This window comes from Solwaraspora sp. WMMB762 (genome assembly GCF_049179115.1).
In the GTDB taxonomy this organism is placed as follows: domain Bacteria; phylum Actinomycetota; class Actinomycetes; order Mycobacteriales; family Micromonosporaceae; genus Micromonospora_E.
The window spans coordinates 5,803,705-5,919,047 of sequence record NZ_JBMHMD010000001.1 but is presented as its reverse complement, the minus strand read 5'-3'; the positions used below and the strand labels follow the sequence as shown (position 1 = coordinate 5,919,047).

99 protein-coding genes, 1 tRNA gene, 1 other RNA gene, 3 pseudogenes and 1 riboswitch (2 of these 105 only partly in view) are annotated in these 115,343 nt (G+C 69.1%); of the genes and pseudogenes, 46 read left to right on the top strand and 58 right to left on the bottom strand.

Going from position 1 to position 115,343, the window contains the following annotated elements; translation table 11 throughout:
• From ACN27J_RS26540 to ACN27J_RS26520, 5 genes are all read left to right on the top strand, one after another.
• Positions 1 to 1,421, top strand: the 3' portion of a protein-coding gene (locus ACN27J_RS26540) for a CRTAC1 family protein (RefSeq protein WP_421372494.1). It extends 487 nt beyond the left edge of the window; 1,421 of the gene's 1,908 nt are visible here — the last part of the coding sequence; its start codon lies beyond the left edge, outside the window; it ends in the stop codon at positions 1,419 to 1,421.
• Positions 1,418 to 2,413 (top strand): enediyne biosynthesis protein, encoded by a 996-nt coding sequence (locus ACN27J_RS26535; protein WP_421370368.1) that lies wholly within the window; start codon positions 1,418 to 1,420, stop codon positions 2,411 to 2,413. The genes ACN27J_RS26540 and ACN27J_RS26535 overlap by 4 nt, the downstream gene beginning before the upstream one ends.
• Positions 2,414 to 2,426: 13 nt before the next feature.
• Positions 2,427 to 8,261, top strand: a complete 5,835-nt coding sequence (locus ACN27J_RS26530) for an SDR family NAD(P)-dependent oxidoreductase (RefSeq protein ID WP_421370366.1) — start codon at positions 2,427 to 2,429, stop codon at positions 8,259 to 8,261.
• 3 nt (positions 8,262 to 8,264) lie between these two features.
• Positions 8,265 to 8,750, top strand: coding sequence for an acyl-CoA thioesterase (locus ACN27J_RS26525; protein WP_421370365.1), 486 nt, complete (start codon positions 8,265 to 8,267; stop codon positions 8,748 to 8,750).
• Between the two features lie 119 nt (positions 8,751 to 8,869).
• Positions 8,870 to 9,331, top strand: coding sequence for a flavin reductase family protein (locus ACN27J_RS26520; RefSeq protein WP_421372492.1), 462 nt, complete (start codon positions 8,870 to 8,872; stop codon positions 9,329 to 9,331).
• A gap of 198 nt (positions 9,332 to 9,529) precedes the next feature.
• On the opposite strand, the gene ACN27J_RS26515 is transcribed toward ACN27J_RS26520, so the two are convergent.
• Both ACN27J_RS26515 and ACN27J_RS26510 read right to left on the bottom strand, forming a co-directional pair.
• Entirely contained in the window at positions 9,530 to 10,900 is a 1,371-nt protein-coding gene (locus ACN27J_RS26515; RefSeq protein WP_421370363.1) for a cytochrome P450, read from the bottom strand.
• Positions 10,897 to 11,883: a DUF1702 family protein gene (locus tag ACN27J_RS26510; RefSeq protein ID WP_421370361.1), complete on the bottom strand. Its 987-nt coding sequence runs from the start codon at positions 11,881 to 11,883 to the stop codon at positions 10,897 to 10,899. The genes ACN27J_RS26515 and ACN27J_RS26510 overlap by 4 nt, the downstream gene beginning before the upstream one ends.
• A gap of 328 nt (positions 11,884 to 12,211) precedes the next feature.
• Here ACN27J_RS26510 and ACN27J_RS26505 point away from each other — a divergent pair, with 328 nt between their 5' ends.
• Both ACN27J_RS26505 and ACN27J_RS26500 read left to right on the top strand, forming a co-directional pair.
• Positions 12,212 to 13,282, top strand: coding sequence for an NAD-dependent epimerase/dehydratase family protein (locus tag ACN27J_RS26505; RefSeq protein ID WP_421370359.1), 1,071 nt, complete (start codon positions 12,212 to 12,214; stop codon positions 13,280 to 13,282).
• Positions 13,283 to 13,319: 37 nt separating this feature from the next.
• A complete protein-coding gene (locus ACN27J_RS26500; RefSeq protein WP_421370358.1) occupies positions 13,320 to 14,129 on the top strand; it encodes a maleylpyruvate isomerase family mycothiol-dependent enzyme in 810 nt (269 codons plus the stop codon).
• Positions 14,130 to 14,395: 266 nt separating this feature from the next.
• Here the strand turns inward: ACN27J_RS26500 and ACN27J_RS26495 are convergent, their stop codons facing one another.
• Both ACN27J_RS26495 and ACN27J_RS26490 read right to left on the bottom strand, forming a co-directional pair.
• The gene (locus ACN27J_RS26495; RefSeq protein WP_421372490.1) at positions 14,396 to 15,175 is read right to left on the bottom strand and encodes a helix-turn-helix transcriptional regulator; all 780 of its coding nucleotides are present in this window, start codon (positions 15,173 to 15,175) and stop codon (positions 14,396 to 14,398) included.
• A 451-nt stretch (positions 15,176 to 15,626) separates the two neighbouring features.
• Positions 15,627 to 16,553, bottom strand: a complete 927-nt coding sequence (locus tag ACN27J_RS26490; protein WP_421370356.1) for a carboxymuconolactone decarboxylase family protein — start codon at positions 16,551 to 16,553, stop codon at positions 15,627 to 15,629.
• Positions 16,554 to 16,996: 443 nt separating this feature from the next.
• Here ACN27J_RS26490 and ACN27J_RS26485 point away from each other — a divergent pair, with 443 nt between their 5' ends.
• A complete protein-coding gene (locus ACN27J_RS26485) occupies positions 16,997 to 17,596 on the top strand; it encodes a carboxymuconolactone decarboxylase family protein (protein ID WP_278174080.1) in 600 nt (199 codons plus the stop codon).
• Positions 17,597 to 17,621: 25 nt separating this feature from the next.
• Positions 17,622 to 18,497 carry an SDR family NAD(P)-dependent oxidoreductase gene (locus ACN27J_RS26480; RefSeq protein ID WP_281551620.1) on the top strand — a complete coding sequence of 292 codons (876 nt, stop codon included), beginning with the start codon at positions 17,622 to 17,624 and terminating at the stop codon, positions 18,495 to 18,497.
• Between the two features lie 108 nt (positions 18,498 to 18,605).
• Here the strand turns inward: ACN27J_RS26480 and ACN27J_RS26475 are convergent, their stop codons facing one another.
• From ACN27J_RS26475 to ACN27J_RS26465, 3 genes are all read right to left on the bottom strand, one after another.
• Entirely contained in the window at positions 18,606 to 19,247 is a 642-nt protein-coding gene (locus ACN27J_RS26475; protein ID WP_421370354.1) for a copper resistance CopC family protein, read from the bottom strand.
• Entirely contained in the window at positions 19,237 to 19,848 is a 612-nt protein-coding gene (locus ACN27J_RS26470; protein ID WP_421370352.1) for a hypothetical protein, read from the bottom strand. Before ACN27J_RS26470 ends, ACN27J_RS26475 begins: the two co-directional genes overlap by 11 nt.
• Before the next feature lie 95 nt (positions 19,849 to 19,943).
• The gene (locus ACN27J_RS26465) at positions 19,944 to 21,302 is read right to left on the bottom strand and encodes a carotenoid oxygenase family protein (protein WP_421370350.1); all 1,359 of its coding nucleotides are present in this window, start codon (positions 21,300 to 21,302) and stop codon (positions 19,944 to 19,946) included.
• 116 nt (positions 21,303 to 21,418) lie between these two features.
• Between ACN27J_RS26465 and ACN27J_RS26460 the strand changes: the two genes are divergently transcribed.
• Positions 21,419 to 22,183: a TetR-like C-terminal domain-containing protein gene (locus ACN27J_RS26460; protein WP_421370348.1), complete on the top strand. Its 765-nt coding sequence runs from the start codon at positions 21,419 to 21,421 to the stop codon at positions 22,181 to 22,183.
• Between the two features lie 137 nt (positions 22,184 to 22,320).
• Entirely contained in the window at positions 22,321 to 23,862 is a 1,542-nt protein-coding gene (locus tag ACN27J_RS26455) for a GMC family oxidoreductase (RefSeq protein ID WP_421370346.1), read from the top strand.
• Between the two features lie 78 nt (positions 23,863 to 23,940).
• Here ACN27J_RS26455 and ACN27J_RS26450 read toward each other — a convergent pair whose 3' ends face one another.
• The 10 genes from ACN27J_RS26450 to ACN27J_RS26405 all read right to left on the bottom strand — a co-directional run bounded on the left by ACN27J_RS26450 (position 23,941) and on the right by ACN27J_RS26405 (position 32,453).
• Positions 23,941 to 24,687, bottom strand: coding sequence for an SDR family NAD(P)-dependent oxidoreductase (locus ACN27J_RS26450; RefSeq protein ID WP_421370344.1), 747 nt, complete (start codon positions 24,685 to 24,687; stop codon positions 23,941 to 23,943).
• Positions 24,688 to 24,867: 180 nt separating this feature from the next.
• A complete protein-coding gene (locus ACN27J_RS26445) occupies positions 24,868 to 25,566 on the bottom strand; it encodes a DUF899 domain-containing protein (RefSeq protein WP_421370343.1) in 699 nt (232 codons plus the stop codon).
• Positions 25,567 to 25,657: 91 nt separating this feature from the next.
• On the bottom strand, positions 25,658 to 27,208 hold the full coding sequence (locus tag ACN27J_RS26440) for an AMP-binding protein (RefSeq protein ID WP_421370341.1): 1,551 nt from the start codon (positions 27,206 to 27,208) through the stop codon (positions 25,658 to 25,660).
• Positions 27,205 to 28,029 (bottom strand): p-hydroxycinnamoyl CoA hydratase/lyase, encoded by an 825-nt coding sequence (locus ACN27J_RS26435; RefSeq protein WP_421370339.1) that lies wholly within the window; start codon positions 28,027 to 28,029, stop codon positions 27,205 to 27,207. The genes ACN27J_RS26440 and ACN27J_RS26435 overlap by 4 nt, the downstream gene beginning before the upstream one ends.
• Positions 28,030 to 28,441: 412 nt before the next feature.
• Positions 28,442 to 28,894 (bottom strand): ChaB family protein, encoded by a 453-nt coding sequence (locus tag ACN27J_RS26430; protein ID WP_421370338.1) that lies wholly within the window; start codon positions 28,892 to 28,894, stop codon positions 28,442 to 28,444.
• Between the two features lie 82 nt (positions 28,895 to 28,976).
• A complete protein-coding gene (locus ACN27J_RS26425; protein WP_421370336.1) occupies positions 28,977 to 29,360 on the bottom strand; it encodes a DUF1622 domain-containing protein in 384 nt (127 codons plus the stop codon).
• A gap of 176 nt (positions 29,361 to 29,536) precedes the next feature.
• Entirely contained in the window at positions 29,537 to 31,036 is a 1,500-nt protein-coding gene (locus tag ACN27J_RS26420; RefSeq protein WP_421370334.1) for a hypothetical protein, read from the bottom strand.
• 198 nt (positions 31,037 to 31,234) lie between these two features.
• Positions 31,235 to 31,504, bottom strand: coding sequence for a hypothetical protein (locus ACN27J_RS26415; RefSeq protein ID WP_421370332.1), 270 nt, complete (start codon positions 31,502 to 31,504; stop codon positions 31,235 to 31,237).
• A gap of 94 nt (positions 31,505 to 31,598) precedes the next feature.
• Positions 31,599 to 32,108 carry an SRPBCC family protein gene (locus ACN27J_RS26410; RefSeq protein ID WP_421370330.1) on the bottom strand — a complete coding sequence of 170 codons (510 nt, stop codon included), beginning with the start codon at positions 32,106 to 32,108 and terminating at the stop codon, positions 31,599 to 31,601.
• A 3-nt stretch (positions 32,109 to 32,111) separates the two neighbouring features.
• Complete coding sequence (locus tag ACN27J_RS26405) at positions 32,112 to 32,453, bottom strand: ArsR/SmtB family transcription factor (RefSeq protein ID WP_421370328.1); 342 nt, start codon at positions 32,451 to 32,453, stop codon at positions 32,112 to 32,114.
• 337 nt (positions 32,454 to 32,790) lie between these two features.
• Here ACN27J_RS26405 and ACN27J_RS26400 point away from each other — a divergent pair, with 337 nt between their 5' ends.
• From ACN27J_RS26400 to ACN27J_RS26385, 4 genes and pseudogenes are all read left to right on the top strand, one after another.
• The gene (locus ACN27J_RS26400; protein WP_421364797.1) at positions 32,791 to 33,633 is read left to right on the top strand and encodes an IS5 family transposase; all 843 of its coding nucleotides are present in this window, start codon (positions 32,791 to 32,793) and stop codon (positions 33,631 to 33,633) included.
• Positions 33,634 to 33,643: 10 nt separating this feature from the next.
• Positions 33,644 to 33,880 (top strand): annotated as a pseudogene (locus ACN27J_RS26395) (type II toxin-antitoxin system RelE/ParE family toxin); the annotation flags it as partial.
• Between the two features lie 2 nt (positions 33,881 to 33,882).
• A complete protein-coding gene (locus ACN27J_RS26390) occupies positions 33,883 to 34,182 on the top strand; it encodes a helix-turn-helix domain-containing protein (RefSeq protein WP_289211317.1) in 300 nt (99 codons plus the stop codon).
• 82 nt (positions 34,183 to 34,264) lie between these two features.
• Positions 34,265 to 34,582 (top strand): helix-turn-helix domain-containing protein, encoded by a 318-nt coding sequence (locus tag ACN27J_RS26385; protein WP_421370326.1) that lies wholly within the window; start codon positions 34,265 to 34,267, stop codon positions 34,580 to 34,582.
• Positions 34,583 to 34,593: 11 nt separating this feature from the next.
• On the opposite strand, the gene ACN27J_RS26380 is transcribed toward ACN27J_RS26385, so the two are convergent.
• From ACN27J_RS26380 to ACN27J_RS26370, 3 genes are all read right to left on the bottom strand, one after another.
• Positions 34,594 to 35,892: an ATP-binding protein gene (locus ACN27J_RS26380; protein ID WP_421370325.1), complete on the bottom strand. Its 1,299-nt coding sequence runs from the start codon at positions 35,890 to 35,892 to the stop codon at positions 34,594 to 34,596.
• A 144-nt stretch (positions 35,893 to 36,036) separates the two neighbouring features.
• Positions 36,037 to 37,287 carry a helix-turn-helix domain-containing protein gene (locus tag ACN27J_RS26375; RefSeq protein ID WP_421370323.1) on the bottom strand — a complete coding sequence of 417 codons (1,251 nt, stop codon included), beginning with the start codon at positions 37,285 to 37,287 and terminating at the stop codon, positions 36,037 to 36,039.
• Positions 37,284 to 37,427 carry a hypothetical protein gene (locus ACN27J_RS26370; protein ID WP_281551641.1) on the bottom strand — a complete coding sequence of 48 codons (144 nt, stop codon included), beginning with the start codon at positions 37,425 to 37,427 and terminating at the stop codon, positions 37,284 to 37,286. Before ACN27J_RS26370 ends, ACN27J_RS26375 begins: the two co-directional genes overlap by 4 nt.
• A 229-nt stretch (positions 37,428 to 37,656) precedes the next feature.
• On the opposite strand from ACN27J_RS26370, the gene ACN27J_RS26365 reads away from it, so the two are divergent.
• The 4 genes from ACN27J_RS26365 to ACN27J_RS26350 all read left to right on the top strand — a co-directional run bounded on the left by ACN27J_RS26365 (position 37,657) and on the right by ACN27J_RS26350 (position 40,032).
• Entirely contained in the window at positions 37,657 to 38,505 is an 849-nt protein-coding gene (locus tag ACN27J_RS26365; protein WP_421370321.1) for a helix-turn-helix domain-containing protein, read from the top strand.
• Complete coding sequence (locus ACN27J_RS26360; protein ID WP_421370319.1) at positions 38,495 to 38,683, top strand: DUF397 domain-containing protein; 189 nt, start codon at positions 38,495 to 38,497, stop codon at positions 38,681 to 38,683. Before ACN27J_RS26365 ends, ACN27J_RS26360 begins: the two co-directional genes overlap by 11 nt.
• Positions 38,684 to 38,784: 101 nt before the next feature.
• Positions 38,785 to 39,804 (top strand): hypothetical protein, encoded by a 1,020-nt coding sequence (locus ACN27J_RS26355; RefSeq protein ID WP_421370318.1) that lies wholly within the window; start codon positions 38,785 to 38,787, stop codon positions 39,802 to 39,804.
• Positions 39,805 to 39,837: 33 nt separating this feature from the next.
• Positions 39,838 to 40,032, top strand: coding sequence for a DUF397 domain-containing protein (locus ACN27J_RS26350; protein WP_421370317.1), 195 nt, complete (start codon positions 39,838 to 39,840; stop codon positions 40,030 to 40,032).
• A 375-nt stretch (positions 40,033 to 40,407) separates the two neighbouring features.
• Here ACN27J_RS26350 and ACN27J_RS26345 read toward each other — a convergent pair whose 3' ends face one another.
• From ACN27J_RS26345 to ACN27J_RS26335, 3 genes are all read right to left on the bottom strand, one after another.
• A complete protein-coding gene (locus ACN27J_RS26345) occupies positions 40,408 to 40,590 on the bottom strand; it encodes a hypothetical protein (RefSeq protein ID WP_421370315.1) in 183 nt (60 codons plus the stop codon).
• A gap of 261 nt (positions 40,591 to 40,851) precedes the next feature.
• A complete protein-coding gene (locus tag ACN27J_RS26340; protein ID WP_416598253.1) occupies positions 40,852 to 41,298 on the bottom strand; it encodes an SMI1/KNR4 family protein in 447 nt (148 codons plus the stop codon).
• A 3-nt stretch (positions 41,299 to 41,301) separates the two neighbouring features.
• Entirely contained in the window at positions 41,302 to 49,059 is a 7,758-nt protein-coding gene (locus ACN27J_RS26335; RefSeq protein ID WP_421370314.1) for a ricin-type beta-trefoil lectin domain protein, read from the bottom strand.
• 436 nt (positions 49,060 to 49,495) lie between these two features.
• Here ACN27J_RS26335 and ACN27J_RS26330 point away from each other — a divergent pair, with 436 nt between their 5' ends.
• From ACN27J_RS26330 to ACN27J_RS26290, 9 genes are all read left to right on the top strand, one after another.
• On the top strand, positions 49,496 to 52,681 hold the full coding sequence (locus ACN27J_RS26330; protein WP_421370312.1) for a DNRLRE domain-containing protein: 3,186 nt from the start codon (positions 49,496 to 49,498) through the stop codon (positions 52,679 to 52,681).
• A gap of 331 nt (positions 52,682 to 53,012) precedes the next feature.
• Entirely contained in the window at positions 53,013 to 53,417 is a 405-nt protein-coding gene (locus ACN27J_RS26325) for a hypothetical protein (protein WP_421370311.1), read from the top strand.
• Complete coding sequence (locus tag ACN27J_RS26320) at positions 53,417 to 55,864, top strand: DUF4132 domain-containing protein (protein ID WP_421370309.1); 2,448 nt, start codon at positions 53,417 to 53,419, stop codon at positions 55,862 to 55,864. The genes ACN27J_RS26325 and ACN27J_RS26320 overlap by 1 nt, the downstream gene beginning before the upstream one ends.
• Positions 55,865 to 56,815: 951 nt before the next feature.
• Positions 56,816 to 58,150: a quaternary amine ABC transporter ATP-binding protein gene (locus ACN27J_RS26315; RefSeq protein ID WP_421370307.1), complete on the top strand. Its 1,335-nt coding sequence runs from the start codon at positions 56,816 to 56,818 to the stop codon at positions 58,148 to 58,150.
• Positions 58,147 to 59,034, top strand: a complete 888-nt coding sequence (locus ACN27J_RS26310; protein WP_278174031.1) for an ABC transporter permease — start codon at positions 58,147 to 58,149, stop codon at positions 59,032 to 59,034. The genes ACN27J_RS26315 and ACN27J_RS26310 overlap by 4 nt, the downstream gene beginning before the upstream one ends.
• 173 nt (positions 59,035 to 59,207) lie before the next feature.
• The gene (locus ACN27J_RS26305) at positions 59,208 to 60,107 is read left to right on the top strand and encodes a glycine betaine ABC transporter substrate-binding protein (RefSeq protein WP_421370305.1); all 900 of its coding nucleotides are present in this window, start codon (positions 59,208 to 59,210) and stop codon (positions 60,105 to 60,107) included.
• A 250-nt stretch (positions 60,108 to 60,357) separates the two neighbouring features.
• Complete coding sequence (locus ACN27J_RS26300; RefSeq protein ID WP_421370303.1) at positions 60,358 to 61,923, top strand: aldehyde dehydrogenase family protein; 1,566 nt, start codon at positions 60,358 to 60,360, stop codon at positions 61,921 to 61,923.
• On the top strand, positions 61,923 to 63,299 hold the full coding sequence (locus ACN27J_RS26295) for an aminotransferase class III-fold pyridoxal phosphate-dependent enzyme (protein ID WP_421370301.1): 1,377 nt from the start codon (positions 61,923 to 61,925) through the stop codon (positions 63,297 to 63,299). Before ACN27J_RS26300 ends, ACN27J_RS26295 begins: the two co-directional genes overlap by 1 nt.
• Positions 63,296 to 64,612: an aspartate aminotransferase family protein gene (locus tag ACN27J_RS26290; protein ID WP_421370299.1), complete on the top strand. Its 1,317-nt coding sequence runs from the start codon at positions 63,296 to 63,298 to the stop codon at positions 64,610 to 64,612. Before ACN27J_RS26295 ends, ACN27J_RS26290 begins: the two co-directional genes overlap by 4 nt.
• Before the next feature lie 31 nt (positions 64,613 to 64,643).
• On the opposite strand, the gene ACN27J_RS26285 is transcribed toward ACN27J_RS26290, so the two are convergent.
• The gene (locus ACN27J_RS26285) at positions 64,644 to 65,726 is read right to left on the bottom strand and encodes a ribonucleotide-diphosphate reductase subunit beta (protein WP_421370297.1); all 1,083 of its coding nucleotides are present in this window, start codon (positions 65,724 to 65,726) and stop codon (positions 64,644 to 64,646) included.
• Positions 65,723 to 68,050 (bottom strand): ribonucleoside-diphosphate reductase subunit alpha, encoded by a 2,328-nt coding sequence (locus ACN27J_RS26280; RefSeq protein ID WP_421370296.1) that lies wholly within the window; start codon positions 68,048 to 68,050, stop codon positions 65,723 to 65,725. Before ACN27J_RS26280 ends, ACN27J_RS26285 begins: the two co-directional genes overlap by 4 nt.
• A gap of 141 nt (positions 68,051 to 68,191) precedes the next feature.
• A riboswitch (cobalamin riboswitch) is annotated at positions 68,192 to 68,401 on the bottom strand.
• A 93-nt stretch (positions 68,402 to 68,494) separates the two neighbouring features.
• Here ACN27J_RS26280 and ACN27J_RS26275 point away from each other — a divergent pair.
• Positions 68,495 to 69,049 carry a hypothetical protein gene (locus tag ACN27J_RS26275; RefSeq protein ID WP_421370294.1) on the top strand — a complete coding sequence of 185 codons (555 nt, stop codon included), beginning with the start codon at positions 68,495 to 68,497 and terminating at the stop codon, positions 69,047 to 69,049.
• Here the strand turns inward: ACN27J_RS26275 and ACN27J_RS26270 are convergent.
• The 6 genes from ACN27J_RS26270 to ACN27J_RS26245 are packed head-to-tail and all read right to left on the bottom strand — an operon-like array spanning position 69,027 to position 74,761.
• A complete protein-coding gene (locus ACN27J_RS26270; RefSeq protein WP_421370292.1) occupies positions 69,027 to 70,010 on the bottom strand; it encodes an ROK family protein in 984 nt (327 codons plus the stop codon). The genes ACN27J_RS26275 and ACN27J_RS26270 overlap by 23 nt on opposite strands.
• Complete coding sequence (locus ACN27J_RS26265) at positions 70,010 to 70,795, bottom strand: putative N-acetylmannosamine-6-phosphate 2-epimerase (RefSeq protein WP_421370290.1); 786 nt, start codon at positions 70,793 to 70,795, stop codon at positions 70,010 to 70,012. Before ACN27J_RS26265 ends, ACN27J_RS26270 begins: the two co-directional genes overlap by 1 nt.
• Positions 70,792 to 71,730, bottom strand: coding sequence for a DUF4434 domain-containing protein (locus ACN27J_RS26260; RefSeq protein ID WP_421370288.1), 939 nt, complete (start codon positions 71,728 to 71,730; stop codon positions 70,792 to 70,794). The genes ACN27J_RS26265 and ACN27J_RS26260 overlap by 4 nt, the downstream gene beginning before the upstream one ends.
• Before the next feature lie 32 nt (positions 71,731 to 71,762).
• Positions 71,763 to 72,584: a carbohydrate ABC transporter permease gene (locus ACN27J_RS26255; RefSeq protein WP_278174010.1), complete on the bottom strand. Its 822-nt coding sequence runs from the start codon at positions 72,582 to 72,584 to the stop codon at positions 71,763 to 71,765.
• The gene (locus tag ACN27J_RS26250; RefSeq protein WP_278174007.1) at positions 72,577 to 73,482 is read right to left on the bottom strand and encodes a carbohydrate ABC transporter permease; all 906 of its coding nucleotides are present in this window, start codon (positions 73,480 to 73,482) and stop codon (positions 72,577 to 72,579) included. The genes ACN27J_RS26255 and ACN27J_RS26250 overlap by 8 nt, the downstream gene beginning before the upstream one ends.
• Positions 73,472 to 74,761 (bottom strand): ABC transporter substrate-binding protein, encoded by a 1,290-nt coding sequence (locus ACN27J_RS26245; RefSeq protein ID WP_421370286.1) that lies wholly within the window; start codon positions 74,759 to 74,761, stop codon positions 73,472 to 73,474. Before ACN27J_RS26245 ends, ACN27J_RS26250 begins: the two co-directional genes overlap by 11 nt.
• 125 nt (positions 74,762 to 74,886) lie before the next feature.
• Between ACN27J_RS26245 and ACN27J_RS26240 the strand changes: the two genes are divergently transcribed.
• Positions 74,887 to 75,609: a GntR family transcriptional regulator gene (locus tag ACN27J_RS26240; protein ID WP_421370284.1), complete on the top strand. Its 723-nt coding sequence runs from the start codon at positions 74,887 to 74,889 to the stop codon at positions 75,607 to 75,609.
• A 114-nt stretch (positions 75,610 to 75,723) separates the two neighbouring features.
• Here ACN27J_RS26240 and ACN27J_RS26235 read toward each other — a convergent pair whose 3' ends face one another.
• On the bottom strand, positions 75,724 to 77,094 hold the full coding sequence (locus ACN27J_RS26235; RefSeq protein ID WP_421372488.1) for a family 43 glycosylhydrolase: 1,371 nt from the start codon (positions 77,092 to 77,094) through the stop codon (positions 75,724 to 75,726).
• Here ACN27J_RS26235 and ACN27J_RS26230 point away from each other — a divergent pair.
• Entirely contained in the window at positions 77,087 to 77,218 is a 132-nt protein-coding gene (locus ACN27J_RS26230) for a hypothetical protein (protein ID WP_421372687.1), read from the top strand. The genes ACN27J_RS26235 and ACN27J_RS26230 overlap by 8 nt on opposite strands.
• A gap of 253 nt (positions 77,219 to 77,471) precedes the next feature.
• Here the strand turns inward: ACN27J_RS26230 and ACN27J_RS26225 are convergent, their stop codons facing one another.
• Together ACN27J_RS26225 and ACN27J_RS26220 are read right to left on the bottom strand one after the other, a co-directional pair.
• On the bottom strand, positions 77,472 to 78,869 hold the full coding sequence (locus ACN27J_RS26225) for a glycoside hydrolase family 43 protein (protein ID WP_421370282.1): 1,398 nt from the start codon (positions 78,867 to 78,869) through the stop codon (positions 77,472 to 77,474).
• 81 nt (positions 78,870 to 78,950) lie between these two features.
• Positions 78,951 to 80,285: a family 43 glycosylhydrolase gene (locus ACN27J_RS26220; RefSeq protein ID WP_421370281.1), complete on the bottom strand. Its 1,335-nt coding sequence runs from the start codon at positions 80,283 to 80,285 to the stop codon at positions 78,951 to 78,953.
• A 43-nt stretch (positions 80,286 to 80,328) separates the two neighbouring features.
• Between ACN27J_RS26220 and ACN27J_RS26215 the strand changes: the two genes are divergently transcribed.
• Positions 80,329 to 80,544, top strand: a complete 216-nt coding sequence (locus ACN27J_RS26215) for a hypothetical protein (protein WP_421370279.1) — start codon at positions 80,329 to 80,331, stop codon at positions 80,542 to 80,544.
• Between the two features lie 336 nt (positions 80,545 to 80,880).
• Here ACN27J_RS26215 and ACN27J_RS26210 read toward each other — a convergent pair whose 3' ends face one another.
• The 4 genes from ACN27J_RS26210 to ACN27J_RS26195 all read right to left on the bottom strand — a co-directional run bounded on the left by ACN27J_RS26210 (position 80,881) and on the right by ACN27J_RS26195 (position 85,598).
• On the bottom strand, positions 80,881 to 82,419 hold the full coding sequence (locus tag ACN27J_RS26210) for an alpha-N-arabinofuranosidase (protein WP_421370277.1): 1,539 nt from the start codon (positions 82,417 to 82,419) through the stop codon (positions 80,881 to 80,883).
• A gap of 61 nt (positions 82,420 to 82,480) precedes the next feature.
• Positions 82,481 to 83,362, bottom strand: a complete 882-nt coding sequence (locus ACN27J_RS26205; protein ID WP_421370275.1) for a carbohydrate ABC transporter permease — start codon at positions 83,360 to 83,362, stop codon at positions 82,481 to 82,483.
• Positions 83,359 to 84,183 carry a carbohydrate ABC transporter permease gene (locus ACN27J_RS26200; RefSeq protein WP_421370274.1) on the bottom strand — a complete coding sequence of 275 codons (825 nt, stop codon included), beginning with the start codon at positions 84,181 to 84,183 and terminating at the stop codon, positions 83,359 to 83,361. Before ACN27J_RS26200 ends, ACN27J_RS26205 begins: the two co-directional genes overlap by 4 nt.
• Before the next feature lie 131 nt (positions 84,184 to 84,314).
• Positions 84,315 to 85,598: an ABC transporter substrate-binding protein gene (locus ACN27J_RS26195; protein ID WP_278173996.1), complete on the bottom strand. Its 1,284-nt coding sequence runs from the start codon at positions 85,596 to 85,598 to the stop codon at positions 84,315 to 84,317.
• Positions 85,599 to 85,900: 302 nt separating this feature from the next.
• On the opposite strand from ACN27J_RS26195, the gene ACN27J_RS26190 reads away from it, so the two are divergent.
• Positions 85,901 to 86,959, top strand: coding sequence for a LacI family DNA-binding transcriptional regulator (locus ACN27J_RS26190; RefSeq protein WP_421370273.1), 1,059 nt, complete (start codon positions 85,901 to 85,903; stop codon positions 86,957 to 86,959).
• Positions 86,960 to 88,035: 1,076 nt separating this feature from the next.
• Here the strand turns inward: ACN27J_RS26190 and ACN27J_RS26185 are convergent.
• The 3 genes and pseudogenes from ACN27J_RS26185 to tnpC form a co-directional block, all read right to left on the bottom strand.
• Positions 88,036 to 88,353 (bottom strand): hypothetical protein, encoded by a 318-nt coding sequence (locus tag ACN27J_RS26185; protein ID WP_421370271.1) that lies wholly within the window; start codon positions 88,351 to 88,353, stop codon positions 88,036 to 88,038.
• 46 nt (positions 88,354 to 88,399) lie between these two features.
• A pseudogene (locus ACN27J_RS26180) lies at positions 88,400 to 88,753 on the bottom strand (IS1634 family transposase); the annotation flags it as partial.
• Positions 88,754 to 89,162: 409 nt separating this feature from the next.
• Positions 89,163 to 90,611, bottom strand: coding sequence for an IS66 family transposase (tnpC, locus tag ACN27J_RS26175; RefSeq protein WP_421370270.1), 1,449 nt, complete (start codon positions 90,609 to 90,611; stop codon positions 89,163 to 89,165).
• Between the two features lie 288 nt (positions 90,612 to 90,899).
• Between tnpC and ACN27J_RS26170 the strand changes: the two genes are divergently transcribed.
• Positions 90,900 to 91,292 (top strand): reverse transcriptase N-terminal domain-containing protein, encoded by a 393-nt coding sequence (locus tag ACN27J_RS26170; RefSeq protein WP_421370268.1) that lies wholly within the window; start codon positions 90,900 to 90,902, stop codon positions 91,290 to 91,292.
• Here ACN27J_RS26170 and ACN27J_RS26165 read toward each other — a convergent pair.
• A complete protein-coding gene (locus tag ACN27J_RS26165) occupies positions 91,273 to 92,445 on the bottom strand; it encodes an ISAs1 family transposase (RefSeq protein ID WP_421370266.1) in 1,173 nt (390 codons plus the stop codon). The two genes, ACN27J_RS26170 and ACN27J_RS26165, sit on opposite strands and share 20 nt — an antisense overlap.
• A 173-nt stretch (positions 92,446 to 92,618) precedes the next feature.
• Between ACN27J_RS26165 and ACN27J_RS26160 the strand changes: the two genes are divergently transcribed.
• From ACN27J_RS26160 to ACN27J_RS26150, 3 genes are all read left to right on the top strand, one after another.
• On the top strand, positions 92,619 to 93,005 hold the full coding sequence (locus tag ACN27J_RS26160; protein WP_421370265.1) for a reverse transcriptase domain-containing protein: 387 nt from the start codon (positions 92,619 to 92,621) through the stop codon (positions 93,003 to 93,005).
• 125 nt (positions 93,006 to 93,130) lie between these two features.
• Positions 93,131 to 94,342 (top strand): ISAs1 family transposase, encoded by a 1,212-nt coding sequence (locus tag ACN27J_RS26155; RefSeq protein WP_421370264.1) that lies wholly within the window; start codon positions 93,131 to 93,133, stop codon positions 94,340 to 94,342.
• 94 nt (positions 94,343 to 94,436) lie between these two features.
• Positions 94,437 to 95,303, top strand: a complete 867-nt coding sequence (locus tag ACN27J_RS26150) for a transposase family protein (RefSeq protein ID WP_421362034.1) — start codon at positions 94,437 to 94,439, stop codon at positions 95,301 to 95,303.
• Between the two features lie 54 nt (positions 95,304 to 95,357).
• Here the strand turns inward: ACN27J_RS26150 and ACN27J_RS26145 are convergent, their stop codons facing one another.
• Positions 95,358 to 96,725 carry a hypothetical protein gene (locus ACN27J_RS26145; RefSeq protein WP_421370262.1) on the bottom strand — a complete coding sequence of 456 codons (1,368 nt, stop codon included), beginning with the start codon at positions 96,723 to 96,725 and terminating at the stop codon, positions 95,358 to 95,360.
• Positions 96,726 to 97,036: 311 nt separating this feature from the next.
• Here ACN27J_RS26145 and ACN27J_RS26140 point away from each other — a divergent pair, with 311 nt between their 5' ends.
• The 5 genes from ACN27J_RS26140 to ACN27J_RS26120 all read left to right on the top strand — a co-directional run bounded on the left by ACN27J_RS26140 (position 97,037) and on the right by ACN27J_RS26120 (position 99,332).
• On the top strand, positions 97,037 to 97,189 hold the full coding sequence (locus tag ACN27J_RS26140; protein WP_421370260.1) for a hypothetical protein: 153 nt from the start codon (positions 97,037 to 97,039) through the stop codon (positions 97,187 to 97,189).
• Between the two features lie 51 nt (positions 97,190 to 97,240).
• Positions 97,241 to 97,552, top strand: a complete 312-nt coding sequence (locus ACN27J_RS26135; protein ID WP_421370258.1) for a transposase — start codon at positions 97,241 to 97,243, stop codon at positions 97,550 to 97,552.
• Positions 97,553 to 97,746: 194 nt separating this feature from the next.
• Positions 97,747 to 98,451 carry an IS110 family transposase gene (locus ACN27J_RS26130; RefSeq protein ID WP_421370257.1) on the top strand — a complete coding sequence of 235 codons (705 nt, stop codon included), beginning with the start codon at positions 97,747 to 97,749 and terminating at the stop codon, positions 98,449 to 98,451.
• Positions 98,397 to 98,834 (top strand): transposase, encoded by a 438-nt coding sequence (locus tag ACN27J_RS26125; protein ID WP_421370255.1) that lies wholly within the window; start codon positions 98,397 to 98,399, stop codon positions 98,832 to 98,834. Before ACN27J_RS26130 ends, ACN27J_RS26125 begins: the two co-directional genes overlap by 55 nt.
• A gap of 87 nt (positions 98,835 to 98,921) precedes the next feature.
• Positions 98,922 to 99,332: an IS3 family transposase gene (locus tag ACN27J_RS26120; protein ID WP_421370253.1), complete on the top strand. Its 411-nt coding sequence runs from the start codon at positions 98,922 to 98,924 to the stop codon at positions 99,330 to 99,332.
• Here ACN27J_RS26120 and ACN27J_RS26115 read toward each other — a convergent pair.
• From ACN27J_RS26115 to ACN27J_RS26105, 3 genes and pseudogenes are all read right to left on the bottom strand, one after another.
• Positions 99,281 to 99,439: pseudogene (locus ACN27J_RS26115) on the bottom strand (IS21 family transposase); the annotation flags it as partial. The gene ACN27J_RS26120 and the pseudogene ACN27J_RS26115 sit on opposite strands and share 52 nt — an antisense overlap.
• A 419-nt stretch (positions 99,440 to 99,858) precedes the next feature.
• Positions 99,859 to 99,931 (bottom strand) — tRNA-Ala (locus tag ACN27J_RS26110).
• A gap of 126 nt (positions 99,932 to 100,057) precedes the next feature.
• Positions 100,058 to 100,612 (bottom strand): YqgE/AlgH family protein, encoded by a 555-nt coding sequence (locus ACN27J_RS26105; protein ID WP_123605053.1) that lies wholly within the window; start codon positions 100,610 to 100,612, stop codon positions 100,058 to 100,060.
• A gap of 235 nt (positions 100,613 to 100,847) precedes the next feature.
• Here ACN27J_RS26105 and ACN27J_RS26100 point away from each other — a divergent pair, with 235 nt between their 5' ends.
• Positions 100,848 to 101,651, top strand: a complete 804-nt coding sequence (locus ACN27J_RS26100) for an S-methyl-5'-thioadenosine phosphorylase (RefSeq protein WP_421370251.1) — start codon at positions 100,848 to 100,850, stop codon at positions 101,649 to 101,651.
• Here ACN27J_RS26100 and ACN27J_RS26095 read toward each other — a convergent pair.
• The 10 genes from ACN27J_RS26095 to ACN27J_RS26050 form a co-directional block, all read right to left on the bottom strand.
• Positions 101,613 to 101,873, bottom strand: coding sequence for a hypothetical protein (locus ACN27J_RS26095; RefSeq protein WP_421370249.1), 261 nt, complete (start codon positions 101,871 to 101,873; stop codon positions 101,613 to 101,615). The genes ACN27J_RS26100 and ACN27J_RS26095 overlap by 39 nt on opposite strands.
• 3 nt (positions 101,874 to 101,876) lie before the next feature.
• Entirely contained in the window at positions 101,877 to 102,857 is a 981-nt protein-coding gene (locus ACN27J_RS26090; RefSeq protein ID WP_421370248.1) for a hypothetical protein, read from the bottom strand.
• Between the two features lie 124 nt (positions 102,858 to 102,981).
• Positions 102,982 to 103,355: a transfer-messenger RNA gene (gene ssrA, locus ACN27J_RS26085) on the bottom strand.
• A 206-nt stretch (positions 103,356 to 103,561) separates the two neighbouring features.
• On the bottom strand, positions 103,562 to 104,038 hold the full coding sequence (gene smpB / locus ACN27J_RS26080; protein WP_123603705.1) for an SsrA-binding protein SmpB: 477 nt from the start codon (positions 104,036 to 104,038) through the stop codon (positions 103,562 to 103,564).
• 152 nt (positions 104,039 to 104,190) lie between these two features.
• Positions 104,191 to 105,066, bottom strand: coding sequence for a permease-like cell division protein FtsX (ftsX, locus tag ACN27J_RS26075; protein WP_278173990.1), 876 nt, complete (start codon positions 105,064 to 105,066; stop codon positions 104,191 to 104,193).
• A 96-nt stretch (positions 105,067 to 105,162) separates the two neighbouring features.
• Positions 105,163 to 105,843 carry a cell division ATP-binding protein FtsE gene (gene ftsE / locus ACN27J_RS26070; protein WP_278173989.1) on the bottom strand — a complete coding sequence of 227 codons (681 nt, stop codon included), beginning with the start codon at positions 105,841 to 105,843 and terminating at the stop codon, positions 105,163 to 105,165.
• A 219-nt stretch (positions 105,844 to 106,062) separates the two neighbouring features.
• Positions 106,063 to 107,178, bottom strand: a complete 1,116-nt coding sequence (gene prfB, locus ACN27J_RS26065; RefSeq protein ID WP_278173988.1) for a peptide chain release factor 2 — start codon at positions 107,176 to 107,178, stop codon at positions 106,063 to 106,065.
• Positions 107,179 to 107,223: 45 nt separating this feature from the next.
• Positions 107,224 to 107,739: a PadR family transcriptional regulator gene (locus ACN27J_RS26060; protein ID WP_123603708.1), complete on the bottom strand. Its 516-nt coding sequence runs from the start codon at positions 107,737 to 107,739 to the stop codon at positions 107,224 to 107,226.
• A 220-nt stretch (positions 107,740 to 107,959) separates the two neighbouring features.
• Positions 107,960 to 109,309: a serine/threonine-protein kinase gene (locus ACN27J_RS26055; protein ID WP_421370245.1), complete on the bottom strand. Its 1,350-nt coding sequence runs from the start codon at positions 109,307 to 109,309 to the stop codon at positions 107,960 to 107,962.
• A gap of 111 nt (positions 109,310 to 109,420) precedes the next feature.
• The gene (locus tag ACN27J_RS26050; RefSeq protein WP_421370243.1) at positions 109,421 to 110,464 is read right to left on the bottom strand and encodes a hypothetical protein; all 1,044 of its coding nucleotides are present in this window, start codon (positions 110,462 to 110,464) and stop codon (positions 109,421 to 109,423) included.
• A 184-nt stretch (positions 110,465 to 110,648) separates the two neighbouring features.
• Here ACN27J_RS26050 and pruA point away from each other — a divergent pair, with 184 nt between their 5' ends.
• Complete coding sequence (gene pruA / locus ACN27J_RS26045) at positions 110,649 to 112,277, top strand: L-glutamate gamma-semialdehyde dehydrogenase (RefSeq protein WP_421370242.1); 1,629 nt, start codon at positions 110,649 to 110,651, stop codon at positions 112,275 to 112,277.
• 19 nt (positions 112,278 to 112,296) lie between these two features.
• Here the strand turns inward: pruA and ACN27J_RS26040 are convergent, their stop codons facing one another.
• Positions 112,297 to 112,797, bottom strand: coding sequence for a DUF6912 family protein (locus ACN27J_RS26040; RefSeq protein ID WP_421370240.1), 501 nt, complete (start codon positions 112,795 to 112,797; stop codon positions 112,297 to 112,299).
• 108 nt (positions 112,798 to 112,905) lie between these two features.
• Between ACN27J_RS26040 and ACN27J_RS26035 the strand changes: the two genes are divergently transcribed.
• Positions 112,906 to 113,133, top strand: a complete 228-nt coding sequence (locus ACN27J_RS26035; RefSeq protein ID WP_123603713.1) for a helix-turn-helix transcriptional regulator — start codon at positions 112,906 to 112,908, stop codon at positions 113,131 to 113,133.
• A 122-nt stretch (positions 113,134 to 113,255) separates the two neighbouring features.
• Positions 113,256 to 113,906: an Rv3235 family protein gene (locus tag ACN27J_RS26030; protein WP_421370238.1), complete on the top strand. Its 651-nt coding sequence runs from the start codon at positions 113,256 to 113,258 to the stop codon at positions 113,904 to 113,906.
• A 34-nt stretch (positions 113,907 to 113,940) separates the two neighbouring features.
• Here the strand turns inward: ACN27J_RS26030 and secA are convergent, their stop codons facing one another.
• Positions 113,941 to 115,343, bottom strand: the final stretch of a protein-coding gene (gene secA, locus ACN27J_RS26025; protein WP_421370236.1) for a preprotein translocase subunit SecA. The gene runs 1,570 nt beyond the window's last position; the window shows 1,403 of its 2,973 coding nt (coding positions 1,571-2,973); the start codon falls outside the window, past its right edge; its stop codon occupies positions 113,941 to 113,943.

Sequence of the window (115,343 nt, the reverse complement as noted above, 5' to 3'; positions counted from 1 at the left end):
GGCAGGAGATCCTGCCGCAGGACTCGCCGGACGGCCGCTACCACGGTCCTAAGTGGCACACCAACGCCGCCACGGTCAACGACTTCGACGGCGACGGCAAGCCGGATGTGGTGATCGGCAACTACTTCCCCGAGTCCGACGTGCTCGACCCGGACGGCCAGGACAACGTCGAGATGAACGACTCACTCTCCACCGCCACCAACGGCGGCGGGCTGCAGGTGCTGCGCTGGCACGCGGCGACCGCCGGCGAGACGCCGTCGGTGACGTTCGTGCCGGAGCGGGGCGCGGTCCCGTTCGCCAAGAGCACCGGCTGGACCCTGGCGCTCGGCTCTGCCGACCTGACCGGTCGCGGCCTGCCGGACATGTACGTGGCGAACGACTTCACCTTCGACGCCCTGCTGCACAACGTCTCCCGCCCCGGTCGGATCAAGTTCGAGGCGGTCTACGGCGAGCGCAGCCACGGTACACCGAAGTCGTTCCAACTGGGCAAGGACTCGTTCAAGGGGATGGGCGTCGACTTCGGCGACCTGAACGCCAACGGCAGCTTCGACATGGTGGTCTCCAACATCACCACCGCCTGGGGGCTGGAGGAGAGCAACTTCGTCTGGGTGAACCAGGCCGGCTCCGAGGAGGAGGCTCTGCAGAGCCTCTCCACCGGTACCGCGCCGTTCATCCAGCAGGCCCGGCCGCTCGGCATGGCCTGGAGCGGCTGGGGCTGGGACGTGAAGTTCGCCGACTTCCGCAACGACGGCGACCTGGAGGTCGTGCAGACGCTCGGCTTCGTCAAGGGCGACATCGACCGGTGGCCGTGGCTGCAGGAGATGGCGATGTCCAACGACAACCTGCTGTCCAACCCGGCGATGTGGCCGAACATGCAGCCCGGCGACGACATCGCCGGTGACCAGCCGCTCGCCTTCTTCGCCCGGACCGACAGCGGCGAGTTCACCAACATCACCGAGCAGCTCGGCCTGGACGTGCCGATCCCGACCCGCGGCATCGCCACCGCCGACACCCGGGCGACCGGCGCGCTCGACCTGGCCGTGGCCCGGCAGTGGGCCGCCCCGGCGTTCTACACCAACGAGGCACCGGACCTCGGCGACTACCTCAACCTGCGGCTGTACCGGCCGACGCTGGACGGCACCGACGCCGACCTGCCCGGTACGCCGGCCTACGGCGCCACCGTCACGGTCACCACCGCAGACGGACGCCGGCAGGTCTCCCAGCTCGACGGCGGCAGCGGCCACGGCGGCAAGCGCAGCTTCGAGGTCCACCTCGGGCTCGGCGACGCCACCGGCCCGGTCACCGTCGACCTGCGCTGGCGCGACCTCGACGGCGATCTGCACAGCACCACCCAGCAGCTGTCGGCCGGCACGCACACCCTCGTGCTGACCGACCGTGTCCAGGAGGTTCCGAACCGATGACCACGACCGCCGAACGCCAACAGACCGTCGGCACGACGACGGCCCCCGCCGGCCCACCAGCGCCGGCGGCGAAGGAGCCGGACCGCCGCTACCTGGCGCTGCGCAACTTCGCCATCTCGATGACCGTGTTCAACATCCTCGGGTACACCGTCCTGGGCTTCGAGCAGCCGTGGCTGTGGCCGATCCTGGCGGTGCTGGTGGGCTACGCCACCGACCTGGTCTTCGAGACCTTCAGCGCCCGGATGCAGCAGCGGGCACCCCGGTACGCCGGGCGCGGCGGACGCGGCCTGTACGAGTTCCTGCTGCCCGCCCACATCACCGCGCTGGCCTGCAACATGCTGCTGTACGCCAACGACATGTTCCTGCCGATCGCCTTCGCGGTGATCGTCGGCGTCACCGGCAAGTATGTCTTCCAGGCCCCGGTGTACGGCCGGATGCGGCACTACATGAACCCGTCCAACCTGGGCATCACCGTGGCCCTGGTCTGCTTCGGCTCGTGGATCTCGATCGCCCCGCCGTACCAGTTCACCGAGGGTGCCAACACCTTCTTCCGGATCATGATCCCGATCATCATCGTCACCGCCGGTACGGTGATCAACGCCATGCTGACCCGCAAGGTGGCATTGATCGTCGGCTGGCTGGGCGGCTTCGCCATCCAGGCGCTGCTGCGGCACTGGATCTGGGACGTGGCGCTGTTCTCCGCGCTCGGCGTGATGGCCGGGGTGGCGTTCGTGCTGTTCACCAACTACATGATCACCGACCCGGGGACCACCCCGGTCAAGCCGATCCACCAGTTCATGTTCGGGTCGTCGGTGGCCATGGTCTACGGCGTACTGATGCTGTTCAACGTCGTCTACACGCTGTTCTTCGCCGTCGTCGTGGTCTGCGGCGCCCGCGGCATCTACTGGTGGATGGTTCACCTGCGCAAGCGCGCCCAGCAGCAGGCGGCGGTGGCACCCGCCCCCGCGCCGGTGGCCGGCGCGGCGGCGTGAGGAAAGGTATCTGATGACTGACCGTATCGCGGTGGTCGGGATCGCCTGCCGGTATCCCGACGCCGACTCCCCCAACCAACTGTGGGAGAACGTACTCACCGGCCGCCGGGCCTTCCGCCGGCTGCCGGACGAGCGGATGAACCACGAGGACTACTACTCCCCCGACCCGGCCGCTCCGGACCGGTTCTACTCGGCCAAGGCGGCGGTGCTGGAGGGGTTCGAGTTCGACCGGGTCAAGTACCGGATCGCCGGCAGCACGTTCCGGTCCACCGACATGACCCACTGGCTGGCGCTGGACACCGTCGCCCGGGCGCTGGCCGACGCCGGCTTCGCCGACGGTGAAGGGCTGCCGGCGGCCAGCACCGGCGTGGTCATCGGCAACACCCTGACCGGTGAGTTCAGCCGGGCGAACCTGCTGCGGCTGCGCTGGCCGTACGTGCGACGCACGGTCGGCGCAGCCCTGCGCGAGCAGGGCTGGGACGACACCGCGGTGACCGCCTTCCTGGACGACCTAGAGCCGCGCTACAAGGCGCCGTTCCCGCCGATCGACGAGGACACCCTCGCCGGTGGGCTGGCCAACACCATCGCCGGGCGGATCTGCAACCACTTCGACTTCAAGGGCGGCGGGTACACCGTCGACGGTGCCTGCTCGTCGTCGCTGCTGTCGGTGGCCACCGCCTGCAACGCGCTGAGCAACGGCGAACTGGACGCGGCGGTCGCCGGCGGGGTGGACCTGAGCATCGACCCGTTCGAGGTGATCGGGTTCGCCAAAACCGGCGCGCTGGCCACCGCCGAGATGCGGGTGTACGACCGCAACTCCAACGGCTTCTGGCCCGGTGAGGGCTGCGGCATGCTGGTGCTGATGCGCGACGAGGACGCCGTCGCCCGGGGTCTGCGTCGGCACGCGGTCATCGCCGGCTGGGGCTACTCCTCCGACGGCAAGGGCGGCATCACCCGGCCGGAGGCCAGCGGCCACCGGCTGGCCATCCGGCGGGCGTACCAGCGGGCCGGCTTCGGCATCGACTCGGTCGCCTACCTGGAGGGGCACGGCACCGGGACGGCCGTCGGCGACGCCACCGAGTTGCGCGCGTTCACCGAGGCCCGCCGGGAGGCGGCGCCGGAGGCCGAGCCGGCCGCGATCAGTACGGTCAAGGGCAACTTCGGCCACACCAAGGCCGCCGCCGGGGTGGCCGGCCTGCTCAAGGCGATCCTGGCGGTCCGCCAGCAGGTGATCCCGCCGGCCACCGGGCACGTCGAGACCCACCCGGAACTCGACGTCGAGCAGCCCGCGCTGCGGGTGCCGGACAGCGCCGAGCTGTGGCCGGCGGACAAGCCGATCCGGGCCGCGGTCTCGTCGATGGGCTTCGGCGGGATCAACGCCCACGTGGTGGTGGAGACCGCCGAGACCAGTCGGCGGACCCGGGTCGGCACCGCGACGACGGCGCTGGTGCGGTCCCGGCAGGACACCGAACTGCTGCTGTTCGACGCCCGGAGCCCACAGGAGCTCGGCGAACGGCTCGCCGGGCTGGCCCCGTGGGTGGCCCGGCTGTCCTACGCCGAGCTCGGCGACCTGGCCGCCGCGCTGGCCGGGCAGCTGGCCGGCCAGCCGGTCCGGGCCGCGGTGGTCGCCGGCTCCCCGGAGCAGGCCGCCGCCCGGCTCAGCCGGCTGGCAGAGGCGGTCGCCGCCGGCCAGCGTACGGTGATCGACGCCACCGACGGCGTGTTCCTCGGCGCCGCCGGCGGCAACCCGCGCATCGGGTACCTGTTCCCCGGGCAGGGTGCCGGCCGGCGGGCCGACGGTGGCGCACTGCGTCGCCGGTTCGCCGACGTCGACGCGCTGTACCGGACGTACCAGCCGCCGGCCGGCACCGACCTGGTGGCCACGGCGGTCGCCCAGCCACGGATCGTCACCGGATCGGTCGCCGGTCTGCGGGTGCTGTCCATGGTGGGCATCGAGGCCACCGGTGCCGCCGGACACAGCCTCGGTGAACTGACCGCGCTGCACTGGGCCGGGGCGATGGACGAGCCGACGCTGCTGGCCACGGCCGCCGCCCGGGGCCGGATCATGGCCGACGCCAGCGCCGGTGACGGCACCATGGCCAGCATCTCCGCCGCGCCCGAGGTGGTGCAGCCGCTGCTGGCCGGTACGGCGGCGGTGATCGCCGGCTACAACAGTCCGCAGCAGACCGTGGTCTCCGGCCCGGTCGCCGCGGTCGAGGAGGTCGGTGCCCGAGCCGAACGGCAGGGCCTGTTCTGGACCCGGATCGCCGTGTCGCACGCCTTCCACTCCGAGGCGGTCGCCCCGGCCGCGGTGGCGTTCGGCGAGCACCTGGCCGGTCAGTCGTTCACCCCGCTGGCCAGGTCGATGGTCTCCACCGTCACCGGTGAGCCGCTGCCGGCCGACACCGACGTCGTCGACCTGCTGCGCCGGCAGGTGCTCGACCCGGTGCGGTTCACCCAGGCGGTGAGCCGGCTGGCGCAGAGCAGTGACCTGCTGCTGGAGGTCGGTCCGGGCCGGATCCTGCGGGGCCTGGCCGGCGAGATCGCCCCGGACGTGCCGACGATCTCGCTGGAAACCGACAGCCTGTCGCTGTCCGGGCTGCTCAACGCCGTCGGGGCCGCGTACGCGCTGGGCGCTGCGATCGACCACGATGCGTTGTTTCAGGGCCGGTTCACCCGACCGCTGGAACCCGGTCGGCCGCTGCGCTTCCTCGTCAGCCCGGCCGAGTCGGCCCCGGCCGGCGACTTCGCCGTCGCCCGGCAGGCCGGAGCCGAGCCGGCCGATCACGCCCCGGGATCCGCGAACGGCTCCCGGGACCAGGCGGCGGGGCGCTCCGGTGCCGACAGTCTCGAGGTGCTCCGTCGGCTCGCCGCCGAACGGGCCGAGCTGCCGCTGGAGGCGGTACGCCCGGACAGCCGGCCCCTTGACGAGCTGCATCTGAGCTCGATCACCGTGGGCCAGATCGTCAACCAGGCGGCCCGCGAGCTCGACGTTCCGGCGCCGACGCTGACCTCCAGCTACGCCACCGCGACGGTGGCCGAGATCGCGCAGATCCTCGACGACGCCGCCGGTGCCGCACCGGCCGGCGACGACGCGGAGCCGGTCGTCGCCGGAGTGGCCCCCTGGGTCCGGGCGTTCGCCGTGGACCTGGTGCCGACCTCGCCTGCCCCGTCCGCCGGGTCGGGTGTCGACGGTGACTGGCAGGTCTTCACCGCCGGCCACAATCCGTTCGCCGAGCCGCTGGCGGCGGCGCTACGGACGGCCGGAGTGGGCGACGGGGTGCTGCTCTGTCTGCCCCGCGACGGTCAGCCTGAGCACGTCCCGGTGCTGCTGCGGGCCGCCCGCGCGGCGCTGTCCGCCGGCGGGCCGGTCCGGTTCGTCGCGGTCGGTGACCGGCGGTCCGCCGCCGGTCTGGCCAAGACGCTGCACCAGGAGCATCCGGAGATCGACACCACGGTGGTGCTGCTGCCGTTGCCGGAGCACCCGACAGACGGGGACGATCCAGCGGACCGTGACGAGGTGGTGCGCCGGCTCGTCGCCGACGTCGGTGCGACGACCGGGTTCAGCGAGGTCCACTACGACGCCACCGGTGAGCGGTACGAGCCGGTGCTGCGGCCGATCCAGCTGCCGCCCAACGGCGGCGCCGGGATCGGCCCGGACGACGTGCTGCTGGTCACCGGCGGAGGCAAGGGCATCACCGCCGAGTGCGCGTTGGCGCTGGGCCGGGACACCGGCACCGCCGTCGGTCTGCTCGGCCGCTCCGACCCGGCCGACGACGCCGAACTGGCCGCCAACCTGGACCGGTTGCGGGCCGCTGGTGTCCGGTTCCACTACGCCCGGGCCGACATCACCGCGGTGGACCAGGTGAAGGCGGCGGTGAACGCCGTCGAGCAGGCGCTCGGCCAGGTCACCGGGGTGCTGCACGGCGCCGGACGCAACGAACCGACACCGTTGGCCGCGCTCGACGAGGCCGCTTTCCGCCGTACCCTGGCTCCGAAGATCGACGGCCTGGACGCGGTGCTCGCCGCTACCGACCCGCAGGCGCTGCGGCTGCTGATCACCTTCGGCAGCATCATCGGTCGGGCCGGGCTGCGCGGTGAGGCGCACTATGCCACCGCCAACGACTGGATGACCGATCTGACCCGCAAGGTCGGCGAGGACCACCCGCACATCCGCTGCCTCGCCCTGGAGTGGTCGGTGTGGTCGGGTGCCGGTATGGGTGAACGGCTCGGGGTGCTGGAGTCGCTGACCCGCGACGGCATCGCCCCGATCCCGGTCGAGGACGGCATCGCGATCCTCAAGGAGGTGCTGGCCAGCCCGTCCGCGCCGCAGGCGATGGTGGTGATGAGCCGCTCCGACGGGCTGCCGACGGTCACCATGGAGCGGCGGGAGCTGCCGCTGCTGCGCTTCGTCGACCGGCCGCAGGTGCACTACCCGGGCGTCGAGCTGATCGTCGACGCCGACCTGACCGCCGACGACGACCTCTACCTGCCGGACCACCTGCTCGACGGGGACCTGCTGCTACCGGCGGTGCTCGGCATGGAGGCGATGGCCCAGGCGGCGCGGGCGCTGACCGGGCGGATCGAGACGCCGGTGCTGGAGAACGTCGAACTGCTCCGGCCGATCGTGGTACCGCCGGACGGCAGCAACACCATCCGGATCGCGGTGCTCGCCGCGCCGGACGGTGCCGTCGACGCGGTGGTCCGCAGCAGCGACACCGGGTTCGCGGCCGACCACTTCCGGGCCCGGCTGCGCTACGACCTGCCGGCCCGTCCCGAGGTACGGCCGGCGCCCGCAGCCACCGAGCTGCTGCCCATCGACCCGGCCAACGAGCTGTACGGGCCGGTGCTGTTCCAGGGGTCGCGGTTCCAGCGGCTGCAGGGCTATCTGGATCTGGCCGCCACCAGCTGCGTGGCGCGGGTGTCGAACCGGTCGGTGGCGCCGTGGTTCGCCCGGTTCCGGCCGGGTGAGCTGGTGCTCGGCGACCCCGGCACCCGGGACACGGTGATGCACGCCCTGCAGTGCTGCGTACCGGACGCCACGCTGCTGCCGGGGGCGATCGAACGGCTGCACCTGGCCGACGCGAAGGTCGCCGCCACCCTGGACGCCGTCACCATCCACGCGCTGGAGCGGTCCCGGGAGGGCGACACCTACCTGTACGACGTGGACGTCTGTGACCCGGACGGCAACCTCGTCGAGCGGTGGGTGGGGTTGCGGCTGCACGCCGTACGCAAACTGGACGGTTCCGGTCCGTGGCTGCCGGCGCTGGTCGGGCCCTACCTGGAGCGGCGGGTCGGCGCGTTCCTGCCGACCGACCTGCGGGTGGTGGTCCGCCCGGACGACCCGCAGGCGACCGAGGTGGCCGACCGGCGGGAGCAGACCCGCAAGGCGGTCAGCTGGGCGCTGGGCGGCGACACGCAGGTGCGCTACCGCCCGGACGGAAAACCGGAGGTCACCGGCGGGCCGCAGATCTCGGCGTCGCACGGCGCCGGGGTGACCGTGGCGGTCACCGGCCCGGCGGCGGTCGGCTGCGACGTCGAGGTGGCCGCCGGCCGCACCGACGAGGAGTGGGCCGACCTGCTCGGCGCGGAGAACCTGGCGCTGGCCAGGCTGGTCGCCCGGGAGCACGGCGAAGAGTTGTCGGTGTCGGCGACCCGGGTGTGGGGCGCCATCGAGTGTCTGCGCAAGAACGGCCACGCGCGGGTCGACCTGGCCGCCGAGCCGAACGCACCGGCCGGCTGGGTGGCGTTGCGGTCCGGAACCACCCGGATCGTCACCTTCACCACCGCGCTGCAGGGCGTCGACGACCCGGTGGTCTTCGCGATGTCCGCCGACGGAGGCAGGTGAGTCATGGAGTCCTACTACGAGTACCGGCACCTGGTGGGTTTCGAGGAAACCAACCTGGTGGGCAACGTCTACTACGTCAACTATCTGCGCTGGCAGGGCCGGTGCCGGGAGATGTTCCTCCGGGACCGCGCGCCGGAGGTGCTGGCCGACATCCGCGACGATCTCAAGCTGTTCACCCTCAAGTGCGAGTGTGAGTTCTTCGCCGAGATCAGCGCCTTCGACGAACTGTCGATCCGGATGCGGTTGGAGGATCTGACCCAGACCCAGATCGGCTTCGCGTTCGACTACGTCCGGCTGCGGGACGGCTTCGAGGAGCTGGTCGCCCGCGGCCGGCAGCGGATCGCGTGTATGCGCGGGCCGAACACCGACACCCGCCCGGCCCGGGTGCCGGATCCGCTGCGGATCGCGCTGTCGCACTACGCCGTCGCCGGTGGCAACGGTAACGGCAACGGGCAGCGCCGGGTGCTCGAAGACGTCAGGGAGGGCTGACCGTGGCTACCGACAAGCAGACCGTGCCGGGCGTCGCAACGGCCGGTTCCAACGGTACGGGCAGGGCGGCCGGATCCAACGGTACGGGCAAGGGTGACCACGCCGAGCTGCGCACCGTGATGGGTATGTTCGCCACCGGCGTCACCCTGGTGACGTCCGGGACCGACCTGCCGCACGGGATGACCGCGAACGCGTTCTCCTCGGTGTCGCTGGAGCCGGCGTTGGTGCTGGTGTGTGTCAAGCGCACCGCGGTGCTGCACGCCACGGTCCTGGCCCAGGGCACCTTCGCGGTGTCGATCCTGGGCGCCGACCAGGAAGGGCTGGCCCGCTACTTCGCCAGCTCGTCGCGGCCGCGCGACGAACGGGAGTTCGAGACGGTCGACCACTGGGCGGGGCGGCACACCGGCGCCCCGATCATCTCCGGCAGCCTGGCCTGGGTGGAGTGCAAGCTGGCCGCCGTCTACGACGGCGGCGACCACTCCATCTTCCTCGGCTCGGTGCTGGGCACCGGCCGCGGTGACGGCCGCGACGCGCTGCTGTTCCACGGTGGCCGGTTCGTCGAGGTCGCCGGCCGAGGCTGACCCGACCCGCCACCCGACCGGGCGGTCCCGCGCACAGCGGGACCGCCCGGTCCTTCGTTGCCGCCCGGTCCTTCGATGCGACCTCGTTCTTCGTTGCGGCCCGGGTCCACACCGGAGATCGGGTGCCCGTCGCCGGCCGGACACGACGCAGCCGGCGCTCGCAGGTGCGAGCGCCGGCTGCGTAAGGTGGGGGACCGGTCAGGCCTCGTGGACCCGCATCGGCAGGCCGCCCCGGACCCGCAGGGTCAGCATCGGTTCGGGGACCAGGCGGTAGCCGGGCTGCACCGACATCCGCAGCCGGCGCGCCACGCAGGCGATCACGAACACCGCCTCCATCAGCCCCAGGTTGTTACCGACGCAGAAGCGCGGACCGGCACCGAACGGGATGTACGCGTACCGGGGCCGGTCGGTGCCGCGGTCGGGATCGAACCGGTCCGGGTCGAACCGGTCCGGATGCGGCCAGAACTCCGGATGCCGGTGCAAGGTGTACGGGCAGAGCACCAGGTCAGCACCGGCCGGCACGTGGTAGCCGCCCACCACGTCGTCGCCCTGGGCGATCCGGGGCAGCAGCCAGACCGGTGGGTAGAGCCGCATCACCTCGTCGACGACCATCGCGGTGTACCGCAGCCGGTGCAGATCCTCGTAGACCGGTGTCCGGTCGCCGAGCACCTCGACCGCTTCGGCATGCACCCGCTCCCAGACGTCGTGGTGTCGGTCGAGCAGATGGAACGCCCAGGTCAGGGTGCTGGCGGTGGTCTCGTGGCCGGCCAGCAGCAGGGTCACCAGCTCGTCGCGCATCCGCTGCCGGGCGACCTGCGGATCGGTCTCCTCGCTGGTCGATCCGATCAGCCGGGACACCACGTCGTCGCGTTCGGCGATGCCGCCGGCCGCCCGGCGCCGGGCGACCAGCTGATCAACGACGTCCTGCAGCTCGGCGCGGGCCCGGCGAAACCGCCGCTGCCGGGGCAACGGCACCCAGGTCGGCACCGCGCCCAGCGACATCATCTCGAAGATGGCCTGGTCCTGGACGGCTTCGAACGCGTCGCCGATGCCGCCGAACTCACCCAGGTCGGTGTCGAGCAGGGTCCGCCCCAGCACCCCGAGGGTCAGGTCGGTCATCTCGTGCCGGATGTCGACCGGTTCGTCGCGGCCGACCATGGTGTGCAGCCGGTCGGCCAGACCGACCGCCTCCTCGGCGATCGCGCCGGCCTGCCGGGCGATGCGCCGGGCCTGGAACACCGGCTGGATCGTCTTGCGCTGTTTGCGCCACAGCTCACCCTCGCTGGTGAGCAGGCCGTCGCCGAGGGTACGGCGGGCGTGGACCAGCCCGATCCCCTTGTGGTAGTTGCCCGGGTTCTCGGCGAGCACGTGCTTGGCGTGGTCGGGGTGGTTGAAGAAGTACAGCGTCTTCGGCCCCAGTGGCAGCCGGACGGCGTCGCCGTAGCGGGCCGCCACCGACCGCATCACGTCCAGCCGGTTGCGGGCCATCCGGGCCAGGAGGGCCGGTGCCGACCAGGGTGACGGCCCGGGGGGACGCAACCGGCTGGGTTGGTCGGCGAGCGCGGTCACGGTTGCGCCCCGACGTCGGCGCGGAAGCGTGCGGCGACGGCGCACCGCCACACCTCGTACGCCGGCAGGTCGGACTCCGCCGCGACGGGCGGGATCTCCTCGTCGGTGATCTTGGCCGCTTCGACCGCGCTGGTCCGGCAGAACACCTCGGTGGCCAGCTCGGTGTGCGGCGTCAGCAGCCCGGCACGGATCCGGGCCTGGGCCGCGAACGCGCTCGCCTGGGCGACGAACGGGGCATGGTCACCGGAGCGGCGCAGGAAGAGGGCGAGCTCCGCCTCGGTGGCGCCACCGGCGTACGTAGCGGCCAGGCCGGCACCGCTGTACAGGTCCTGGTGCCGGGCGACCGGGAACGCGTCGATCAGGTCCGCGGCGCGTGTCGGGTCGGAGCCGGCGACGAACCAGATGGCCCGGCCGATGCCCTGGTCCACGACGCGGTCGGCGTACCACGTCGGGCCTTCCGCCGGCCAGGGGAAGCCGCGTACCGTCCGCCGGTTGACGACGTACTCGGCGGTGTGGAAGTACGCCTGGTGGAAGCCGTACCCGTCGAGCACCAGCCAGCGCAGCAACGGGTCGGTGGCGGCGGCGCTGGCCCGGCCCCAGAGGAACCGGGGCAGCCGGGCCATCGCCCAGCCGATGCCGACGTACGCCATGTAGACGTGCCGGTCGCCGGTCCCGGCGAGGAACTCGGCGCTGCGCCGGGGTTTCCCCGGGGTGATCGCGTCGACCAGGGCGAAGCCCATCGCCGCGCCCTCGTAGGCGAACCCCTGGAAGCGGGTCGGCAACGGAGCGAGGTCGGTGTCGACGTCGGTGACCCGCCGGGCGCCGGCGGCCGAGGAGAGCCCGGCGAGGAACGCGGCACCGACGGATTCCAGGACCTCAACTGCTTCCGGCCCTTTGTCGTGGAAGCCGCGAACGGATACCCGGGTCTGCGAAATGTCAGGGGTCAGGACCCGTTGCCGGAGTCCTCGGATGATTCCGGTCACCTATCGCTCCCATTCATCCAGATCAGACAAGCATCATCATTGATCGTGCCGGCGCGGCAGTGCGGGCGCCACTTCCCGATTGCCCTGTGACCTGCGGCTAAGTAGCGTCAACAACGGCACGATGAGAGAAGACCACCGTCGCTCGCCGGGGCACGATCGGACCGGACCGACACCAACGAAATTGTTGTACGACACACCGAGCGACGACCTGTGCGGGCACTCCACGCCGGTACGGGAGATTTGTTTTGCCCAGGTGCCGTTATCGGCCCGGTCGGCGCACGATATCCGACCATGGCGCATGGGTGGATTCCAGAAATGGAGGAGACCGATGTTGGTCCTGGTCACCGGCGGCACCGGATTCGTCGGCGCGCACACGGTCGCGGCCACGCTGGCCGCCGGCCACCAGGTCCGGGTACTGGCCCGCGACGCCGCCGGGGTGGTCCGGGCGGTGGCACCGCTGGGAGTGCCCGACACGGCGGTCGACGTGGTGGTTGGTGACGTCACCGACCCGGCCGCGGTCGACCGGGCGGTCCGGGGCACCGACGCGGTGGTGCACGCCGCCTCGGTCTACTCGTTCGACAGCCGGCGGCACGCCGCTACCCGGCGGACCAACGTACGCGGCACCGAACTGGTGCTGGCGGCGGCGCGTGACCTGGAGGTGGCCCGTACGGTGTACGTGTCCACAGTGGGCGCTCTACTGCCGGCAGGCGGCTCGCCGCTCGGCGCGCGCTCGCCGCTCGGCCCGCGCTCACCGGTCGGCACCGCCAGCGAGACCTACCTGGCCAGCAAGGCGGCGGCGGAACGGATCGCCCGCCAGCACCAGGAGCAGGGCGCGCCGGTGGTGATCAGCTATCCGCCGGCGCTGCTCGGTCCGGACGACCCGAAGATCGGCGACCAGACCGCCCGGCTGCGGTACGTGCTGCGCGGCATGATGCCGGTCTGGCCGACCGGCGGTTTCCCGGTCGGCGACGTCCGCGACACCGCCGCCCTGCACGCGGCGCTGCTCACCGCGCCGAGCGACGGCCTGGACCGGCACTTCGGGCCGGGCCGGTACGTCAGCACCCGCGACTACGTGGCCACCGTCCGCGCGGTGACCGGGCGACGGCTGCCGACGGTGTTCCTGCCGGCTCGGGCGATGTTGCCGTTCGCCCGGCTCACCGACCTGGTGCAACGGGTCTGGCCGTGGCACATCCCGGCCGAGTACGGAGCCTGCTACGTCTGCGCCTGCGCGGCCCACCCGCCGCAGGACGCGCCGTTGATCGGACCGCCCGCCCGCCCGTTCGACCGGACGGTCGCCGACACGGTGCGCTGGCTGCACCGGACCGGGCGGCTTTCTGCCGAACAGGCCGGGCGGGCGTCGACCGACCCGGCCGGACAGCCATTGCCCGACCGACAGTGATCCGCCGTGGCGACACGGCCGTACCAGGGAGGCAAGCATGTCCGTAAGCGACTCCGTCCGCGCCGAGTCGGATGCCTCGGGCGCCGGACCGGATCCCGCCGGACCGACCCCGGCCGGACCGACCCCGGCCGGACCGGCCGCGGCCGGGTACCGGCAGGTCCGCCGGAACGTGGCCGAGCTGCTCACCGCCGGTTCGCCGGACCTGGCCGCAGCCGTACCCGGCTGCCCGGACTGGAGCATCGCAGACCTGGCCAGCCACCTGGTCCAGGTCTGTGCCCGGGTGCATGAGCGGATCGTCTCGGGTGAGGCGGCGGCGGAAGGCACCGGCGGCGGTCCGCCGCCGGCCGGCATCCAGTTCTCGCTGCTGCCGGCGGACCGCGCGACCGCACCGCTGCCGGCTGGCGGGATCGGCGAGCTTCTCGACGACTGGACGCGGTTGAGCGGGCCGGTCGAGCAGTTCCTCGGCGAGCCGTTCTCCGTCCGGCGGGGCATCCTCGTGATGGACGCGTTCACCCACGAGCTGGATCTGCGCCAGGCGCTCGGGGTGGATCCGCCGGCGCCGGAGCACCCGGCGCTGCCGGTGGCGATGGGCATCCTGGCGAAAGGGCTTTCGCTGTCGACCCGCAACCGCAGCCTGCCGGCCCTGCGGGTGGAGACCGACCTCGGCCAGTGGCCGATCGGCGAGGGTGCGCTCGCGGCCACCGTCGCCGGTTCCTGGCACGACGTCTACCAGGCGATGTCCGGCCGGTTGACTGAGGAACGGATCCGCGCGCTGCGCTGGAGCGCCGACCCGGCACCGTGGATCGCGGCGTTCACCTGGGGACCGTTCGTCGTCCCCGGCCGCTGACGTCACCGCCCGACGTCGCTGCCTGGCCCGGGGCGGTTGCCTCGGCCGGTGGACGCAGTGTCACCTCGCCGGGTCGAGGTACCTGACTGAGCTTGATGCCGCAGGTGCATATTGATGCACCTGCGGCATCACGTCTTCGGAAGCACTTACCGGAGGCGTCGTTGAGGATCCCTCGCCCCCGGCGGTCGGGGAGCACATGTATCGACGTCGCTCGGTCGCCCGGCCGGCAGCAGGTGCCACCGGCCGGGCGAGGGCAGGCCCTCGGGTCACGATCGGATCGCGCCGACCACCCGGGTCCGACCGGCGACGCGCCGTTCGTCACGGCTGCGGGACCGACGGCCCCGAGATCCGGTCACGTGTCCGTCGAGTTCGGGCAGTGCGATCAGGATGGGCAGGTCGAAGACGCCGGTGGCGTGCAGCTCCAGGTCGACGGTGAGATCGGTGCCGACCGTCACCGACAGCGGCTCGTGCGCGCCGACCGCGAGCGGACGTCGGGTCGACGGGCGGGCGCTGATGTCGTCCAGCGCGATCGCGGCGGCCCGCAGGTACCATTCGCCTTCCGGAACATCGGTGAGCAGGTAGTCGCCGGACGCCTCGAGGATGTCGCAGGCTGCGGGCAGCCCTTGCACGATCGGGCTGTCGAACACTCCGACGTAGACCTTGACCGGGACGTCGATCGGCGGCAGCACGACCTTTCCGCTGATCGTGGCGGCTCGCCGGCTGCCGGCCGACCGGGGCTGGGACAGCTGTGGGATGCCGTGCTCGGCGAGCCACCGGTAGCGTGCCGGTGAGATGCCGACGCTGCGGGTGAACCGGCTGATGAAGGTACCCAGGCTGTTGTAGCCGACGGCGTAGGCGATGTCGGTCACGCTCATGTCGGTCTCCAGCAGCAGGTGTTTCGCCTTGTACAGCCGGATCGCGGTCAGGAAGCGGCCGGGCGACGTGCCCGTCTTGGACCGAAACAATCTAGAAAAGTAGAAACGACTCAGAAAGGCAGAATCGGCCATAGCGTCGAGTGAGAGTGGCTCGTGGTAGCGGTCCCACATGATGGCAATAGCCCGTTCGACGGCGTTAGGCACTGCGGATCAACTCCATTCGGCTGTAGACGACGAGGTCGCCTCTCGAACAGTGCGCTCGCGCGCTGGTCACCCACTACAGATTCCGGGAGCATCGACACAGACCTATTGTCCCAGCTCAGGCGCACCGCCGTGCCGCCACCACCCTGGCTGGGGGCGACGGTAGTGATGCACTGAGGGTAATCACCAACACGCTGCTTGGCTGCGCGACGGCTCACGGGAGGCAGGAAAGTGTCGAACAACGCTCCACCATCTAGGCCCTGACCGGTCTGGATGAGTTAAGACCCTACCATAAATCGAGAACAATAAGTGCAGCCAAATTTCGACGTTCTTGCTCTATCAATGGCCGAGCGTCGATCACCATCCGTAGCGGATACCCGCATTACTCGGCGATGCCCTTTCTGTCCGAACGGAATGTCGCCTACCCCCGCATCGGGAGCAAATTGCCCACCCGGCGGGCCGCCGCCATCGCCGCCCAGGAGGAGAGTTCGACCAGCGTACGGTCGCTGGTGCCGACCTGTCGGCAGCGCTCGATGACGGCGGGATCCACCTGGTACGAGGCGAAGGCGACCAGCAGCGCCAACCGGGCCACCGGCCGCTGGTCGGCGGGCAACGGCGCGATCAGCTCCTCGACCCAGACCCGGCTGATCCCGCGTGGCCCGCCGTGCCACCGGGCAAGGTTGTCCGACACCAGGGCGCGGATGTTCGCCGGCAGCGCGCGGGCGCCGGCGTCGTCGATCACGGCGCAGGCCCGGGCGTACGCCTGGGCGACGGTGTCGTTGCCGGCCGCCCAGGACAGGTCGGCGGGCAGATCGGCGGCGGGCAACAGCCCGAGGGCGGCACCGGGTACGTGCGCCTGACGGGCAGCCGCGGCCATCTGCCGACCGAGTATCCACAGCACCGGCGGCAGCGTGAACTCCGGCACCCCGGGCGGTAGCGGTACGTCACGGAGGAACACGTTCACCATCCGGTTGAGGTAGTGCAACAGCACCGCCACACCGGCCAGGTCGGCGAACTGCTCGGCCGGAAACTGGGGATCGACCGGCTTGCCCGGATTATCCACCGACATCACCCACTCGACGACGACGTCCAGTTCCGGGTCATTCGTCGCGGGCTGGTCGCGCCGGCCCGGACCGAGCACGGTGAGCGCACTGTTGTGGATCATCGCGCAGTACGGGCAGGCGTTACCGGCCGAAACGGCGGTGGCCACCGCCTCCTTGGCCGCCCGGGACGCCAGCCCGGGCACGATCAACGTCTCGCGCAGCACCAGCCACGCCGCGGCGAGCATCTCGGGCGCCGCAGCGTGCAGGGCCACCGGCGGCGCGAGCACCCCGAAGTCGCCTTCCATCTGTCGGTACACCTGAGATACGAGACCACTCGCCCTTCCTCGCCGCACTGCGGAGACGTAGCGAATCTGAGTCAGCCCCAGGCCGCTCAGCACCGGACGCATCAGACTTCCCGGCATCATGACCTCATCCGTTCCAATTGATTGGTGACAGGCTATCGGTTGATACTGCCACGTAGCCAGAGCTATCGGAGATCGCGCCCCTCTTTCGCCGGTCTTCAAAATGGTGCCCCGACTAGGCAATCTGGGAGAGCACGGCGCCCTGCCACACGTGCCATCATGAGGCGACCAAAATGCCTGTCGACCGTTGCCACAGGTGCTGCCTGCTCCGCCGTGCGCCACCGTCGCGGCTGGCACGGCAGGTGTCGTCCCCGGTTCGGGTCTGGTGTGGAGAGTTGACGCACGGGCAGGCCCGGCACCCGCTCACCCACTGAGGAGAACGCTCAATGGAAACGACGACAAAGCAGCCGGGAATCCGGGTCCCGCTGATTGACGAGGAGCACGCCGAAGGCCGCACCGCCGAACTCTACGAGCAGATCAAGGCGGTCACCGGGCTGCCGTTCGTGCCGGACATGTTCCGGCTCACCTCGACCAATCCCCGGCTGCTCGAGGTGGTTGTCGCTGGCTACGGGGGGATCTTCAAGGGCGACACCCTGCCCCGCGACCTCAAAGAGTTGATCTCGGCCTGGACGTCCAAGCTGAACGGCTGCCCGTACTGTGTGGGCACGCACAGCTGGTTCCTCAGCGAGTTCGGCGGCAGCGAGGAGCTGGTCGAGGCCGTCTCGACCGCCTCGACCGCGGAGGAACTGCCGGTCGACGAGCGGACCCGGCCGCTGATGAAGCTGGTCGAGAAGGTCAGCACCGGCGCGTACAAGATCACCGACGCCGACTGGGAACGGGCCGCCGCCGCCGGTTGGAGCGACGCCGAGATGCTCGAGGCGGTCTTCTGCGCCAGCCTGTTCGCCTTCATCAACCGGCTGGTCGACGCGACCGGGTTGGGTACGTCGACCGACCGCAGCCGGATCGCCCGACAGGGCGACGAGTGACCTCCGGTCGGAAAGGAGTCCGGTCGTGACACGATCCCGCGCGATCCTGCTGACCGGTGCGTCGTCGGGCACCGGCATGTCGTCCGGCTCGGGCAAGGCGGCCGCGCTGCGCCTGCACCGGGCCGGCTGGCCGGTCTACGCCACCGGCCGCAACGTCGACGCGCTGGCCGATCTGGCCGCCGAGGGCATCACCGTGATGCATCTCGACGTCACCGACGAGGAGTCGATGGCCGCCGCGGTCAAACGGATCACCGATGAGCACGGCGCGGTCGGTACGTTGATCAACAACGCGGCGTACAGCCTCAACGGCACCATCGGGGAGACCCCGATGGACGAGGTGCGGGCCCAGTTCGAGACGAACGTCTTCGGTCTGTGCCGGCTCACCCAGATGGTCCTGCCCGGGATGCGGGAGCAGGGCGGCGGCCGGGTGGTGCTGATGTCGTCGATCTTCGGGCTGTTCGCGACGCCGGGTCGGGGCTACTACCAGGCCACCAAGCACGCGTTGGAGGCGATCGGCGACTCGCTGCGGCACGAGGTGGCCCGGTTCGACATCAAGGTGGTGCTGATCGAGCCGTCGCCGATCCTCGGTGGCTTCGTCCCGGACAGCGTCGCCGACCTTGGCATGCAGTCGCACGGCAATCCGGCGCTGTACAAGGACTTCTGGGACTACTTCGTACAGTGGCACCAGGCGTACCGGCTCAGCGACAACCCGCCGCTGCGCGGCAAGATGGCGGTCCGCGCCGAGCATGTCGCCAAGGTCATCGAGACCGCGGTCACCCACCCCAACCCGCGCGTCCGGTACCGGCTCGGGATACCCGCCCGGCTGCTGACCCGGATGCGGGCGACGATCGGTGACCGCAACTGGGACCGGTTCGTCCGCGCGTTCTTCCCTATCCCCTGACCCTGACCCTGACCAACGACTGATCGGCGCCGGCGGGCGGACCCACCGGCGCCGATCAGTCGGTCTGGCACGGCGACGGACGGCGCGCTCCGCCCGCTGCCTGATCGGTCAGTCAGGATCGCGGTAGCGCAGTGACGTCGGCCGGCCGTCGCGCGGGCGCAGCCACAGCAGCGCGATCACCACGAACAGCACCAGCCCGTCGATGACCAGCAGGGTCGCGCTGAATCCGTCGATCTCGTGCGCGTGTTCGGATACCGCGTCCGTACGGGCCTCGCGAGTCGCGGCGTCCAGCGCGGCCGGCGGCACGCCGGTGCCAACGCTGAACCGGTAGACGTCTGTCACGTCCGAACCGTCGGGAAAGGTCACGTGGTACGCGACCGTGTAGTCACCGTCGGCACCGATCTGCACCGGCTGGTGCACCCGGTCTGGCGCGACCTGCCGGTAGTCGCCGTCGGTGACCTCGTCGCCGGCCCCGTCGAACACCTCGACGTGGGACAGTTCCGGCTGCACGGTGTCGGTGAAGGACAGGGTCACGCCGGTCGGCGCGACGCTGAGCGCCGCGTCGACCGGTGGGTCCGCCAGGAGCAGCCTGCCGTCGTCGGCACGGGCGCTGCCAGGAGTGGCCAGCAGCACCGCGGCGACCACGGCGACGCCGGCCACCGCGGCCACCGCCACCACGGCGGCCGCCGCGACGATGCTCGTCAGCCCGAAGGTGCCGGCTGGTACGCCTGGGCGGGGGTCAGGCCGCATGGGGGGCGAGCGGTCGGACTCCCGACCGATGGCCGGCGCAGCTGCAGCTCATCTGCTCCCGCTCCCGCTCGTTCGGGCGCAGGTGCAGGTACATGGCGACCACCATCGGGATGAAGACCACCGAGTTGTAGAACAGGTGCAGCTCGACGCGGGGCACGATCAGCTGCACCACACTGGTCACCACCGGCTGACCGAAGAAGATGGTGCCGGTCTGCGCCTGAATCAGCAGCAGCAGATGTTCGATGTGGTGCCAGAACTGGATGGCCAGTGCGATCGTCCACCAGGTCCGGGCCCGCCCGGTGAACCCGGGGCGGAGCAGGAACAGGAAGACGAGCATCACGATCGCGTACCCGTAGTGCAGCCACTCGGAACTGACCAGCCAGGGGAACCACTGGCCGAGCACACCACGGGCCTGCGGCCGGGGGTTGCCGAGCACCCAGATCTGGTACGCCTGGACCAGGTGCTCGGCCCAGTGCGCGAGCACCACGACGAGGAAACTGTTCAGGGCCAGCTTGTGGTGTGCGCCGTTGAGCCGGGCCAGCAGGCCGGTAGACCCGGAACGGGCGGGGTGGGGGGTGGGGTGGGCGGCGGAATGGGCCATTTTACATACCTTCCGTGAGACAGGCATGACATCCTGTGGCGAAGCTAGCCGGCAATATGACATCGTGGATAGCGGAAATTGCCCTGTTCGCTGAATCAGCCGGCGAGCCAGTTGGCGTGGAAGCCGCTGGGCACCCGCACCGGCAGGTGCACCACGGCCACCGGCTCGCCGGTGAAGTCGGCGGCGTCGAGCACCACCAGGCTGCTGCGGTCGACCCGACCGTCGTACACAAAGGTGAGTAGCCAGCCGTCGTCCTCCGCGCCGACCGGGCCGCGCGGCACGAAGACAGCCTCCCCCGCCTCCCGGTGCGGCCCGAAGTCGTGCACCGCCACGTCCCGACGGTCCAGATCGTGCCGCAGTAGCGCCGAGCCGCCCAGTGCGCCGGCACCGTCCTGCATGGCCACCGTGTACGCGTACCGGTAGGGGGTGGTCTTGCGCCGGTCGTCGATGCGCGGGAACTCCTGCGGAATGTCGTCGAGCTGTTCGGCCGTCACGGACGCGCTGGTCAGATCGAGGGTCCAGCGCCACAGCGTCGGGGCGCACTCGCCGGGCGCCCGGCGGTCCCGGTCGAAGACCCGCTCGTGCCGTACGACGTCGATCACGCACCGGTCGGCGGTCTCGTAGGCGTTCACCGGGTGGAAGACGTAGCACGGATCGACCTCGAACCAGCGCACGTCCGGCCCGGCGGCGGCTCGGGGCAGCAGGCCGATCCGGGCCGGCCGACCGGCGGACCAGGCGTACGGGAACCGGGATCCGGCGTGGGCCAGGGCCGGGTCGAAGGCGACCGGCAGGTCGAACAGCACGGTGTGCCGGTCGGTCAGGGCGACCGAGTGCATCAGCGGGGTGCCGACCACCTCGATCCGGGTGCTGCGCCGTACCCGGCCGTCCACACCGACGACCAGGTGTTCGACGTAGGGCAGGTCGTGGTAGTAGGCGACGGCGAACAGCTCCCCGGTGACCGGGTCGGTCTCGGCGTGCGCGGTGAAGCCGTGCGGCAGGGTCGCGTCGAAGTCCGTCCGGGCCACCGAGTCGAGCTCGCCGTCGAGCTCGATCGGCAGGACGCCGGCTTCGCCGAGCGCGAGGGTACGGCCGGCGTGCCGGATCACGTTGGCGTTGGCGTTGTCACTCAGCCCGTGCCGGGGACCGGGGATGGGGAGTTCACCGCGGGTACGGGCGACGCTGTCGCTGCGTACCCACCGGTTGCGGTACCACAGCGCCCGGCCGTGCCGCAGTCGCACGCCGTGCACCATGCCGTCGCCGACCAGCGGGTGTGCCCGCGGGTCGGGCCGGGTCGGGTTGGGGCCGATCCGGACCAGGCAGCCGTCGAGTTCGGCGGGCAGCCGGCCGGTGACGACGAGGTCGGTCTCGCTCCCGGTCGTCTCGTAGGCGACGGGTCGCCGGTTGTCCCGGCGGACGGTCGCGGGGGTCAGGGGTGAGTGGGTGACGACGCTCATCGGGGCCTCCACCGGCCGTACGACCTGGACGGCATCGTTACGCACCAGCGTTACGTTTCGCAGTTACGTAACAACGTTATGTCTCGACGGTACGCCGGGCGTGAGATCATGTCAATGTGAGTCCGCGCCGGGTCGATCCGCAGCTGGCCGCCGCCCTGCTCGAAGCAGCCGCGCGGCTGCTGGCCGAAGGCGGCACGGCGGCGCTGACCACCCGCCGGCTGGCCGCCGAGGTCGGCACGTCGACCACCGTCGTCTACACCTACTACGGCGGGATGGACAACCTGGTCCGGGCGATGGTGCACGAAGGCTTCGCCCGGCTGCACCGACGGATGGCGACCGTCCGGGCCACCAACGACGCCGTGGCCGACGTGATGGCGCTCGGCTACGCGTACCGCGCCAACGCCCTCGACCACCCGCAGCTCTACCTGGTCATGTTCGGCAGCTCGGCACTCGGCGGGTTCGCCCTCGGCGAGGGTGACCGCCAGCACGGCCGGTACACCCTGGAGCCGCTGGTCGACGCCGTGTCGCGGGCCACCGAGCAGGGCCGGTTCCGGCCGGCCGACCCGCTGCTCGTCGGGCAGACCATGTGGATCGCGTTGCACGGCCTGGTCGCCCTCGAACTCGGCGGCTACCTGATCGACCCGTACGACGCCGACCTGTGCTTCGAGACCCAGTTGCGCTCGCTGATGGTGGGCGCCGGCGACAAGCACGAAGCCACCATGATCTCGCTGGCGCGGGCCCGCCGACGCCGACCGCCACGGCCGGCATCGGCATCGGCATCGGCGCCTGCGCCTGCGCCGGCGTCGGCGTCGGCGTCGGCGTCGGCACCACCGAGCGAGAAAAACAGCGCCCTGAGCAATACCGGAGAAGTAACACCCTGAGCAACGGCGGAGAAGCACCGCGAATTGGCAAATGTGATGCTCATCGGGGGACGTGAAGGTCCTGTGATGGATGCGCATCCACTCCTGCGAGGAAACGCCCAGGATCGCCAACTCGACACTGCCGAAGGACGCCGCTGATGAACGAATTTGATTATCTGGTGGTCGGAGCCGGGTCCGCCGGAGCCGCACTCGCCGCCCGCCTGAGCGAAGACCCGCAGCGCAGGGTGCTGCTGCTGGAGGCGGGTCCGGACTACGCCACCGTCGACGAGACACCGGACGAGATCCTCGACGGCAGCGCCATGTCGATGTCCACGTACGACTGGCACTTCAAGGCCGAAATCACCGACCGCCGGCGCATCATCTTCCCGCGCGGGAAACTGACCGGCGGATCGTCTGCGGTCGGCGCCACCATCGCCCTGCGTGGCACGCCGAACAACTTCGACGAATGGGCGTCGATGGGCAATCCGGCGTGGGCCTGGAACGAGGTCCTGCCGTACTACAAGCGACTCGAAAACGACCTGGACTTCGACAACGAGTACCACGGTCGGGGCGGTCCGATCCCAATCCGCCGGTGGCGGCCCGACGAGCTGGCCCCGGTGCAGCACGTCTTTCACGAAGCCGCCCTCAAGGCCGGCTTCCCCGACGTGGAGGACCACAACCACCCCGAGGCCACCGGGGTCGGTCCCATCCCGTCGAACCGCAACGACACCCGTACCCGGTTCTCCACCGCGATGGGCTACCTGGGCATGGCCCGCGGCCGGGCGAACCTGACCATCTACTCCGGCGCGCAGGTCAACCGGGTGCTGTTCACCGGAACCCGGGCGCACGGCGTGGAGGTCACCAACCCGGCCGGCGGCACCGAGGAGATCCACGCCCGCAACATCGTGCTGGCCGCCGGAGCGGTCAACTCGCCGGCGATCCTGATGCGCTCGGGCATCGGACCGGCCAGCGATCTGCGCCGGCTCGGCATCGATGTGCTCCTCGACCGTCCCGGGGTCGGCGGCACCCTGATCGACCACCCGCGCACCGGCGCGTTCATGGTGCCGAAGGAGGGCACGTTCGACCCGCAGGACGCCTTCCTGCAGACCATGGTGCGCACCACCGCACCGGGCTCGGACGAGTTCAACGACCTGCAGTACTACATGATCAATCACTTCGATCTGACGCTCTTCCCCGAGCTGCAGATGCTGGCCGCGGCGAAGACGATCTTCGGGGTGATGGTGGTGCACCAGCGGCCACAGTCGAGGGGACGGCTGGTGCTCGCCTCGGCCGACCCGACGTCACCGCCGGACATCGACCTGAACTTCCTCGCCACCGAGCAGGACATCAAGATCCTGGTCGACGCGGTCCGCACCTGCTGGCAGCTGATGCAGACCCCGGGCATCGTCGACCGCGGCGACCGGTTCGTCGTCCTCGGCGAGGAGATGGTCGCCGACGACGACATCCTCGGCCACTACGTCCGGCTCAGCCTGGACAGCGGCTACCACCCGGTCGGCACCACCCGGATGGGCACCGCCGACGATGCCGAAGCGGTCGTCGACGAACGACTGCGGGTGCACGGCACGGAGAACCTGTACGTGGGCGACGCCTCGGTCATGCCGTCGATCGTCAACTGCAACACCAACCTGACCTCGATCATGATCGGCGAGCGGCTCGCCGACTGGCTGACGGCCTCCTGACCGCCGGCACCGACCGGGGTGACACGACATGCCCCGCGGGTAGCACGCTACCCGCGGGGCATCACCGTCGGTCCGGGGTCAGGACAGTTTCTTCAGCCCGGCCCCGGTGAGCTCGTAGCCCGGCGCGACCGCCGCGGCGTCCGCCCGGACCAGGTCCAGCAGCGCGGCGCCGGCGATCTGCGGGGTCAGCGGCGGCCCGATCCGGTTGACGAACTCCTCGGTCGACTTGCCGGCGCGGGCCGCGTACGCCCGTACGGCGGGCAGGCCCACCCCGGTCATCGGCGCGAACCTCGGCAGCACGGTGGTGAAGGTGATGTCCAGACCGGCCCGCTTCGCCTCATCCTGGGCGTAGCCGGTGATGTAGCGCTGAGCCGCCTTCGCGCCGGCGTAGCCGCCGCTGAGCGGCGATCCGCCGAGCACGGCACCGCTGCTGATCACGATCACCCGGCTGCCCGGACGCAGCGGCTTGAGCAGCACCTCGCGCAGCCAGTGGAAGGTGATCCGCACGTCGGTCTCCCAGTTGACCGAGAACGTCTCCCAGGTCTGCTCCTGCAGCGGGCGCATGTGCGGGGTGGCTCCGGCGACCAGGATCACGGCCTCCGGCTCGTACTGGTCGATCAGGGTGGCCGGGACGGTGGCTTCACCGGCGTCGGCGATCTCCGGCTGGATCGATCCGGCGCCGTTGGCCGGCGCCGGGAAGTCCATCGCGGTACGGGCCACCGCGATCACCGGCGCACCGGCGTCGGCGAAGGCGGTGGCGACCCCGTGGCCCAGGCCCCGGCTCGCCCCGACCACGATCGTGGTCCGGCCAGACATGTCACTCATGGTTCCTCCACTGTGTTGAATGATGGGGTGGCTGCTGGATGGCTGCTCCGGCCCGACGTGCCACCGGCCATTGGGTGGTGGCCGGTCCGACGCGGGACGGCCGGGACAGGCCTACGGCTCCGGCTTCTGGCGAATCCGTGGATTCGCCAGAAGCCGGAGCCGTCCCGCCCGGATCAGGGGCTACTTCTGAAACCTGGTGCCGTTCCACCAGTTGGTGCCCGGCACCGCCGCGTTCTCCGCGTCGTACCTGTCCTTGTGACGCCACCAGTCCCACGGGTGCTCGAGCTCGTCCTCGCGCCGGCCGAGGTGGGTGATGTCCAGGTAGTTGTAGAAGTTCTTGAAGATCTCACCACCCCGGTCGAAGATCGAGTAGGTGAAGTAGACGTCGTCGCCGTCGCGGTAGAAGGCGCTGACGCCGGGCGACTCGCCCTGCTCGGTGGAGACCTCGTAGTCGTAGTTGAAGTCGCTGCCGAACGACGAGTACCAGGGGATCTCCCAGCCCATCCGGGCCTTGAACGCCTGGAAGTCGGCCAGCGGAGCCCGCGAGATCATCACGAAGGTGGTGTCCCGGGCCCACATGTGCGACAGCTCGCCGACGCTGTCGGCCTGCATCGAGCAGCCGATGCAGCCCTCCTGGTCGCCCGGGGCGTACATGAAGTGCCGCACGACGAGCTGGCGACGCCCCTCGAACAGGTCGAGCAGCGTCAGCGTGCCGTTCGGCCCCTCGAAGAGGTACTCCTTCTCCACCTTGACCATCGGGAGATTGCGGCGCTCTTCCGCAATCATGTCCCGCGCCTTGGTGACTTCCTTCTCCTTCTCCAGCAGCGCTGTACGAGCCGCCAGCCATTCTTCTCTGGAGACAACTTGCGGAGGGTTCATCAGATCTCCTCAGAACTTCGGCCGGAACCATCCATGGCCAGAATGACAGGAAACTGGTCGCCGGGACTTCTCCCCGCTTGCCCGGCACCGACTACGAGCTGAACGTCCGCTCCTTCAGCCGACGCCGCTCGATCTTGCCCACCGGGGTACGGGGAATCTGCTCGATGAACTCGATCTGCCGGATCTTCTTGTACGGCGCCACCCGTTCGGCGACGAACGCCATGAGCTCCTGCTCGGTGGTCGGCTCCTTGGCGACCACGAAGGCCTTCGGGATCTCGCTGGCCTCCTCGTCCGGCACGCCGATCACCGCCGCGTCCGCCACCTTCGGGTGGGTCATCAGGACCGCTTCGAGCTCGACCGGGGAGACCTGCTGTCCCTTGTACTTGATGAGCTCCTTGATCCGGTCGACCAGGAACAGCTCGCCGTCGTCGTCGAGGTAGCCGAGGTCACCGGTGTGCAGGAACCCGTCCGGCCGGAGCACCTTGCTGGTCACCTCGGCGGCGTTGAGGTACCCCTTCATCACGTGCGGACCCCGGATCAGGATCTCGCCCCGCTGGTGCGCGCCGAGCTCCGCACCGGTGGTCACGTCAATGATCCGGCACTCGACGTTGGGCGCCGTGCGGCCCACCGACGCGGGCACCAACGGCTCCTCGAGCTGCATGAACGACGTCATCGCCTCGGTGAGGCCGTACCCCTGGGCGATGTGGCAGCCGAGACGTTCCCGGCAGAGCCGGGCGATCTCGGGGTCGAGCGCGGCGCCGCCGGAGACGATCGACCGGACCGACGACAGGTCGTACCGGTCCGGCAGCGGGCTGCGGGCCAGCAGGACGGCCAGGGTGGGGACGATGTAGAGGCGGGTGATCCGGTGGTCGTGGATCGCCTTGACGTACCCCTCCGGGTCGAACCGCGGCATCGTCACGATCGTCGCGCCCTGCAGCAGGCTGGCACTCATCACCATGATGAGACCGAACGCGTGGTGGAACGGCGGCATGGCGAGCACCTTCTCGTCCGCGCCGAGCGGCGTGACCGTCCTGGTCTGCAGCACGGTCGCGACGATGTTGCGGTGCGTCAGCATCACCCCCTTGGGACGTCCGGTGCTGCCGCTGGAGTGAAGCAGCGCCGCGACGTCCTGCGCCGGGTCGATCGCCACCTCCGGCGCCGGGTCGTCGCTGAGCAGCTCGGACAGCGGCGTCGCGCCGTCCGCCGCGCCCATGACCACGATCTCCTCGACCTTGGTACGGGCGGCCAGCGCCGCCGCCTTGGGCACCTCGGACGGTACGGTCACCAGCAGCTTCGCGCCGGCGTCGGTGAGGTGGCCGGCCAGGTCGTCGGGCGTGTCGATCGGGTTGAGCACGACGACCGTGCCGCCGGCCAGCGACGCGGCGAGCACCACGATCGGGTACTCGGGAACGTTCGGCGCGAGCATCGCCAGCACATCGCCCCGGCGCAAGCCGCGGGCGTGCAGCCCGGCGGCCAGCCGACGCACCATCGAGGCCAGCTGGCGGTACGTGTAGCCGTCGCCACCGGCCACGTCGACCAGTGCCGTACGGTCGCCGTACTGCTCGGCGCGCTGCAGCACGAACGCCGGCAGCGACAGGTCCGGGATGTCGACCGTCGTCGGCGTCGGGGTGGTGGTGGTCATGACTTCGTCTCCGCCCGGCTGTACGTGCTCAGCCCCGGCTGGTAGGCGCGCTTCTCGAACTGCTTCAGCGCGACGTTGACCCACTCGTTGCCGCTGAGCCGGGACAGCTCCCAGAGCTTGGCCTGGTCGTAGTCGATGGCGGTCGGCAGGTCCATCGTGGTGGTGCGCTCGTACACCTGCTTGGCCAGTTCCAGGGTGATCGGATTCTTCTTGGCGATCTTCCGCACGATCCGGTCGGTCTCGGCGTCCAGCTGGTCGGCCGGCACCGCCTTGTTGACCAGGCCGTACTCCTGCGCCTGCTGGCCGGTCATGGTGTCGCCGGTCAGGATGTAGTAGAGCGCCTGCTTGCGGGGCAGGTTGTGGGTGGCCGCCCAGGTGGCGCCGCCGGCCGGGAAGATCCCGAAGTTGATCTCCGACAGGCCGAACAGCGCGGTCTCCGACGTCACCGCCAGGTCGCAGAGGCCGGTGACCAGCAGGCCGCCGCCGAACGCGAACCCGTTGACCTTGGCGATGGTCACCGCCGGGAAGGCCTTGAGCCGCTTGAACCAGGTCAGCGCGACCAGGTTGGTCCGGTAGAACAGCTGCGGGTCGTCGAACGGCTGCAGGAAGCACTCCTCGAGGTCCATCCCGGCGCTGAAGCTGTCGCCGACCCCGGTCACCACGACCGCCTTGACGTTGCCGGCCGCCTCGATCGTGTCGAGGGCCTGGTTCATGTCCCGGTGCATCTGCGGGTTCATCGCGTTCTTCTTGGCCGGGCGGTTCATGTAGATGGTGGCCACCGGGCCGTCCATCTCGAGGTTCACGGTTTCCAGCACCATCATCTCGGTTCCCTCTTTCCGGTCGGGCAACGAAAAAAGCGCGCACGTGACCTTGGCCGCTTGCTCGGCCGTACAAACCGGATTTAGATAGTGCAGCCTCCGGTAGGCCCGCCGCGCTACGAGCATCACAAGTACCGATCCGGCACGCTTCTTTGGTGTTGCCTTGCCCCGGTGAACCGTCAAGGCCGATACGGCATGATTCACCGCACCGCTTGCCGAATATTGCCCACAATCGCCGACCGGGCGGCAGGTAACGGCATTCTGGGAGAGGACGCGGTGGAGCCCGGTCCGGAAGAATTCCGGGATGGCGGTCCGCAGCCCCTCGGACCACCCGCAAGGTCGTGTGACCCGGTCCCGGCTACAGCCGGGACCGGGTCACACGGTCAGTCGCGGACGTTTCAGGTGCGTCAGGCGGTCACTTCTTTCGGGCCTTCGCGGTCGCCCGCGCGTTCGCCTTCTCGATTGCCTTGACCAGTTCGTCCTTGTTCATGTCCTGCGGGTGGTCGATGCCGACCTGGCGCGCCACGTCGTCGAGGTGACCTTTGCTGGCGTTGGCGTCGACCCCCTGGGCGGTCTCGCGCGGCTGGCGCAGCGACCGTGGTGTCCCCTGGGCCGCCTGTGGATCGGACGGGCCCAGGCTGTCCTTTGGCTGCCAGTGGTCGCCGACCTTCTCGTGGCTGTGTTTCAACGAGGCGTACGCCGCACGGTGCGCCCGTGCCGGGTCGCCGTAACTCTCCTCGGCCGACTCCAGGGTCTTCTTGTAGGTCCGTACGGCCTTGTCGTCAGAGCGGGCGATCGTGCTGGGCACGTCGTCGCGCATCTGCTCGGCCTGCTGGTGCTTGTCGGCCTTTTCCCGCTTGGCGGCCATCGTTCCTCCTCACGGACGTCGTCTGCGCCGGGGGCGGCACTGAGTTTCGCCGTACCACATCCCATACCCACGACGCCGCCGGTCATGCCTGTCGTTCCATCGCCCCGGCATCGTCGCCGGTGCGACGTCGCCGGCCCCACGGCCACCGGCCGTCCAGCTCGACCTCCAGGGAGAAGCTGAGGAAGGTACGCACCGCGACGATCATGGCCAGCACGCCGACGCTCTGGAAGGTCGGCGAGATCGCCACGGTACGGATGATGTCCCCGGCGACGAGGAACTCCAGCCCGAGCAGGATCGCCCGGCCGATGTCCTGCCGGTACCGACGGTAGGTCGCCCGCATGTTCCGCTCACGGAACGCGCCACGCAGGTAGAGCACCGTGCCGACGACCAGCCCGGTGAGGATGATCAGCACACCGAGGGCGTCGACCGTCGTACCGATGAACAGGACAGCTGCCTCGAAGTTCATCTCTGGTCACAATGTCCGAATCAGTCGACGCCCGATGCACGACCAGGATAAATCACGCTATACGCGCATGAAGCGATCTTCACTGCCTATCGCATTGGACAGACAGCATCGGACCCCGCCGGGCGAGCCCGGCGGGGTCCAGATGAACGACGTACGGTCGGATGCTCCTCTGAATGTCAGTCGACGACGGTGACGATCCGACGGCGACGGAACATCACCACGGCCACCGCACCTGCGACGACGAGGACCGCGCCGACGCCGGCCAGCAGCCCGGCGTTGGCTCCGGTCACCGGCAGCCCGCCGCCGGCACCTTCGCCGCCGCTGCCGAGGGTGATCTCGGCGGTGTTGTTACCGGTGTCCGGGTCCTGCACGCCGCCGTCGATGACGATCGAACCGGCGGCACCGGCCGCGCCGACGATCTCCACCTGGAACGGGTAGTGGAACGTCTCCCCCGCCACCGGACTGTGTGTGGGCCGGCAGAAGTAGACCAGGCCGTTGGGCTGACCGCGGTCGTCCCAGACCGGGCTCCCGTCGACGACCGGGGCGCAGCGGTCACCGACGGCAACCGCTTCGACTCCGACAGGCAGCGTCACCAGCGCGGACGGGGCCCAGGCCTCGCCCGGCAGGATCAGGTCGGCCGGGCCGTCGTTGCGCATGCCGACCTCGATGTCGACCACGTCACCGACCGCCCCCTGCACCGTCGCGCCGATCGCCACCGAGTCGGCCGGCTGCTTCGGAATAGTGACCAGGAAGTCGGTCCAGTTATCGCTCTCGTTGATGTCCGGCAGCGGATCCAGGGCGGCCAGACGGAGCTCGTTGCCGGCGGATCGGGCAGACATCGCCCCGAGGGCCGCGACCTCGTCGTCGCCCAGCGGCAGCACCGCCACCGTGACGATCCGCTCGGATGGGCCGGGTGCGGTCTCGCCGACCTTGACCCGCAGCGGGGTCTCCTCGTGCAGGGAGAACACCTCGCCCGGGCCGACCTCGCCGAGGATCTGACAGGTCAGCTCCAGGAAGTCAGGGTTGTACTCACAGTTGTCGTACCGGTCCGGCAGCTCGAGGTCCAGTCCGGTGCTCAGCACCACCTGTACGCCGGCGGCCGCCACCGTGCCGACGTTCGTGGCCTGGACCGGCACGTTCGTGCTCTCTCCCGGCTGCAGCGTCACATCGTCGATCTCACCGACCACGAGATCGACCCCGGGCCCGGTGAGCTGGACCCTGCCGGTGGTCTGCTGCTCCTCGGGCATGTTCGCGGCCGAGGTGGTGACCTCGATGACGCCCCAGTACCGCAGGACGTCCAGGTCACCCGGCAGGGCGTCGACCTGGTAGGCGTGCGTCGCATCGCCGGCGAGTTCGTCGAGCATGCAGGTGGCCACCTTGCCGGCGACCGTGCAACCCTGGCTGGCACCGGGCAGGTCGATCCGGAACGCGTCCGACACGTCGGACGCGTCGATCGTCACCGACACGTCGACGGCCGAGGTCGGCGAACTGTTGCTGATGGTGATCTCGATCGGCTTCGGTGTGGTCGCGTCCATCCCGATGTTGGTCACGTACTCGATGAACGGCGAGACCCAGGCGATCTCGTCGGTCTCCACGGCCTGTGCCGGGGTGGCGATCGAAAGAGCGGCCAGGCTGGTGGCGGCACAGCCGGCGGCGAGCCGGCCGAAAACTGTCATTCTGGGCATGCTGCGGTTTCCCCCGATGGAATGTCGAAGCAGCGGATCAGCTGAGAGGCTTACAGAGGACAGCGCACATTAGCCACAACCGATGACGCACCGCAACCCCGTGACGTTCCGGTCCATAGCCGCTGAGCGCGCCTCGGGGTAGCGCCTAGCGGCGGCGGTGATCCGGCCTTGTGGCCCGGTGGGCGAAGATCAGCTCGGTGGGGTCGCGGACCATGGTGAGCCGGTTGCTGCGGCAGTCGTCAGGATCGCGTCAGAATCCACGAACGACGGACGGAAGTAGGCGAGCCAGATCCGTACCCCCTGGGCCTTGACTCCTTTGCGGAGCACGTCGAGCAGACCACGGTCGGCGATCGACTTGTCGAGCCACTTCGCGAAGCCGCGCTGGGCCTCGTTGCGGTCGCCTCCGTGCAGGCTCGGCGCGCAGCAACACCATGAGCAGGACATTCTGCCAGCAGCCAAATGTAACTCCCGGCCACTTACATTCCACGACTCTGGTTACATTTCGAGTTACATTCGACCGGTGCTGCCCTGCTGCCGGGGTGTGCGCCGGCCATCAGCGACCCTCCTCCTGCCGCTGGGTGAGTTCGGCGACGTAGGCCGCCAGGTTGCTCAGCGTCTGCTCGCCGCCCTCGATCGCGTGGTACTTCTCCACGGCCTGGTCGCGCAGCTCGCGTGTGGGGAAGACGGTACGCATCACGATCCGGGTCGCCGCGCCGTCCGGTGCGAAGGCCAGAGTCGACTCGAAGGCGTTCGGGTCGTCGCGGGACTCGCCGTGCAGCAGGGCGATCCGCTGCGGTGGGACGATCTCGGTCCAGGTGATCCATTCGGAGTAGTTGGTGCCGTCCGGGCCGTGCATCACGAAGTCCCACTCGCCGCCGACCCGGAACTCGAAGGACCGCGTGGTGGTGCTGAACCCCTCCGGACCCCACCACCGTGACAGGTGCCGGACCTCGGTGAACGCCTCGAACACCAGCTCCGGTGGGGCGTCGATGACTCGGGAGATCACGATCTCCCGATCGGCCGTCGCCGGCTTCGCCGGTGTTTCCCGCTCTGCTCCTGCCATCGGTCACTGCTCCTGTCGTGTCTGCTTGAGGTCCTGCACGTAGCTGTCCAGCCGGTCGAAGCTGTCGTTCCAGAACTGCTCGAACCCGCCGACCCACTCGTGGATCGGCCGCAGGCCGCGCGCGTCCAGGCCGTAGAGGCGCTGCTTACCCGCCTCGCGGACCCGCACCAGCCCCACCTCCCGGAGCACCCGCAGGTGCTTGGACGCCCGTGGCTGGCTCATCCCCAGCTCCCGGGCCAGGTCGGTCACCGGCCACTCGCCCGCCCGCAGCAACGCCAGGATGTCCCGGCGCTGCGGCTCGGCGATCGCGTTGAAGACGTCCGACGTCGTCGCTGCTCGTGCCACGGCAGTCATCATATTCCCATAACGGAATGCGTCAAGTGGGTCGCGCAGTCAAGCTGACGTCGGGCCAAGCTGTGGCCGCCGTGCTGCTATAGCATCTATGCTATGCCCTGGGTGTCGTGGAGCTGGAACCGGAAGTAGAGAAGTGGTTGGAGAGTCTGCCGAGTGCCCTGTTCGCCCGAGCCGCGTTCTACGTCGACCTGCTGGCCGAGCAGGGGCCGCTACTGGGCGAGCCTTAGCGGTCGCGCGTAATGGTGGGTTGATCGGCGCGCCTGAACGGATGCAGGCACAGAACTAGTGATCATGAAGTTGCTGACGCTCCGTGATCACGGGAGGTTCTGTGCCTGCCATCCCAGCATGGCTGATCGAGCCGTTGTGGGTCCAGTTCGCCGCGCTGCTACCCGATCGGCCGACCTACCAACCGACACACCCGTTGGGCTGTCACCGTAGACGGGTCGATGACCGCATCGTGTTCGACAAGCTGGTTCAGGTGTTGCGGTTCGGCTGCTCCTACGAGGCGATCGCCGATGCCACCTGTTCGGCCACCACGATCCGCGGCCGCCGTGACGAATGGATCCGCCTCGGGGTGTTCGCCCAGCTCAAGCAGATCGCCGTGGACGCCTACGACCGGCTCGTCGGCTTGGTCTTGAGTGACATCGCCGTAGACGGCTGCATCACCAAGGCTCCCGGCGGCGGTGACTGCGCCGGACGGTCCCCCGTCGATCGGGGCAAGCAGGGCATGAAACGCTCCACGATGGTCGACGGCTACGGCATTCCCCTCGGCCGGGTCCTGGCCGGCGCGAACCGACACGACTCGCCCCTGCTGGCACCCACCCTCGATCACCTCGACGACCTCGGCCCACTACCGCCGACCATCACGGTGCACCTTGACGCCGGCTACGACTCCGCCACCACCCGAACGCTGCTGGCCGAACGCGGCCTGACCGGCGAGATCGCCCACAAGGGCGACAAGGCACCCATCCAGGCGAGCCAACGGTGGCACGTTGAACGGACGAACAGCTGGCACAACGCGTTCAACCGGCTGCAACGCTGCTACGAACGAACAGAGAAGGTCATCGACGCGTACTTCGACCTCGCCGACGCGATCATCACCGTCCGCAGCCTCACCCGACGCGCATGGACCCTCTACCGATGGGACAACCGCCCCACCCGCCGCCGATGACCACCAACCATTCCGCGCGGCCTCTTACACGAAGCAGCTTGATCGGAAGCTCCGTGAGTTGCGGTTCCACCTTGAGCAGCACGCGGTAAGGGTCACCTACTGGATCGGGCCTGGAAGGCGGATCATCTTGCTGACGGTCTTCTTCAAGACCCGGATGCGCGAGGAGCGGGAGATCGACCGAGCGCGGCAGGCGCTGGCGCGGTGTATCGACGAGGCACACCAGGTTGAGGGCGAGGAGGAGGTCTAGTCATGGGTGAGGGTGGCGGTTGGGCTGCGATGCGGGAGCGGCGGTTGGCTGAGCCGGGTGCCGCTGAGGCGTACGAGGCGGCGCGGTTGGCGTTCGAGCTCGGTCGTTCGGTGCGTGAGCTGCGCGAGCGTCGCGGTTGGAGTCAGACGCAGCTGGCCACGGCGTCGGGGATGACGCAGTCTGCGGTGGCCCGGTTCGAGGCTGGCGGGACCGTGCCGACACTCGTGGTGCTGGAGCGACTGGCAGCGGCGCTGGGAGTGAGCCTGAAGGTCGGCTTCGAGCCCCGCGACGCCGCTGCCTGACGAGGCTGACAGCAGATCAGTGGTGGAGTCTGCCCAGCTGCGAGATCGATCGAGGAGAAGGTGCCATGCAGGAGGTGAGGCCGTGACGAGCTACACACGCTGGAGTGACGTCCGGAGCGCCTATGTCGAACGGGTCGGCGGCGAGGAGGCGGTCGAGGCCGGCAAGCGGGAACTGCTGGCCACCGTCGTCGGGCACCGCCTCGCCGAGGTACGCAAGGCCCGAGGCCTGACCCAGCAACAGGTCGCCGACCGGATGGGCGTCACCAAGGGCCGGGTTTCCCAGATCGAACAGGGCAAGATCTCCGGACAGGATGTCGTCGCCCGCTACGCCGCCGCGCTCGGTGGCCGGCTTCACCAGGCCATCTACTTCGACGACGGCGCCATCGCCGCGATCGCCTGACCCGCACCCCATCACCGCGTCAGCGTGAGGTAGCCGCTGATAGGTGTCCAGAGTCGGTCGACGGGCATGATGTGAATGCGGTCTTCGTAGGTGAACGAGCGTTGTCCGGTGCTGAACGCCACGCCGGCGATGAACCTGTCGCCGAGTGCGTCTCGTAGCGCTCGGAGGCCTTTGAGGTCTGCGCCCGCGACGCGTTCGTTCGCCTTGACTTCGAACGCAAGGACCCTGCCGTCGTCGAACTCAATGACGTAGTCGACCTCGCCGCCGTCGTAGGTGCGCCAGTGCCCCGTAGTTACGTTTTCGTCAAGCCAGGAGGCCTGCTTGCGAAGCTCGCCGACGACGAAGCTCTCGAGGAGGTGCCGGAACTCCGTCAAGGCGGTCGGGTCGAGTGTGGCGAGTTTGGCGGGAGAGACTCGCATCAGCCGGGCGGCCACCCCGGTGTCGACGACATGCACCTTCGGTGATGCTGCGGCTCGCGCGCGTAGCGTCGTACCCCAAGCAGGAAGTCGGTCGATGAGAAATAGGTCTTCGAGGAGGCGGACGTAGCCTTCGATGGTCTTGCGCTCACCTGCGAGGCCCTGGGACGCGCTGGTGAGGTTGAGTACCTGCCCGGTTCTTCCAGCCAGTCGACCCAGCAGCTCGCGCAGCATGCTGCGCTGACGTACCCGGACAAGCTCGATGGCATCGCGCTCCAGCGACTGGCGGACGTAGTCGTCGAACCAACGGTCGCGCGCGGGGCCTGTGCGGCGCAGGGCCAGGGGGAACCCTCCAGCGCAGAGTCGATCGACGTACTCCGTCCGGGTGGTCGTCGACGCTGGCCGGGCTGCGACGGTCGCGTCGGGCGCTGCGCGAAGTGCCGGCAGGAAATCCTCATGGACGCCGCTGATCTCTCCTTGTGACAGGGGCCAGATCGTCATGGTGTGCAGGCGGCCGGTGAGTGCCTGCGCGGTGCGGGGCAGCGCGTCCTGGCGGGTCGACCCGGTCAGCGCGGCGGTACCCGGAAGGCTGCCTTCGCGGTTGAGTCGAGCCTTCAACGCGTCGAGGATCTGCGGGGCATGCTGATACTCGTCCACGCAGAGCAGGCCCGGCGTCGTGACGGCTGTCTGCGGGTTGGCCACCACCGCGTCGCGAATGCCCAACTCGTCCAGGTCCAGTACGGGGACCCCATGCCGGTCGGCGAGCGCGCGTAGGACCGTGGACTTGCCAACGGAGCGAGGGCCGTGCAGGGCGATGACCGGCTCCACCCGGAGCAGGTCATCGAGCAGCGCAGAGACTCGCCGCTGCGCGATCCCGGCGAGTGGTTCCAGCACCCTGGCCCCCTCCGTAGCAATGAAGTACCGAATCCCAGGAGGTGAAACTACCACTATTCGAGAAGTGCGGATACCAAAATTTGAGCAACCGAGCTGCCAAATTTCGAGCACTTCACAGGGAGTCGCGGTCCAGCAGCCGGCTGGTCACGTTCGCGGGGTGAGGCCGATGGTGGTGGCGAGGCGGGTCAGGCCGGGGGTGGGTGCGGTCCGTAGGAGCGTGGCGACGACGGTGTGGGCGGTGGGTCGGGTGCGGGTTTCGGCGGGGGCGATCTGGTCGGCGGCGATGATGGCGCGGGCGGCGGCGGTGGGGTTGCCGGTGTCGAGGTAGGCGCGGGTGATGTCGATCAGGTGAGCGGCGCGGTGTTCGGCGGGTAGCTGGCGCCAGCCGTGACCGGCGGTGGCGTGCTGGTGGTGGGTGATGGCCTGGTGTGGGTCGCCGAGGGCGGCGGCGAGGTGGGCGGCGAGGTGGGCGCGGGCGAGCTTGACCGTGGTCGGCCCGAAGGCGGTGGTTGTGTCGCCGTGGTCGGGGCGCCGCTGGTGGTGGCTCATGGTGGCGGCGAGTGTGTCGGCGTGGTCGGTGAGCTGGTGGGCGGTGGCGGGGTCGTTGCCGGTGGCGGCGGCGAGGGCGGCTTCGATGAGCAGGGTGCCGGCGAGGGCCTGGTCGTCCGGTGCCGGGTGGTCGGTCGTGGCCGGCGTGATGAGTGGTACGGCGGTGAGTGCGGCCTGCGTGGCGAGGGTGGGTCGGTGCAGGGCGCGGAGTGCCTGGGTGAGGGCGATGGCGGCTGCGGCGGTGTGTCGGGGGTGGCCGTTGGCGGTGGCGATGGCGCGGTCGGCGGCGAGCCAGGCGAGGTGGGGTTCGGCGAGTTTGGTCAGAAGGTGGGCGGTGAGTCGGTAGACCCGGGTGAGCAGGTACGCGGTGTCGGGTGGGGCGTCGCTGGTGGTGGTGTGGCGGGTGTGGGTGAGCAGGTCGGGCAGCGTGCGGAGTAGTTGTGGGTAGTGGGCGTGCTGGTAGGCGGTGTGGGCGTACTGGATGCGGTGGTGCAGGTCGTCGGCGGGCGGTGTGGGTTGGTCGGGGGTGGGGGTGTCGTAGCGGGCGAGGGCGGTGCGCAGGTGTTCGACGGCGGCCGTGGTGGTGTCGGTGGCGGGTTCGGGTCGGCTGGCCGTGGTGGGGCCGAGGATGACCTCGGGGGTGACGCCGAGGACGGCGGCGACGGTGTGGACGACGGAGATGCGGTCGAGGGATCGGATGCCGCGTTCGACCTTGTCGACCCAGGAGTGGGATTTGCCGATGCGGTCGGCGAAGACCTGCTGGGTGAGGCCACGCCGGGCGCGGAGTTGGGCGATCCGCCGGCCGATGGGCTGGTCGGCGATGCGGTGGCGGCCGGGCGCGGTCATCGGTGCATGCTCCGGTGGATCTCCTCGGTGGTCGCCCCGCAGCGCGGGCACCACCGGGACTTGACCCGGAACGCGAACAGGCCGAGGAGGAAGCCGGGCATCAGGCCGGCGAAGACGATCGGTAGCAGTCTGGCGATCACGAGCACTCTCACCTTCTGGCGGGGCCGGCGGGTCGGAGCGTTGCCACGCCCTGACCCCCGAGGGGTCGCCGCGTTGCCGCAGCGACACACCCTGCGGGGCTGATCCGTGGCGTATCGACTACAGATTGCAGCATCACTTGATGCATCGCAAGCCTACGTTCATGATCAATGAACAGAAGCATGTCCTTAGGGGCAGACAGATGAGCAACGGTCGTGCAGAATCATGGCCATGCCTCGATTTGCCCCAGCCACTCCACGCTCCCGGCGACTCGGCCGCGATCTGCGCAAGCTCCGTGAAGCCAAGGGCCTGACCGGCGAGGAAGTCGCCAAGTCGGTCCGCTGCTCGTCGTCGCGGATCAGCCGGATCGAGTCCGGCGAGATCAAGCCACGAGCTGGTGACGTCATGGAGCTGCTCGTCGCCTACGGCGTCCCGCTCGACGCCGAGCCCGGCTCGTCGCTGCTGGCCCAGGCCCGCGACCTGCGCGAGGACGGCTGGTGGCAGCGCGTCGGCGGCAAGTACGCGACGTACATCGCCTACGAGACCGAAGCCGTCGAGCTCAAGAACTACGAGCCGACGCTGGTGCCCGGTCTACTCCAGACCGAGCGCTACGCCCGCGAGGTCAACATCATCGGTCGGGAGGTCGACCCGGACACGGTCAACCAGCGAGTCGCCACCCGGATGACCCGACAGGAGGTGCTGCACCGGCAACCGACACCGCTGCGGCTCAAGGCGATCCTGTCCGAGGCGGCGCTGCGTACCGAGGTCGGCGGCCCGGACGTGCTGCGCGACCAACTCTCCCACCTGGTCACGCTCAGCGAGTTGCCCAACGTCACGATCCAGGTGCTGCGCTTCGAAGCCGGCGCACACCTGGCCATCACCAGCGGCTTCGCTCTGCTCAGCTTCGAGCGGGACGATCCACCGCTCGGCTACATCGAGACCCTGGCCGGCGAGCTGTTCCTTGAGTCAACCCGTGACCTGGCGCGGATCTCGGCGGCGTACGACAATCTCAGCATGCTGGCAAGGTCGCCGGCCGAGTCGGTCAAGCTGATCAAGGAGCTGAGCGAGGATGGAACGTAACACCTGGCGCACGTCGAGCCGGTCCGGCAACAACGGCCAGTGCGTCGAGGTCCGCGACCGGGGCACCCAGATCGACGTACGCGACTCCAAAGCCCCCGCCGCCGGGACGCTGACCTTCGCCCCCGCCGCCTGGACCACCTTCACCACCACCATCAAGACCCACGGCGCCCGCCCGTAACCCCTGGCTCCACTGCTCGTGGCGGCTTTCAACACGGGCCGCCACGAGCGCACCAACTGCGTCAGTCACGGCCGATGATGGTTGCCGAGTCGGGAGGCGGCATGCGCCGACGGATCTACCTGACCATGCTCGTCTCCGCGCTGACGTCACCGGCACACAAGTGGATCATCGCCCAGCAGCCGACGGACGTCGCCTCGACGACCGGCCGGCCGCTGTCCGGTGAGGTCGTCGACCACCTCGACGCCGTCACCGCGAGTCTGCGGCGGATGGACGACCACCTCGGCAGCGGCCAGACACTCGGCCTGGTCCGTCAGCACCTGGCGACCGTGGTCGAGGTGCTACGCGAGCGCCGCTACACCGACTCGGTGGGTCGGCGGCTGCACGGCACCGCCGGTGAACTGATGCGCCTCGCCGGATGGCTGTCGTTCGACGACGGCAACCACAGCCAGGCGCAACGGTTCTGGATCGCCGGCCTCTACCAGGCCCACGCCGCCGGTGACCGTGGCCTCGGCGCGAACATCCTCGGCTTCATGTCCTGCCAGGCCAAGGACCTCGGTCAACTCCGGCAGTCGATCACCCTCGCCGAGACCGCGCGGGCCGCCTACCCCGCCGCCAGCCCGAAAGTCGGCACGATCCTGGACCTACGCGCCGCCGAGGCCTACGCCAACAACCACGCCGTCACCGACACCCGCCGTGCGCTCGACAGCGCCTTCGACCGGCTCACCGACGAACGTCCGGAACACGGCGATCCCGACTGGGCGTACTGGATCAACGAAGCCCAGGCCCACGCCCAGGCCGGCTACTGCTACGTCAAACTCGAAGACTGGACCCGCGCCCGCGAACACCTCCGAGCCGCGCTACGACTCCAAAACGACGAGTACAGCCGCGAAGGAGCACTACGCAACGCCCTGCTCGCCACCACCTACGTCCGGCAGGACCAACCCGAACTGGACAAGGCACTCGCCCTCGGTGACCAGGCCGTCCAGACCCTCACCGGGCAGGTCACCTCCGCCAGGTGCGTCAAACACGTCCGCAACCTCGTCGGCGCACTCGGCCCCTACCGGCGCACCCCCGCCGTCCGCCGCTTCTGCAACGACACCAAAGACCTCATCGCCACGTGAGTAGGCCAGCAGCCATCAGACGAGGGAGCGAGCATGGAACGTAACACCTGGCGCACGTCGAGCCGGTCCGGCAGCAACGGCCAGTGCGTCGAGGTCCGCGACCGGGGCACCCAGATCGACGTACGCGACTCCAAAGCCCCCGCCGCCGGCACGCTGACCTTCGCCCCCGCCGCTGGACCACCTTCACCACCACCATCAAGACCCACAGCGCCCGCCCGTAACCCCTGAATCCCCCTGCTCGTGGCGGCTCTCACCAGGGGCCGCCAACGAGCGCACCAACTGCGCGTCAGTCACGGCCGATGATGGTTACCGAATCGGGGATGCGGGATGGGCCGACGGATTTGCCTGACTCTGCTTGGTTTCGCGCTGACGTCGTCGGCGGACGAGTGGAACATCGCCTATCAGCCGTCGGACGTCACCTCCGCCACCGGCCGGCCACTGTCCGGTGAGGTCGTCGACCACTTGGACACCGTTACCGCGAGCCTGCGGCGGATGGACGACCACCTCGGCAGCGGCCAGACGCTCGGCCTGGTCTGTCAGCACCTGGCGACCGTGGTCGAGGTGCTACGCGAGCGCCGGTACACCGACTCGGTGGGGCGGCGGCTACACGGCACCGCCGGTGAACTGATGCGCCTCGCCGGATGGCTGTCGTTCGACGACGGCAACCACAGCCAGGCGCAACAGTTCTGGATCGCCGGCCTCTACCAGGCCCACGCCGCCGGTGACCGTGGCCTCGGCGCGAACATCCTCGGCTTCATGTCCTACCAAGCAGCGGACCTCGGCCAATTCTGGCAGTCGATCACCCTCGTCGAACCTTGTCCAACCCCTGCGCCGACGGCGGTAGATTCGAATTTTCGGTGTCTGACCCACGCCGCAACTCGGCGTTCTCCGCCTCTAGCACTACAATCCGGGCATCCCACTGCGCGACAGCCTTCTCCAACGCCACGAGCCGCTCCACGATGGAAGGGACGTCGGGCGCCCGGACATCCTGCCCAACAACCCCGCCAGATCAAACCAGCCCGAACCGGCAAACCTGATTGGCTACGCTCATTTTACCCCAGGCTCGTCTGCGTAGTGCGAGTTGAGGAATGCGGTAAAGGAGGACCAGGTGCGCAATGGATTTGGATCACCCTCCGCGCAAAGTACGACTTCGGGGTCAGGCGTAAGCGTGTCCGACATCCAATACACGAGATAGCCCTGATGCATCCCGAATACGATCGCCCCATCAGGAAGAGAATTGGTCCCGGAATTCTCATCGAAGAACTCATCCGCCCACTCCTTCATTCGGAGGATGGTCGGAAAGAATGCGTCCGTTCCTCTGAGTATCCGACCCGCCCGCGCCCCCATGTGGGAAAGAAACTCTACATACGCTGACGGAAGCTCCGAAAGGTTCCATGCCTCCCGAATTTTTGATATTTGCTCTGCCGTTATTCCAAGTACGCCGCCGGGCTCCTCGATGCGAATTAACTCCGCCAACCTTCCAACTTCGTACATCATTCAGTCCTGCCCCGTCGAGATACGGATGCTAATTCCAGGAAATCTCATTTTAAACTGACCAATCACATCTTCGCAACTAGGGCAAACTATCCGTTCCGAGTAGAGCTGGACAGTTCCGGTAGATGTTGGGCTGAGACCGATCGCGAGATCCTCAAGAAGAAACACTTCGGAGTCATATGCTCTAGACGGGTTGGGCGGCGTGAACTGCCTTGCGCTAGGCATGGACACCTCCCCAGGGTTGACGTGTCGACCGCTAGTCGCGATACTGACTGTCGACGCTTGCCCATCGATCTGAGACCGCATAACGGCAATGTTCTTACTTTCCCGAACACCCAGTCCCCCATTCCCGTTGACCCGATGGTCTGCCGCAATTTTTGCCAGACCGCAGTTGTGTACGAGTACGGGGGTTGCGTCGGCTACTACATGGTAGGTGTGGACGCGGCTGATGGTGAGGTTGTGGACGGTGGCGTGTGGGACGGTCCGGCGGTGGATTGCGGTGATTTGTATCCAGGTGCCGGAGCTGGTGTGGAGCCATTGGCCGGGTTGCAGGTGGGTGGCGTCGATCCACTCGCCCAGGTCGGGGACCCAGAAGGGGTGTCCGTCGGTGGCGGTGATCTCGGCGGTCTCCGAGCCGTGCTGGCCGTCGGTGTCGATGGTGATGGTGACGAGGTGTTTGATGCCGTCGCCGGTGATGGTGGCGGTGACGGTCTCGATGCTGGTGGTGCCGGTTTCGGGGTCGGTAGCGATCACGGTGTCACCGGGCTTGACCTGCTCGATGGGTGTGGTGGTGCCGTCGGCCATCAGGACCTTGGTGCCGGGGGTGAAGCTGTTGTTCAGCGGGCAGCTGTCGGCGGGTTTGTCTCCGCCGCCGCTGGATCCGCCGTTGGAGCGTGAGCTGGCGCCGGTGTTGCCGCCGGGTTTGGAGGTGGCCTTGCCGCCCCCGTCTCCTCCGCTGGCCCGGCCGCCGCCTCCGCTGCTGGTGGAGGCTTTGGGGTTGGTTTTGGCCTGGGCCTGTTTCTGGACGGGGTTGCCGGTCTTCTTCGACGCGTTGACAGCTTTGTTGCTGGTGGTGTTGGCCTTGTCGGCGGCTTTCTTCGCGGCGGCCTGCGCGGCGCGTTTCGCCCGCTCGGCCGCCGCCTTCTTCGCGTTCAACGCGACGGTCTCGGCGGCGCGGGCCGCCCGCAGCACCGCCTGGGCTGCCGTTTTCGCTTTCTGCCAGGCCCTGATCGCGGAGAAGGTACGTTCGACGGCCTTGACGATCCTGCCGAACGCTTTGAACAGTTTGAAGGCGGGCACGAACTCGGTGACCAGATCGACACAGGACCACACGTCGCCGCCGAAGCAGCCCAGCGCGGCGTTGAGGCCGATGAACTCCTTCAACACGTCCCAGGCCACCGACAGGATGACCGACGTCATCGACCGGCCCGCGGCCGACCGGGCCTGGGCGACCTGCGCGGTGGACAGACCCACCCCGGCCAACGCCGCCGCCCGCTCCGACGCGGTCAGGCTGATCGACAGACCCGACGGGTCGGCGTGGGTGACCGGATTGTTGTGCGCGTACGCGTACCCGTTGGACTGCAACGGGTCCGCCACATCGAGGACCGGGTCAGCGGACAGGAACCGGCCCACCACCGGGTCGTACAGGCGGGCCCCCAACGGGGTGTAGCCGGACGCCTCATCCGGGACCGCGCCCAGGAACCCGGCCCGGGTCTTCAGATTCGTCGCCAGCACGTCAACCGCGCGGGGGTTACCGAACGGATCCCGCTTCAGGATCCGTACCGGCATCCCCGCCAGGGTCGAACCGACCTCCGCGTACGGACTGCCCTGATGATCGGCCGCGACCGCCGCCAACTGGACCGACGCCGACCCGTAGGCGTACCGCAGCATGCTGCCACCCGGCACCGCGTAGCTGCGCTGACTGTTGATGTTCACCCCACCAGCCGCCACCGTGACCACCGCGTCGGCCAGGTGCAGCGTCGCCCGCCGGTCCTGCACGGTCAGCAACCGCGCCCCGTCCGGACCGTAGACGTGCCGGGTCTCGTCCTGCGCCGACCACACCTGACCGGCCGCGGCAGCATCACACACGGCCAACACGACCGGCGTCGAGTTCGCGGTCGCACCACCATCGACCGCCAGACACAGACCGGACCCGGTGTGCCGCAACTGCCCGACCGCCGTACGGGTCAACCGCTGCGCCGCGGTGCCGTCACAGCGTTGCAACTGCACCAGCGAACCCGCCGTGTCCCCGTCCGGCTGGACACACCAGTCGTCGTACACCCGCAACATGCCCAGATCGGAATCCGGCTGCCCGTCCACCACCGTGAACGACCACCGCTGCGCCGTCGTGCCGTTGCACTCGTACAACTGCACCTGCTGACCGGCAACCGCGAACCCCGCCTGCAGGTCCAGACACTTACCCACCACACCCACATAGGCGGTCCCGCCACCACCGCCCTGACCGGCGATCCGCTCCACCTGACCGTCGTAGGTCCAGGTCAGCTCCTGCACGTCACCGGAAGACACCGACCGCACCGACCGCGTCTCACCGGTCGCCTCGTACAACCGCTCGGCCTCGGCCGTCACCTGCGCACCCGCCGGCGTCACATAATCCTTACGGACCGACGTCAACGTGCGCGGCTGCGACCCGTCCGCGCCGCCGTAGCCGTACGTCGTCGTCGCGTCCTTCCCGGTGTCACCACCGAGGTCCTTCTCCACCAGCACCGACCGGTTACCGAGCAGGTCATAGGAGTACTCCTGCCAGTACCCGGCCCCGTCCGCACCAGACGCCACCGACGCGGCAGCAGGCGCCACCGCGCACGAGGTCTGGTCAGCCGCCGTCCACGCCCCGGTCAACTGGCCCAGCGGGTCATAGCCGAAACACTGCCGCTCCTGAATACCGGCGGCGTGCTCCCGGATCGCGGTGACGTTACCGGCCGCGTCGTAGCCGTACGACCGGTGCGACACCAGGTTCCCGCCGACGATCGCCTGATCACCGGTCTGCTCCCGGAACACCCGCTGATCGGTCAACGCGCCACTGGCGTCGTCGTACGACGCCGTCGTCCACACCCGGTGCGGCTGCGCGCCCAACGTCGACCGCAGCACCTGCCCGTACGGCGAGTAGACCGTCTCCGCGCCGTACCAGTCCTGCCCGGACACCGACAGCGGCAACCCGTCGGCCGTGTACCGGACCAGCATCTGCTCGGCCGGCATCCGACCGACCGCCGGCAGGTCGACCAACGCCGGCAGCCCGGTGTCGGTGTACGCGTAGCCGTACGTGTAGGACTCCGCCAGACCCCACATGTCGGCGACCGACTGCGGCAACGTCAACGTCGTCGACGTCGGCTGGTAGTCGTCGGTGTAACCACCGACCTGCTGCGTGTACGCCAACCCGTCGGTGTAGCGGGTCGCGGCCGCCGGCAGCCCGATGCCACCGGGCGCGGTGTCGTAGCCGTACTCGGCCAGCAACGTCCCGCTCGGCCCGTCGAGCCGCTGCTGCGTCGGCCGGGACAGTTCGTCGTAACCGTTCCACACCGTCACGCCACGCGCGTTAGTCGAGGTCAGCGGCCGGTCCCGGTGGTCGTACGTCAGCGTTGTGCTGCCGGAGTCCGGGTCGTTGGCGGTGACGAGCCGGCCACGCTGGTCGTAGCTCCAGGTCCACGGGCGGTCCGGGTCGGCGGAGTGGGTGGCCGACGCCAACTGGCCGCGCGGGTGGTAGCCGTACCGCATGGTGGTGAACTCGGTGCGCGCGGCGTCGGTGAACGTGTCGACCCGGACGGTGCGGCCGATGGCGTCCGAGTAGGTCCGGTACGACGGCGAGCCAGCCGGGTTGATCACGGCGGAGTGGTCGGTGCCGTACTCGTAGCGGGTTGCCCGCTCCGGTGCTTCCGTGCCGCGCAGCACCGGCATCTCGGTGACGACCCGGCCGAGACCGTCGTAGGTGTAGCGGGTGGCGTTCGGCACGGCGGTGTCGGCGAGCGGGGTGAACAGCCCACCGCTCGGTGCGCCCTCGGCGTAGTAGGCGTTGTTGGTCTGCCACACCTCACCGGAGGTGTTGTAGAGCGTGTCGCTGATCAGCCGGCCGCCGCCGACGGCTTCCTGCTGGCTCTGCCGTTCCCGGCCGAGCCCGTCGTAGAGGGTGACGGCGGTTTCGACCCGGTTCTCGTGGCCGCGGCTGCGAGTGACCACGTACGGCGGTTTGCCGGCCGGCAGGTGGTATTCGGCGCTGAAGTCCGGGACCGCGCCGGCGGTCGGGGTCCGTCCGGGCGCCCAGACTTCGACGAGCCGGCCGAGCGGGTCGTAGGTCGACTGGCTGACGTGCCCGTTCGGGTCGGTGCTGCGTACGGCGACACCGCGACCCGGGTCGACCTCGACGGTCTGTTCGTGGCCGAGCGAGTTGCGTTCGACGACCTCGTAGGCCTGCCCGGTGGCCGGTTCGAATGTGGTCGTCGAGGTCCTACCGTCCGGATCGGTGCGGGACACCACCCGGCCGAGCGCGTCGAAGGCGACGGTGCCGTCGCTCTGGAAACCGGACCCGTCGGCCTTCAACGACCAGGAGCCGGTGACCAGGGCGCGGGTCGACGCGGCGAGAGCGGTGCCGTACGGCTGGCCGTCGTAGCCGACCCGGCTGGCCGAGCTGAGTGTGGTCAGGTCGTCGAAGTCGGCGTCCGCGCACAGCGTCGGGCTGGTCCGCAGCTGGCGGGTCATCCCGATGACGTGCTGGTCGGCCCGGTGCAGGTAGTCGACGTACGTGCAGGACTCGTCGCCGGGGCGGCCGGTGTCGCCTCGGGACTCGACCTGCGTGGGCAGCCCGTACGTCGCCTCGTAGGTGGTGCGGGCTTCGACGACCCGTTGGGTGCGGGTGTCGTCGCCGGTCCCGGAGGATCGGGTGTACGTGATCTGCCGGGGTTCGGTGACCCGCCAGGCGCGTAGCGGACTGAGTCCGTCGTCGCGGTCCCGCCGGGCGAGTTCTGTGGCGGCCGGCACGGTGACGCTGCGGGTCAGCCACGCCGTGTCGGCGTCGTCGGCGCTGGTGTAGGTGAGTTCCTCGGCGATCCGGCCGGCGAACGGCTCGGCGTCGGAGGCGATCAACACGCCGTCGATGTCGTGGACGTCGACGGTGCCGCCCAGGCCGCGGAAGTACCGGGCGACGGACTTGCTCCGGCGGCTGCCGATGGCCGGGTCGTCGTCGCCGGTGATCACGGTGACCTGGCCGAAGCCGGCGAACCGCGAGTAGGTGCGGGTGGACTTCTTGGTGAACTCCTGCTCCGCGAGTTTCCAGCCGGCGTCGGCGTAGGAGTACCGGGTGACGGTGGGGTAGGCACCGTCGACGGCGGGCAGTTCCTCGACGGTGTCGACGACGTACTTGTGGAACCAGTCGATGTCCTCGACTGCCGGGTCGGGGTGCCAGTAGGACGGATAGCAGAGCCGGGTGTTGGCCTTCAGCGCGGCGGTGTCGTTCTTGCCGGGCAGGCCGGTGCCGGTGGCGCAGGCCCCGGTCGGCTGCTTGTACGTGACGATCGTTTCGCCGCCGTACTCGTTGATGACCCGGCCGATGCGCAGCCGGGAGAAGTTGGGCCGGTCGTCGCGGCGTACCCGGTTGGGCATGTCGTCGGGGTTGGCTTCGAACCGCACCGCGTTGAGGGCGATCTTGTCGTCGGGGTTCCCGCTGCGGCCGTAGCCGGTGCGGGTGACCGACTCCAGCCACAGTGCGGTGTTGAGCCCGGTCCGCAGGATCGGGAAGGACTGCTTGAGCCGGTATTCGTCGACGGTCTGCAGCGCGGTGGAGCCGGGCTGCCGCTGCGCCGAGGTGGTGATCCGGTCGAGGCGTTTGCGGGTGAAGAACGCCGGGGAGGCGTTCCAGCACTTCTGCCCAGCGGTGCAGTGCAGGTCGGCCGGGGTGTCGTACCAGATCCGGTAGTTACTCGGGTCGGTGCTGGTGAAGTTGGCTTCGGTGCAGGTCAGCGAGCCTTCAGCGAAGCAGCGTTCGGCGACGGTGAAGGAGACCCGGGCCAGCGGCGCGGCCGAGTAGACGCTGTCGGCGCGCTGGCCGTAGTCGATCCGGGTCAGGTAGCCGCCCCGGTCGTAGCGGACCGGGTCCTTGAAGTTGAAGTTGCGGGCGTAGTAGTTGGTCTCCTTCGCCCACCACAGGCTCATCGCGTTGCCATGGACGTCCTCGACGTAGTCGAGGGACCAGCGCCACGCCTGGGTGCAGGCCGACCCGGCCCAGTTGCCGGCCTGGTAGCAGGGTTCACCCGGGTGGTTGCCGTAGACCGGGGCGGTGAGCACCGAGTTGGTCACCGGGTCGCCGGACGACCAGCCGGGCAGCCGGTGCCGACCGAACCAGTGCCGGGTGCCGTCGCGGGTGGTGACCACCCAGTACTCGCCGTCGGCGTCGCCGTTGGCCAGCCCGGAGTCCTTGAGTAGCTGCACCTTGGAGCCGTCGCCGTTGGCGGTGATCCAGGTCTGCTCGTCGTCGTCGAGGACAAGTTCGGTGGTCATCCCGCCCAGCGAAAGAGTGGCGTTGTTCGACCCCCAGCACAGGTCACCGGTGCGGTGGCTGGCGTTGTTGGAGCCGGCCTTCTTCGAGTCCTGCCGGCAGTTGGCGTAGCTGCGGGTGATCGACCCGGCGGCGTAGTCCCAGCCGTCGCCGATCCAGGAGGCCTGGTTGTTGGTGGCCGAGGTCCGCCCGTCCACCGACTGCGACGAGTACGACAGGTTGACCTGCGGCATCAACCCGCCGGAGGTCTCCGGCACCTGCACCTGGTAGCCGTAGGTGAACGCACCGGAGGAGGAACCGGCCGCCCAGGATCCGGAGGAGAGCAGCGGGGTGGCGGTGTAGTCGCCGGCCGCCGACGCGCCGGTGTCCAGTACGCCGACCACACTCGACGACGTGGCGGACGTGGTGGCCCGGCCTGCTGCGGGCTCGCCCGCCAGCAGCGCGCTGACCGGGACGGTGCCGCTGACCACGCGCCGGGTCGGCGCCACCAAGACCTGGCTCGGTGCCGGGGTGAACTCGCCGGTCCCGGTGATGCCGGCACCGCCGGCCTGCGGTCCGGCGCTGCGGCCGGTGCTGCCGTCGGCGGTGGCGCAGTCGCCACTGTCCGGGGCGTCGTACACGCACTCGGGCAGCAGCAGAAAGCCGAACCGGTCGGCGGCCTGCGGCCCGTACAGGTCGGCGAAGGTGGTGTAGTCGACGGTCAGCGCGACCTCGGCGGCCGGGTCGGCGGTGGCCGGCGGGGTGATCTTCATGATCAGGCCAGCGACGCCGGCGGCCTGGGACGCCTCGGGGGCGGCGAGGCCGACGGCCCAGCTGCCGGCGAGATCGGCCGGGTCGCCATCGGACGGTACGCCTAGCGCGACCGGCAGGTCGTCGACCGGCAGCGTCTCACCAGCGGCCACCCCGGTGAGGTCCACGGTGCCGTCGCCGGACTCCCACGGGGTGACGGCCTGCGGTTCGTACGGCACCACCGGTACTTCGTCGGCGGTGGTCAGGTCGGATTCGGCTGACTCGTCCTGGCCGACCCGTTCGGCGTCCGGGATGTCCGGCAGGTCGACCTCGATCGCTTCGCGGCTCATTCCCGGGCCGGGTATCGCCCATGCCTGCGCGGGCAGGACCGTCACCACCATGACCGCCGTCAGCAGGAGCGTGCCGCCCCGGCTGGCAAGCCGTCGGCCGAGCCGGCGTGCTCTGGTACGGGCGGTTCGGTCACCGGCGGCTCGGCGGTCCAGCTGCCAGGACTGTGGACCGGTTCCACGCATGCGCGTCGACTCCCAGGCGCGAAGAGAAGGTGCGGACGGACCGCGAGAGCACACGCCGGGTGTGGGGCACGGTCGTGAGCACTCTGCGTCAAGTTGATCTGACACTCAAGTGAGCATCAGGCTGACAGCAGGGATCTGAGTGAACTGTGTCACTGGTCAATCGCGACCCGTGGTGGCAATCTGCACACAAGGCGTAGAGATCTTGAAATCGCAATACATGGATGAGTTGCCACCAGCAAAAGCTGACAAAGGCTCGTATTCCGGCACGGGTGACGATGCGCACCAGTGGGATATAACAGGTTAATAACGTTAAAGAGGGGCGCGTCGATGGTGGTGTCCGTGCGATCGTGTGCGGACTTCTGCCCCGTGGCCGCCGAGCGGGCGCAGTGGTGTCCACATCGTTCCTGCCCACCGGGTCCCACGGGAGTAGACCGCAGTGACCGCGCCTCGCCTGCTCAGCCCATTCACGCGTACGCGCACCAGGCTCACCCTGACCGTCGGTCTGCTGGTGGTCGCGCTCGTCGCCGCGACGCTGCCCTGGCTGCGGTCCACCATCGACCGGCTCGTCGCGCCGGACCCGGCACCATCGGCCGGCCCGCTCGACGACTCAGCGGCCCTGGCCCAGGCCCGCCGCACCGGTAAGGAGGTGCTGATCGACACCGCGACGACCGCCACCTCACTCACCTGGGCCAGACCGGACGGGCAACTGCGTACCACCAGCCACGCCATCGCACAGCGGGCCCGCGACGCCACCGGGCAGTGGGCGGAACTCGACACCACCCTCACCCGCACCGGTGCGGCCGACCAGGGCCGGGCCGACGGAGCCGGCCGCAGCCGGGTCACCGACGACGCCGACGGTCTCGGCGTACGGCCGGTCAACGCCCCGGCACCGGTCCGCTTCTCCAGCGGCGGACCGGCCGCCGACCGGTACGCGGCAGCGGACAACCAACCTGCCGACACCACCGACACCACTGACCGGGTGCTGGCCGAGCTGGACCTCGACGGTCACACCATCACGTACACCTGGCCCGGGCCGCTACCCGAGCCGGTGCTCGACGGCCCCCGGGCGCTCTACCCCGACGTGCTGCCCGGCGTCGACCTGCTGATGGTGGTACGCGACGACGGCGGCGTCGGCCAACTGCTCATCGTCAAGACGCCCGACGCGGCCACAGTGGACTCGGTCCGCCAGATCAACTACGGCCTGCGGTCGTCGACCGCTGTCTTCCAGCACGACCCGGTCACCGGCGGGGTCCGGATCCTCGACCCGGCCGACGACCAGGAGATCAGCTCCATCCCCACCCCGTTCGGCTGGGACTCCTCCGGACGCAACACGGACGACCCCGACGCGCCCCCGCGTACCTCGGTGGCCACCACGACCGACGTGCTGCGCCTGTCCGGCCTCAGCGGTGCCGAGCCGGGCTCCAAGATCGGCCAGCTGCCCAGCACACTCGACGGCGACGGCACCGGTGAGGCGCGACTGCGGCTGGACGCGGCGGCCAGCGGACTGCTGGACGACGCCGAGGTCCGGTTCCCGATCTTCCTCGACCCGACGATGCGCAGCACCACCCAGGCGTGGGCGACCATCTACAGCCAGCACCCGAACACCAACACCTGGAACGGCACCAACTTCAACAACGGCACCACCGTCGCTCGGGTCGGCTACGAGGAGGAGACGCCGCTGCGCGCCCGCACCTTCTGGCGGATGGGCTTCAACAGCAACATCGAGGGCGCGACGGTCAGTTCAGCCAGCCTGCGGCTGCTGAACAACCACTCGTGGAGCTGCCAGGCCCGGGAGATGCGGCTGTGGCTCACCGGTGCAATCTCCTCCGGCACCACCTGGAAGAAGCAGCCGGACTGGATCTCCGAGCAGCAGCGTCGGTCGTTCGCGCACGGTTACAGCAACCAGTGCGCCGACGCCTACGTCAGCTTCGACGTGCAGCAGGGGGCCCAGGCCGGCGCGACCAACGGCTGGTCCCAGATCACCTTCGTCATGCGGGCCACCGACGAGGACGACACCCACACCTGGCGCAAGTTCCAGGTCAGCGCGACCGAGCTGACCGTGGTCTACAACCGCAGCCCCAACGAGCCGACCGCCGGCACCGTCACACCCGGCGGAAACTGCGCACCCGGGCCCGGCGGCGGCACCCTCGTCGCCCGGACCAACCTGGTGCTGGCCGCCACTGGTTCAGACCCGGACGGCAACCTGCGCGGGCTGCGCTTCCGCTTCTGGCCCACCGGCGGTACGGTGCCCGCCGGCACCCTCGTCACCAGCCTGAGCAGCGGACGGGGCAGCGTGACGATCCCCGCCACCAGCCTGGTGGATGGCGTCACCTACTCCTGGGACGTCCGGTCCGAGGACACCGACGGCGCGACATCGTGGTACTTCCCGCCAGGTGATCAACCCTGTCGGATCACGATCGACGCCAGCGCGCCACCGGCTCCGGCCGTCACCAGCGACGTGTTCCTGGCCGCCACCCCGGACGGAGCGACCTGGGCAACGGTGAAGTTCGGCCAGACCGGTCCGGTCACCTTCACCGCCGCCGACGCCGCCCAGTTCAGCTACGCGCTCGGCGGGCGTGAGCTGACATACGTGACCGCCAACTCCGGCACGGCGACCGTGCCCGACCTGCGACCCCGACACTCCGGCCCGACCACCCTGCAGGTGTACGCGTACGACGCGGCCGGCAACCGGAGCGCCCGTACCGACCACACCTTCTACGTACCGCCTCGCGACACTGCGGACGGGCCGGGCGACACCGGAGGCGACGGACGACCCGATCTGACGATCATCGACGCCGACGGCAATCTGCGGACCTATCCCAGCGACACCGACGGAGCCCTGTACGGATCCCTGGCTGCGTCGTACAGCGCCGATGGCCAGCTCGACCCGGCCGGGCACTGGTACGACCCGGCGACCTCCCAGGTCGCGCTGCTCACCAAGTACGGCGACGCCTTCCCCGGCGACGGCATCACCGACCTGTTTGTCCGCACCCCCGACGGCGGCTTCTGGATCTACCCCGGCGACGGGTACGGCAGCTTCGACGTCGACGACCGGATCCGGGTGCGGTTGCCGGCTGGAGCGCCGGACCCGGCCACCTGGACCCAGCTCAAGGCCGTCGGGGACATCACCGGGGACGGTCACCCCGACCTGGCGCTGCGGGCCGGCACTGCCTTCTGGACGTTGAGCGGCTACACCGGGGCGAGCTTCCAGCAGGCGACCCTGATGGAGGGCACTGCCTGGGCCCGCAGGGAGATCGTCAATGTGGTCGACATCGACCAGGACGGGACCCCGGACTTACTGTGGCGCGACTTGGACAACGGCAGAATGTCTGTGCGGCACGGCCTACCTGGCACCGTCGCTGGTAGCGTCGATCTGCACTCGTTGAAGTTGGCCGTGAACTCCCGCGACGGTGATGTCTCCTTCGGCACCGGCTGGTCGGCCGCGAGCGTCGACCTGGTGATCGGCGTCCCCGACGTCAACGGCGACGGCGTACCCGACATGTGGGCCCGGTGGACGTCGGACGGACAACTACGGGTCTACCATCCCTCCACCTCCGCCGCAGGCACCGCCGTACAGGTTCTTTCGGACACGGCTTATCCGGGCGTCAAGGGACTCGGCTGACCGCAGCCGCGTCCGTGACACCCTCGTGGCGGCTGTATCGCTGAGCTCGATGGCCTGCCGATCGGCAAAGTTTGCCTGAGAACCCGTGTTTGCCTGTAGCAGGAAAACCCCGGTTCTCTGGCAAACTTTGCTAGGTGGGTCGCGATCTGAGCAAGAGCTGCTGACCGAGGCGTATGAGCTGCTGCGGCGTCTGCTCCCTGACGACGTGGGTATGGAGCTACGGCCGGCCGGCGCCCGCGTACCTGGCTGCGCTCCTCGCTGCCTACCGCGACTGACGGCGGCTCGTCCGGGGCGGCTCCGTTGTCGTAGGGCGGGCCTACACTGCTGCGCCATGGCGATGGTGACCTTTGTCGACGAGAGCACGGCCGGGGCCCGTACCCCGGCCTGGGCTCTGCGGATATTCGAGGAGCGGCTGACGCTGCGGGAGCTGATCCGCCGGCGGATCCATCAGGAGGTGGCCGAGTACCACGCCGCCGAGGCCGCCGGGACGGCACCGGCACGGTCACTGGTGCAGCCGACCCCGGTGGAGCGGGCCCTCAACGGCGACCCGACCACCCGTCGCCGTCCCCGGGTCGACCCGGACAACCAGGTGGCGCTCGCCGAGACAGCGTTCAGCCGCAACGGGTTCGTGGTGCTGGTCGGCGACCGCCAGGTGGAGAATCTCGATGACGAGGTCGACCTGCGCCGCGACACCGAGGTCACCTTCCTCAAACTCGTACCGCTGGTCGGTGGCTGATGTCGGTCAGGAACAACACCGAGCCGTGGCGCATCGAGCGGTTGCGTGAGCTGGTCACCGCTGGCGAGATCGTCGACCTGTCGTGGTACCTGCAGACACATTCGAAGCAGGCGTTGGACGACAAGGACGCGTGGAAGTCGCTGCGTCTGCTGTCCCGGCCGGATCTGGTGCGCCTGTTGCGCCTCATGATCGAGGCGGCCACCGACGCGCGCAGGCGATCGTGGACGACCGTGGAGGTCATCTCCCGGCTGGCCCGGCGGCTACCCGACAACCTCACCGAGGCCGACGCCCGGGTCATCGCCGACTTCGCGGTCCGGCAGTGGCGCGCAATCCCGCCCGGCGCGTTGGAGGTTGTGGCCCGCAGGTTGGCTGCCGAGGGACCGCTGCCGGAGGCGTTGCTGCGGTTGGCGATCCACCTGTCCGGGGAGAACGCTCAGCTGCGGCGGCTGACGATCGAGCTGGGCATCGCACCGCTGTCCACCGAAGACCCATGGGCCGAGCAGATCACCACCGAACTGCCGACCCTCGACCCGGTCTGGCCGCGGCTGCTGGCACATGCCAGCACCGCCACCACCCCCCGCCCGTCGGCGGCCTGGGTGAAGGCCGCGCGGGAGCTGCTCACCCAGGTCGACCCGGGTCAGGCCTGTGCGGTGCTGGGCCGGTGGCTGGCCGCGGCGTCGGTCACCCCGCAGCGGGTGCCGGACGCCGGCAACGCGGACGTGCTGCGTGGTCTGCTCTGGCTGGTGGAGCTGACCGGGCCGACCGCCGACCAGGTACGCCAGGTCGGCGTACTCGTCGAGGTGATGCTGCGGCGGCTGCCCGGGATCGGACCGGCCGGCCCGAAGGTCGCCAACGCGGCGGTCGGGGTGCTGGGTCGCCTCGACGGTGACGCCGCGCTGGCTCAGCTGGCCCGGTTGTCGGCGCGGCTGACGTACAAGGGCACCCGCAACGAGGTCGACAAGGCGCTCGATACGCGGGCCGCCGCGCTCGGCATCGGCCGCGACGAGATCGAGGAGTTGGCGGTCCCCGACTACGGGTTGTCCGACGTCGGTCGGCACGAGGTGACGGTCGGTGGCTGCCGGGTCGAGCTGCTGGCCGGCGGCGGCGCTGTCGCGGTGACCTGGCACAACGACGCCGGCCGGGTGGTGAAGTCGCCGCCGGCGGCGGTACGGCGTGACCATCCGCAGGTCGTGGCCGAGATCAAGACGCTGGCCAAGGACGTGACCGGGATGCTGGCGGCGCAGTCGGCCCGGCTGGACCGGCTCTTCGTGGCCCGACGCAGTTGGAGCCTGCCGGCGTGGCGGGAGCGCTACCTGGACCATCCGCTGGTCGGCGTCCTGGCCCGGCGGCTGCTCTGGTTGGTCGACGGGGTGGCGTGCGGCTGGGCGGACGGTGCGCTGCGTACCGTCGACGACGCCCCGGTGTCCGCCACCGACGACGCGGTGGTGCAGCTGTGGCATCCGATCGGCCGGCCGGTGCCGGAGGTGGTCGCCTGGCGGGAGTGGCTGGAGCGGCACCGGGTGGTGCAGCCGTTCAAGCAGGCCCACCGCGAGGTGTACCTGCTGACCCCGGCGGAGGAGTCGACCGGCAGCTACTCGAACCGGTTCGCCGGGCACGTGCTGCGCCAGCACCAGTTCCACGCGCTCGCCGCCGCCCGGGGCTGGGTGGACAAGCTGCGGTTGATGGTCGACGACACCTGTCCGCCGACGTTACGGCAGCTGCCGCAGTGGGGGCTGCGGGCGGAGTACTGGGTGGAGGGGGTCGGCGACGACTATGGTGCCGACACCACCGACAGCGGTACGTACCTGCGGCTGGTCACCGACCAGGTGCGGTTCTATCCGATCGACGCCCCCGGCAACGAGGCGCACGCCACCGGCGGCGGGTACACCGCCGGCCGGCGGGGTGCGCGGGAGCAGCGGGCACCGGCGGAGCCGCTACCGCTGGACCAGGTGCCACCGGTGGTGTTCAGCGAGGTGATGCGCGACGTCGACCTGTTTGTCGGGGTGGCCAGCGTCGGCAATGACCCGACCTGGTCCGACGGCGGCCCGCAAGGCCGGTTCCGGGACTACTGGTCTTCCTACAGCTTCGGGGAGTTGTCGGCGACGGCGCAGACCCGCCGGGATCTGCTGGCCCGGCTGCTGCCCCGGCTGGCGGTGGGCAGCCAGGCCAGCATCGATGGCCGGTTCCTGGTGGTCCGGGGCGAGCTGCGCACCTACAAGATCCACCTGGGGTCGGGCAACATCCTGATGAGCCCGAACGACACCTATTTGTGCATCGTGCCGGACCGCACATCGACTCGGTCGGGGGGCGGCCACAGCGAGTTCCTGCCGTTCGAGGGAGACAACGTTCTCGCTGTCATCCTCAGCAAGGCCATGCTGCTGGCCAGGGACACCAAGATCACCGACGTGACTATCACCCGGCAAATCGGGATCGCCGCTGGTTCATGATCCACGTGGGGGTCGGACCGACAGTTCCTCCCTGCCAGACGTCCGGGTCGGGCGCCGCGATTGTCGCGGTGCCCGACCGACACTGATCATGCAACTTTCTTGACCATCAGGTAAGGGGTGCCTTTCTCCGAAACCGCCTTCGGGTTGCGGACCCGACCGAGCCAGCGCGGCTTGGGTGCGTGGGCGACGGTGTCGGACGCAGCGGTCCGGCGGAGGTGGCACCTCGGGTCAGGGCAGTGCGGCAGGCGATCGGGGCTGCGTCGCGATGACCGGTACGCGTGGGACAACGGTCAAGCACTCATCACCGGACAAACCCCTGTCAGCTCATTTGTATGGGCCACCTGAGACGATTGTGCAGCACTCCCGGACGCCGCACTCCCCCACACTGCCAGCAATTGGCGTGCACCTCGGCGATTGATTTAATTGTCAGCGGGGTGCATTCCACGTAAACCGTCGCACCGACCGTTCTTCATGCGGATCAGCAGTGGCCTTGCCCGGTTTCCGAAGAAACTGTTATCCAGGTGGACGAAACGAGAGGCGGCAACCGTGGCACGGGCCTTCCATCGGGGCACCCCCGGGCAGGGCCGCCGCAGGTCAGCGGCCCCGCCCAGGATACCTGGAGGTTCCACGTCATACCTCGCATCTCGGGCTAGTGAGCGTGGTACAGGCTTTGCCGCGCCGGTCGCCACATACCTGATTCGGTGACGATACCGTCGACAATGGAACGGGTTGGAATGGTGGGACCGATCTCAGTCGAGCCCCGTACGAGATGTCCGAAACATCCCGTACGGGGATGTTTTTCGTTCATGGCAGACCGTCGGGTATGGTCGAGTGCAAACCCCCACCACAGACCTGGTTTGACTTGCCCACCGACCGTCCGACGACTCGATTTCGGTCGATGAACACCTCCCGTGTGCGTCGATTGGGACCAGCGTCACGACATTCGTTGGAATGGAGATCGTGTCCGCAATCGTCGTGAAATCGTTGTACAAAATTTTCGGCAAACGTGCTGACAAGGCGCTCGAGCGCCTCAAGACCAGCCAACCCGACGCTCCGGCGAACCTGGGTGGTGCCACCGCCGCCGTCGTCGACGCCAACTTCGAGGTCAAGCGCGGCGAGATCTTCGTCGTGATGGGGCTCTCCGGGTCCGGCAAGTCCACCCTGATCCGTATGCTGAACGGCCTGCTCACCCCGACTGGCGGCTCGGTCGAGATCGACGGCGTCGACCTGACCAAGCTCAAGCCGGCCGCGCTGCGCAAGCTGCGCCGCGAGAAGATCAGCATGGTCTTCCAGCACTTCGCGCTGCTGCCGCACCGCTCGGTCCTGGAGAACGCCGGCTACGCGCTGGAGGCCGCCGGGCTGCCCCGGGCCGAACGGCGGGAGCGGGCGATGGAGGCGCTGCGCCTGGTCGGTCTGGACCGCTGGGCGGACAAACTGCCCCAGGAGCTGTCCGGCGGAATGCGCCAACGGGTCGGCCTGGCCCGGGCATTGGCCGCCGGCACCGACATCATGCTGATGGACGAGGCGTTCTCCGCCCTCGACCCGCTGATCCGCCGCGAGGTGCAGGACCAGTTGCTGGACCTGCAGGCCCAGCTCGGCAAGACGATCGTCTTCATCACCCACGACCTCAACGAGGCGATGCGCCTCGGCGACCGGATCGCCGTGATGCGCTCCGGCCGGATCGTCCAGCTGGGCACCGCCGAGGAGATCCTCACCGACCCGTCGAACGACTACGTCGCGCAGTTCGTGGCGGACGTCGACCGTACCCGCATCCTCACCGCATCATCGGTGATGGAGCGACCACTCGGCGTCGTCGACGTCAACTCCGGGCCCCGGGTCGCCGCCCGGATCCTCCGGGAGACGCAGACCTCCGCGATCTATGTCACCGGCAAGAACAAGCAGTTCCTCGGTACGGTCTCCGACGACGTGATCGACCAGGCGGTCCGCGACGGCCGACGAAACCTGCAGGACGTGGTGACCACCGACCACGTCCGGGTCGCCGGGGAAGACACCCCGGTCGCCGAGTTGTTCACCCCCTGTGCGGAAAGTTCGCACCCGCTCGCGGTGACCGACACCACCGGCCGGCTCACCGGCGTGATCCCCCGGATCACCCTGCTCAGCGCGCTCGGCAGCATCGGCAGCGACACCGGCAACGGGACCAGCGACGGCACCGGCGACGGTGCCGAGCCGACCAGCTCCAGCGAGGTGGGCACCATCACCGCGACAGTCCCTGATCAGGCAACCCCGGCTGACGCAGTGCTGAGCCCGGAGGGAGACCGCTCATGAACGCCGCCGACGGCATTGACAGCTTCCTGCCGTACGTCAAGATCGGCTCGGCGTTCGAGGTCATCGTCGACTGGACGACCGAGCACATGGGCGCGCTCTTCGACGGGATCTCGAGCTTCGTCGAGTCGCTGGTGGATCCCCTGGTCGACGTACTGACCGCACCGCCGGCGATCGTCGTGGTGCTGATCTTCGCGGCGCTCGGCTGGTGGCTGCGCGGGTGGAAGTTCGGCATCGGCACCGCCGTCGGGCTCGGCATCGTCGCCGGCATGCCCTACTGGGAAGAGACCATGAGTACGCTGGCGTTGGTGCTGGTGGCGAGCGGTCTGTCGCTGGCGATAGCGGTCCCACTCGGGATCCTGATCGCGGAGAACCAGCGGATGGCGGCGTTGACCCGCCCGGTGCTCGACCTGATGCAGACGTTGCCGGCGTTCGTCTACCTGATCCCGGCGATCTTCTACTTCGGCATTGGCGCCGTCCCCGGGGTAATCGCTACGGTGGTGTTCAGTATGCCGCCGGGGGTCCGGCTGACCCAGCTGGGCCTGCGACAGATCGACCGCGAGGTGATCGAGGCCGGTGAGGCGTTCGGCGCGTCGCCCTGGGCGATCCTGCTCCGTACCAAGTTGCCGCTCGCCCTGCCGACCATCATGCAAGGGGTCAACCAGGTAATCATGCTGGCGTTGTCGATGGTCGTCATCGCCGGGATGGTCGGGGCCGGCGGCCTCGGCGAAGTGATCAACACCGCACTCGCCCGGATCCAGGTCGGCCAGGGCTTCGAAGGCGGCATCGCCGTGGTAATCCTGGCCGTGGTGCTCGACCGGCTGACCGACTCGATCGGGGCCCGTACCCGGTCGGCGAAGGCGCAGCGGGCGCTACAGGAAGCCTGACCCGCGAATCCGGCCGCAAGTCCGGCCCGAACCCGAACCCGAACCCGAGTCCGAACCAAGAGCTGCACCGTATCCGAACCGAGATCCCGCAGGGAGGGTCACCGGTGCCGGCGCCCTGCCTCGCTGCCGCGAGTCCGCCGGTGTAGGGCAACACGATGGAAGGACGACAACGAATGTTCCGCAACAACCCGCTACGCCGGGCCGCAGTGGCGGCCACCGCCGCCCTGGCCCTGGGGCTCGCCGCCTGCGGCAGCGACGCCGACAGCGAGAACGGCTCCGACGCCGCCGACAAGAGCATCACCATCGGCTACATGGCCTGGGACGAGGCGATCGCCGCCTCCTACCTGTGGCAGAACATCCTCGAGGCCGAGGGGTACGAGGTCGAGCTGACCAACGTCGAAGCCGGCGTGGTCTACTCCGGTCTGGCCTCCGGCGACATCGACCTGTTCCTGGACGGCTGGCTGCCGCAGACGCACGCCTCCTACATGGAGGAGTACAGCGACGACCTGGAGACGATCGGGGTCTGGTACGACAACGCCAGCCTGAGCATCGCCGTCCCCGCCTACGTGGACGGGGTCGACTCGCTGGCGGATCTGGCTGACAACGCCGAGCTGTTCAACAACGAGATCATCGGCATCGAGCCGGGTGCCGGTCTGACCGCCGCCACCCAGGACAAGGTCATGCCGACCTACGGGCTGGACGACTACGAGCTGCGGACCTCGTCCACCCCGGCGATGCTCGCCGCGCTGCAGAGCGCGATCGGCGACGAGGAGCCGATCGTGGTGACCCTGTGGCACCCGCACTGGGCCTACTCGAACTACGAGCTGAAGGACCTGGCCGACCCGGAAGGCACTCTGGGTACCGCTGAGGAGATCACCACGCTGGCCCGGACCGGGTTCAGCGCGGACTTCCCCGAGGTGACCGCGATGCTGGAGAAGTTCCAGATGGACGACCAGCAGCTCGGTTCGCTGGAGGACCTGATGTTCAACGTGCACGAGGGTGACGAGCCGGCCGCCGTCGAGGCGTGGCTGTCGGAGAACCCGGACTACCTGTCCACCCTGGGTGTCTCCTGACGCCGGACTGACTGACCGAAACACCGCGGACCGGGGTGTCCGGGCTGGCCTGACGGCCGGTCCGGGCACCCCGGTCCCGTCTGTCGTGAGCCCTGCAGCAGCCTCCGGCAGCCCGGCAGCAGCCTTGCTCGGCGGAGAAGTTCTTGCTTCTGATACGCGTTGCGCAGTAGATTTTCCTGCATGACGCGATGATGTCTGGAATTTTTGCCACACCTTCACTGGGTGCCGTCCCGCCGAAAGGAGTTCTTCCGTGGCCACACGCTTCCGGGTCACCTACGCGACCCTGTCCGCTGACAACGAGGACCTGCACACGGCGTACGAGGACGGCGCGGACCGGGCGCGGGCCTGGCTGGGTCAGCGCCTCACCCCGGTGGTCGACGGCGCCGCCCGGCCCGGGGTCGACCCGGCCGAGCTGGTCAGCCCGGGTGACGTGACGCTCAAGCTGGCCACCGTCACCGCCGCCACCGACCAGGACGTCGACGCGGCGGTCACCGCCGCCCGCAGCGCGGCCGCTGGCTGGGCCGCGACCCCGTGGCCGGACCGGGTCGCGGTGCTGCGCCGGGCGGCCGACCTGATCAGCGAGCGCTCCAACGAGTACGCCGCGCTGATGAGCATGGAGGTCGGCAAGAACCGGCTGGAGGCGCTCGGCGACGTCGAGGAATCGGCGGACCTGATCCGCTACTACTGCGACATGTACGACAAGCATCACGGTTTCGACCAGCCGATGGCGACGATCGCCGCCAACGAGTCCACCCGCAGCGTGCTCAAGCCGTACGGGGTCTGGGCCGTGATCAGCCCGTTCAACTTCCCGATGGCGTTGACCGCCGGGCCGGCCGGCGCGGCACTCGTCGCCGGCAACACCCTCGTCCTCAAGCCCAGCCTGCAGGGCACCTTCTCGGCCTGGAAGTTCTTCGAGTGCCTGGTCGACGCTGGGCTGCCGACCGGTGTCGCCCATTTCCTCCCCGGCGGCGACGACCCGGGGCGGGCGCTGGTGGCGCACCCCGGCGTCGGCGGCCTCACCTTCACCGGATCGTACGAGACCGGCATGTCGATCATCCGGGCGTTCACCGGCGCCTACCCGAGGCCGGTGATCTGCGAGATGGGCGGCAAGAACGCCGCGATCGTCTCGGCCCGGGCCGACCTGGACCGGGCCGTCTCCGGCGTCGCCCGCTCCGCGTTCGGCTTCTCCGGCCAGAAGTGTTCGGCCTGCTCCCGGGTGTACGTGGCGCGCGAACTCCACGACGAGTTCGTCGCCCGGCTGGCCGAACGGGCCGAGTCGCTGGTCGTCGGCGACCCGCTGGCCCGCGACACGTACCTCGGGCCGGTCATCGACGCCGCCGCCGTACGCCGTTACGGCGAGGCCGTCGCACACGCCGCGACCGTCGGCCGGGTGGTCACCGGCGGCCAGGTGCTCGCCGGGGTCGACGGCCGCCCCGACGGCTACTACCTGGCACCGGCCGTCGTCGCCGACGTACCGCCCGACGACGACCTCTTCCAGCGCGAGCTGTTCGTGCCGTTCGTTGCGGTCAGCCCGGTCGACTCGGTCGACGAGGGCCTGGACCGGGCCAACAGCGTGCCGCTGGGCCTGACCGCCGGGTTCTTCTCCACCGACCAGGGCGAGATCGACCACTTCCTCAACCGGATCGAAGCCGGCGTCGTCTACGTCAACCGGCCGGCCGGCGCCACCACCGGCGCCTGGCCCGGAGTGCAGCCGTTCGGCGGCTGGAAGGGCTCCGGCAGCACCGGCAAGGCCGGCGGCGGACCGTACTACCTGCAGCAGTTCCTCCGCGAGCAGTCGCAGACGGTGGTGGCCTGATGACGACGATCCCCGACTGGTTCGACCCGGACCGCCCGCAACCGCACCTGGTCACCGAACTGCCCGGACCGCAGGCCCGCGAAGTGCTGGCCCGCGACCAAGCGGTGACCAGCCCGTCGCTGCCCCGCGCCTACGCGATCGCGCCCCGGCGCGGCCACGGCACCGTCGTCGAGGACGTCGACGGCAACCTGTTCCTCGACTTCAACGCCGGGATCGCGGTCACCTCCACCGGCCACTGCCACCCGAGCGTCGTCGAGGCGGTGCAGCAGCAGGCCGCGACCCTGCTGCACTACTCGGCCAGCGACTTCTACCTGCCGCTGTACGGCCAGATGTGCCAGGCGCTGGCCGAGACCGCGCCGATGGACGGGCCGGTACGGGTCTTCCTGACCAACTCCGGGGCCGAGGCCGTCGAGGGCGCGCTGAAGCTGTCCCGGTACGCCACCGGCCGGCAGTACGTGATCAGCTTCTACGGATCGTTCCACGGCCGCACCTACGGGGCGATGACGCTGACCGGGTCGAAGTCCAAGTACCACAAGGGGTTCGGCCCGCTGCTGCCCGGCGTGCTGCACGCGCCCTACGCCCCGGCGTCGCTGGACTTCATCGAGGAGGTGCTGTTCGAGCACCAGGTGGATCCGAGCGAGGTCGCGGCGATCTTCGTCGAACCGATCCAGGGTGAGGGCGGCTTCATCGTGCCGCCGGCCGGCTGGCTCGCCCGGCTGCGGCGGATCTGCGACCGGCACGGGATCCTGCTCGTCGCCGACGAGGTGCAGTGCGGCATGGGCCGCACCGGCCGGATGTGGGCGATCGAGCACACCGGCGTACAGCCGGACATCCTGATCAGCGCGAAAGGCATCGCCTCCGGTCTGCCGCTGGGCGCGTTCCTGGCCCGGGCCGAGCTGATGGAGGCGTGGGGTCCGGGCGCGCACGGCTCCACCTACGGCGGCAGCCCGGTGCCGTGTGCCGCCGGCCTGGCCACCCTGCGGGTCATCCAGGACGAGGGCCTGCTGAACAACGCCACCGAGCAGGGTGAGTTCCTGCTCGCCGGGCTACGTGAACTGCAGCAGGCGTACCCGCAGCTGCTCGTCGACGTGCGCGGGGTCGGCCTGATGATCGGCGTCGAGTTCCCCACCGGCGAGATCGCCGGCCAGGTGCAGCAGGCGGCGTTCAGTCGCGGCCTGCTGGTGCTGGAGGCCGGCGTCAACGCGGTACGGATGTCACCGCCGCTGGTGATCACCCGGGCCCAGGCGCAGACCGGTCTGCGGCTGTTCGGCGCGGCCGTCGCCGAGGTCGCCGCCGACCTGCAGGCCGCCGGCAACGGAAAGGTCGAAGCCGGCGGGGAGGTCGCAGCCGGCGGGGCCGTCGCCGTACCGGGATGAGCCACGTCTTCGGCCGGGTGTCCGACGATGCGCCACGGATCGCCTCGGCGTCCGGCGCGCAGCTGTGGGACACCACCGGCAAGCGCTACCTCGACGCGGCCGCCGGGGCGATCGTCGTCGGCATCGGCCACGGCGTCACCGAGGTGGTCCGGGCGCAGGCCGAGCAGGCCGGCGCGGTCGCGTACGCGCACGGCTCGATGTTCCGCGCCGACGTGCTGGAGGAGTACGCCACCGAGCTCGCGGCCGTACTGCCGATGGACGATCCGTTGGTCTTCCCGGTCTCCGGCGGCAGCGAGGCGGTGGAGACCGCGCTGAAGATGGCCCGCGCCTACCACCTGGCCCGGGGCGAGGACCGGCACCTCGTCGTCGGCCGGGTCGGTTCCTACCACGGCAACTCCCGGGGCGCGTTGGACGTCTCCGGCCGGGCCGGGCTGCGTGCGCCGTACCTGCCGTGGCTGGGGCAGGCGGTGCACACCTCGACCCCGTACGAGTACCGCTGCCCGTTCCCGGACACCCATCCGGTCGGCTGCGGGGCACGGCACGCGGCTGCGCTGGCCGAACTGTGCCGGGCCCGGCCGGTCGCGGCGTTCATCGCCGAGCCGATCGCCGGGGCCGGGCTGGGTGCCTGCGTCCCGCCGGACGACTACTGGCCGGCCGTCGCCGAGGTCTGCCGCCGGTACGGGGTGCTGCTCATCGCCGACGAGGTGATGACGGGCTTCGGCCGTACCGGCACCTGGTTCGGCGTCGACCACTGGGGGGTACGCCCGGACATCCTGGTCGCGGCGAAGGGGGCCAGCTCGGGCTACTGGCCGCTAGGGCTGGCCGTCGCCGCCGGCCCGGTGCACGACACGATCGCGCGCACCGGTTTCACCCACGGCTTCACCTACTCGCACCACCTGGTCGGCGCGGCCACCGGCCGGGCGGTGCTGCGGGTGCTGCGCGAGCGGGACCTCGTCGCGGCGGGCCGCCGGGCCGGTGAGTCGCTGCGCCGGGCCCTGCGCCGGGAGCTGGCCGACTCACCGTACGTCGGGGACGTCCGCGGTCGCGGCCTGCTGGTCGGCGTCGAACTGGTCGCCGACCGGCAGACCGCGCGGCCGTACGCCCGTACCGCCCGGGTCGCCGAACGGGTCGTCGCCGCCGCCCGGCACGCCGGTCTGCTGCTCTACAGCGGAACCGGCTGCGCCGACGGCGTCGACGGTGACGTGATCCTGCTCGGCCCGCCGCTGGTCGTCTCCGCCGATGAGGTCGAGGAGATCGCCGTCGGCACGGCGGCCGCGATCCGCGCCGTCACCGAGCCGGTGGCAGCGGGGTAGCCGGTCGCGGCGGGCCGGGCGGGGACGCGGGTCAGAAGTCGTCGTCGAAGGTGACCGAGCCGGTCACCCCGACCTGGTACGCCGACACCCGTCGTTCGAAGAAGTTGGACAGCTCCTGCACGTCCTGCAACTCCATGAACGCGAACGGGTTCTTCGACCCGTACATCGGTTCGATGCCGAGCACCGCGAGCCGCCGGTCGGCGACGTGCTGCAGGTATTCCCGCATGTCGGCCAACGACATTCCGGACACGCCCTGGTCGAGCAGGTCCGCGGCAAACTGCACCTCGCACTCCACCGCCTCGGCCAGCATCTGTCTGACCTGCTGCTGCATCTCGGCGTCGAACAGCTCCGGCTCCTCGGCGCGGACCGTGTCCACCACGTCGAAGGCGAACGCCATGTGCATCGACTCGTCGCGGAACACCCAGTTGGTGCCCGAAGCGAGACCGTGCAGCAGACCCCGGGACCGCAGGTAGTACACGTACGCGAAGGCGCCGTAGAAGAACAACCCCTCGATGCAGGCGGCGAAGCAGATCAGGTTGAGCAGGAAGGCCCGCCGGTCGGCGCGGGTACGCAGCTCCCGCAACTCGAAGATCGAGTCGATCCATCTGAAGCAGAACTCGGCCTTGCGGGCGATCGACGGGATGTTCTCCACCGCCGCGAACGCCGCGAACCGTTCCCGCTCGTCCGGCACGTAGGTGTCCAGCAGGTTCAAGTAGAACTGGACGTGCACCGCCTCCTCGAACAGTTGCCGGGACAGGTAGAGCCGGCCCTCCGGGGAGTTGACGTGCTGGTAGAGGTTGAGCACCAGGTTGTTCGCGACGATGGTGTCGCCGGTGGCGAAGAACGCGACCAGCCGGGACACCAGGTGCTGCTCGGCAGGCGACAGTCTGGCCAGGTCCGGCAGGTCGGAGTGCAGGTCGACCTCTTCAACCGTCCAGGTGTTCTTGATCGCGTCCCGGAACCGGTCGAAGAACTGCGGGTAGCGCATCGGCCGCAGGGTCAGGTCCATGCCGGGGTCGAGCAGCAGCTGCCGTCGGCCCGCAGCTGCGGCGGCGGTCGCGGTGGCGGCGTCAGCGGTCGCGGCGTCGGTGTTGGTTTCGGAGACGGTGGTCACTGGCAGGCCTCACAGGTTTCGGGGTTTTCCAGGGAGCAGGCCGACGCCTCGTCGGCGCTGGCCGCGACGGTCGGCCCGGCGGTCGGCGCGATGCCGACGGTGGCCTGCTGGATCCGGGTCGCCGGACGCGACCGCAGGTAGTAGGTGGTCTTCAGCCCGGACTTCCAGGCGTACAGGTACATCGAGGACAGCTTGCCGATGGTCGGCGCGCTGAGGAACAGGTTCAGCGACTGCGACTGGTCGACGTACGGGGCACGGGCGGCGGCCAGGTCGATCAGCGCCCGTTGCGGCAGCTCCCATGCGGTACGGAACAGCTCCCGCACGTCGGCGGGCAGATCCGTGAGGCCCTGCACCGAGCCCTCGGCCCGCTTGATCTGCTCCCGGACCGGTGCTGTCCACAGCCCGCGCGCCTTCAGCTCACCGACCAGGTAGGTGTTGATCTGCAGGAACTCCCCGGACATGGTTTCGCGTTTGAACAGGTTGGACACCTGCGGCTCGATGCACTCGTAGCAGCCGGCGATCGAGGCGATCGTCGCGGTCGGCGCGATCGCGACCAGCAGCGAGTTCCGCAGACCGTGTGCGGCGATCGTCGACCGCAGTCGGGCCCACCGCTCGGGCTGGCCCGGCTCGGCACCCCACAGGTCCGGGTGCAGCTCGCCCCGGGCGGCCCGGGTCTCGGCGTACGCCGGATGCGGGCCGAACCGTTCGGCGAGCCCGGCGGAGGTTTCCAGCGCGGTCAGGAAGATCTCCTCCTGGACGCGGGTGGACAGCTCCCGGGCCGACGCCGAGTCGAACGGTAGCCGCAGCGTGAAGAACGCGTCCTGCAGGCCCATCAGCCCCAGCCCGACCGGCCGCCAGCGCGGGTTCGACGCCGACGCCTGCGCCGCCGGGTAGTAGTTGATGTCAATCACCCGGTCGAGGAACACCACGGCGGTACGGACGGTGGCGCGCAGCTTCGCCCAGTCGACGCCGTCGGCGGTGACGTGCGCGCCGAGGTTGATCGACCCGAGGTTGCACACGGCGGTCTCGTCGTCGCTGTTGACCTCGAGGATCTCGGTGCACAGATTGGACAGGTGGATCGTGTTGCCCGGCTCACCGGTCTGGTTGGACAGCCGGTTCGCGGCGTCCTTGAACGTCATCCACCCGTTGCCGGTCTGCGCCAGGGTGCGCATCATCCGCCCGTACAGGTCGCGGGCCTTGACCGTCCGGACCGCCTTCTTCTCCGCCGCCCGGTACGCCTCGTCGAACGCCTCGCCGAACAGGTCGGGCAGCTCGGGTGCGTCGGACGGGTCGATCAGCGACCAGTCGGCGTCCGCCTCGACCCGCCGCATGAACTCGTCCGGGATCCAGTTGGCCAGGTTGAGGTTGTGGGTGCGCCGGGCGTCCTCACCGGTGTTGTCCCGCAGCTCCAGGAACTCCTCGACGTCCGGGTGCCACGGCTCCAGGTAGACGCAGGCGGCGCCCTTGCGGCGGCCACCCTGGTTGACCGCCGCGACCCCGGCGTCGAGGGTCTTGAGGAACGGTACGATCCCGTTGGACCTGCCGTTGGTGCCCCGGATCAACGCGCCCCGGCCGCGTATCCGCGACCAGGAGATGCCGATCCCGCCGGAGAACTTCGACAGCTTCGCCACCTGGTGGTACCGCTCGTAGATCGAGTCGAGTTCGTCGCGCGGCGAGTCGACCAGGAAGCAGGACGACATCTGGGTGTGCCGGGTTCCCGAATTGAACAGGGTCGGTGAGCTGGGCAGATAGGCCAGGCTGGAGATCAGCCGGTAGAAGTCGATCGCCTCGGCCGGGGTCTGGGACAGCCCGCAGGCCACCCGCAGCAGCCAGTACTGTGGCGTCTCCACAACCAGCCGGGTCTGCGGATGCCGCAGCAGGTAACGGTCGGCCACCGTACGCAGCCCGAAGTACTCGAAGCGCAGGTCGCCGTCGACGTCGACAGCGTCGTCGAGTTTGCGGGCGTTGCGAGCGACGAAGGCGGCGGTGTCGTCGCCGATCAGCCCGAGGCCGTGGGCGTAGCGGATCGACTGGCTGAAGCTGGCCACCTGCTGGCCGCGGACCTCCTTGTCCACGTAGGCGGCGAGCAGCCGGGCCGCCAGTTTCGAGTACTGCGGCTCCTCGCCGATCAGCTCCGCCGCCGTCTGAATGGACAGTTTGTCCAGCTCGGCGGTTGTCGCCCCGTCGTACAGTCCGCTGATCGTCCGGGTCGCCACCCGCAGCGGGTCGACCTCGTCCAGGTCGGCGACCCAGTGTTCGACCGCCTTGACGATCTTGTTGACGTCCACCGGTTCGGTGTCGCCGTCGCGCTTGCGTACCTGCATCGGTTCCCCTTGTCGTGCCTGTCCACCGGTCGACGGACACACGGGGAGGACGCCACCGGTCACCCACCTGGCGGTCTGCTCCGCCGGCGTGGACCGGTCGTCGGCGTCGGCCGTCCCGCGCGGCCTTCGACCACCGCACGCGACGCGTGCGGCACGCTGGCAGGTCTTCGGACTCGTGGGCGTCGTGCTCGTACCTACTGGCCGTCGCTTCCCGGACCCGCCACGGGTCCAGTGCTCGGTGACGGCGGTCGTTCCCACTCACCGCTGCGGGGCAGTCCCGGACTCTAACCGGGTTCCCTCTTGCCTCGACCACCGCCGAGGGGCGGCCGAACCAGCTGCGGGGTACACCATATATGGGAGCAAGCCAGAAGACGCAACACCAGATACTGTGTTCGGCGTGTCGCGGCGTCGGGTGCACCGGGTGCGAGGAGGAGGGTCCGTCGGGTGAGAAGCGTGCTATGGGGTCTGTACGGGGCGGTGCTCGGCGCCCTGCTCGTCGGCGTCGTCGGGGTGCTCAGCATCCAGGCGACCGGGCTGCGGGCCGGTGCGGTCTTCGACCTGAACAACACCCTGGCCGGGATCACCTCGCCACAGACCCCGTACCTGCCGATGCTCGGGATCGCGGCCGTGAGCAGCCTGGCCGCATGGGCGCTCACCGTCGGGCCCCGGCGACGGCCCCGACTGTGCCGGGTGGGCCTGGTCGTCGGCTTCAGCGTGTCGACCATGGCGCTGATCGCCCTGTCGTTCGTCATCGCACCCGACATCGCCGCGCAGCGCGAACTGCTACTCGGAATCCTGCCGGGCTGGCGGGGATGGATCCACAGAGGAGGCGGCGAGTCCGCCGTACACCTGCTGGTGGCCCTGGCGATCGGATCGCTGTGGCTCTATCCAGACCGACAACCGGCCCGGCCCACCGCTGCCAGCGGCGGCGGTACGGGCGGACAAGGTGGCGACGCGGCGACTGGCGCCGAGCCCGTCATCGACCTCGGCCGGCGCTGATCCGGCCGGCGCTGATCCGGCCGGTGAGGACCCGGCCGGCGAGTAGCGCGGCGCCGGCCAGCACAGCGGCGTTGCCGAGCCGGGCGGTACGCACCGGCAGCCGGTCGATCCCGGGCAGCGCCGCCGCGTGCAGCGCGGCACGCACGCCGGCGACGAACCGGTCGCCGAGTCCGACGACGCCACCGCCGAGGACGACCACCTCGGGATCGAGCAGGTTCGCGGCGGTCGCCAGCCCCGCGCCCAGCACCTGGGCAGCCAGCTCGGTCACCTCGACCGCGACCGGATCGCCGCCGGCAGCCGCCGCCGCGACCTCCTCCAGGGGCGGTGCCGCGCCGCGACCGGTCCGGGCCGCGTACTCGGCGGCGATCGCCGGGCCGGCCGCGTACGCCTCGACGTGGTCGACCGCGCCGCAACCGCAGCGTCGGCCGAGGTGCCGGGCGGCCGGCAGATGTCCGACGCTGCCGGCGAACCCGTGCCGGCCCACCAGCACCTCGCCGCCGACCACGATGGCGCCGCCGATACCGGTGCCGGCGGCGACGACGAGCGCGTCCCGGGCGTCGGCGGCGGCGCCGCACCACGCCTCACCGGCGGCCATCGCGTGTACGTCGTTGCACACCACGACCGGCAGGCCGAGGGCGGCGGTGAACGCTGCCCGCACGTCGGTGCCCCGCCAGCCGGGCAGGGTGTCGGTGGCGTGGGTGACCCGACCCGCCGGGTCGACGGCGCCAGCGGTGCCGACCCCGCAGGCGACCGGGGTCCCAGCCGCGTCCCGCCCGACCTGACGGGCCAAATCGATCGCAGCGGCGAGTACCGCGGCGGCGCCCTCGGCGGCCGGCGTCGGCACCCGGCGCAGTGGGCCGACAGCGCCGTCGACGCCGACGAGCGCGGCGGCGATCTTCGTACCTCCGATGTCGACACCGATGGTGACCGGGCCGTCGGTGCCGGCCATGGCTGCCGCCATCAGTGCTGCCCAGCCAGGCTGGCCGAACTGTCTGCGCTGGCGGCACCGGCCGGGCCGGTCGGGCTGGCCGGGCGTGGAGCGGCTGCGGCGAGGCCCCGGGTCAGCGCGACCGGGTCGGTGATCGCGGTTCCGACGACCGTCGCGTACGCGCCTGCGGCGAAGGCGGCACGCACCTGGTCGGGGGTGGCGAACCGGCCCTCGGCGACGACGCGGACCCCGGCGGCGGTGAGCGCCGCGACGAGGTCGAGGTCGGGGGCCTCCTGCCGTGGGCTGTCCGGGGTGTACCCGGACAGTGTGGTGGCCACCAGGTCCGCGCCGGCCGCCCAGGCGGCGGTGCCCTGGTCGACGGTTGCCACGTCGGCCATCACGGGCAGGCCGAGCTGCCCGTGGACGCGGGCGACCAGAGCGTCGACCGGCAGCTCGCCCCGTCCGGTGGCCTCGACGGCGACGACGTCGGCACCGGCGGCGGCGAGCGCCTCGACCAGCTCCCAGCGTGGGGTGATCAGGTCGCGGTCAGCGGCCCGCTCCTTGTGCAGCGCGATCACCGGAAGGTCCACTACGGACTTCACGGCCCGTACGTCGTCGGGGTGGTTGACCCGCACGGCGGCGGCACCACCGAGGGCGGCGCACGCGGCGAGCCGGGCGATGACGGACGGCACCCGCAGCGGATGGCCCTCGGGTGCCTGGCAGGAGACGACCAGGCCGCCGGCGATCGCCGCCACCGGCTCCAGCCGCGGGGCCGCCGGGTCCAGCTGCGGCGCCGCCGGGTCCTGCGGCGGGATCATCGGGCACCCCGGGAGGTGAGGAACTCGCCGTAGCGGTCGTAGAGGTTGCGGGCCGCCGGCCACACCGAGTTTGGGCTGAGGAAGTGGGAGAACTCGAAGGTGATGATTTTCTCCACGTACGGTTGGACCGCGTCGATCTTGTGCGCCAGCTTGCGCCAGTCGGTCGGGGGGAACCGGATCGGCATGTCCCGGTCGAAGGTCTCGATGTTGGCCCAGGAGGCGATGCCGTGCCGGCTCGCCGCCTCGGCGGTCGCGGCGAAGTACTCGGCCGACCGGGCCAGCTCCACGGTGCCGTCCTGGAACGCGCAGTAGTCGACGAGTCCGGCGTACCGCTGGAAGATCTCCTCCCAGATCCGCACGTGCTCCTCGGGCGAGCGGGGCCGCTGCCGGGGGTCGGTGCTGGTGGCCATGTCGGCGCGGCCGTGGAAGAACGGCGACACCAGGATCGGCAGCTCGCTGATCTCGCGCAGCCGGGCCGCGAGGGTGGTGTTGATGTCGAGGATCCGCAGACTGGTGTCCGTGGTCTCGTGCGGCAGGTACCAGCCGCGCAGCGCCGGTGACCCGCCGTACCGCTGCCACATCTCGTCGATGACGGCGAGGTTGATGTCGACCTCGGTCCGCCAGTCGTAGCGGTACCAGTGGTAGTGCGAGTCGTAGAGACCGAGGAAGAAGTCGATGTCGCGCTCGGCGGCGAGGTCGAGGAAGAGCTGGACCAGGTCGACGTGGACCGGCAGCGCGGGCAGCCGGTCGGTCACCGCCCGGCTCGGGCAGGCCAGCCGCTCACCCAGGCCGAGCCGGATGAGCACGACGGTGTCGATCCCGGCTTCGACGAAGGTGTCGAACTCGCGGGCCCATTCCCGCTCGCCCCAGTTCTGCGACGGGATGTCGACGCTGATCTCGTCGAGGAAGGTGCCGCTGATCGCCTGGTACGACATGGACGTTCCTTTCGCGGTTGGTGCGGTCGTGGTCACTTCAGTCCCTTCGTCGCGATGCCCTCGACGAAGTACCGCTGCCCGAGCAGGAAAATGATCAAAGCCGGGAGGGTGAACATGACGCTGGCCGCCATCAGTGGACCCCAGTCGACGCCGTGCTCGGAGAAGAACGCGTACAACCCGACCGACAGCGTGTACTGGCTGCTGTCGCTGAGGTAGATGAGCGGGTTGAGAAAGTCGGTCCAGGTCCAGACGAACTGGAACACCGCCACGGTGGCCAGCGCCGGCCGGGCCAGCGGAAGCACGATCCGCCAGTAGACCCGGAACTCCGAGGCGCCGTCGAGCCGCGCCGCGTCGAGCAGTTCGTCCGGAATCCCGACGAGGAACTGGCGGAGCATGAAGATGAAGAACGGGATGCCGAAGAAGCTCGGCACGATCAACGGGAAGTAGGTGCCGACCAGGCCGAGCTTGTTCCACAGCAGGTACAGCGGGACGAGGGTCACCTGCGGCGGCAACATCATCGAGCCGAGGACGAGCGCCAGCATCAGGCCGCGTCCGGGCCAGTGCAGCTTCGCCAGGGAGTACGCCACCAGCGGGCAGGACACCAGGCTGCCGACGACGCAGAGCCCGGAGACCAGCAGGGTGTTGCCGAGGTAGCGCCAGAACGGCATCGCCGACAGGGCCGCCTCGAAGTTGCCGAACTCCCACTGCTCGGGCAGCAGCCGGGGCGGCAGCGAGAACACCTCGGTGGGCGGTTTCAGAGCGGTGCCGATCATGACGATGAACGGGAACAGCATGCCGAGCGCGATCGCCCAGACGAGCGCGTGACGGCCGGCGAACCGCGCTTTTCTATCCATAGTGAACCCATCGCCGCGAGGTGAGCATCAGGACCGCGGTGACCGCGAGCGTGACGAGGAACAGCACCCAGGCCAGCGCCGACGCGTAGCCCATCTTCAGGAACACGAACGCGTTCTGGTACACGTACATCCCGTAGGTCAGCAGCGAGTCGTCGGGGCCGCCGGCGGCCGCGTTGAGCCGGGTCTGCGCCAGCAGGTACGGCTGGGTGAACAGCTGCAGGCTGGTGATCAGCCCGACGATCAGCTGGAACAGGGTCACCGGGCTGATCGCCGGCCAGGTCACCGCGCGGAACCGCTGCCACGGCCCGGCCCCGTCGACCAGCGCCGCCTCGTACGTCTCGCTCGGCACGTCCTTGAGCGCGGCCAGGTAGATGACGGTCGTGCCGCCGACCATCCACAGCCCGATCAGGATGATCGCCGGCTTGGTGAACGTCGGGTCCTCCAACCAGTTCGGCTGCGGCAGGTGCAGCAGGCCGAGGATCCGGTTGAAGTAGCCGTACTGGGCGTTGAGCAGCCAACGCCAGACGTACACGCTGACCACGATCGGGATGATCGTCGGCAGGTAGACGATGGCCCGGTACAGTGGCAGGCCGCGTACCCGCGAATTGAGCGCCAGGGCGAACCCCAGCGACAGCGCCAGCGCGAGCGGTACGCCGAACACGGTCAGATACAGCGTGTTGAACAGTGCCTTGGTGAACCGCTCGTCGCCGACCATGGTGCGGTAGTTGTCGACGCCGACGAAGGTCGGCGGCTGAAACAGGTTGAAGTCGGTGAAGCTGTAGTACCCGGACGCGACGATCGGTCCGAGGATCAGCACCACGAAGCCGACCAGCCAGGGGCTCGCGAACGCCAGCCCCAACCGGAGCTGGCGTCGCGAGGTCGTGGACCTACGGGGCATAGGAGCTGGCCTTGTCCGCCACGTCGGCGAGTCCCTCGGCGGGCGACGTGCGTTGCTGGGCGATGTCGTCGAAGGCCTGACCAAGGTCGCTGGTGTACTCGGCGGACCACGGCGTGCTGGCCAGCGACTGGGCGTTCGGGCTACGCAGGGCGTCGAGCCAGGTCGAGAACTGCGGCAGGGTGTCGTAGCGCGGGTCGTCGAGCAGCGAGATCCGGGCCGGCAGGTTGCCCAGCGCCAGGGTGAACCGGACCATGGCGTCCTCGGAGAGCAGGTACTTCATGAACTCCCACGCCTCCTCGGGGTGCTTGGCGTTGCGCGGGATGAACAGCGTGCTGGTGGTGACCTGGGTGGTGCCGGCGAGCTCCGGCTGCGCCGCCGGGTACGGCAGCGGTGCCACGCCCCAGTCCAGGTTGGGGGCGTACTGGTCGATGAAGACCGACTGCCACTCGCCGTCGATGATGGTGGCCACCTTGTCGACGTAGAACGGGTTCTGTGCGGAGGCGTACTCGCCGAAGCCGGAGGTGAAGTCGCGGACCTCCGCCACGCCGTACGTGCCGGGGATGTTCTCGGTGTAGAACTCCAGACCGGCGACGTTGCCGGGATCGGCCGGGGTGGGCCGGCCGGACTGGTCGTCCCAGGCGCCGCCGAACATGAACCCGAGCGTGGTGAACGATGTGTTGATCTCGGCGTTGGCGTAGCCGAGCTGGGTGATCGTGCCGTCGGCGTCCCGCTTGGTGAGCTTGGCGATCTGCTCCGCCCACTCCTCGGTGGTTTCCGGCGGCCCGTCGATGCCGGCCTCGGCGTAGAGCTTCTTGTTGTACATCAGCATCTGCGCGTGCAGGGCGATCGGCATCGAGTAGGTCTGGCCCTCGTACATCATCTGGGACATCGCCGCCGGCACGAAGTCGTCGGTGTCCAGCCCGTCGGCCTCGATGAAGTCGTCCAGCGGGGCCAGGATGCCCTTGCTGGCCCAGGCCCCGACGCCGTTGCCGAAGTGGTCGGAGATGTCGAAGCTGCCCTGCGCGCCGGACATCGACGTCAGCTGCTTCTGGAAGTCCGGGTTGGAGACCCCCCGGACCTCGATCTCGTCCTGGCTGGCGTTGAAGTCGGCGATGATCTCCTCGAGCGCTTCGGCCTCCGCACCGGCCCACAGGTAGGAGAAGACCACCTCGACCTTGTCGTCGTCGCCGCCGTCCGAGCCGCCGCAGGCACCGAGCGCTGTGGCGAGTACGCCGGCCATCGCCGCGGCGGTGGCCCGCCGGAAAGATTCGCGTCTCACGTGCACCTCCAAAGATCATCTCTGGTCTAGTCCAATTGTCAGTGCGGGTAGCGTAGACCGGCAGGCAGCGTCGCGCTAGTATCATTTTGGTTTAGACCAGCCGCCCCCTGGAGCTGACACCTCGGATGACCGCAACCAAGCACGAGCTGCTCCGCAGCCACCTGCAGAACCTCATCGAACGCGAGCTCGCCCCGGACGAACGGTTGCCCACCGAGCGCGATCTGGCCCAGGAGTTCGGCGTCAGCCGGATGACCGTGCGTCAGGCCCTCGAACGCCTGGAAAACGAGCGGCGCGTCTACCGGGTACGCGGCGCCGGCACCTTCGTGGCCCGACCGGCCATCACGAAGAGCATCGAACTCACGTCATTCAGCGACGACATGCGTCGCCGCGGCCTGACTCCAGGTTCGCACCTACGCACCGCCGAGTCGATACCGGCCGGCGCGAACGTCGGCTTCGCGCTGGGCCTGAGCCCGGCGGACGAGGTGGTGCACCTGGAACGGGTCCGCACCGCCGACGGCGTCCCGATGTGCATCGAGCACACCTACCTCTCGGCCGCGCTCGTCCCAAAGCTGCTCGACCGGCCGTTCGACAACTCGCTCTACGACCTGCTCCGGGACCACTACCACATCCGGCTCGTCCGGGCGGAGCAGTCCATCCGGGCCACGGTCCTGGACGAGGCGACAGCCACCCTGCTGCAGGTGCCGGCCTTCAGCCCGGCCCTGCTGGTCGAGCGGACCGCCTACGACCAGCGGGACCGCCCGGTGGAACGGGCCATGTCGACGTACCGGGGCGACCGCTACGCCTTCGAGATCGAGGTGGTCCGCCCGACCACGGACGGCACCGGCTGACCGCCCGGCTCCCGCGTCGGACGTCCGTCCGCCATACACCGGAGTCGAAGCTGGTCCCGGTGGGCACCGCGAAGGTGTCCACCGGGACCAGCTGGATCAGTACACGCGGCTGGATCAGTACACGTAGGGCCAGGCAGCCGCGTCGTAGCCGATGCGGTTGATGCCGAGCAGCGCCGCGCCGTTGTTGGCGTAGTAGTGGTAGAAGAGGTAGTCACCGTCGCTGTCAGCGAGGACCGCCTGGTGACCAGGGCCGTTGATGCCGCCGTGCGAGGCGAGAATCTGGGTGCCCCCACCCGAGAGCATGTCCCGGCCGGCGCGGTCGACAAACGGACCGGTCGGGCTGGCCGACCGGCCGACCATGATCCGATACGTGCTGTTGGCCCCTTGGCAGCAACGGTCGAACGAGACGTACAGGTAGTACCAGGCACCTCGCTTGACCATCACGGGTGCTTCGATGCCGGGGCCGTAGCTGGCGAGACTGTGCATCGCCGTGCCGAGCCGCCGTCCGGTGGCCGGGTCGATCTGGATCATCTTGATGCCCGACCAGAACGAGCCGAAGCTCAACCACCACCGGCCCTGGTCGTCCACGATGAGGTTCGGATCGATCGCATTGAAGTTGTCCGAGGTGCGCGACTCGACGACGAGGCCTTCGTTGGTCCAGCTCCCGGACGCGCCGGTGGTGCTGGTCGCCAGGAAGATCGCCGATCGGTTGGAGCCGAAGGTCGACGCCGAGTAGTACAGGTAGTAGCGGCCGTTGCGGTAGGACAGGTCGGGGGCCCACAGATTACGTGCACCGCCGGTGTACGTGGTGGTCCACGGGGCCCCGGCGGGGAAGACCATGCCGGCGTTCCGGAAGGTGACCCGGTCCGTGGAGGTCTTCAGCGCGATGTTGTCACCGGTGTGTGCGACGAGATACGTGCCGTCGGGTCGGTTGACCACCGTGGGGTCGTGGACGCCGACGTCTCCGGAGACCCTGCCCGGCTGAGGGTAGGCCGGTGGTGGTGTCCCCGTCGGCGGAGTTGGCACGGTGGTCCCACCGGGCGTGGTGGGCGTCGTACCGCCCAGCCGGATCAGCTGCCACTGCTGGTTGGCGCCGTCCAGATCCGCATACCCGGCCAGCCGGCCACCATCCGCCGTCGACCACTCCCACACATCAATGACCTTGCTCGACTGCCGGTTCACGAACCGCACGAAACCACCAGCCGAATCCACCAACCGAAACTGCTGCGTAGCCGACCCCCGATCAGTGGACTGCACCAACTGCGTCCCATCCGCCGCACTCGGCAACTCCAGCACCTTCCCACTGTGCCGCGACCGCACCTTGTAGAACCCACCACCAGCATCCACGAACTGCCACTGCTGCACCGCAAGATCATTACGCGCCCACTGATTCACCGGCGCGTTCTCCGCCGTCGACCAGTCATACACATCCATCGCCTTACCACTGTGCCGATTCACAAACACATACGACGCCGACGTGTCCACCGTCGCCGCCGACGCCGACGGCAACCCGAACACCACCCCCGTACCCGCCAACACCAACACCGCCGCACCCGCGACGACCCCCACCCGCACACCACGCCACCGCGAACCCACCCGCGGCACCTGATCCAACCTCGTCATCGAAACCTCCTTCATCGAGTCGGTACGGCCTCGAATTTCGTGGTCAACTGAAAACGCAGGTGACCGAAACCGCACCAAGAGTGAAACTGTGGTTTTGCCGGATCGCGCTCACCAACTCGACGAACAGCTGGTCGGAACACGATCACGATGCGACGGCACCCGGGGCGGACAACGCCGCTGTCTCCACGGGACGAGCCGGGTCGACGTCGCGTACCGCGCCACCGACCCGGGCGTTCCGCTCAGTACCCGATCTGGAACGTGGCGTCCGCACGGTCGGCCGCACTCGACGAGTTGCTGAGCGGGTCGATACGTAGGACATAGCTGGCGTGGCGAATGTAGTAGTCAGAGAAGTTGTGCGAGCGGAACGAGCTCCATCCGGAGTCCGCGAGCCCGGCCGTCCGGTAGAAGGTGGCATCGCCGGCGAATACGGCGGAACCGTCGTTGGCAGCCAGGCCCAGGACGTAGTTGCTGTGCCGCAGGTACTGACCGGGGTAGTTGACCGACTCGAACGACACTCCCGAGGAGTTCGCCAGGCCGGGCCGCAGGCGCCACTGGGCGTCGGCGTAAGGGTCGAACGGATACGGGTCGATCCGTACCGCGTAATTGGCGTGCCGGATCAGGTGGTCCGGGAAGTTGTACGACTTGATCCGGTTCCAGGCAGGTGCCCCCCACCGCGACAGCATCGCCGCCTGCTCAGCGGTGGTGATCGGCGCGATGGTGGGATGCTTGGCATTGAGCGGTTGGGTGTAGCGTTCCTTGCCAAGTGGCGTCCAGCTGTTGCTGTTGATGTCGCCGCTACGCCACACGTACAGTTCACCGTTGTTCGGGGAGAACGAATCACCCCAGAGAAACCATTCGTCACGGTCGTTGGCCTTGACCACGATGGGCGCCTCGATACCACCGTTGACGACGCCACTGGTGTACGTACCCCGGTCGAAGCTACGCGGGGCGAGGCTGCCGGACCGGGCGCCGTATAGCCGGCCGTCGGTGAAGCTCTTGTAGTACAGGTAGTTCATGCCGCTGCCGACGTGCATGGTGGCGTCCAACACGTCGAAACCCGGGTCGAAGTACAGCTGGTGAGCGCTCACGGTACGGAAGTCCGTGGTGTAGTTGACGTAGAAGGCGTCCCGGCTGCCGCTCCTGGCGGAGTACAGGATCCCGTACTGGCCCCTTGATGAGTCCCAGAACGCCTCCGGTGCCCAGGTATGGGTCGGCATCGTATGCATCCGCACCCGGCGGTAGCCGGTGAAGCTCAGCAGGTCAGGAGAGTCCCAGATGTGGATGTACTGGTTCTGCTGGGTGAAGTCCTTTCCGTTGAGGTCGGTGGCGAGCACCACGAAGGTGTCGTCCTGCTTGCGCATGATGAACGGGTCGCGCAGACCGCCCGTGCCGGCGGTGGGTGTGACGACCGGGTTGTTCTGGTTTAGCGGAGTCCAGTGCAGACCGTCGGTGCTGACGGCCAGATGAAGACCGTAGCTGTCGGCCAGCGACGAGGGCGACTCGGTGAAGTAGCCCATGACGTAGCCGCCGTAGGGCGGAACGGCCAAGGCCGGTGTCGCACCACGGAGCAGGATGTCGGTGCCAGCGACCACCGCGGCGGACGCTCCGGTAGCCAGCAGGGTGCGTCGAGAAACCATCGAACTACTCATCTCCGGCCCGGCGAGGCGGACCTGGTACGGGGATCTGAGTGGGCGTACCGCCTGGGACACGGGGGCGGTTCATTCGCCTGAGGGAGCGGTAAGAGTGACCCCGAGCTGGACAGGCGTGCCGAAATTGGGGGTACCATCCGCGTTCCAGGTGAACTTCTGAGCTCGGGTGGACCGGTTCATGTCGCAGCCGCCGCCAGCCGAGTCGTTGGCGTGGTAGACGATCCAGTCCTCGGTGCCGTCGGGCGACTTGAAGAACCCGTTGTGCCCGGGAGCGTAGACGCCGTTGGCGTTGTCGCGCTGGAACACCGGGTTCGGTGCCTTTGTCCAGTGCCCCGGGTTGAGTGGGTCACTGCCGGTGAAGGTGAGCAGGCCGAGCTTGTAGTCCGGACCCCAGCAGGCACTCGCCGAGTAGACGATCATTGTGCGCCCGTCGTGGTACAGCGGCTCCGGCCCTTCGTTGACCGGATGGGTCTGGCGCTCCCAGGACAGGGTGGGGGAGCTCAGTCGGACCCGTGGGCCACTCAGCGTCCAGGGGTTGCTCATCGGCGTGATGAACAGGCTCTGCCCGTAGCTGCCGCCGGCATTGTACGTACCCATCAGGTAGAGCCGGTTGTTGACCGTCAGGATGCTCGCGTCGAGCTGCCAGTCGCTGCCCAGATCGGCCTTGAACGTGTACGGTCCCATCGGGTCGGTCCCGGCGCTCTCGAGTACGTGCAGCCGTTGCGTCGGGTTGAAGTCGGCCACGTTCTGCCCGGCCGTGTAGTAGAAGTACCACCGTGGTCCATTAGGTCCGTTGATCAGGTGGAACTCCGGTGCCCACATGTTGCAGCAGCCGTTGGGCCGGCCGGCCAGGTTGAAGATCACCTGATCCGGGGCCGTCGCCAGCCCAGCGAGGGTGGTGGACCGGCGCATGGTGATCGTCGAGTTCCACGTCGTCGTGGCCAGGTAGTACACGCCGTTGTGCACCTGGAGCCACGGGTCGGGCCCGTTGCGCTTGATCGGGTTGGTGAACGTCCGGGCGGTCCCGCCGCCCAGCCGGATCAGCTGCCACTGCTGGTTGGCGCCGTCCAGATCCGCATACCCGGCCAGCCGGCCACCATCCGCCGTCGACCACTCCCACACATCAATGACCTTGCTCGACTGCCGGTTCACGAACCGCACGAAACCACCAGCCGAATCCACCAACCGAAACTGCTGCGTAGCCGACCCCCGATCAGTGGACTGCACCAACTGCGTCCCATCCGCCGCACTCGGCAACTCCAGCACCTTCCCACTGTGCCGCGACCGCACCTTGTAGAACCCACCACCAGCATCCACGAACTGCCACTGCTGCACCGCAAGATCATTACGCGCCCACTGATTCACCGGCGCGTTCTCCGCCGTCGACCAGTCATACACATCCATCGCCTTACCACTGTGCCGATTCACAAACACATACGACGCCGACGTGTCCACCGTCGCCGCCGACGCCGACGGCAACCCGAACACCACCCCCGTACCCGCCAACACCAACACCGCCGCACCCGCGACGACCCCCACCCGCACACCACGCCACCGCGAACCCACCCGCGGCACCCGATCCAACCTCGTCATCGAAACCTCCTTCATCGAGTTCGACACGGCCTACTACACCAACATTATATTGTTGTTGATCGATATCTAGGGTGACAGTTCACCACCCGGGAGGGAGTGACCGTCTCCGCCGAATCGACCGCCCGCGCAGACGGCGCGCGCACGCCTACGGATCGCAACAGGATCATTACGCCCGCGTTACGTCAATTGTTCGCGTTAACATCGACCCCTGTCAAGCGCCTAACGCTTTGACTTCGGTCGATTTTTTCAGGTAGTGCGACCGCCATGGAACGCACTGATACCAGTCACATGGATACCGCCGCCGCCAGTCCGAGACAGGGGTCAAGCGCAGCGGCAGGCGACGTCCGGCACCGAGATGCCGGACACCGCCGCGCTGTATCGTCGGCCCAGTCGCCGATGGTGGGAATCAGCCGTCGCTCAGCCCGTCGGTGGACCGGATCGACGAGCACTGCACGGCTGTCCACGACACCGGCGGCAGCACGATCCGGACACCGCCAGGATGCGTCGAGACCTGCCGGTTGGTGCGCAGCCCCACCCGGTCCGGGCGTCCCGCGGTGTTGGTGGCCCGGATGTCGTCGTCGTGCAGAGTCGACGCTTCCACACTCCAGGCTCCCGCGCCGAACCGACTCAGGTCGATGGTGAGTTCCACCGACCGGGCCTGGTCACGGTTGACGACAAACGCCGCCACGACGTCCGTCGCCGCGTCATAGGTGGCGACCGCGTCGACCACCGGGGCAGCGCCGTAACGGTCAGTCTGGTACGCGGGGCCGTCCACCACCGTACGCAGGACGTCGCCGCGGGCCAGTGCGGCCGTTCGGGCGAACGGATGGAAGATGGTCTGCCGCCAGGCGGGCCCGCCGGGTTCGGTGCGGATCGGGGCGATCACGTTGACCAGTTGAGCCTGGCACGCGGCAGTCACCCGGTCGCTGTGCCGCAGCAGGGAGATGAGCAGGTTGCCGACCACCACGGCGTCGGCGACGTTGTACTCGTCCTCGATGACCCGCGGGGCGACCCGCCAGTCGTCGACCGGCGGCTGGTTCTGGAAGCGGGAGAGATACCAGACGTTCCACTCGTCGAACGACAGTTGGATCTTCTTCTTGCTACGCAGCCGGGCGCCGATGCTGTCGGCGGTGGCGACGACGCTGTTGACGAAGTGGTCCATGTCGGTGGCGCAGGCGAGAAAGGACCCGACGTCACCGTCGTGTTCCTCGTAGTAGGCGTGGCACGAGACGTAGTCCACCAAATCATAGGTGTGCTCCAGGACAGTGGCTTCCCACGAGCCGAACGTCGGCATCGTGGAACCGGAGCTTCCGCAGACAATCAGTTCCAGGTCCGGTTCCGCCGCGCGCAGCGCCCGAGCGGTGGCGGCAGCGAGCTGCCCGTACGCCTCGGCGCTTTTGTGACCAAGCTGCCACGGACCGTCGAGTTCGTTGCCCAGGCACCACATCCGGATGCCGTACGGCTTGTCCGCGCCGTTGGCCCGTCGCAGGTCGGCCAGGTGGGTGCCGCCGGAGTGGTTGACGTACTCGTGTACGTCGAGAGCCTCCTGCACTCCCCTGGTGCCCAGGTTCACCGCGTACATGATCTCGACGTCCGCCTTGTCGGCCCACCGGACGAACTCGTCGATGCCGATCTCGTTCGTCTCGATGCTGCGCCAGGCGAGATCGCGTCGACGGGGGCGCTGGTCCCTCGGCCCGACCCCGTCCTCCCACCGGTACCCCGAGACGAAGTTGCCACCCGGGTAGCGGACCACCGTGACACCGAGTTCGCGGGTCAGGGCCAAGACGTCGGTCCGGAACCCGTCCGCGTCGGCGGACGGGTGACCGGGCTCGTAGATTCCGGTGTAGACACACCGCCCCATGTGCTCGACGAACGTACCGAAGGTGCGGCGGTTGACCGGGGCCACGACGGCGGCCGGATCCAGGGCGAGGTGAGCGAGGTGCATGGATGTCCTTGTCGGAACGGTGGTCGCGGCGTCACCGGCGCCCACGGTTGGCAGGTGTACGTCATCGGAGGGAGCCGATGGTCAGCCCGCCTCGCCAGTAGCGCTGCAGCAGCAGAAACGCGGCGATGAGCGGAACGATCGCGACCAACGAGCCGATGACGATGACGTTGAACAGAGCTGGTCCACCGTTGCCGATGGTCGCCGACAGGTACCAGGACCGCAGGCCGACGGTCAGCGGGTAGAGGTTCTGATCACTGAGCATCACCAGCGGCAGGAAGAAGTTGTTCCAGCTCGCCACCATGGTAAACAGCAGGACGGTGACCAACGCCGGTCGCATGGCGGGCAGCGCGACGCTCCGGAACACCCGGAACTCCCCCGCGCCGTCGATGCGGGCGGCCTCGAGCATCTCGTCGGGCACCGAGTCATGAGCGTAGACGCGCAACAGGTACACCCCAAACGGGTTGAGCAACGAGGGCAGGATCACCGCCCACACCGAGTCGACCAGCCCGACCTCGGCCATCAGCAGGTACGTCGGCAGGACCAGGGCCGTGGCCGGCACCATGATGAGGCCGAGCAGCAGCGCGAACAGCGCGTTGCGACCCGGAAAGCGCAGCTTGGCGAAGGCGTAGCCGGCCAGGGCGGCGATCGCGGTAGCCCCGACGCCGCTGGTCGCGGCGTACAACGCCGAGTTGCCCATCCAGCGTAGGTAGAGTCCGTCGTCCTGAGTGAACAGCAGTCGGAGATTGTCGACCAGATGCAGATCGGCGAACCAGAGCGGTTCCGAGCCGAACAACCCGTCGTTGTCCTTGGTCGCCGCGACGAGCAGCCACCAGAACGGCAACAGGAAGTACGCCACGAACAGCGCCATCACCAGGTGCGTGCCGACCGTACCGCGGCTGCGCCGCACCGCCGGCGAGGAGGTCGTCGCGACGGGGGCGCTCATCGCAGCGAACTCCTCTTGCGCGTGGCGAACAGGAAGATGTATGAACCGACGAAGACCACCGCGCCGAGCAGGAAGGAAATCGCCGCCGAGTAGTTGTACTGCTGGTACGAGAACGCCTGATTGTAGGCGTAGACGTTGGGTGTGTAACTGTTGGTGATCGCGCCGGGGTTGAGTGGCTGCAGGATGAGCGGCTCGGTGAAGAACTGGAGGGTGCCGACGATCGTGAACACGGTGCACAGCACCAGGGCCGCGGAGATCATCGGTGCCTTGATCCGCAGCGCGACCTGCACCGCCCCCGCACCGTCGATCCTCGCGGACTCGTAGATCTCCCGCGGCACGCCCTGCAGCGCGGCATACAGCACGATCATGTTGTAGCCTGTCCACTGCCAGACGACGAGGTTCCCCAGCGAGGCCAGAACGGTGTCGCCCGCGACGAAGTCGATCCCGGTGAATCTAAACGGTCCGGTGTTCTGGCTGTAGAGAAAGCCCCACATCAGCGTGCCGATGACCACCGGTACGGCGTACGGGACGAACGCCGCCAGCCGCAGCATCCGGGCGAAGCGCGAACTGACGCCATCGACCAACAGAGCCAGGACAAGGGCGAGACCGATCATCACCGGCGTCTGCACGAGCCCGAAGACGAGCACCCGCAAGACCCCCGAGCGAAACTCCGGATCAGCGAAGGCCTGGCGGTAGTTGTCGAACGCGGCGAACACCTCGCCCTGCACCAGCGTCGAGCGGTACAGACTGAGCTTGAACGCGTACACCATCGGTAGCAGCAGGAACACGAGGAGCAGGGTCGCGAACGGTGCGACGAACAACCATCCGACAGCCGCCTGCCGGTCGAACCGGCGTCGGACGGCCGTCCGACGCCGGCCACCACCGGGCACGGTGGGGCCCGTGGGCCCCGTGGCCACCGGGTCGGTGGCCACGGGGAGGGGTCGGATCCGGGTCATCGGGAGACCTGGAATCCTTGATTCGACGCGTACGTGACAAGGTTCTGTTGAACCGTGTCAAGCGCGCCCGGCCAGGAGGTGTCCTCTTCCACCGCCTGTCCTACCGCAGTGGTCAACTGGCTGAAGCTGTAGCTGTTGAACGGACTCCACTGAAATTCTTCGATCCCGTTGTACGCCGGCACAAAGACCTCGTTGACCTTCTGCCCGCCGAAGAACTCGTACTCCTTGGTAAGAAAATAGTCCCACTCCAAGATCGGTGTTGCGGTCGGGAAGAGGAACGCCTCGTCGATCCCGATCTTCCAGGCATCCTTGTCGCTCCCGAAGATCTCCATGGCGACCCGGGTGGCTTCCTCGGGGTGCTCCGTCTGATCGGTCACGGCGAACGACGAGCCGCCCCAGTCCCCTTGGGCGTCGTCCCCGGCGGTCCACTGAGGCAACGGTGCCGCGCGCCACGCGCCGGCCGTCGTCTTCGCCACACTCGCCAGATAGCCCGGACCCCACCCCGCCGCCAGGTAGGTCGCGTACTTCCCGCTGGCCAACCCGTTGTAGAAGTCCGTCGTTCCGTACGCGGTGGTGTCGGCCAGGCCAGCGTCGACCATGTCCTCCCAATACGACATGACGTTCTTCGCAGGCTCACTGTTAACGTTAACATCGATATGCTGCGGGTCAGCCACGTCGTATCCGAACGGCCGGGCGCCGGCCTGCCACATCAGTCCGGTCATAAAACCACCGTCGTTCGCCCCGAAGTCCGTCATGTACTTCTCGGGAGCGGCGGCTTTCAGTTTCTCGGCCTGCTCCCTGAACTCGGTCCAGGTCGTCGGCACGGTCAGCCCGTACTGCTCGAAGATGTCCTGCCGGTACAGCATCGCCATCGGCCCAGCGTCGACGGGAATCGCGTGGACGGCCGCACCGTTGCTGACCTGCTTCCACGCCCAGTCGACGTAGTTGCCCTTGAGATCGTTGGCCCCGTACGCGCTCATGTCGACCAGGTGCCCGGTGAGCTGGAAGGTCGGCAGCTCCTGGAACTCGAGCATCACCACGTCGGGCGCACCCTTGCCAGCCTTCAACGCGGTCTGCAACTTGGTGTACTGGTCCTGGCCGGTGCCTGCGTTGGTCCACTCGATCTTGATATCCGTGTGCGTCCGGTTGAACAGGTCGACCACACCCTGGAACGCCGGATACCACGCCCACACCGTAATCGTGACCGGGCCGTCCTGCTCTTCGCCGCCGTCCGAACCGCACCCCGCCAGCGACAGGGCGGTGACGACCGCCACCGTCACGGCGAGGTGCCGACGTCCTAGACTGGAACTCCTGGCACTCACTGAACTCCTCCGTCGGAGATCGACTGCTTTCGCAGCCGATGCGTGTATGTGCCACCGGGCCGGTCGCGGTGCTGGCACACCGTGACCGGCCACTCAGAGCACGACGTGTCCCGCGTGGCACACGCCGCGACCGGCGCCCGTGGCACATCCAGTATCGTCTTTGCAGCGCTGCAAGACAGCATGCCCGGACCATCGATGGACGGCAAGGGGTAACCTGTTGGAAACCTGCGACGGCCTTCGGGATCGAAAGGAAGGCCGACATGCGGCGGGACGTCACCCTACGTGAGGTCGCTCAACTAGCCGGTGTCTCGAGCCGGACGGTCTCCAACGTCGTCAACGGCTACGCCAACGTCACCGAGCGCACTCGAGCGCGCGTCATGCAAGCCGTCGAGCAGCTCAATTACCGACCCAACGTCCTGGCACGCAACCTCGCCCAGGGCCGATCCGGACAGATCGCCCTCGTCGTGCCGTACCTCGACACACCGTACTTTTCGGAGCTGCTACAGGGCGTCATCCGGGCCGCTCGCGTGCAGGGATACAACGTACTCATCGACCAGACCGACGGCGACCCCGATCACGAGCGGATGCTCATCAGCCACGGCCGCAGCCGGCTGCTCTTCGACGGCGTCATCTTCAGCCCGCTCGGTCTCGACCAGCAGGCGCTGGCCGACCACGATCCCAGTCTCCCGCTGGTGATCCTTGGCGAACGGACCAGTCAGGGCACGTTCGACCACGTCGGCATCGACGACGTCGAGGCGTCCCGGCAGGCCACCGAACATCTGCTCGACCTCGGCCGGAGGCGCCTCGCCGCGATCGGGGACCAGCCCTACCCCACGGGTGAGGCCGCACAGCTGCGGACCCGCGGGTTCCGCGCAGCGCACGAGCGACGCGGCGTGACCGTACGTGAGGAGCTCATCATCGCGACTCCACGGTTCAACAGGGCCGACGGGGCCGGCGCGATGCGACATCTGCTCGACCTGCCGCAGCCGCCCGACGCCGTGTTCTGCTACAGCGATCTCGTCGCACTGGGCGCCATGCACGTGCTCACCTCGCGCGGATTGCGGGTGCCCGAGGACATCGCGGTGGTCGGCTACGACGACATTGAGGACGGTGCCTACTCGAATCCGCCGGTGAGCACGATCTCCCCCGACAAGGAGTGGATCGCGACAACCGCCGTCGAGCGGCTGCTGCTGCGGATCGCCAGCCGCACACCGCTGCCCGGTGTGGAGCTGCGCGCACCGCACCGACTCGTCGTACGCGCGAGCACGGTCGGGCCGACACGACCGTCAGGCGAGACGCCGACCGCGACCAGCCGATAGCCTGCCCGCGATCACGCACCCGTAACGGGGCCGACGATCATCGGCACCGCCGCGACAGCGGACGTGGTACGCCTCGGGAACCGACTCCTACCCCTGCTACGGGCCGACCCCCTGCCACGTCATGCGCGATCAGCAGCGCACCACAGGCGCGGCGTACCGACACACCAACTCAGACGGGCCGAAAACGAGCTTGCCAGCACATACTCGATGTGTTGGGGTGTCTCACCCAGGTCGCGAGGTGAGATCGAGACACCCAGGCCAGCGGCATCGACAAGTATCGCTTGAAGATGTCGCTGGCCTGTGGTTTCGGGTGGAGCCGAGGGGACTCGAACCCCTGACCCCCACACTGCCAGTGAACTCGACGGCCTATTGAGGCCTGTCGGGCGGTGCCGAACTGTGCCGGGCGTGCAGGTCAGCGGCAAGGTCAGAGTCCGAATCGCGCCGGCCTGCACTGGGGCTTGCCAGACCGTCCGTGAGACGGTTGTGAGATATCACGGCCATCCGAACCGGGAGGGCGCTGGAGATCAACAGCCAGCGCCCCCTTCATGATCCAGATCACAGCGCTGGTGCCCGCGGTACCGAGCACGACATGGGCCCAGAAGTCTCCATCCAGCCAGAGACCTTGGATCTACCCCGGCTTCCCCTCGCTCGCCAAGAGGCTCGGCAGTCTCGTGCTGTACCTCAAGCCCTTCGAGCCGGAACACGACAACGCACCGTAAAGCCCGCGGAGCATCCAGTCTGGCGCCGCGGCACCGTCGGTCGTGTATCCACCACGTTCGCGGCGAGCGGCCCTAATTCACTTCTGGGAACAGGAAGCGCCCTGGTATCACGAGTGGCAGGACGGAGAGAGCAGCGCAGCCTCGCGGTTCCCGCGGCCCCACGCGGCAACCGCGACGACGCGTTACCCGAAGACCAGTCAACCGTGCGTACCCGATCCGGGCCCCGCGTACTGGCCTCGCTACGCAACCTCGCCATCAACGCCCTACGCCTGGCCAGCCGACCCGACATCACCGAAGCCACCCGATGGGCCGCCCGCAACATGACCAGGCCATTCACCATCCTCAACCAAAATATGATCATGAAACGGCCGTGACGACACACCTGACGGTCACGGAGGCAAACGGCTCGACGACGGCTGTCACCGCTTCCTGGACCGCCACCATCGCATTCGTCGGCAGCGCTTGCAACGAAAGCCGTTCCATTGCGAACACCAACGCTCCCGGCGCACCGGTTCCATTGAATTCAGGAACCTGGAGCGCCTCCAGTTCTCGCCCGTCCCGGCGGTAGCAAAGACGAGCGGTATACGGAGGAGGCGATGTAAACGTGTAGGGAATCCTCCAAGTCGCCCGACCGATCTGGACCTCACCCACGAATATCCTGCGGTCGAACGCCATCGTCGGTACACAAAAGTCGTCCACGACCGCTCCCGACTTGGGCCATTTAGTGCGTGCGGTGGATTGCGTTGAGTGCGGTGTGGAGGTCGTCGGGTAGGGGGTCGGCGGCGGTGATGGTGTGGTCGCCGGCCTGGATGGTGACGGTGCGGTAGCGGCGGGCGGTGGTGACGAAGCGTCTGATGCTCCAGCCGGTGGTGTTCTCGATCCAGCGGGACACGGCCAGGGCGGCGAACACGATCGTCAGGTGGGCCTCGATCGATTCGCGGGTGTGGTGGAACACCGGCCGGGCGGCCAGGTCCGTCTTGGACATCCGGAACGACTTCTCGACCTGCAGGAGTCGGCTGTAGGCGCCGATGACCTGGTCGGGGTCGGGGTTCGGCAGGTTGGTGACGTAGCCCTTGGTGCGACGTGAGGTCGCACCGCTTCAGTAACTGCATGGTTTGGAGGTGGCGCCCTTACGGGAGCTGCATGTAGTTCGGGTCAGTGTCCATCGGCCCGTCCCCACCGTGGCGTGCGTCGTCGGCAACGACGGGGTGCGAAGCCCGCGGGAGAAGCCAAAGCGCGCGGTCAGTCTGCCGACGGCGAGCAGGCAAGGGGAAGACCTGGATGGGCGAACGCAAGTGAACCGTCGTCGACCCCTCGTTAACGTTGAGCCCCTTTGCTGGCAGGCGGCGGGGGTGGCAAGGGCCGGCCGGGGAAGGTCCGGCAGGTGGCACGAGAGAGGTAAGGGTCTCGGTGCGAGGACACCACTGCCCTCGGGGGATAGACGGCGCCCTGCCAGGTCGTATCTGAAGGGTGTGGGTGACTGATCAGGTGGTGGCTACAGCGGTGGGTAGCCAGGGACGGCCGGCGGCGAGCTCGACGAGGGCGTCCATGATGTTGCGGCCGTGTGCGGTGGCGGTGGCGAGGTAGGAACGGATCAGCGCGAACTGCTGGGCTCCGTCGAGGGTGCGTAAGCTCCCGGATACCTTCTGCCGGATCTTGACCATGCGGATCTGCTGTTCGGCGGTGTTGTTGTCGAACGGGGACCGCAGATCGACCGCGAAGCGCAGGTAGTCGTCGACACGGTCGCGCATCCGGCGGGCGAGGGCGGCGAGTTTCCGGGCGGTCGGGGACGGTAGCGCCTGGTGCTCCTTCACCGCGACCAGGGCGGCCTGGCGGAACAAGCCGGTCTGCTCAGCCAGCAGAGACGGGTCGATCCCGGTCCGGTTCGCAGCGCGGGCGGTGTCAACGGCCGACTTGAGCGTCAGCAGCGCCTCGGCCGCCTGCCCGGGCCACACCGCTCCGGGTGCCAGTTCGGCGGCGGCGGTCAGTTCGCGGAGCAGGTGCGCGCAGCACAACTGGTGCCCGGTCACGCTGTAGGTGTCGTACGGGGCCCACGCGTCGTGCACGGCGATCCCGGCCATCGAGCCCATGACCTGGCCGGCGTCGATCCCGGCCCGGCCGCGCCTGGCATGCACCCAGACGAGGGTGTACTTGCCGGTGGTGGCCACGTGCACCCAGTGCAGTTTGCCGGCGACCCGCAGCCCGGACTCGTCGGCGTGCACGACGGGCGCGCTGGTCAGCGCGTCGCGGACCTGGTCGACGAACTCCGAATCGGCCAGGGCGTCCCCGGCGCGGGCGTGTGCGGCGGCGACCGCGCCGACCGACATCGGCACCCCGAACAGATCGCTCATGGCCTGCGCGGTACGCGCCTGCGCTCCGAACAGCGCCTGCTGCAGATACACGACGGCCGCGTTCACTCCCGGTCCGTACTGCACCGGGGCGTCCACCCCGTCCGGAGCCCGGCCGGCGGTGACCCGCCCGCACCCGCACCGCCGCGACACGATCCGATGCTCGGTCACCCGCACACCGATGTCCGGCAGGTCGAACACCTGCCGGGCGGCGACCCCGGTCACCGGCGCAGCCGCCAGCCCGTCACCGCACCCGCCACACGTGACCGGTTTGTGCTCGATCCGCTCGTGCGGATCAACGACCTGCCGCAACGTGCGACCTTCATGACCGGGTTGCCCACCCGGGCGCCGACCCGACCGTTCACGCAGCGACTTCGGCGCGGGCTTCGCCAGGCCGTCCGACGACGGAGGTCGCGACGAGTTCGACGAGTCCTGCCCCAGCCGGGCCCGCAGGTCCGCGTTCTCCGCCCGCAGCACCGCGTTCTCCCGCCGCAACTCGGCGTTGTCCCGCTCAAGCTCAACAGCCCGCGCCTCCAAACGGGCGAGCCGCTCAAGCAGCTCCACGATGGATGGCGTTCCGGACACCCCACCATGATCCAGACCAGACCGCGCAGGTCAAGCCGACCCACCGACGAGCACCTGATCAGTCACGGGTGTGGAACACGGAAACCCCGTCACGCGCCGGTTGATCCGGTGGACGTGCCCGTAAGGGGCGTTGACGTGCGCGGCGGGAACAGGATGGCTCAAGAAGCGAACGCCAGGACGTCGAAAGGCACTGGGAAACGCGCGGCACGCGGCTGCTCCTCCAAGCAGTTGCCGTAGCGATAACCACCTGGATACCGGGCACGTTCCCGGACGGGAAACCGGGCTGACGTGAGCCAGGTGAGTTGTGAATGGAAGGTGCGGATGCGCAGGGAATTGCGGGGGATGTTGGACGCTTCGGCGAACAGACCCGCGGACGAGCGCTTCGACTGGTGGCCGGGCGTCGTCTGGTCGAAGGTCGAGGCGGACGTACGTGCGTTGAGGCAACGGATCTTCACGGCGGCAAAGGACGCGGACCACAAGCGGGTCCGCAGCTTGCAACGCCTGATGCTGCGGTCACGAGCGAACGTGCTCGTATCCGTGCGCCGGGTGACGCAGGACAACGCGGGACGCCACACCGCCGGGGTGGACGGTGTTGTCGTTCTCGACGATGAGTCACGGACCGCCATGGTTCAGTGGCCAGAGCTGAAGCAAAGTCAGTTGATCATGGCTGCGATGCGTTGAGCAGGGCTGGGATGAGCATCTTGTCGGCGTGGTGACGTTCCATCACCTGCTTGATCCTGGAGTGTCCAGCGAGCCGGATCAGGGCGATGGTGAGGTTGCGCAGGGCGGCCATGGCGTGGGCGACGCCGCCGAGCCAGGCGTGGTGGGTGTCCTCGCCGAACAGGACGTCACGGACCCAGTGGACCTTGTTCTCGATCCACCAGTGGGTGCGCACGTGTCTGGCGATCTCGGCCCCCGCGCTGGTCAGGCTGGTGATGCCGTGGACGATCTGTTTGCTGATCCGTTGCCCGTCCGGCGCGTACACGTCACGGCGTAGCCGGAACACCGTGGCCGCGCCGGGGAAGTCGACGCCGGTGGCGGGCGCCGTCCAGATGGTGCGGGTGACCCGCAGGCCGCTGCGGCGTTCGGTGTCGGTGTGGTCGCTGGTCGCGGCCGTGGCGGCGGGTAGCCGGTCGGTGATCGCGGCCAGCAGCGCGGGCCTGTTGCCCTTCACGGTGAACACGTAGTCCGCGTCTCGGTTCCGCAGGTAGGTGGCGGTGTCGCCGCTGGGGTGCGCGGCGTCGGCGGTGATCACCGTGCCGGCGATCTCGGTGTGGTCGAGCAGCGCCCGGATCTGGGTGACCTCGGTGGTGCCGGCCGGGACCCGCACCTGGGCGACGACCACCGCGGTGTCGTGGCGCATCGCGGCGAACAGCTGCACGTCGACCCCGTCCGGTCCGCCCGAGTGGCGGACGGTCTTGCCGTCCACCGCCAGCCCGCACTGGTCGGCCGGTGGGGCGAGTCGGGTGGCCAGCCAGGCGCTGACGAGGCGGTCCACCACGGCCGCGTCGACCGCCTCGACCACCCGGCGCAGCGTGTCGCGACCCGGTGCGACGCGGACCCCGAGCACCGGATGCCGGCGGGCGCCAGCGGCGGCCAACAGCGGCTGCGGCAATTCGGCGACCCGGTCGGCGGCCTGCCGGAAGTTGCGGGCTCCGCACAGCAGTGCCATCGTCAGCACGGTCAACACCGCCGCGAGCCGGTGCCGGACGCCCCGGGCCTTCCGTGGATCGGTGACCTGCCCGAACAGTGTCGCCAGCGCGGTGACCTGCCGGGTGTCCACCTCCCCGCGATGATCGGTGACGGTGTCGAACGCGGCGTGGGAGACTGACACGAGCGGCCTTTCTTTGCAGACGACGACTGGCGTAGGAACCTTCATCGTCTACTTGGGAAGGCCGTGCTCGTTCACCACCCCTGGACCGGACCGGCGGACACCATCCTCACCAGGGAAAACAAAGATCAACTAACTTTGCTTTGGCTCTGGTTCAGTGGCTGTCGAAGAACGCGATGACGACGACGCCCTCGCCGGTGAGGCGTGTCTATATCCCGAAAGCGAACGGCAAACGCCGACCGCTCGGCATCCCGACGCTGATCGATCGCGCCATCCAGGCGATGGTCCGTAACGCGCTGGAGCCGGAGTGGGAAGCCCGCTTCGAGCCGGACGTCTACGGCTTCCGGCCCGGACGTGGCTGCCATGACGCCATCGAGTCGATCTTCGGCCTGTGCGGGAAGCGCAAGTCGCTTCGCGCATGGGTGCTGGACGCCGACTTGAAGGCGGCGTTCGACAACATCGACCATGACCACCTCCTGGCCATGCTGAACGGGTTCCCCGCCAGGGAACACGTCGCCGCGTGGTTGAAGGCCGGGGTCATGGAGCACAGGGCTGTTGCGTAGTCGGTTGAGGGCTGGCTGAGCTGGGAGTTTGGGAAGAATTCGGGGGTCTGTGCAGGACGGGCGCGGCCCGTTGGTGATCATGAAGTTGCGAAGCCACATGATCACGAGAAGGACCGCACCCGCCGATGCCATCATCACCTACCGAGATTCTGCTGCCGCACCGACCCACCGATACGCCATCACCGGCGGCGGTCACCGACAGCGAGCATCACGGCCTGTTCGTCGCGTTGAGGGCGGTACCCGATCCGCGTGATCCGCGTGGCCGCCGCTATCCCCTGGTCAGCGTGCTCGCCGTCGCGGTGTGCGCGGTGCTGGCCGGGGCGTGTACCTTCGCCGCGATCGCCGACTGGGTACGGGACCTGGACCGCGCCTCGTGGGTGAGGCTCGGATTCACCGACCGGGTCCCCGCCGCGACCACGGTGTGGCGGCTGTTGATCCGCGTCGACGCGCAGGCCCTGTCGGCGGTGCTGGCCAGCTGGCTGCGGGCACGCACGACACCCGTCACCCGCAGCGGGCGGCGGTGGCGTCTCGTCATCGCCGTCGACGGGAAGGTCGTGCGCGGTGCCCGACTCGCCGACGGACGTCAGGTCCATCTGCTGTCGGCCTACGACACCAGCACCGGCGTCGTGCTCGCCCAGGTCCAGATCGCCGCGAAATCCAATGAGATCCCGGCGTTCACGCCTCTGCTGCGCCTGGTCGCCGCCCAGCTGGGATCGCTGACCGACGTCCTGGTCGTCGCGGACGCCCTGCACGCCCAGACCGGACACGCCGAGTACCTGGCCGCCGCCGGCGGACATCTGATGGTCACCGTAAAGGCCAACCAGCCGACCACGTTCGCCCAGCTCAAAGCTGTTCCCTGGGCGCAGGTCCCGGTCGGAGCCCGGACCCGCGAGACCGGACACGGCCGCACGGAGACCCGCACCGTCAAGGCCGTCACCGTGGCGACTCCCGGCGGGCTCGGCTTCCCCCACGCCCGGCAGGCCGTCCGGATCACCCGTACCCGTACGGTCAAGGGCAGGACCAGCCGCGAAACGGCGTACCTGACCGTGTCCCTGCCCGCTGGACAGGCCCAACCCGCCGACCTCGGCAGCTGGGCACGAGCAGAGTGGCATATCGAGAACCGCCTGCACTACGTCCGCGATGTCACGTTACGTGAGGACGCGCATTACGCCCGGACCGGCAACGGACCCGCCGTCTTCGCCACACTCCGTAACACCGCGGTCGGCTACCACCGCAGCAACGGCGAACCCAACATCGCCCGCGCCACCCGACGCGCGAACCGCCGTTCTACAGACCTCATCGACGCCGTGACCAGGAGTAACCCGACTACGCAATAGCCCTGGAGGACTTCCCAATAGGCTTCGAGCCGATTGGCACCGAGGTTCGTCGATATTACGTGGGGTGACGGCCTGTGGTGTGACCAAGGTGGGCGTGTCGTTTGTGGAAACGGCGGCCGGCGACGTCTGGATCATCTGGGTTGTGTGGACTCAAACGATCGACGGCCGGCCGCCGCGCTGTGAGCGTATGACCGGACTGGACTCCGATCAACTGGACTGGCTGTACGAGCAGGTGGACGCGCTGGTCGACTGGGACCTGCCGGTGGGGCGCCCTCGGGCGTTGCCGCTGTACACGGCGTTGGTGCTGGTGTTGTTCGGGCTGCGGCACAATCTGGCGCCGGACGTGATCGGTGAGGTTTTCGGCTGCGGTTCGACGACCGTGGAGCGGTATCAGGAGGAGCTGGAGCCGCTGGTGGACGTGGTGTTGACCCCGCTGTACGAGCAGGTCCGTGACCAGGCCCGCCGGGACGCGGTCCTGGTCGATGGTCTGGTCGCGCCGGTCGGGGAACGCGACGACGTCGACGGGCTGTTCTCCGAGAAGAAGGGCTTCTGTGGGCAGAACGTGCAGGTGGTGGCCAATCTCGCCGGGCGGGTGGTCGATGTGGGTGACCCGTGTCCGGGTGGCATGCACGACCGGAAGGCGTTCGACGTGTCCGGGATCGCCGCCGGGTGGGCCGGCCACTACGCCCCCGGCGGGCCCGGGATGATCGGTGACAAGGGGTACCAGGGTGCCGGCATCGTGAGTCCGTACAAGAAGCCTCGGGGTCGGGAGTTGACCGGGGTCCGACGCGCGTGCAACACCGCACTCAACCGGCTCCGCGCCGCCGTCGAACGCGCGATCGCCCATCTGAAGTGTTGGAAGGTTCTCAAGACCGGGTTCCGCAGATCGTTGGAACACTTTCCTGCCACATTACGTACGGTAATGAAGTTGGAGATCTTTCGCGTTTACGGATTACGTTGAGAAAGCCCGGTAATAGTTTCGGGAAGTCCTCCTGGTTCCGGCTCGGAGGAGTGGTCATGGCGCAACGACGCCGGGCAGGCTGAGCAGGGCACGCATGTTGCGCGCCACGGCACCGCGCGTCACCTCGTACCGGTCCGGTTGTTCAGGGGCGCTGAGGCAGTCGCGCCAAGCGAGAGCCCGACAGACGATGCCACCCGGCCGAGCTACCTCAAACGCTTCCTCGCGCGCATCCTCGGGCAGGTACTCCGCCCAGTGCGACAGGTATGTGTCGATGAGCCGCTGAGCCATCCGGTCGCGGTCGGGTGCCACCGACAACAACGGATCGCGAAGGACCATGGTCAGGGAGTAGAGCGGATGGCCCAGAATGCTCTCCGCCCAGTCCAGGAAAACGAATCTATCCCCGGAGATGGCGATGCAGTCGCGCCAGAAGTCGGTGTTCTGCAGGGTCTCCGGCATGCCGTACGAGGCTAGGCGCTCACAGGTGCGACGGAAGACTGGCACGTAATCTCGCAACATCCGGTACTCGGTATCCGAGAGACCAGCCTCGTCATTGGTCAGCATCAACGCGGTGTCCGCGACCAGATCCTCGAATTGGTCGGGCAGTAGCGGCAATCGCCTGTCCGGAAGGCCCAAAGCCAGGAATTCGTCCGTTCGCGCGGCCGTCTCCACCTGCATCTGCGCGTACCGGGAGACAGCGGCCGCGTAAACGTCGATGTCGCGCGTGACATCTTCGATCATCGAATACGGCGCGATATCACGAGTCAGGAGCCAGTGCCGGTCGGCTTCGATGGCCACGACTCGGGGAACACTATCGGGGAACCACTCACTTAATGCCTGCACGAGCCGAGGCTCATGGGCGAATGCCTGCGGCGCCGCCTTGAAATACAGCAGACCGCCGTCCGCGGGAAGCCGAAGGGTGCAGGAGTACGGGGAAACAACGTACTGCCCCACAGGCCCAGAGGGGGTCAGACCGGCCGCCTCGGCCTGGTCCCGCATCCATCGACTCGCCTCGTCGAACCATCCCGGGACCGCCCATGCAGGCGCCTCAGCAAACGCGCGGCCAGCATTGTGGCGGCCAGCCCATTCGGCGACAGCCTTCCGTTGGCCAACCGCCGCCGGCTTCAGCGTCAATACCTCCTGCACGGTACGCCACCGCGCCGCCGTGTGCCGCACCGTGCCAGAACGGGACCCAGTACAGAAGTAGACGTACGCAGAGCTGTTTCCATTTAGTAGCTCCCAACCCCGGGCGAGGACCGTGGCGTCCACTCCGTAATCGCGCCGCAGGTCGGCGGTCACCTCCGAAGCGAGGCTGTCGGTGTGCCACGGCAAGCTCCAACCTTGTGGGCCGTCCACTACGAGCAGGGCAGACCGCTCAAGATCAGCCACAAGGCTGTAGGCCGCGATGTCGTGGGTGTTTGTCAACCTGGCTCCAATCACAGTGCTCCCCGTTTCAGCCCGACACGGGGCCCGATGCAACGACGTGTCGACACCCGCGCCGAGAAGGAGCGATCGCAGGCACGGGCCACCTTAAATGCGTCTGCGCCCCGCATCTAGACAGATCGACAAGTTACCATCCCGACGCCGTTCCGTCCGTCCCGTCACAGTCGGTACTGGGCCCAATGCCACGTAGCCTAAGTTGATCTTGGGCTTGACCTGCGGGTTTAGTGTGGACTCCTGGACGGTGCGGCGTGGCGGGACGACCACGGCTCGGCTGGCTGTTTTGATCACGGGTCATGTCGGTGGATGTGGTGGACCGTCCGGTGGCGCGGCCGGATCAGGTCACGCTCGGGGTGTTGATCTCGCAGGTGTCGCGGGAGGAGGTCGACGCCGCGATCGAGGTGTGCGGGGTGCGGGAGCAGCGGTCGGATGGGCCTGCCCCGTTTTGACGGACATCCGAGATCAGGGGACCTGGGGCCCCCGGGAGGATGTCCAGCATCATGGAGAGCGTGGGAAAGAAGCGATCGAGGCCGCGGCGGGCGTTCACGCCGGACTTTAAGGCTGAGACCGTGGAGTTGTGTCAGCGTGGTGACCGCACGGTCGGGCAGGTCGCCAGGGATTTCGATCTGACCGAGACCGCGGTGCGGGCGTGGGTCAAGCAGGCCGAACTCGACGCCGGGACCCGATCCGACGGGCTGACGTCGGATGAGCGGGCCGAGTTGGCCCGGCTACGAGCGGAGAACCGGCGGCTCCGCGAGGACGTCGACATCCTCAAACGGGCCACGGCCTTCTTCGCGTTAATGCCAGGCTGATCGATGTCCGGAGGGGTTCGCTCGTTTCTTCGTTGCCCCGGCCCGCGCGGCTGGTGGCTTGTCCTGATGTGCGGCCTCGTCGGACACCGCGCCGGGCGGGGAGTGGCTTGATAGGAGCCTGCGAAACGCTCGATTGAGGCATGCCCCCTCGTCCGGCTCGTGGACCTGCCCCCTGTCTGCGGTGAGGAGCCGGCATGACCGTGATCGGAATCGACGCCCACAAACGCACCCACACGCTGGTCGCAGTCGACGACCTTGGCCGCAAGCTCGGTGAACGGACCATCGCCGCCACGGACGAGGGCCACTTCCAGGCACTGGAGTGGTCCGCCCGATGGACCCAGGTGACCTTCGCCGTCGAGGACTGCCGGCATATGACCCGCCGGCTGGAACGTGACCTGCTACGCGCCGGGCAGCGGGTGGTACGGGTGCATACCCGGCTGATGGCCGCCGCGCGCAGGTCCGGGCGCCAGCGCGGCAAGTCCGACCCGATCGACGCCGAAGCGGTCGCGTTGGCCGCGCTGCGTGAACCCGACCTGCCCAACCGCCTACCTCGACGGGCCCACCCGGCAGGTGAAACTGTTGTCCGACCACCGCCACGACCTCGTCGTGGAACGCACCAAACTGTGCGGTCGGCTCCGCGGCACCTGCACGAGCTGGACTCCGAACTGCAGGTACCTTCCCGCGGGCTGCGCCGTTACCGTGTCATCGACGAGTTGACCGTGGCCCTCGCCGAGGTCGACGGCACGGTCGCCCGGATAGCCCGGGACCTGTTGACGCGCTGCCGGGAGCTGACCGAGCAGATCAACGCCCTCGAGCGTGAGCTGCGGGGGGGCTGGTCACGGCGATGGCGCCGACGTTACTGGGCATCCCCGGGTTGGGCGTGCTCGGCGCGGCGATGATCCTCGGTGAGACCGCCGGCGTGGGACGGTTCCGGTCGAAGGACGCCTACGCCCGGTTCAACGGCACGGCTCCGATACCTGTGTGGTCGGGCAACAAGGTCCGGGTCCGGCTCAACCGTGGCGGGAACCGCACGATCAACACCGCCTTGCACATGGCCGCCGTCACCCAGGCCCGTGGGATCGGGCCGGGCGCGGCGTACATCGACACGCTACTCAGCAGGGGAAAGACCAGAACTGAGGCGTTGCGGCTGCTCCGTCGACGGCTGTCCGACCGGGTCTTCGCCGCGCTGGTGGCCGACGAACAATCGGACCTGGCACCCGCCGGCACGGCCACCACGGTCGACCGCGACATCACCAGAGACGACCTGATGGCGGCGGCTTGACATAGGAGCATCACGGAGACCCGGTGAACGTGTACCCGTTCATCGAGGCGGAGAAGGCGCGGCCCGACGGGAACGTGAAGCGTTCCTGTGAGCTGGGAGGTCACCCGGTCCGCCTACTACCAGCACCGCACCAGTGGTCCGTCGCGGCGGGAACGCGACGACGTCGACCTGACCGCCCGCATCGCGGAGATCCACGCCGACTCGGCCGGCACCTACGGCGCGCCCCGGGTCCGCGCCGAACTCGCCGCCCAGGGGCGGCGGCACTCCGGCAAGCGGGTCGCGCGGCTGATGCGGGGCGCCGGGTTGTGCGGCCGCACGCCGAAGCGGTGGCGGACCACGACCGTGCCCGACCCGGGCGCGGCGTTGTCGGCGGACCTGATCCGCCGGGACTTCGACGTCGCCGCCGGCCGGGTCGACACCCGCTGGTGCGGCGACATCACCTACGTCCGGTGCGCCCGCGCCTCGGGACTCTGCCCGGATTCTCGGAACTTCACGTAACGGGCAACGGTGTGATGATCACACCCCGCCAACTCAGCCGCCGCACGGTAACTGCCCGTGAGGTCGTATGCCTCCAAGATTTCCACGATCTCCCTGCCGCTCTTCACGCCGTCGACCCTCGCCGACCGGCACTCTGACCTGGTCAGCGGGGAGGTATCTGGCCATCCACGGGGAGATCCCTGGCCACCAACGGGGCGATAAATGACCGCCTACGGGGAGTATTCACTGGCCGCCGACACCGTTGCCACACCAGCACAAATTCGATGTGGTGCGGTGCCTCGCTGACGGTCTCGGACCCGGCAAAACTTCGACCAGCCGGGCGGGTCAACGGGCCGACGTAACCACTACCACCAGGCACATCGCTCCGGGAAGAAGGACGGTTTACGGCTGCCCGACCATGCTCCCACCGCTGGAGCAGGCCGCTCCAAGAGGCCCGACAGAGTCCACCTCGTGAGACGATGTGATACGCGATGCCAGCAGCATTCACAAGAATCGCTTGAAAATGCCGCTGACCTGCGGTTTCGGGTGGAGCCGAGGGGACTCGAACCCCTGACCCCCACACTGCCAGTGTGGTGCGCTACCAGCTGCGCCACGGCCCCCGGTCGGCCCGGATCTCCCGGGCACCCGGCAATACTACACACGCCGCCCCGCGCGGTCATCTCGCGGGGTCGGGCTCACGACGTACGGGTTCACCGACGTACGGGTCTGCTCGGCGACCCGCGCGGTCAGTTCATCGAGACGTCGGCCGGGAAGTGGGCCACCGCGGCCATCATGCCGCGCTGGCGGCGCAGCACCATCGGCCAGAGATCGTCCGGGCGGGCCATGAACGGATCGTCCGGCAGGCCCTCCAGCACGAACCAGGAGCCGGCGTTGATCTCCTCCTCCAGCTGCCCGGCGGACCAGCCCGAGTAGCCGGCGAAGACCCGGATCCCGGAGATCGACTCGGCGAGCGGCCCCGGGTCGGTCGACAGGTCGACGGTGCCGAGCGGGCCGGCGATCCGGTGGAAACCCTTCACCCGGCCGGTCTGGGTCCGGGTACGGGCCAGGCAGATCGCCGACTCGGGCTGCACCGGGCCACCCTCGAACAGCACCGACGGTTCCCGGGCGAGACTGCTCCAGCCACCCAGCACTTCGGCGACCGGCACCTCGGTAGCCCGGTTCAGCACCACCCCGAGCGCTCCCCCGGCCTCGTGGGCGACCAGCAGCACGACCGTACGGTCGAAGTTGGGATCCTTGAGCGTGGGCGTCGCGACCAGCAGTTGGCCGGTCATCGACGCCATCGACCGTCCCCCGATCCGCTGACCTTCACCGTGCACCTCGACCTCCCGTACCTGCCCGCGTGGCGCAGTCACGACCCCCACGGTCCGCGCGGACGGCGCGGCGACGATCCGCCACGGGTGCAGTGAAAGCCATGCCTGGCACCATAGCTTGCTCGACTGCGCCCGGTTAAGGTCTAACCGCGCGGGCGTGGCACGGGCGTTTCCGGCCACCCTGCCCGAAACCGGGAGGGACCTGATGCAGGCGCAGGCAGAGCTGGCGGTGATCGGCGGATCCGGGCTGTACGCGTTGCTGGACAACGCGACGGAGCACCGGGTGCCGACCCCGTACGGTGAACCGTCCGATCCGATCACCGTCGCCGACGTCGGCGGGCGGCGGGTCGCGTTCCTGCCCCGACACGGCCGTGACCACCGGCATCCGCCGCACCGCATCCCGTACCGGGCCAACATGTGGGCGTTGCGTTCGCTCGGCGTACGCCAGGTGCTGGCGCCGTGCGCGGTCGGCGGGCTGCGCCCGGAGCTCGGCCCGGGCACCTTCGTCGTGCCCGACCAGCTGATCGATCGGACCAGCGGACGGGTGCAGACCTTCTACGACCAGGGTGCGGTGCACGTCAGCTTCGCCGACCCGTACTGCCCGACCGGGCGGTCGGTGCTGCTGCGGGTCGGCGCCGAGCAGGGCCTGCAGCCACGCGACGGCGGTGCGGTGGTGGTGGTCGAGGGGCCACGGTTCTCCACCCGGGCGGAGTCCAGGTGGTTCACCGCGATCGGCGGCGCGGTGGTCAACATGACCGGCCACCCGGAGGCGGTCCTCGCCCGTGAGCTGGCGCTGTGCTACACGTCGATCGCCCTGGTGACCGATCTGGACGCGGGTGTCGAGGGTGGGCACGCGGTCACCCAGGAAGAGGTGTTCCGGGTGTTCGGCGAGAACACCGCCCGGCTGCGCGCGTTGCTGCTGGCCGCGCTGGCGACCTGGCCGATGGATCGGGACTGCCCGTGCCCGCAGTCACTCGACGGCATCACCCTGCCCGTCGAGCTGCCCTGACGGTGCCAGCACCACCACGGCGGCGCTGATCCCGGCGACGTCGAGGCACATCCGGATCCGGTTGCCGGTCGCCGCGTCACCGGCCAGGATCACCGCCTCCCCGGTGGGGAGGTTCCAGGCTCCGGCCGGTGGGCGTTGCCCGGGCAGGCCCCGGCCGAGCAGTTGGGACATGGTCGCGGCGGCGTCGTCCGGTTCCTGGCCCGGGCCGTACGGCTGCGGCATGGCTCAGCCGACCGCGATGACGTGCAGCGGGCGACCGGTGAGTGCGTCGAGCACTGTACGGTCACCGAGCGCCTCGTCGAGGGTCACGGTGACCGGGTGGAACAGCAGTTGGTCGGTGCACTCCTGCGCCGTGCGGGTCACGCCGCCGGCGACCACCACCGCGTCGGCGTACTCCTGGACGAACGGGGTGATGTCGGTGTCGCACGCGCCGACGCCGAGCCGGTACGCCAGGTCGGTCCCGTCGACGTCGGTGAGATTCTGCGCGGTGACGAACGTGGTCATCCCGGTCGGCTCCGGCACCTGCGGTTCGGGCGCCGGTACGGCGACCGATTCGTCGACGGCGACCCGGGCGACCGGCCCGTCGAGTTCGGCGACGTCGAACAGCCAGGCGGGCACCTGCGCCGTGCCCCGGCTGGTCAGCAGGTCGACGGTGCCGAGCGTGGCAGCCGTGACGGTCAACGCCTGGCAGCCGAGCTGACCGGAGTCAGTGACGCTGTCGTCCGGGCCGGGTGTGCCGCTGCCGGCCAGGTCGGTGGCGCTGCCGGTGGGGTCGGGGCCGGGCCGGGCCGCCTCGCACTGCGGCGGGTCACCCTGGCGTAGTTCGGCGTACGCGTCGGCGGCGCTGACCAGCGGTACGCTCAGCGTCCCGTCGGGGAAATCGACGGTGCCGTCGGCGGGTGTCTCGGTCGGCACGGTCAGCTCGGCCCGGTACCACCCGGCGTGGAACGCCTGCTCGGTCTCCGGGGTGAACCCGGGCTCGGCGGGGAGGACGGTGCGGCTCTGCAGGGGTGCGTAGCCGGCCAGCCACTCCTGCCGCCCGCTGGCGGTGCGCCACGCCTCGGAGACCTCGTCGGCGCGCTGCTGGAAGGTCTCCCAGCGTTCGTCGGCGGACCCGCCCGGCCCACCGGGTCCGGTCCCGTCGGTCCGCGCGCAACCTGCGATCAGGATCAGTGGTATGCCCAACAGGGCGGTGAAACGGCGCATGTCGGGTCAGACGCACCAGGTTGGCAGCGGGTTCCCAGACCAACTAGGCGATCGACTACATATAGTGAAGCCGGCCGTACAACGCAGCCGGCCCACCGCCTGGTGGCGATGGGCCGGCTGTCGTCCGTGGAGGTGCCGGGAATCGAACCCGGGTCCTTCGGCGTCTTGCCAGGGCTTCTCCGAGCGCAGCTCGCTGTGCCTCTACTCGGCCCCATCGATCACGCGAGCGAGTCGATGTGACGGGCCCAGTCGCGTTTGATCTCGCCGCACGAACCCCGCGACCGGGTTCGCTAGGCCAGCCCTCTCACTGATGCCGGTTACTGGGCCGAAGGCAGTCCCAGACCGACAGACTTGCTACTCGCCTCAGGCGGCGAGAGCGAAGTCAGCGCGCTTAGAGTTGGCGCTTATTGGTTTCCGACGACCGATTCACGAGACGACGTCGGCTTCCTCGGCTCGCTTCCCCTGCCGCAACGTACGAAGTCGAAACCAGTCACCCCCTGGTGTGCGGCGCGGCCCAGAGGTGGTCCGCGTCCGTACCGATCCTAACGCCTCCGGCCCCGGGCTTCATCCCGGTTACGGCCAGAAGCCAACGACGAAGATCGGCACATTGCCAGGAAGGAAGGATTATACGTCGAATGTCCGATTCTGTCGCTCGCCGGTAAGTCGCTCGACGTTCGCCCCTGCCGCGTGTCTACCCACGCTGGTCAGCCCATCCCCTTGCCGCGCCGGCCCACTGCCCGCTGGATCTCCCGGTCGGCGTCCCGCTTGGCCAGATCCTGTCGCTTGTCGTAGGACTTCTTGCCGCGCGCGAGTGCCAGCTCGACCTTGGCCCAGCCGTCGGAGAAGTACACCGAGAGCGGGACCAGGGTCAACCCGCCCTCCCGCAGCTTGCCGAGCAGCCGGTCGATCTCGGTGCGATGCAGCAGCAGCTTGCGGGTCCGGCGGGGCTCGTGGTTGGTCCAGGTGCCCTGGTCGTACTCCGGGATGTGCATGCCGTACAGGAAGATCTCGCCCTGCCGTTCCTGGGCGAAGGCGTCCACCAGCGAGGCCCGGCCGGACCGCAGCGACTTGACCTCGGTGCCGGTCAGCGCCATGCCGGCCTCGTACACGTCGGTGATGGCGTAGTCGTGTCGGGCCTTGCGGTTCGAGGCGACGACCTTGCGCCCTTTCTCCCGTGGCATGGCTGCCTCCTCTCCCGACCCGGGCGCTGCCGCTCAGACGCGGCGCCGACGGACAACCGCGCCATGGTACCGCGCGACGACGCGCCGGCCGGTACCGGTTTTCCCGGTACCGGCCGGCGCGCGGCGGCAGATCGAGTCGATCGGGTTGAGCGTCAGACCCGCAGGTAGAAGCGCAGCGTCACCCAGGCGGTGATCGCGCTGACCAGGCCACCGACGCCGGCCATCACCGGGAACATCAGCAGTACGCTGCTCCACTCGATCGGGGTCAGCAGTTCGGTGAGGTCGCGCAGCGAGCCGTCGAGCAGGAACATCTTGCCCAGCACCAGGGCGCCGAAGCCCAGCAGCGAGCCGAACAGGCCGGCGACGACGGCTTCGAGTACGAACGGGGCCTGGATGAACCAGTTGGAGGCGCCGACCAGCCGCATCACGGCGACCTCGCGCCGCTTGCTGTAGGCCGCGACCTGGATCGTGTTGCCGACCAGCAGCAACGCCGCCACCGCCATGATCGACGCGGCGATCAGCGCCATGCTCTGCACCGAGCCGAGGATGTTGAAGATCTTGTCGAGCAGCCTGCGCTGGTCGACGATCTCGTCGATGCCCTCGGTGCCGTTGTACTTGTCGAAGATCGCCTGGTATTCCTCCGGATCGACCAGCTTGATCCGGAACGATTCGGGCAGTTGGTCCGGCTCGACCGCGTTGACCAGGTCCGGAGCGTCGGCGTAGAGCGTCTGGAAGCGGTTGTACGCCTCCTCCTTGGACTCGTACGTGACGTTAGAGATCAACGGGTCGGCGTCGAGCGAGCTCTGCAGGCTGTCGCGTTGCTCGTCGGAGACGTCGGACACCAGGAAGATCGAGACCTCGATCTGATCGTAGTAGAAGTCCTTCATCGAGTTGACCTGCAGGTACATCAGGCCACTCGCGCCCAGCATGGTGAGCGACACCGCCATGGTGATGATCATGGCGACGGTCATCGTCACGTTGCGCCACAGCCCGACCATCACCTCGGACAGGACGTATTTCGCGCGCATCGGGTTCCTCTTCCGGATCTGCCGCTGGATGGTGGTACTAGGCCGCCACGTGCCGGTGCCGGCCGACACAGGCCCCGGTGGAGCCGTGGTGGCTGGTTAGCCGTAGACGCCGCGAGCCTGGTCGCGGACGATCCGGCCGGCCTCGATCTCGATGACCCGCCGCCGCATCTGGTTGACGATGTTCGAGTCGTGGGTGACCATCACGACCGTGGTGCCGGTGCGGTTGATCCGGTCCAGCAGCCGCATGATCTCGATCGAGGTGTCCGGGTCGAGGTTTCCCGTCGGCTCGTCGGCGAGCAGCACCAGCGGCCGGTTGACGAACGCCCGGGCCACCGCGACGCGCTGCTGCTCGCCACCGGAGAGTTCGTGCGGGTAGCGGTGCTCCTTGCCGCCCAGACCGACCAGTTCCAGCACCTCCGGGACGACTCGCCGGGCGACCGCCTTGGTCTTGCCGATCACCTCGAGGGCGAAGGCGACGTTCTCGTACGCGGTGCGGTTGGGCAGCAGCCGGAAGTCCTGGAACACGCAGCCGATGGAGCGCCGGAAGTTGGGGATCTTCCAGGAGCGCATGGTCGTGACGTCCTTGCTGTTGACGATGACCTTGCCCTTGTTGGGGGTCACCTCGTGCAGCAACAGCTTGATGATCGTGGACTTGCCGGAGCCGGACGGACCGATGAAGAAGACGAACTCGCCCTTCTCGATCGCGACCGACACGTTGTCCAGCGAGGGCCGGGACGCCTTCGGGTACGTCTTCGTCACTTGCTCGAGCGCAATCACGGGTGGTGAGTCTACGCGGTGTAACGGCTACGCCAAGTCCAGCCTGATGGCGGATGTCTCCTATGTCGGTAATGCGCGAGGTTTCGTACCAGCAAATCCCCGCGAAACCCAGGAAATCAGCCGTCCGGACCGAACCGACACCACCCGAAATGATGGGTTCAGTCACAGGCCGTACATGAGACTTGAATACGAATAGTAGTTAGGCAACTGCTACCGGTATCAGTCCTCGGCGAGTTCCTGTTGCTTGCGCCAGCGGATGCCAGCCTCGATGAAGGCGTCCAGGTCGCCGTCGAGCACCGCGGTGGGGTTGCCGGTCTCCTGCTCGGTCCGCAGATCCTTCACCATCTGGTACGGGTGCAGCACGTAGGACCGCATCTGGTCGCCCCATGAGCCGGCGGCGTCGGTCTTGAGCCCGGCCATCTTGGCCTGCTCCTCCTGCCGCTTGCGCTCCAGCAGCCGGGCCTGCAGCACGCGCAGCGCAGCCGCCTTGTTCTGCAGCTGGGACTTCTCGTTCTGGCAGGTGACCACGATGCCGGTGGGGACATGGGTGAGCCGAACGGCCGAGTCGGTGGTGTTCACGCTCTGCCCGCCCGGCCCCGACGACCGGTAGACGTCCACCCGGATCTCGTTCTCCGGGATGTCGATGTGATCGGTCTGCTCGACCACCGGCAGCACCTCGACGCCGGCGAAGCTGGTCTGCCGCCGGCCCTGGTTGTCGAACGGGCTGATCCGCACCAAACGGTGCGTTCCGGACTCTACGCTGAGGGTGCCGAACGCGTACGGCGCCTTAACCGTGAAGGTGGCCGACTTGAGACCGGCCTCCTCCGCGTACGACGTCTCGTAGACCTCGGTGGGGTAGCCGTGCCGCTCCGCCCACCGCAGGTACATGCGCAGCAGCATCTCGGCGAAGTCGGCGGCGTCGACGCCGCCGGCCCCAGCCCGGATCGCCACCAGCGCCTCCCGGGAGTCGTACTCCCCGGAGAGCAGCGTGCGCACCTCCAACTCCTCGATCGCCTTGTGCAACCCGGCCAGCTCGGTACCGACTTCGGCGACCGTGCCGGCGTCCTCCTCCGCCTGCGCCATCTCCAGCAGCAAGGCCGCGTCGTCCAGCCGGGTGCGCAACGACTCCAGCTTGGCGATCTCCGCGTTCGCGTACGACAGCCGGGAGGTGACCTGCTGTGCCCTCGCCTGGTCGTTCCAGAGGTCGGGGGCAGAGGCAGCCTCCTCCAGCTCCGCCCGGTCGCGGCGCAGTCGATCAATGTCGATGACCGCCTCGATCCGGCGAAGCGTGGCGTCAAGATCTTTTAGCTGGTCGGCATAGTCGGCAGTGGTCACAACCGACAACAATACGTCGTGACCACCGACGACCGGCGCCGGTGGTCAGCCCACCGGTGCGGTCTTCAGCCAGGAGAGTGCGGCCTTGTGGTAGGCGACGGCGAACTCGAGCGCGGCGGCCCCGAAGGTGTCGCCGTTCTTCTTCGCCTCGCGTGCCTGCTCGCGGGCCGCGGCCAGCGCCTCGGTGTGGTGCTCGCTCGCGTCCGCGTAGACCGTCTTCAACTGGTCGGCCGTGTGGTGCTCGCCGAACGCCACCCGCAACGCGATCGGGTTACGTACCGAGTCGCGACCCGGGGCGTCGGCCAACCACTTGAGGAACGCCCGCTTGCCGGCCGCGGTGATCGCGTACGGCTGGCTCGACCGCGGCCCGGGCTTGCCGAGCCGGACCAGGCCCTGCTCGGCGAGCACCGGTAGCTCCCGGTACACCTGGCTTCTGGTCATCGACCAGTAAGCGCCAAGTCGACGGTCAGCTTCAGCCATCAGCTGCCCGCCTGTCATGGGTCCTTCATGGAGCAGGCCGAGAAGGGCTGCCGCCGTGGGATTGATTCGTACATCCGCCATGCCCTCTACGCTGCCACTTTGTCGCCTCTACGTCCAGGATTTGGCGCGATCCGCGACCAACCGTGTTCTAAAGTGCACTGTCTGTGGACGACGGTCCGGTAAGGAAGATCAATATTTACCATCAGGCAGCAAAACGGACAAAGAATATGTTACCCGTAGCAACATGCCCAGGCGCAGGAATCATTAGTGAAGTTTGAAGCATGAAGTCTACTTCGTCTGACTAGTTCGGAGTGTCCGGTCCGGCCACCCCGGACATCGGCCACTGTGGCACCGGGTCCCCGATCCGGAGCCCCAGCTCACCGGGCATATCCTCTGGAAAGCCTGGTAGCTGTCCCGGATCGGACGGTTGCGGCGTCCCGATGGCCACACCAGACCCAGCCGTCCCGCTCGAACCTACCTGGCCGGTGGGACCAACCGGGCTCCCCGACGGCGTCCCGTCCTGCTGTTTTCCCGGGGAAACCGACCTCGGCGATGACTCCGCAGCCGGCGGTGCCGACGGCACCGCCGCGCCGACCGGGCCGATCGGACCGCTGAGCCGACCCGGCTGCGAGCCGGCCCCCTGTCCGGCCGCCAGGGTGAGACCCGTTACCAACGCCGACAACGCGAGCCCCGCTCCGGCCAACCCGCCGAACTGCAGCGCCCTGCGTCGTGGCCGCGCTCCCACCGGAGCCGCAGAAGCGGCCGGAACGTCCCGGGGCCACCAGGTGACCGCATCCGCCGGCAAGGCCGGCAACGCCGGCCAGCCGTCGAGCGCCGGCTCCAGACCACGCAGCCGGGCGACGAGCGACCGGGCGGTCGGCCGGTCGGCCGGCCGTGCCGCCAGGCACTGCTCGATCACCGGCCACACCGCCGGTGGCAGCCCGGGCGGTGGTACCGGCACACACCGCCGGTGCCGGGCGAGGACCTCGTCGGCGTTCCCGCCACGGTACGGCGTACGGCCGCACAGCAACTCGAACAGCACGATGCCCAGGGCGTAGACGTCCGACGACCAGGTCGGCGGACCGCCGCTGGCGATCTCCGGCGCGGCGTACTCCGGGGTGGCCAGGGTGGCCCGGTCCGGCGCCGACGCCGACGCGTGCCCGGTCCGGGCGGCACCAAAGTCGATCAGCCGTACCCGGCCGCCGTCCGCCGGCGCCAGCAGGTTCGCCGGTTTGACATCGCCGTGCGCGATGTCCCGTTCGTGCAGGTACGACAGAGCAGTGGCGACCTGCGCGGCGACGGCGACCGCGACAGCCGGGGGCAGCGGACCGTCCCGGCGGATCCGGTGGCGCAGGTCGTCGCCGTCGACCAGGTCCAGAACCAGGGCGGGCAGGTCGCCCACGGCGGTCCGGGCCCGGAGCCGGATCACGTTCGGATGGTCCAGCCGGGACAGCAGAGCGGCCTCGGTGTGGAAGCCCTCCACCAGATCGGGATACTCGGCGGCGTCCGACCGGAGCACCTTCACCGCCACCGGCACGTCGTCCTGCAGATCGTGCCCATGGTGCACCGCGCCGACCGCCCCACGGGAGAACTGCGCCCCCAGCCGGTACCGCCCGTCGAGCGCCTGTCGCGTGCCGTACTGCCCGTCCACTCCGTCGACGGTAGGTGTGCGGCCGAGGCACGACGGTCACCAAACTGACGCTTGGCACGAACCTGGGAGGGATCCGCGTCACTGTGACGGGAAGTTGTCCGACCGTGGACGTCAGCGGGTGCCGGCCGAGCCCACCGCCGGCTCGGAGCCGACAGCAGGTTCGGGATCCTCAGTCGGCGCGGCATCCTCAGTCGGCTCCGGATCCGGCTGGCCGGGCAACGTCCGGCCGAGGCAGATCAACGCGGTGAACGCCGCAGTGAACAGGACGATCAGCGCCGAGTTGATCCGGGCACCGTCGGCCATGGTCTGGAAGGCCTGGTCGCTCTCACTGAACGACCGGGCCAGATCGAGCAACTGGGCACCGCCGACCCGGGTGACCACCTCGGCGATCACCAACAGCAGGCCGGGACCGGCCCCGGCGACCAGGTATCCCGGCCAGGGCAGCGGCCGGCCGGACCGGCGTACCGCCCGGTGCAGGTAGCCGAAGGTCACCAGCCCGGCGAGGGCACCGGCCAGCAGGGCGGTGACCCAGACCAGTCGGGACTGCGCGGCCAGCACCGATCCGGCGGTGTCGGCGGCTCCGAACAGCTCCAGCAACGGCCCCTTGGCCAGTTCCCGGGCGGTCGTCGTGCCGGCGACCGCCAGCGCGCCGGCGGCGGCCGCCGCCGTCAGCAGGCCGGCCCGGCGGTGCAGACCGGTCAGCACGCCGCCGACCGTGGCGCCGGCGAACAGCGCCCAGCCGAGGATCTGGACGGCCGACCCGCCCCGGCCGTCGCCGTACACGACGGCGGCGGCGGCACCGACGCCGGTCGACGCTCCGCAGCCGAGGGCGACGAGCAGTCTCGGCACCGTCGCCGCGCCCAGCCACCGGTCCGCCAGCCGGCGGACCACCTGGGCGACACCCGCTCCGGCGATCAGCGCCGCGAAGATCACCGCCGGGAGCCCGTACGCGGTCTCGGTCACCGCGAGCACCCCGTCGGTGGACGACCCCAGGGTGCTCAGCACGGAGACGATCAGCAGGGTCACCCAGGCGAGGCTGAGCAGGCCGAGAACGACTGCCGCGCCGACCGAGCCGTCCGGGCCCACCTCGGCGTCGCCAACCGAGCCGTCTGGGCCCACCTCGGCGTCGGGGGCGGCTGCGGGTTGGCTGGTCATCGCTGGTGCCCTCCTGGTCGTCGGCGTGCTGTCGCCCGGTGCCGACCAGGGTACGCGGATCGGCGTGCGGGTCAGCCTGGCGTGCGACGATGGGACCCGGACCGCGTCGCCGTGGCCGCCCCACCGGGTGCCCCGACGGGTCCGTCTTTCGCCGACGTTGTCGAGATCACGCCAGGAGCCTGTGATGGACGCCGTTCCCGCCACCCCCGACCCCCGCAACGAACCGATCCGCGACTACGCGCCGGGCAGTGCCGAACGGGCCGACCTGAGCCGCCGGCTCACCGAGTTGTCGGCCGACCGGATCGAGCTGCCGATGACGATCGGCGGCCGGCAGCGGATGGCGGCGGGCGCGCCGATCGAGGTGGTGATGCCGCACCGGCACCGGCACGTTCTCGGGGTGACCGGTAACGCCGAGCCGGCCGACGCCGAGGCCGCGGTGGCAGCGGCGAAGCAGGCCGCACCGGGCTGGCGCAATCTGCCGTACGCCGAACGGGCCGCGGTCTTCCTCCGCGCCGCCGACCTGCTGGCCGGCCCGTGGCGGGACACGGTGAACGCGGCCACCATGCTCGGTCAGTCCAAAACCGCCTACCAGGCGGAAATCGACTCGGCCTGCGAGCTGATCGACTTCCTGCGGTTCAACGTGCACTTCGGCCATCAGGTGCTGGCCGAGCAGCCCCGGTCCGCACCTGGGGTATGGAACCGGTTCGACCACCGCCCGTTGGAGGGCTTCGTCTACGCGGTCACCCCGTTCAACTTCACCGCGATCGCCGGCAACCTGCCGTCCGCGCCGGCGCTGATGGGCAACACGGTGGTCTGGAAGCCATCCCCGACGCAGCAGTTCGCCGCCCACTTCACGATGCGGCTGTTCGAGGCCGCCGGGCTGCCGCCGGGGGTGATCAACCTGGTCACCGGGGACGGTCTGGCGGTGTCCGAGGTGGCGCTGGCCGACCGGGACCTGGCCGGCATCCACTTCACCGGCTCCACCCGGGTGTTCCAGCAACTGTGGCGGACCGTCGGGGAGAACATCGGCCGGTACCGCTCGTACCCCCGGCTGGTTGGCGAGACCGGCGGCAAGGACTTCATCGTGGCGCATCCCAGCGCCGACCCGGCAGCGCTGCACACCGCTCTGGTCCGGGGGGCGTACGAGTATCAGGGGCAGAAGTGCTCGGCGGCGTCCCGGGCGTACCTGCCGAAGTCGCTGTGGACGGCCGGGCTGCGGGACCGACTGGTCGCGACGGTCGAGTCACTGCCCTACGGCGACGTGACCGACTTCACCAACTTCGGCGGCGCGGTGATCGACGACCGGGCGTTCGCCCGGCACGCGGCCGTGCTGGACCGGGTCCGCAACGACCCGTCGTGTCAGGTGCTGGCCGGTGGCACGGTCGACGACAGCGTCGGCTGGTTCGTCCGGCCCACCCTGTTGACCTGCGCCGATCCCGGGCACGAGGTGTTCAGCACCGAGTACTTCGGCCCGATCCTGGCGGTGTCGGTCTATGACGACGACCAGTTCTGGGACGTGGTGGCCCAGGCCGAGGAGATCGCTCCGTACGCGTTGACCGGGTCGGTCTTCGCGACCGACCGGCGGGTGATCGACCGGGCCGGCGCCATGCTGCGGTACGCGGCCGGCAACTTCTACGTCAACGACAAGCCGACCGGGGCGGTCGTCGGGCAGCAGCCGTTCGGCGGCGCCCGGGGCAGCGGCACCAACGACAAGGCCGGGTCGAAGCACAACCTGCTGCGCTGGACGTCGCCGCGCACGATCAAGGAGACGTTCGTGCCGCCGGTCGACCACCGCTACCCGCACATGGGCTGAGCCGGGCGGGCCGGCCCGCTCACAGCAGCGTCTCCAGCTCGGACACGTCGTACCACTCCAGTTCGTGGTCCTCGGCACCGTCCACGACGAACTGGGCGTCGGGGTCACCGGTGGCGGCCTGCGACACGGCGGCCACCGCCGCCGATACGTCGTCGACCGCCTCGTCGCCGTCGACGTGCACCGCGGCGACCGAGGCGAAGGCGATCGGGCCGGCCAGCGTCACGGTGCTGGAGCCGAGCTCGGCGACCGACCGTTTCAGCGCGTCCGCCGGCAGGTCGACGGCGATCACCACCCGCCGGCGCGGGGCGGCCGGATCGTCGCGCAGGTGGCGCAGTGACTCCTGGGCGGCGCGGGTGAACGCGACGTACTCCAGCTCCTCTTCGTCACCTTCGACGTACCACTCCCGCAGTGCGGGGGTCACCGTGTGCGCGACGTCGGCGGCGAGTTGGCCGGTGTCGCGGAGCCCGGCGAGCGCCGGCAGGGTGGCCGGGACGTAGACCCGGAGCAGGTTGTCGGACACGCTCGCCCCCCACAGATGTCGTCGCTGATGCAATGTACGCCGCCGAGCGGCCCTGCGGGGCCACGGTGGCACACTGAACCGACCGACGTAGACGAGCCGGGAGTCACCGTGGAGCCGAGGTTCCTGCAGTTGTCCGACGTCGCCGCCGAACTCAACGTATCCGACTCGCAGGTCTATCACATGGTTCGCAGTGGCGAGTTGCCCGCGATCAAGATCGGCGGCCGCGGACAGTGGCGGGTGGAACGCGCCCAACTGGAGGAGTACATCCAGCGCAAGTACGCCGAGACGGCGGAGTGGGTGCAGAGCAACCCGCTGATCGAGCGCGAGCCGGAGTAGTCCGGCGCCTACAGGTTGTCCGAACACCGTCATCGACAGACGTTGACGGGCGGTGTCATGCTGGCTTCAAATTGGTCTGCCGAAAGCAAACGAAGGCAAACGCAAGATCAACAGGAGCTCGGATGACTGTCGCGACCCGGATCCGACGTCCCCCCGTCCGACTGCGACCCGCCCCGCCGCTGGACCCGCCATTCACCGACGAGCCGGCTCAGTTCGACCTGCGTCCCGGTCCCGGCGTACAGCTGGCGCTCGACCTGGCCGGGGCGACACCCGGCGCGGTGGTCGCCGACCGGTCCGCGACCACCGTCGGCCGACCGGCCAACGGGTCGGCCGGTGGCCACGGAGGGCTGCCGCCGGACGCGCTCGCCGGCGCGTCACCGGAGGCCCGCCGGGCCGCGCACCGGTTCCTGGCCGCGAGCATGGAGATCATCAACGGGTTCCGCCCGGCCGGCCACATCCGCCGGCTCGCCGACCCGGCACAGGCGCTCGCGGTCGGCGCGCAGCTGGCCGTCGCCGTCGACCGGGCCCGGAGACCGGACGAACCGGGCCGGGCCCGACGCGGGCCGGCATCGCCGCAGCCGAGGCCGATCGGCCGCAGTGGGCGGCGCCCCGTCGAGCTGCTCCGGGTCCGTCAGCTGCGGGTCTGCGAGCCGGTCAGCGGCGTCGCGGAGGCCGTCGCGGTGCTCGGCACCGACGAACGCAGCTGGGCGCTCGCCTTCCGGCTGGAACGCCGGCCAACCGGCTGGTTGAGCACCACGGTCGACGTCGTGTGACCGGGCAACCCGCCGGGATCAGGTACCGCCGGGATCAGACCCCGGGAGCGCCGTGGCAGCGCTTGTACTTCTTGCCGGACCCGCACGGGCAGGGCGCGTTGCGTGACGGCCCGTTGCTGCTGACGGCCTGGCCGGGGGCGGCTCGGCGGCCGGCAGCCGCCGGCACCGGCGGACCGGCCGCCGGTCGGCTGGCTGCGGGCGGGCGGCCCTGCGCGCCCTGGCCCGGACGCTGGCCTTGGCCCTGACCGCCCTGGCCCGCACGCCCGGCCGGCGGGCCGCCGACGCCCAACGCCGGTGCCTGCTGCACCTGCACCCCGCCGTCGGCACCGGCGGCACCGTCGATGGTGGGCGAGACGTACTGCAGGCCCTGCGGACGCGGTGCCGCGCCAAGGCCCTTGGCACTCACCTGTACCCCGGCGCCACCGTCGGGCACCGGAATCCGGGGTCCGGGCCGCTCCCCCGCCGGCGCGCCGGCACCGTCAGCCGGGGCCCCCGGCTGCTGCACCTGCACCTCGACGTTGAACAGGAAGCCGACCGTCTCCTCCTTGATGCCGTCCATCATGGTGGCGAACATCGCGTAGCCCTCACGCTGGTACTCGACCAGCGGGTCACGCTGGGCGTAGGCCCGCAGGCTGATGCCCTCCTTGAGGTAGTCCATCTCGTAGAGGTGCTCACGCCACTTGCGGTCGATCACCTGCAGCAGGACCATCCGCTCCAGCTGCCGCAACGCGTCGGTGCCGAGCTCCTCCTCACGGCGCTGGTACGCCGCGTGGGCGTCCTCCAGCACCTGCGCCCGGAGGAAGTCGGCGTCCACCGCGCTGCGTTCGCCGCCGGCCTCCTCGATCAGCTCGTCGACGGTGATCCCCACCGGGTAGAGCTGCTTGAGGCTGGACCAGAGCTGGTCGAAGTCCCAGTCCTCGGCGTAGCCCTCGACCGTCGCTCCGTCGACGTACGCACCGACCACGTCGTCGATCATCTTGGTGACCTGGTCGTGCAGGTCCTCCCCGTTGAGCACTCGCAGCCGCTCGGCGTAGATCACCTGGCGTTGCTTGTTGAGCACCTCGTCGTACTTGAGGACGTTCTTACGGGTCTCGGCGTTCTGGCCCTCGATCTGCGCCTGGGCGTTCTTGATCTGCCGGGTCACCATCTTGGACTCGATCGGCACGTCCTCGGGGATGTTGAAGCGCTCCATCACCGCTTCGACCGCCCCGGCCCGGAACCGCCGCATCAGCTCGTCCTGCAGCGACAGGTAGAACCGGGACTCACCCGGGTCGCCCTGCCGGCCGGAGCGACCGCGCAGCTGGTTGTCGATCCGGCGGGACTCGTGCCGCTCGGTGCCGAGCACGTAGAGACCGCCGACCGCCGAGACCTCCTCGGCCTCGGCGGCGCAGGCCTGCTTGACCTGCGGCATGATGTCTTCCAGCGCCTTGGCGTACT

Bases quoted from the DNA above. Each gene is read 5' to 3' on its own strand.
- ACN27J_RS26470 (WP_421370352.1), bottom strand. From the start codon at position 19,848: ATGGCCCATTCCGCCGCCCACCCCACCCCCCACCCCGCCCGTTCCGGG.
- ACN27J_RS26430 (WP_421370338.1), bottom strand. From the start codon at position 28,894: ATGGCCGCCAAGCGGGAAAAGGCCGACAAGCACCAGCAGGCCGAGCAG.
- ACN27J_RS26525 (WP_421370365.1), top strand. From the start codon at position 8,265: ATGGAGTCCTACTACGAGTACCGGCACCTGGTGGGTTTCGAGGAAACC.
- ACN27J_RS26190 (WP_421370273.1), top strand. From the start codon at position 85,901: ATGCGGCGGGACGTCACCCTACGTGAGGTCGCTCAACTAGCCGGTGTC.
- ACN27J_RS26095 (WP_421370249.1), bottom strand. From the start codon at position 101,873: ATGCCGCAGCCGTACGGCCCGGGCCAGGAACCGGACGACGCCGCCGCG.
- ACN27J_RS26185 (WP_421370271.1), bottom strand. From the start codon at position 88,353: ATGGCGTTCGACCGCAGGATATTCGTGGGTGAGGTCCAGATCGGTCGG.
- ACN27J_RS26435 (WP_421370339.1), bottom strand. From the start codon at position 28,029: ATGATGGTGCTGGAAACCGTGAACCTCGAGATGGACGGCCCGGTGGCC.
- ACN27J_RS26240 (WP_421370284.1), top strand. From the start codon at position 74,887: ATGACCGCAACCAAGCACGAGCTGCTCCGCAGCCACCTGCAGAACCTC.
- ACN27J_RS26375 (WP_421370323.1), bottom strand. From the start codon at position 37,287: ATGACCGCGCCCGGCCGCCACCGCATCGCCGACCAGCCCATCGGCCGG.
- ACN27J_RS26310 (WP_278174031.1), top strand. From the start codon at position 58,147: ATGAACGCCGCCGACGGCATTGACAGCTTCCTGCCGTACGTCAAGATC.
- pruA (WP_421370242.1), top strand. From the start codon at position 110,649: ATGGACGCCGTTCCCGCCACCCCCGACCCCCGCAACGAACCGATCCGC.
- ACN27J_RS26125 (WP_421370255.1), top strand. From the start codon at position 98,397: ATGGCGCCGACGTTACTGGGCATCCCCGGGTTGGGCGTGCTCGGCGCG.
- ACN27J_RS26495 (WP_421372490.1), bottom strand. From the start codon at position 15,175: ATGTGGGACCGCTACCACGAGCCACTCTCACTCGACGCTATGGCCGAT.
- ACN27J_RS26290 (WP_421370299.1), top strand. From the start codon at position 63,296: ATGAGCCACGTCTTCGGCCGGGTGTCCGACGATGCGCCACGGATCGCC.
- ACN27J_RS26410 (WP_421370330.1), bottom strand. From the start codon at position 32,108: ATGGCAGGAGCAGAGCGGGAAACACCGGCGAAGCCGGCGACGGCCGAT.
- ACN27J_RS26210 (WP_421370277.1), bottom strand. From the start codon at position 82,419: ATGCACCTCGCTCACCTCGCCCTGGATCCGGCCGCCGTCGTGGCCCCG.
- ACN27J_RS26465 (WP_421370350.1), bottom strand. From the start codon at position 21,302: ATGAGCGTCGTCACCCACTCACCCCTGACCCCCGCGACCGTCCGCCGG.
- ACN27J_RS26250 (WP_278174007.1), bottom strand. From the start codon at position 73,482: ATGCCCCGTAGGTCCACGACCTCGCGACGCCAGCTCCGGTTGGGGCTG.
- ACN27J_RS26160 (WP_421370265.1), top strand. From the start codon at position 92,619: ATGACGACGACGCCCTCGCCGGTGAGGCGTGTCTATATCCCGAAAGCG.
- ACN27J_RS26305 (WP_421370305.1), top strand. From the start codon at position 59,208: ATGTTCCGCAACAACCCGCTACGCCGGGCCGCAGTGGCGGCCACCGCC.
- ACN27J_RS26445 (WP_421370343.1), bottom strand. From the start codon at position 25,566: ATGAACCCTCCGCAAGTTGTCTCCAGAGAAGAATGGCTGGCGGCTCGT.
- ACN27J_RS26340 (WP_416598253.1), bottom strand. From the start codon at position 41,298: ATGTACGAAGTTGGAAGGTTGGCGGAGTTAATTCGCATCGAGGAGCCC.
- ACN27J_RS26520 (WP_421372492.1), top strand. From the start codon at position 8,870: ATGGGTATGTTCGCCACCGGCGTCACCCTGGTGACGTCCGGGACCGAC.
- ACN27J_RS26425 (WP_421370336.1), bottom strand. From the start codon at position 29,360: ATGAACTTCGAGGCAGCTGTCCTGTTCATCGGTACGACGGTCGACGCC.
- ACN27J_RS26225 (WP_421370282.1), bottom strand. From the start codon at position 78,869: ATGGTTTCTCGACGCACCCTGCTGGCTACCGGAGCGTCCGCCGCGGTG.
- ACN27J_RS26355 (WP_421370318.1), top strand. From the start codon at position 38,785: ATGCGCCGACGGATCTACCTGACCATGCTCGTCTCCGCGCTGACGTCA.
- ACN27J_RS26365 (WP_421370321.1), top strand. From the start codon at position 37,657: ATGCCTCGATTTGCCCCAGCCACTCCACGCTCCCGGCGACTCGGCCGC.
- ACN27J_RS26500 (WP_421370358.1), top strand. From the start codon at position 13,320: ATGTCCGTAAGCGACTCCGTCCGCGCCGAGTCGGATGCCTCGGGCGCC.
- ACN27J_RS26535 (WP_421370368.1), top strand. From the start codon at position 1,418: ATGACCACGACCGCCGAACGCCAACAGACCGTCGGCACGACGACGGCC.
- ACN27J_RS26490 (WP_421370356.1), bottom strand. From the start codon at position 16,553: ATGGAAGGCGACTTCGGGGTGCTCGCGCCGCCGGTGGCCCTGCACGCT.
- ACN27J_RS26475 (WP_421370354.1), bottom strand. From the start codon at position 19,247: ATGCGGCCTGACCCCCGCCCAGGCGTACCAGCCGGCACCTTCGGGCTG.
- ACN27J_RS26105 (WP_123605053.1), bottom strand. From the start codon at position 100,612: ATGGCGTCGATGACCGGCCAACTGCTGGTCGCGACGCCCACGCTCAAG.
- ACN27J_RS26060 (WP_123603708.1), bottom strand. From the start codon at position 107,739: ATGGCGGATGTACGAATCAATCCCACGGCGGCAGCCCTTCTCGGCCTG.
- ACN27J_RS26420 (WP_421370334.1), bottom strand. From the start codon at position 31,036: ATGACAGTTTTCGGCCGGCTCGCCGCCGGCTGTGCCGCCACCAGCCTG.
- ACN27J_RS26090 (WP_421370248.1), bottom strand. From the start codon at position 102,857: ATGCGCCGTTTCACCGCCCTGTTGGGCATACCACTGATCCTGATCGCA.
- ACN27J_RS26440 (WP_421370341.1), bottom strand. From the start codon at position 27,208: ATGACCACCACCACCCCGACGCCGACGACGGTCGACATCCCGGACCTG.
- ACN27J_RS26325 (WP_421370311.1), top strand. From the start codon at position 53,013: ATGGCGATGGTGACCTTTGTCGACGAGAGCACGGCCGGGGCCCGTACC.
- ACN27J_RS26315 (WP_421370307.1), top strand. From the start codon at position 56,816: ATGGAGATCGTGTCCGCAATCGTCGTGAAATCGTTGTACAAAATTTTC.
- ACN27J_RS26205 (WP_421370275.1), bottom strand. From the start codon at position 83,362: ATGAGCGCCCCCGTCGCGACGACCTCCTCGCCGGCGGTGCGGCGCAGC.
- ACN27J_RS26265 (WP_421370290.1), bottom strand. From the start codon at position 70,795: ATGATCCCGCCGCAGGACCCGGCGGCGCCGCAGCTGGACCCGGCGGCC.
- ACN27J_RS26320 (WP_421370309.1), top strand. From the start codon at position 53,417: ATGTCGGTCAGGAACAACACCGAGCCGTGGCGCATCGAGCGGTTGCGT.
- ACN27J_RS26390 (WP_289211317.1), top strand. From the start codon at position 33,883: ATGGGTGAGGGTGGCGGTTGGGCTGCGATGCGGGAGCGGCGGTTGGCT.
- ACN27J_RS26295 (WP_421370301.1), top strand. From the start codon at position 61,923: ATGACGACGATCCCCGACTGGTTCGACCCGGACCGCCCGCAACCGCAC.
- ACN27J_RS26450 (WP_421370344.1), bottom strand. From the start codon at position 24,687: ATGAGTGACATGTCTGGCCGGACCACGATCGTGGTCGGGGCGAGCCGG.
- ACN27J_RS26050 (WP_421370243.1), bottom strand. From the start codon at position 110,464: ATGACCAGCCAACCCGCAGCCGCCCCCGACGCCGAGGTGGGCCCAGAC.
- ACN27J_RS26335 (WP_421370314.1), bottom strand. From the start codon at position 49,059: ATGCGTGGAACCGGTCCACAGTCCTGGCAGCTGGACCGCCGAGCCGCC.
- ACN27J_RS26255 (WP_278174010.1), bottom strand. From the start codon at position 72,584: ATGGATAGAAAAGCGCGGTTCGCCGGCCGTCACGCGCTCGTCTGGGCG.
- ACN27J_RS26280 (WP_421370296.1), bottom strand. From the start codon at position 68,050: ATGCAGGTACGCAAGCGCGACGGCGACACCGAACCGGTGGACGTCAAC.
- smpB (WP_123603705.1), bottom strand. From the start codon at position 104,038: ATGCCACGGGAGAAAGGGCGCAAGGTCGTCGCCTCGAACCGCAAGGCC.
- ACN27J_RS26155 (WP_421370264.1), top strand. From the start codon at position 93,131: ATGCCATCATCACCTACCGAGATTCTGCTGCCGCACCGACCCACCGAT.
- ACN27J_RS26100 (WP_421370251.1), top strand. From the start codon at position 100,848: ATGCAGGCGCAGGCAGAGCTGGCGGTGATCGGCGGATCCGGGCTGTAC.
- ACN27J_RS26030 (WP_421370238.1), top strand. From the start codon at position 113,256: ATGACTGTCGCGACCCGGATCCGACGTCCCCCCGTCCGACTGCGACCC.
- ACN27J_RS26485 (WP_278174080.1), top strand. From the start codon at position 16,997: ATGGAAACGACGACAAAGCAGCCGGGAATCCGGGTCCCGCTGATTGAC.
- ACN27J_RS26350 (WP_421370317.1), top strand. From the start codon at position 39,838: ATGGAACGTAACACCTGGCGCACGTCGAGCCGGTCCGGCAGCAACGGC.
- ACN27J_RS26360 (WP_421370319.1), top strand. From the start codon at position 38,495: ATGGAACGTAACACCTGGCGCACGTCGAGCCGGTCCGGCAACAACGGC.
- ACN27J_RS26260 (WP_421370288.1), bottom strand. From the start codon at position 71,730: ATGTCGTACCAGGCGATCAGCGGCACCTTCCTCGACGAGATCAGCGTC.
- ACN27J_RS26505 (WP_421370359.1), top strand. From the start codon at position 12,212: ATGTTGGTCCTGGTCACCGGCGGCACCGGATTCGTCGGCGCGCACACG.
- ACN27J_RS26455 (WP_421370346.1), top strand. From the start codon at position 22,321: ATGAACGAATTTGATTATCTGGTGGTCGGAGCCGGGTCCGCCGGAGCC.
- ACN27J_RS26270 (WP_421370292.1), bottom strand. From the start codon at position 70,010: ATGGCGGCAGCCATGGCCGGCACCGACGGCCCGGTCACCATCGGTGTC.
- ACN27J_RS26140 (WP_421370260.1), top strand. From the start codon at position 97,037: ATGTCGGTGGATGTGGTGGACCGTCCGGTGGCGCGGCCGGATCAGGTC.
- ACN27J_RS26530 (WP_421370366.1), top strand. From the start codon at position 2,427: ATGACTGACCGTATCGCGGTGGTCGGGATCGCCTGCCGGTATCCCGAC.
- ftsX (WP_278173990.1), bottom strand. From the start codon at position 105,066: ATGCGCGCGAAATACGTCCTGTCCGAGGTGATGGTCGGGCTGTGGCGC.
- ACN27J_RS26135 (WP_421370258.1), top strand. From the start codon at position 97,241: ATGGAGAGCGTGGGAAAGAAGCGATCGAGGCCGCGGCGGGCGTTCACG.
- ACN27J_RS26130 (WP_421370257.1), top strand. From the start codon at position 97,747: ATGACCGTGATCGGAATCGACGCCCACAAACGCACCCACACGCTGGTC.
- ACN27J_RS26220 (WP_421370281.1), bottom strand. From the start codon at position 80,285: ATGGATGTGTATGACTGGTCGACGGCGGAGAACGCGCCGGTGAATCAG.